Source organism: Paraburkholderia sp. GAS82 (genome assembly GCF_050436285.1).
Taxonomy (GTDB): domain Bacteria; phylum Pseudomonadota; class Gammaproteobacteria; order Burkholderiales; family Burkholderiaceae; genus Paraburkholderia; species Paraburkholderia phenazinium_B.
Genome location: NZ_JBNDLX010000005.1, coordinates 1 through 114,137 on the forward strand (window position 1 = coordinate 1; position 114,137 = coordinate 114,137).

The 114,137-nt window shown below is 62.6% G+C and carries 105 protein-coding genes (1 of these 105 running past the window's edge); 41 read left to right on the forward strand and 64 right to left on the reverse strand.

The genetic code is table 11. From position 1 onward, the window contains the following. From P3T17_RS16405 to P3T17_RS16420, 4 genes are all read left to right on the forward strand, one after another. A partial coding sequence (locus P3T17_RS16405; protein WP_429407920.1) for a hypothetical protein occupies nt 1-832 on the forward strand: 832 nt, incomplete at its 5' end. A gap of 360 nt (nt 833-1,192) precedes the next feature. After that, entirely contained in the window at nt 1,193-1,375 is a 183-nt protein-coding gene (locus tag P3T17_RS16410; RefSeq protein ID WP_429407921.1) for a hypothetical protein, read from the forward strand. A gap of 102 nt (nt 1,376-1,477) precedes the next feature. Continuing rightward, nucleotides 1,478-2,164, forward strand: a complete 687-nt coding sequence (locus P3T17_RS16415; RefSeq protein ID WP_429285831.1) for an HD domain-containing protein — start codon at nt 1,478-1,480, stop codon at nt 2,162-2,164. Nucleotides 2,165-2,383: 219 nt separating this feature from the next. After that, nucleotides 2,384-3,835 (forward strand): catalase, encoded by a 1,452-nt coding sequence (locus P3T17_RS16420; RefSeq protein ID WP_429407923.1) that lies wholly within the window; start codon nt 2,384-2,386, stop codon nt 3,833-3,835. 26 nt (nt 3,836-3,861) lie between these two features. Here the strand turns inward: P3T17_RS16420 and P3T17_RS16425 are convergent, their stop codons facing one another. After that, entirely contained in the window at nt 3,862-4,527 is a 666-nt protein-coding gene (locus P3T17_RS16425; protein WP_429407925.1) for an O-methyltransferase, read from the reverse strand. A 2-nt stretch (nt 4,528-4,529) separates the two neighbouring features. On the opposite strand from P3T17_RS16425, the gene P3T17_RS16430 reads away from it, so the two are divergent. After that, a complete protein-coding gene (locus P3T17_RS16430) occupies nt 4,530-5,252 on the forward strand; it encodes a TetR family transcriptional regulator (protein ID WP_429407927.1) in 723 nt (240 codons plus the stop codon). A 36-nt stretch (nt 5,253-5,288) separates the two neighbouring features. Here P3T17_RS16430 and accD read toward each other — a convergent pair whose 3' ends face one another. After that, complete coding sequence (accD, locus tag P3T17_RS16435) at nt 5,289-6,161, reverse strand: acetyl-CoA carboxylase, carboxyltransferase subunit beta (protein WP_074268884.1); 873 nt, start codon at nt 6,159-6,161, stop codon at nt 5,289-5,291. Between the two features lie 392 nt (nt 6,162-6,553). On the opposite strand from accD, the gene P3T17_RS16440 reads away from it, so the two are divergent. Both P3T17_RS16440 and P3T17_RS16445 read left to right on the forward strand, forming a co-directional pair. Continuing rightward, nucleotides 6,554-7,168, forward strand: coding sequence for a thioredoxin fold domain-containing protein (locus P3T17_RS16440; protein ID WP_429407929.1), 615 nt, complete (start codon nt 6,554-6,556; stop codon nt 7,166-7,168). A 48-nt stretch (nt 7,169-7,216) separates the two neighbouring features. Next, entirely contained in the window at nt 7,217-8,284 is a 1,068-nt protein-coding gene (locus P3T17_RS16445) for an SDR family oxidoreductase (protein WP_429408521.1), read from the forward strand. Nucleotides 8,285-8,299: 15 nt separating this feature from the next. On the opposite strand, the gene P3T17_RS16450 is transcribed toward P3T17_RS16445, so the two are convergent. From P3T17_RS16450 to P3T17_RS16460, 3 genes are all read right to left on the reverse strand, one after another. After that, complete coding sequence (locus P3T17_RS16450) at nt 8,300-9,568, reverse strand: ATP-binding protein (protein WP_429285836.1); 1,269 nt, start codon at nt 9,566-9,568, stop codon at nt 8,300-8,302. Then, entirely contained in the window at nt 9,552-10,292 is a 741-nt protein-coding gene (locus P3T17_RS16455; protein WP_429407931.1) for a response regulator, read from the reverse strand. Before P3T17_RS16455 ends, P3T17_RS16450 begins: the two co-directional genes overlap by 17 nt. A gap of 63 nt (nt 10,293-10,355) precedes the next feature. Then, nucleotides 10,356-10,970, reverse strand: a complete 615-nt coding sequence (locus tag P3T17_RS16460; protein ID WP_429285838.1) for a TetR family transcriptional regulator — start codon at nt 10,968-10,970, stop codon at nt 10,356-10,358. A 346-nt stretch (nt 10,971-11,316) separates the two neighbouring features. Between P3T17_RS16460 and P3T17_RS16465 the strand changes: the two genes are divergently transcribed. The 3 genes from P3T17_RS16465 (at nt 11,317) to P3T17_RS16475 (ending at nt 17,513) form a co-directional block, all read left to right on the forward strand. Beyond that, nucleotides 11,317-12,903 carry an efflux transporter outer membrane subunit gene (locus P3T17_RS16465; protein ID WP_429407933.1) on the forward strand — a complete coding sequence of 529 codons (1,587 nt, stop codon included), beginning with the start codon at nt 11,317-11,319 and terminating at the stop codon, nt 12,901-12,903. Between the two features lie 92 nt (nt 12,904-12,995). Beyond that, nucleotides 12,996-14,207 carry an efflux RND transporter periplasmic adaptor subunit gene (locus tag P3T17_RS16470; RefSeq protein WP_429285840.1) on the forward strand — a complete coding sequence of 404 codons (1,212 nt, stop codon included), beginning with the start codon at nt 12,996-12,998 and terminating at the stop codon, nt 14,205-14,207. A 12-nt stretch (nt 14,208-14,219) separates the two neighbouring features. Beyond that, nucleotides 14,220-17,513, forward strand: coding sequence for an efflux RND transporter permease subunit (locus P3T17_RS16475; RefSeq protein WP_429407934.1), 3,294 nt, complete (start codon nt 14,220-14,222; stop codon nt 17,511-17,513). A gap of 100 nt (nt 17,514-17,613) precedes the next feature. Here the strand turns inward: P3T17_RS16475 and P3T17_RS16480 are convergent, their stop codons facing one another. From P3T17_RS16480 to P3T17_RS16490, 3 genes are all read right to left on the reverse strand, one after another. After that, entirely contained in the window at nt 17,614-19,074 is a 1,461-nt protein-coding gene (locus tag P3T17_RS16480) for an amino acid permease (RefSeq protein WP_074268893.1), read from the reverse strand. Nucleotides 19,075-19,260: 186 nt separating this feature from the next. Then, nucleotides 19,261-19,932, reverse strand: a complete 672-nt coding sequence (locus tag P3T17_RS16485) for a GntR family transcriptional regulator (protein ID WP_074268894.1) — start codon at nt 19,930-19,932, stop codon at nt 19,261-19,263. Nucleotides 19,933-20,028: 96 nt separating this feature from the next. Next, nucleotides 20,029-20,859, reverse strand: coding sequence for a MipA/OmpV family protein (locus P3T17_RS16490; protein WP_429407935.1), 831 nt, complete (start codon nt 20,857-20,859; stop codon nt 20,029-20,031). Nucleotides 20,860-21,275: 416 nt separating this feature from the next. Here P3T17_RS16490 and P3T17_RS16495 point away from each other — a divergent pair, with 416 nt between their 5' ends. Further along, nucleotides 21,276-22,373, forward strand: coding sequence for a porin (locus tag P3T17_RS16495; protein ID WP_074268896.1), 1,098 nt, complete (start codon nt 21,276-21,278; stop codon nt 22,371-22,373). 113 nt (nt 22,374-22,486) lie between these two features. Here P3T17_RS16495 and P3T17_RS16500 read toward each other — a convergent pair whose 3' ends face one another. Together P3T17_RS16500 and P3T17_RS16505 are read right to left on the reverse strand one after the other, a co-directional pair. Next, a complete protein-coding gene (locus P3T17_RS16500; RefSeq protein ID WP_429407937.1) occupies nt 22,487-23,353 on the reverse strand; it encodes a class I SAM-dependent methyltransferase in 867 nt (288 codons plus the stop codon). A 52-nt stretch (nt 23,354-23,405) separates the two neighbouring features. Continuing rightward, nucleotides 23,406-24,299 carry an AraC family transcriptional regulator N-terminal domain-containing protein gene (locus P3T17_RS16505; protein WP_429407939.1) on the reverse strand — a complete coding sequence of 298 codons (894 nt, stop codon included), beginning with the start codon at nt 24,297-24,299 and terminating at the stop codon, nt 23,406-23,408. A 153-nt stretch (nt 24,300-24,452) separates the two neighbouring features. On the opposite strand from P3T17_RS16505, the gene P3T17_RS16510 reads away from it, so the two are divergent. Further along, nucleotides 24,453-25,223: an SDR family NAD(P)-dependent oxidoreductase gene (locus tag P3T17_RS16510; protein WP_429407941.1), complete on the forward strand. Its 771-nt coding sequence runs from the start codon at nt 24,453-24,455 to the stop codon at nt 25,221-25,223. Nucleotides 25,224-25,282: 59 nt separating this feature from the next. Here the strand turns inward: P3T17_RS16510 and P3T17_RS16515 are convergent, their stop codons facing one another. The 6 genes from P3T17_RS16515 to P3T17_RS16540 all read right to left on the reverse strand — a co-directional run bounded on the left by P3T17_RS16515 (nt 25,283) and on the right by P3T17_RS16540 (nt 32,943). Further along, nucleotides 25,283-27,205, reverse strand: a complete 1,923-nt coding sequence (locus P3T17_RS16515; protein WP_429407943.1) for a PAS domain S-box protein — start codon at nt 27,203-27,205, stop codon at nt 25,283-25,285. A gap of 169 nt (nt 27,206-27,374) precedes the next feature. Continuing rightward, entirely contained in the window at nt 27,375-28,745 is a 1,371-nt protein-coding gene (locus P3T17_RS16520) for a sensor histidine kinase (protein ID WP_429407945.1), read from the reverse strand. Further along, the gene (locus P3T17_RS16525) at nt 28,735-29,412 is read right to left on the reverse strand and encodes a response regulator transcription factor (protein ID WP_074268902.1); all 678 of its coding nucleotides are present in this window, start codon (nt 29,410-29,412) and stop codon (nt 28,735-28,737) included. Before P3T17_RS16525 ends, P3T17_RS16520 begins: the two co-directional genes overlap by 11 nt. Nucleotides 29,413-29,432: 20 nt before the next feature. Beyond that, the gene (locus tag P3T17_RS16530) at nt 29,433-30,758 is read right to left on the reverse strand and encodes an MFS transporter (RefSeq protein ID WP_074268903.1); all 1,326 of its coding nucleotides are present in this window, start codon (nt 30,756-30,758) and stop codon (nt 29,433-29,435) included. A 92-nt stretch (nt 30,759-30,850) separates the two neighbouring features. Next, the gene (locus P3T17_RS16535) at nt 30,851-31,870 is read right to left on the reverse strand and encodes an ABC transporter substrate-binding protein (protein ID WP_074268904.1); all 1,020 of its coding nucleotides are present in this window, start codon (nt 31,868-31,870) and stop codon (nt 30,851-30,853) included. A gap of 155 nt (nt 31,871-32,025) precedes the next feature. Further along, entirely contained in the window at nt 32,026-32,943 is a 918-nt protein-coding gene (locus tag P3T17_RS16540) for a LysR family transcriptional regulator (protein WP_074268905.1), read from the reverse strand. A gap of 139 nt (nt 32,944-33,082) precedes the next feature. On the opposite strand from P3T17_RS16540, the gene P3T17_RS16545 reads away from it, so the two are divergent. Beyond that, on the forward strand, nt 33,083-33,847 hold the full coding sequence (locus tag P3T17_RS16545) for an SDR family oxidoreductase (RefSeq protein ID WP_429407948.1): 765 nt from the start codon (nt 33,083-33,085) through the stop codon (nt 33,845-33,847). Between the two features lie 83 nt (nt 33,848-33,930). On the opposite strand, the gene P3T17_RS16550 is transcribed toward P3T17_RS16545, so the two are convergent. From P3T17_RS16550 to P3T17_RS16560, 3 genes are all read right to left on the reverse strand, one after another. Then, nucleotides 33,931-34,695: an SDR family NAD(P)-dependent oxidoreductase gene (locus tag P3T17_RS16550; protein WP_429407950.1), complete on the reverse strand. Its 765-nt coding sequence runs from the start codon at nt 34,693-34,695 to the stop codon at nt 33,931-33,933. 67 nt (nt 34,696-34,762) lie between these two features. Beyond that, a complete protein-coding gene (locus tag P3T17_RS16555) occupies nt 34,763-35,776 on the reverse strand; it encodes an aldo/keto reductase (protein WP_429408522.1) in 1,014 nt (337 codons plus the stop codon). A gap of 159 nt (nt 35,777-35,935) precedes the next feature. After that, complete coding sequence (locus P3T17_RS16560; RefSeq protein ID WP_074268909.1) at nt 35,936-36,859, reverse strand: LysR family transcriptional regulator; 924 nt, start codon at nt 36,857-36,859, stop codon at nt 35,936-35,938. Nucleotides 36,860-36,979: 120 nt separating this feature from the next. Here P3T17_RS16560 and P3T17_RS16565 point away from each other — a divergent pair, with 120 nt between their 5' ends. Beyond that, nucleotides 36,980-37,756, forward strand: a complete 777-nt coding sequence (locus tag P3T17_RS16565) for a carboxymuconolactone decarboxylase family protein (protein WP_429407952.1) — start codon at nt 36,980-36,982, stop codon at nt 37,754-37,756. Nucleotides 37,757-37,820: 64 nt separating this feature from the next. Next, complete coding sequence (locus P3T17_RS16570) at nt 37,821-38,612, forward strand: shikimate dehydrogenase family protein (protein ID WP_429407954.1); 792 nt, start codon at nt 37,821-37,823, stop codon at nt 38,610-38,612. An 89-nt stretch (nt 38,613-38,701) separates the two neighbouring features. Here P3T17_RS16570 and P3T17_RS16575 read toward each other — a convergent pair whose 3' ends face one another. The 10 genes from P3T17_RS16575 to P3T17_RS16620 all read right to left on the reverse strand — a co-directional run bounded on the left by P3T17_RS16575 (nt 38,702) and on the right by P3T17_RS16620 (nt 49,056). Continuing rightward, the gene (locus tag P3T17_RS16575) at nt 38,702-39,034 is read right to left on the reverse strand and encodes a Rieske (2Fe-2S) protein (RefSeq protein ID WP_074268912.1); all 333 of its coding nucleotides are present in this window, start codon (nt 39,032-39,034) and stop codon (nt 38,702-38,704) included. Between the two features lie 3 nt (nt 39,035-39,037). After that, a complete protein-coding gene (locus P3T17_RS16580; RefSeq protein ID WP_074268913.1) occupies nt 39,038-39,346 on the reverse strand; it encodes a YciI family protein in 309 nt (102 codons plus the stop codon). Nucleotides 39,347-39,374: 28 nt separating this feature from the next. Next, nucleotides 39,375-40,442, reverse strand: a complete 1,068-nt coding sequence (locus P3T17_RS16585; protein ID WP_429407956.1) for a maleylacetate reductase — start codon at nt 40,440-40,442, stop codon at nt 39,375-39,377. 7 nt (nt 40,443-40,449) lie between these two features. After that, a complete protein-coding gene (locus P3T17_RS16590) occupies nt 40,450-41,916 on the reverse strand; it encodes an aldehyde dehydrogenase family protein (RefSeq protein ID WP_429407957.1) in 1,467 nt (488 codons plus the stop codon). Between the two features lie 48 nt (nt 41,917-41,964). Continuing rightward, on the reverse strand, nt 41,965-42,984 hold the full coding sequence (locus tag P3T17_RS16595) for a hydroxyquinol 1,2-dioxygenase (RefSeq protein ID WP_429407959.1): 1,020 nt from the start codon (nt 42,982-42,984) through the stop codon (nt 41,965-41,967). Between the two features lie 44 nt (nt 42,985-43,028). Beyond that, nucleotides 43,029-43,523 carry a hydroxyquinol 1,2-dioxygenase gene (locus tag P3T17_RS16600; RefSeq protein WP_429407961.1) on the reverse strand — a complete coding sequence of 165 codons (495 nt, stop codon included), beginning with the start codon at nt 43,521-43,523 and terminating at the stop codon, nt 43,029-43,031. A gap of 118 nt (nt 43,524-43,641) precedes the next feature. After that, on the reverse strand, nt 43,642-44,571 hold the full coding sequence (locus tag P3T17_RS16605) for a LysR substrate-binding domain-containing protein (RefSeq protein WP_429407963.1): 930 nt from the start codon (nt 44,569-44,571) through the stop codon (nt 43,642-43,644). Nucleotides 44,572-44,724: 153 nt separating this feature from the next. Then, nucleotides 44,725-45,984: an MFS transporter gene (locus tag P3T17_RS16610; protein WP_429285854.1), complete on the reverse strand. Its 1,260-nt coding sequence runs from the start codon at nt 45,982-45,984 to the stop codon at nt 44,725-44,727. Between the two features lie 580 nt (nt 45,985-46,564). After that, complete coding sequence (locus P3T17_RS16615) at nt 46,565-47,716, reverse strand: branched-chain amino acid ABC transporter substrate-binding protein (RefSeq protein WP_429407965.1); 1,152 nt, start codon at nt 47,714-47,716, stop codon at nt 46,565-46,567. 110 nt (nt 47,717-47,826) lie between these two features. Further along, nucleotides 47,827-49,056: an NAD(P)/FAD-dependent oxidoreductase gene (locus P3T17_RS16620; protein ID WP_429407967.1), complete on the reverse strand. Its 1,230-nt coding sequence runs from the start codon at nt 49,054-49,056 to the stop codon at nt 47,827-47,829. Nucleotides 49,057-49,417: 361 nt separating this feature from the next. On the opposite strand from P3T17_RS16620, the gene P3T17_RS16625 reads away from it, so the two are divergent. Next, entirely contained in the window at nt 49,418-50,821 is a 1,404-nt protein-coding gene (locus P3T17_RS16625; protein WP_429407968.1) for a PLP-dependent aminotransferase family protein, read from the forward strand. A 22-nt stretch (nt 50,822-50,843) separates the two neighbouring features. Here P3T17_RS16625 and P3T17_RS16630 read toward each other — a convergent pair whose 3' ends face one another. Both P3T17_RS16630 and P3T17_RS16635 read right to left on the reverse strand, forming a co-directional pair. Further along, nucleotides 50,844-51,245, reverse strand: coding sequence for a DUF302 domain-containing protein (locus P3T17_RS16630; RefSeq protein WP_429407970.1), 402 nt, complete (start codon nt 51,243-51,245; stop codon nt 50,844-50,846). An 80-nt stretch (nt 51,246-51,325) separates the two neighbouring features. Next, nucleotides 51,326-51,940, reverse strand: coding sequence for a TetR/AcrR family transcriptional regulator (locus tag P3T17_RS16635; RefSeq protein ID WP_429407972.1), 615 nt, complete (start codon nt 51,938-51,940; stop codon nt 51,326-51,328). Between the two features lie 94 nt (nt 51,941-52,034). On the opposite strand from P3T17_RS16635, the gene P3T17_RS16640 reads away from it, so the two are divergent. Next, on the forward strand, nt 52,035-53,177 hold the full coding sequence (locus P3T17_RS16640; protein WP_429407973.1) for an MBL fold metallo-hydrolase: 1,143 nt from the start codon (nt 52,035-52,037) through the stop codon (nt 53,175-53,177). Nucleotides 53,178-53,210: 33 nt separating this feature from the next. Here the strand turns inward: P3T17_RS16640 and P3T17_RS16645 are convergent, their stop codons facing one another. The 7 genes from P3T17_RS16645 to P3T17_RS16675 form a co-directional block, all read right to left on the reverse strand. Then, nucleotides 53,211-53,867, reverse strand: coding sequence for a DUF2894 domain-containing protein (locus P3T17_RS16645; RefSeq protein ID WP_429408523.1), 657 nt, complete (start codon nt 53,865-53,867; stop codon nt 53,211-53,213). A 25-nt stretch (nt 53,868-53,892) separates the two neighbouring features. Beyond that, nucleotides 53,893-54,543 (reverse strand): OmpA family protein, encoded by a 651-nt coding sequence (locus tag P3T17_RS16650; RefSeq protein WP_429407975.1) that lies wholly within the window; start codon nt 54,541-54,543, stop codon nt 53,893-53,895. Beyond that, complete coding sequence (locus P3T17_RS16655; RefSeq protein ID WP_429407977.1) at nt 54,540-56,636, reverse strand: DUF802 domain-containing protein; 2,097 nt, start codon at nt 56,634-56,636, stop codon at nt 54,540-54,542. The genes P3T17_RS16650 and P3T17_RS16655 overlap by 4 nt, the downstream gene beginning before the upstream one ends. Beyond that, nucleotides 56,621-57,403, reverse strand: a complete 783-nt coding sequence (locus P3T17_RS16660; RefSeq protein ID WP_429407979.1) for a DUF3348 domain-containing protein — start codon at nt 57,401-57,403, stop codon at nt 56,621-56,623. The genes P3T17_RS16655 and P3T17_RS16660 overlap by 16 nt, the downstream gene beginning before the upstream one ends. Nucleotides 57,404-57,471: 68 nt before the next feature. Continuing rightward, nucleotides 57,472-58,515, reverse strand: coding sequence for an alpha/beta fold hydrolase (locus tag P3T17_RS16665; RefSeq protein ID WP_429407981.1), 1,044 nt, complete (start codon nt 58,513-58,515; stop codon nt 57,472-57,474). A gap of 231 nt (nt 58,516-58,746) precedes the next feature. Beyond that, a complete protein-coding gene (locus P3T17_RS16670) occupies nt 58,747-60,069 on the reverse strand; it encodes an ATP-binding protein (protein ID WP_429407983.1) in 1,323 nt (440 codons plus the stop codon). Beyond that, nucleotides 60,066-60,806 carry a response regulator gene (locus P3T17_RS16675; RefSeq protein ID WP_074268931.1) on the reverse strand — a complete coding sequence of 247 codons (741 nt, stop codon included), beginning with the start codon at nt 60,804-60,806 and terminating at the stop codon, nt 60,066-60,068. The genes P3T17_RS16670 and P3T17_RS16675 overlap by 4 nt, the downstream gene beginning before the upstream one ends. Before the next feature lie 409 nt (nt 60,807-61,215). Here P3T17_RS16675 and P3T17_RS16680 point away from each other — a divergent pair, with 409 nt between their 5' ends. Both P3T17_RS16680 and P3T17_RS16685 read left to right on the forward strand, forming a co-directional pair. After that, nucleotides 61,216-61,785: a thioredoxin family protein gene (locus P3T17_RS16680; RefSeq protein WP_429407985.1), complete on the forward strand. Its 570-nt coding sequence runs from the start codon at nt 61,216-61,218 to the stop codon at nt 61,783-61,785. Then, on the forward strand, nt 61,736-62,056 hold the full coding sequence (locus tag P3T17_RS16685) for a DUF4148 domain-containing protein (RefSeq protein ID WP_429407987.1): 321 nt from the start codon (nt 61,736-61,738) through the stop codon (nt 62,054-62,056). The genes P3T17_RS16680 and P3T17_RS16685 overlap by 50 nt, the downstream gene beginning before the upstream one ends. 16 nt (nt 62,057-62,072) lie before the next feature. On the opposite strand, the gene P3T17_RS16690 is transcribed toward P3T17_RS16685, so the two are convergent. The 4 genes from P3T17_RS16690 to P3T17_RS16705 form a co-directional block, all read right to left on the reverse strand. Next, entirely contained in the window at nt 62,073-63,185 is a 1,113-nt protein-coding gene (locus P3T17_RS16690; protein WP_429407989.1) for an acetoin dehydrogenase dihydrolipoyllysine-residue acetyltransferase subunit, read from the reverse strand. Between the two features lie 2 nt (nt 63,186-63,187). Further along, on the reverse strand, nt 63,188-64,192 hold the full coding sequence (locus P3T17_RS16695) for an alpha-ketoacid dehydrogenase subunit beta (protein WP_074268934.1): 1,005 nt from the start codon (nt 64,190-64,192) through the stop codon (nt 63,188-63,190). A 38-nt stretch (nt 64,193-64,230) separates the two neighbouring features. After that, nucleotides 64,231-65,214 carry a thiamine pyrophosphate-dependent dehydrogenase E1 component subunit alpha gene (locus P3T17_RS16700; RefSeq protein WP_429407991.1) on the reverse strand — a complete coding sequence of 328 codons (984 nt, stop codon included), beginning with the start codon at nt 65,212-65,214 and terminating at the stop codon, nt 64,231-64,233. 99 nt (nt 65,215-65,313) lie between these two features. Beyond that, a complete protein-coding gene (locus P3T17_RS16705; protein ID WP_429407993.1) occupies nt 65,314-66,402 on the reverse strand; it encodes an ATP-NAD kinase family protein in 1,089 nt (362 codons plus the stop codon). A 420-nt stretch (nt 66,403-66,822) separates the two neighbouring features. Between P3T17_RS16705 and P3T17_RS16710 the strand changes: the two genes are divergently transcribed. Beyond that, entirely contained in the window at nt 66,823-68,781 is a 1,959-nt protein-coding gene (locus P3T17_RS16710) for a sigma-54-dependent Fis family transcriptional regulator (protein ID WP_429407994.1), read from the forward strand. Nucleotides 68,782-68,826: 45 nt separating this feature from the next. On the opposite strand, the gene msrA is transcribed toward P3T17_RS16710, so the two are convergent. The 3 genes from msrA to P3T17_RS16725 all read right to left on the reverse strand — a co-directional run bounded on the left by msrA (nt 68,827) and on the right by P3T17_RS16725 (nt 71,800). Then, complete coding sequence (msrA, locus tag P3T17_RS16715) at nt 68,827-69,330, reverse strand: peptide-methionine (S)-S-oxide reductase MsrA (protein WP_429285865.1); 504 nt, start codon at nt 69,328-69,330, stop codon at nt 68,827-68,829. 220 nt (nt 69,331-69,550) lie between these two features. Further along, the gene (locus P3T17_RS16720) at nt 69,551-70,672 is read right to left on the reverse strand and encodes a sensor histidine kinase (protein ID WP_429407996.1); all 1,122 of its coding nucleotides are present in this window, start codon (nt 70,670-70,672) and stop codon (nt 69,551-69,553) included. 234 nt (nt 70,673-70,906) lie between these two features. Beyond that, nucleotides 70,907-71,800: an SDR family oxidoreductase gene (locus P3T17_RS16725; RefSeq protein ID WP_429407998.1), complete on the reverse strand. Its 894-nt coding sequence runs from the start codon at nt 71,798-71,800 to the stop codon at nt 70,907-70,909. A gap of 108 nt (nt 71,801-71,908) precedes the next feature. On the opposite strand from P3T17_RS16725, the gene P3T17_RS16730 reads away from it, so the two are divergent. Beyond that, complete coding sequence (locus tag P3T17_RS16730) at nt 71,909-72,745, forward strand: helix-turn-helix transcriptional regulator (RefSeq protein WP_074268940.1); 837 nt, start codon at nt 71,909-71,911, stop codon at nt 72,743-72,745. Nucleotides 72,746-72,802: 57 nt separating this feature from the next. Here the strand turns inward: P3T17_RS16730 and mdeB are convergent, their stop codons facing one another. Continuing rightward, nucleotides 72,803-75,523, reverse strand: coding sequence for an alpha-ketoglutarate dehydrogenase (mdeB, locus tag P3T17_RS16735; protein WP_429408000.1), 2,721 nt, complete (start codon nt 75,521-75,523; stop codon nt 72,803-72,805). A 150-nt stretch (nt 75,524-75,673) separates the two neighbouring features. Here mdeB and P3T17_RS16740 point away from each other — a divergent pair, with 150 nt between their 5' ends. Then, the gene (locus P3T17_RS16740; protein ID WP_074268942.1) at nt 75,674-76,201 is read left to right on the forward strand and encodes an Lrp/AsnC family transcriptional regulator; all 528 of its coding nucleotides are present in this window, start codon (nt 75,674-75,676) and stop codon (nt 76,199-76,201) included. Nucleotides 76,202-76,227: 26 nt separating this feature from the next. Here P3T17_RS16740 and P3T17_RS16745 read toward each other — a convergent pair whose 3' ends face one another. Next, complete coding sequence (locus P3T17_RS16745; protein WP_429408002.1) at nt 76,228-77,139, reverse strand: LysR family transcriptional regulator; 912 nt, start codon at nt 77,137-77,139, stop codon at nt 76,228-76,230. A gap of 116 nt (nt 77,140-77,255) precedes the next feature. Here P3T17_RS16745 and P3T17_RS16750 point away from each other — a divergent pair, with 116 nt between their 5' ends. Both P3T17_RS16750 and P3T17_RS16755 read left to right on the forward strand, forming a co-directional pair. Next, nucleotides 77,256-77,903 (forward strand): glutathione S-transferase family protein, encoded by a 648-nt coding sequence (locus P3T17_RS16750; RefSeq protein ID WP_074268944.1) that lies wholly within the window; start codon nt 77,256-77,258, stop codon nt 77,901-77,903. 51 nt (nt 77,904-77,954) lie between these two features. After that, the gene (locus P3T17_RS16755; protein WP_429408004.1) at nt 77,955-80,102 is read left to right on the forward strand and encodes a pyridoxamine 5'-phosphate oxidase family protein; all 2,148 of its coding nucleotides are present in this window, start codon (nt 77,955-77,957) and stop codon (nt 80,100-80,102) included. Nucleotides 80,103-80,120: 18 nt separating this feature from the next. On the opposite strand, the gene P3T17_RS16760 is transcribed toward P3T17_RS16755, so the two are convergent. Next, nucleotides 80,121-80,258 carry a hypothetical protein gene (locus P3T17_RS16760; RefSeq protein WP_167379459.1) on the reverse strand — a complete coding sequence of 46 codons (138 nt, stop codon included), beginning with the start codon at nt 80,256-80,258 and terminating at the stop codon, nt 80,121-80,123. A 489-nt stretch (nt 80,259-80,747) separates the two neighbouring features. Between P3T17_RS16760 and P3T17_RS16765 the strand changes: the two genes are divergently transcribed. The 4 genes from P3T17_RS16765 (at nt 80,748) to P3T17_RS16780 (ending at nt 84,938) form a co-directional block, all read left to right on the forward strand. After that, the gene (locus tag P3T17_RS16765; RefSeq protein ID WP_429408006.1) at nt 80,748-81,752 is read left to right on the forward strand and encodes a sugar ABC transporter substrate-binding protein; all 1,005 of its coding nucleotides are present in this window, start codon (nt 80,748-80,750) and stop codon (nt 81,750-81,752) included. Between the two features lie 106 nt (nt 81,753-81,858). Continuing rightward, entirely contained in the window at nt 81,859-82,848 is a 990-nt protein-coding gene (locus P3T17_RS16770) for an ABC transporter permease (protein WP_074268947.1), read from the forward strand. A 17-nt stretch (nt 82,849-82,865) separates the two neighbouring features. Continuing rightward, the gene (locus tag P3T17_RS16775) at nt 82,866-83,660 is read left to right on the forward strand and encodes an ATP-binding cassette domain-containing protein (RefSeq protein ID WP_074268948.1); all 795 of its coding nucleotides are present in this window, start codon (nt 82,866-82,868) and stop codon (nt 83,658-83,660) included. Between the two features lie 30 nt (nt 83,661-83,690). Beyond that, nucleotides 83,691-84,938, forward strand: coding sequence for an ROK family transcriptional regulator (locus P3T17_RS16780; protein WP_429285875.1), 1,248 nt, complete (start codon nt 83,691-83,693; stop codon nt 84,936-84,938). 188 nt (nt 84,939-85,126) lie between these two features. Here P3T17_RS16780 and P3T17_RS16785 read toward each other — a convergent pair whose 3' ends face one another. Both P3T17_RS16785 and P3T17_RS16790 read right to left on the reverse strand, forming a co-directional pair. After that, nucleotides 85,127-88,204, reverse strand: a complete 3,078-nt coding sequence (locus P3T17_RS16785; RefSeq protein WP_429408008.1) for a transglycosylase domain-containing protein — start codon at nt 88,202-88,204, stop codon at nt 85,127-85,129. Nucleotides 88,205-88,366: 162 nt separating this feature from the next. Next, complete coding sequence (locus P3T17_RS16790) at nt 88,367-89,296, reverse strand: LysR family transcriptional regulator (protein WP_429285877.1); 930 nt, start codon at nt 89,294-89,296, stop codon at nt 88,367-88,369. A gap of 273 nt (nt 89,297-89,569) precedes the next feature. Between P3T17_RS16790 and P3T17_RS16795 the strand changes: the two genes are divergently transcribed. From P3T17_RS16795 to P3T17_RS16815, 5 genes are all read left to right on the forward strand, one after another. After that, complete coding sequence (locus tag P3T17_RS16795) at nt 89,570-90,502, forward strand: dihydrodipicolinate synthase family protein (RefSeq protein WP_429408010.1); 933 nt, start codon at nt 89,570-89,572, stop codon at nt 90,500-90,502. A 362-nt stretch (nt 90,503-90,864) separates the two neighbouring features. Further along, nucleotides 90,865-91,437 carry an RNA polymerase sigma factor gene (locus P3T17_RS16800; protein ID WP_074268953.1) on the forward strand — a complete coding sequence of 191 codons (573 nt, stop codon included), beginning with the start codon at nt 90,865-90,867 and terminating at the stop codon, nt 91,435-91,437. Continuing rightward, on the forward strand, nt 91,434-92,234 hold the full coding sequence (locus P3T17_RS16805; RefSeq protein ID WP_429408012.1) for an anti-sigma factor: 801 nt from the start codon (nt 91,434-91,436) through the stop codon (nt 92,232-92,234). Before P3T17_RS16800 ends, P3T17_RS16805 begins: the two co-directional genes overlap by 4 nt. 59 nt (nt 92,235-92,293) lie before the next feature. Further along, a complete protein-coding gene (locus tag P3T17_RS16810; protein WP_429408014.1) occupies nt 92,294-93,571 on the forward strand; it encodes an NAD(P)/FAD-dependent oxidoreductase in 1,278 nt (425 codons plus the stop codon). A 117-nt stretch (nt 93,572-93,688) separates the two neighbouring features. Further along, a complete protein-coding gene (locus tag P3T17_RS16815) occupies nt 93,689-94,390 on the forward strand; it encodes a TetR/AcrR family transcriptional regulator (RefSeq protein ID WP_074268956.1) in 702 nt (233 codons plus the stop codon). A 15-nt stretch (nt 94,391-94,405) separates the two neighbouring features. On the opposite strand, the gene P3T17_RS16820 is transcribed toward P3T17_RS16815, so the two are convergent. The 3 genes from P3T17_RS16820 to aroQ are packed head-to-tail and all read right to left on the reverse strand — an operon-like array spanning nt 94,406 to nt 97,148. Then, complete coding sequence (locus P3T17_RS16820; RefSeq protein WP_429408016.1) at nt 94,406-95,776, reverse strand: MFS transporter; 1,371 nt, start codon at nt 95,774-95,776, stop codon at nt 94,406-94,408. 50 nt (nt 95,777-95,826) lie between these two features. Beyond that, nucleotides 95,827-96,696, reverse strand: a complete 870-nt coding sequence (locus P3T17_RS16825) for a shikimate dehydrogenase (protein ID WP_429408018.1) — start codon at nt 96,694-96,696, stop codon at nt 95,827-95,829. Continuing rightward, nucleotides 96,693-97,148: a type II 3-dehydroquinate dehydratase gene (gene aroQ, locus P3T17_RS16830; RefSeq protein WP_429285881.1), complete on the reverse strand. Its 456-nt coding sequence runs from the start codon at nt 97,146-97,148 to the stop codon at nt 96,693-96,695. Before aroQ ends, P3T17_RS16825 begins: the two co-directional genes overlap by 4 nt. Nucleotides 97,149-97,388: 240 nt before the next feature. Between aroQ and P3T17_RS16835 the strand changes: the two genes are divergently transcribed. The 4 genes from P3T17_RS16835 to P3T17_RS16850 all read left to right on the forward strand — a co-directional run bounded on the left by P3T17_RS16835 (nt 97,389) and on the right by P3T17_RS16850 (nt 101,647). Beyond that, nucleotides 97,389-99,284: a bifunctional sugar phosphate isomerase/epimerase/4-hydroxyphenylpyruvate dioxygenase family protein gene (locus P3T17_RS16835; RefSeq protein ID WP_429408020.1), complete on the forward strand. Its 1,896-nt coding sequence runs from the start codon at nt 97,389-97,391 to the stop codon at nt 99,282-99,284. A 182-nt stretch (nt 99,285-99,466) separates the two neighbouring features. Continuing rightward, entirely contained in the window at nt 99,467-100,648 is a 1,182-nt protein-coding gene (locus P3T17_RS16840) for a porin (RefSeq protein WP_429408021.1), read from the forward strand. A gap of 265 nt (nt 100,649-100,913) precedes the next feature. Then, the gene (locus P3T17_RS16845; protein ID WP_074268962.1) at nt 100,914-101,243 is read left to right on the forward strand and encodes a hypothetical protein; all 330 of its coding nucleotides are present in this window, start codon (nt 100,914-100,916) and stop codon (nt 101,241-101,243) included. Nucleotides 101,244-101,443: 200 nt separating this feature from the next. Continuing rightward, entirely contained in the window at nt 101,444-101,647 is a 204-nt protein-coding gene (locus tag P3T17_RS16850; RefSeq protein ID WP_143787772.1) for a hypothetical protein, read from the forward strand. Between the two features lie 82 nt (nt 101,648-101,729). On the opposite strand, the gene P3T17_RS16855 is transcribed toward P3T17_RS16850, so the two are convergent. From P3T17_RS16855 to P3T17_RS16880, 6 genes are all read right to left on the reverse strand, one after another. Beyond that, nucleotides 101,730-102,065: a hypothetical protein gene (locus P3T17_RS16855; RefSeq protein ID WP_074268963.1), complete on the reverse strand. Its 336-nt coding sequence runs from the start codon at nt 102,063-102,065 to the stop codon at nt 101,730-101,732. Between the two features lie 14 nt (nt 102,066-102,079). After that, nucleotides 102,080-102,847: a helix-turn-helix domain-containing protein gene (locus P3T17_RS16860; RefSeq protein WP_429408023.1), complete on the reverse strand. Its 768-nt coding sequence runs from the start codon at nt 102,845-102,847 to the stop codon at nt 102,080-102,082. Nucleotides 102,848-102,919: 72 nt separating this feature from the next. Further along, entirely contained in the window at nt 102,920-104,212 is a 1,293-nt protein-coding gene (locus P3T17_RS16865) for an FAD-dependent oxidoreductase (RefSeq protein ID WP_429408524.1), read from the reverse strand. A 2-nt stretch (nt 104,213-104,214) separates the two neighbouring features. Then, nucleotides 104,215-104,484 carry a (2Fe-2S)-binding protein gene (locus tag P3T17_RS16870; protein ID WP_429408025.1) on the reverse strand — a complete coding sequence of 90 codons (270 nt, stop codon included), beginning with the start codon at nt 104,482-104,484 and terminating at the stop codon, nt 104,215-104,217. Then, complete coding sequence (locus tag P3T17_RS16875) at nt 104,477-105,622, reverse strand: NAD(P)/FAD-dependent oxidoreductase (RefSeq protein ID WP_429408027.1); 1,146 nt, start codon at nt 105,620-105,622, stop codon at nt 104,477-104,479. Before P3T17_RS16875 ends, P3T17_RS16870 begins: the two co-directional genes overlap by 8 nt. After that, complete coding sequence (locus tag P3T17_RS16880; RefSeq protein ID WP_429408029.1) at nt 105,619-106,566, reverse strand: 4-hydroxyproline epimerase; 948 nt, start codon at nt 106,564-106,566, stop codon at nt 105,619-105,621. Before P3T17_RS16880 ends, P3T17_RS16875 begins: the two co-directional genes overlap by 4 nt. 370 nt (nt 106,567-106,936) lie before the next feature. On the opposite strand from P3T17_RS16880, the gene P3T17_RS16885 reads away from it, so the two are divergent. Then, nucleotides 106,937-107,842 carry a dihydrodipicolinate synthase family protein gene (locus tag P3T17_RS16885; protein WP_429408030.1) on the forward strand — a complete coding sequence of 302 codons (906 nt, stop codon included), beginning with the start codon at nt 106,937-106,939 and terminating at the stop codon, nt 107,840-107,842. A 5-nt stretch (nt 107,843-107,847) separates the two neighbouring features. On the opposite strand, the gene P3T17_RS16890 is transcribed toward P3T17_RS16885, so the two are convergent. Then, the gene (locus tag P3T17_RS16890; protein ID WP_074268969.1) at nt 107,848-108,567 is read right to left on the reverse strand and encodes a response regulator transcription factor; all 720 of its coding nucleotides are present in this window, start codon (nt 108,565-108,567) and stop codon (nt 107,848-107,850) included. A 202-nt stretch (nt 108,568-108,769) separates the two neighbouring features. On the opposite strand from P3T17_RS16890, the gene P3T17_RS16895 reads away from it, so the two are divergent. Continuing rightward, on the forward strand, nt 108,770-110,272 hold the full coding sequence (locus tag P3T17_RS16895) for an MFS transporter (protein WP_429408031.1): 1,503 nt from the start codon (nt 108,770-108,772) through the stop codon (nt 110,270-110,272). A gap of 126 nt (nt 110,273-110,398) precedes the next feature. Here the strand turns inward: P3T17_RS16895 and P3T17_RS16900 are convergent, their stop codons facing one another. Together P3T17_RS16900 and P3T17_RS16905 are read right to left on the reverse strand one after the other, a co-directional pair. Beyond that, nucleotides 110,399-110,671, reverse strand: a complete 273-nt coding sequence (locus tag P3T17_RS16900; RefSeq protein WP_074268971.1) for a hypothetical protein — start codon at nt 110,669-110,671, stop codon at nt 110,399-110,401. 158 nt (nt 110,672-110,829) lie between these two features. Beyond that, entirely contained in the window at nt 110,830-111,261 is a 432-nt protein-coding gene (locus tag P3T17_RS16905) for a DoxX family protein (protein ID WP_074268972.1), read from the reverse strand. Nucleotides 111,262-111,525: 264 nt separating this feature from the next. Between P3T17_RS16905 and P3T17_RS16910 the strand changes: the two genes are divergently transcribed. Then, on the forward strand, nt 111,526-112,251 hold the full coding sequence (locus P3T17_RS16910) for a DeoR/GlpR family DNA-binding transcription regulator (RefSeq protein ID WP_074268973.1): 726 nt from the start codon (nt 111,526-111,528) through the stop codon (nt 112,249-112,251). A 6-nt stretch (nt 112,252-112,257) separates the two neighbouring features. Here the strand turns inward: P3T17_RS16910 and P3T17_RS16915 are convergent, their stop codons facing one another. Next, nucleotides 112,258-112,659 carry a VOC family protein gene (locus P3T17_RS16915; protein WP_074268974.1) on the reverse strand — a complete coding sequence of 134 codons (402 nt, stop codon included), beginning with the start codon at nt 112,657-112,659 and terminating at the stop codon, nt 112,258-112,260. A gap of 163 nt (nt 112,660-112,822) precedes the next feature. Here P3T17_RS16915 and P3T17_RS16920 point away from each other — a divergent pair, with 163 nt between their 5' ends. Next, nucleotides 112,823-113,590, forward strand: a complete 768-nt coding sequence (locus P3T17_RS16920) for an SDR family oxidoreductase (protein ID WP_429408032.1) — start codon at nt 112,823-112,825, stop codon at nt 113,588-113,590. A 7-nt stretch (nt 113,591-113,597) separates the two neighbouring features. Here P3T17_RS16920 and P3T17_RS16925 read toward each other — a convergent pair whose 3' ends face one another. Continuing rightward, a protein-coding gene (locus P3T17_RS16925) for a tetratricopeptide repeat protein (RefSeq protein ID WP_429408034.1) crosses the window boundary here: on the reverse strand, nt 113,598-114,137 show its final stretch. 1,611 nt of this gene lie beyond the right edge of the window; the window shows 540 of its 2,151 coding nt (coding positions 1,612-2,151); the start codon falls outside the window, past its right edge; the stop codon is at nt 113,598-113,600.

Consider the following 114,137-nt stretch of genomic DNA (forward strand, 5'->3'; position numbering starts at 1 on the left):
GGGCACCGGCGGCACAGGCACGGGTGGCTCGGGCACCGGCGGCACAGGCACGGGTGGCTCGGGCACCGGCGGCACAGGCACGGGTGGCTCGGGCACCGGCGGCACAGGCACGGGTGGCTCGGGCAGTGGTTGTGCGGGCGACAGCGGCCACGGTAGCGGCGACGGCGGTCACGGCTCCGGTGACGGTGGTCACGGCAGCGGCGATGGCGGCCATGGTAGCGGCAGCGGCCACAGTTCCGGCGATGGCGGCCATGGCAGCGGCGACGGTGGTCACGGCTCTGGTGACGGTGGTCACGGCTCCGGTGACGGCGGTCACGGCTCCGGTGACGGCGGTCACGGCTCCGGCGACGGTGGTCACGGCTCCGGCGACGGTGGTCACGGCTCCGGCGATAGTGGTCACGGCTCCGGTGACGGCGGTCACGGCTCCGGTGACGGCGGTCACGGCTCTGGTGACGGTGGTCACGGCTCCGGTGACGGCGGTCACGGCTCCGGTGACGGTGGTCACGGCTCCGGCGACGGTGGTCACGGCAGCGGCAACGGTGGTCACGGCAGCGGTGACGGTGGTCACGGCAGCAGCAACGGAGGCCACGGCTCCGGCGATGGCGGTCACGGCAGCGGTGACGGAGGCCACGGCTCCGGCGACAGCGGCCACGGCTCCGGCGACGGCGGCGGTCACAGCAGCGGCGGTCATAGCGGCGGCTTCGGCGGCTTCGGTAGTGGTGGCTTCGGCAGTGGCGGCTTCGGCAGCGGCGGCCACGGGGGCGGCTTCGGCAGTGGCGGCCACGGAGGCGGCAGCAGTGGCGGTTGCGGCGGTGGTCACGGCGGCCACTAACCTCAGCAACTCCGCACTAAAACCGCTCTAGCGAACCAAAAGCATCTTCGCGTAAGCCTTACGCGAAGATGCTTCATCCCATGCGCGACGTCATCCAGACCCAACGCACGGAAACCCACACAACCACCAAAATCAAACCATCCGGGCCTTCACAACGTGCACTGAACACGCACCCCAAGCCCGCGAATCGGCACTCCCCGCTCGCCCGAAAACGAGCCAATCACCTCAATAAACTCACCCTATCCCCCGCCACGGCAGAAAACGTCGTGCGCCTGGCAGTGATGCACGGTTCTTCGTCGTTGCCCGTCAAGGGGCGTTGACCAATACTGGTCTCCATCAACACGACTTCGGACGGACATCATGAACCACCCTGTCGAACACCACTCACTCGCTGCCGCGCCCGCTTCGGCTACCGTCCGCAGCGCCACGTTTCGCGCACTCGCCGAACACGCTGTGCATGCGAGTGAAGACGATCTCCTCGACGAGTATTTGATGCTGACGTTTCCGGCCAGCGATCCAGTCTCACCTGGCTTTTTCACCTGAATAGCAGCATCGGGTCGCGTGCGCCCCGCTTCACCGCTCGCGGCCAGGACACTCGCCAGAACCGCTATCAACAGCTCCTCAACCATCACTAAGGAATGCTATATGACTACCACCATCGCCGGAATCAAGATCCCCGACAGCATCATGGCACGTGCTGCTACTGAACTGGTCCGCGACACCGAACCGGACCTGCTCTACAACCATTCCCGGCGTGTGTTCCTGTTCGGCGCACTCTCCGGTCAACGCAAAAATCTCAAGTACGATCCGGAACTGCTGTATATCGGCGCGATGTTCCACGACATGGGGCTCGTCGATGCATACAGCAGCAAGACAGACCGCTTCGAAGTCGATGGTGCAAACGCAGCGCGCGACTTCCTCACGCAGTATGGCGTGAACGAATATGACATCGAGCAGGTCTGGACCTCCATCGCACTGCATACGACGCCGGGCGTTCCCGAACACATGAAGCCCGTCGTCGCGCTGGTCACCGCCGGCGTCGAGATGGACGTGCTCGGTCTCACCTATCACGAGTTCAGCGAAGAACAACGGATCCAGGTCGTCGCCGCTCACCCGCGCGAGAAATCCTTCAAGAACGACATCATCGATGCGTTCGCTCAAGGCACGATCAAGAAACCCGAAACCACGTTCGGCAACGTCAAGGCCGACGTTCTCGAGCTTCGCGACCCGACCTACAAGCGCCTGAATTTCTGCCAGATTATCCTTGGCTCCGCATGGGACGACAGCCAGGCCGGCCACTCTCACCACGCCGGCTGCGGCTGCGCGGACTAAAGGAGGATCGTCATGCAGCACCTCGCACGCGGAGAAAACGCAATGGGCGCGGCCAATCGCATGGGAGCGCCCGATACGCCGGCGCAGCTGGAACGGATCCTCCAACGCGCGAGGCCTTCCTCGTAATTCTGGACAGGAAACGGCGAGTCCGCAGGCAATGACCGCCTCTGCGCCTCTCGCCGTCCCTCTATATCTTTGGAATCAAAGGAGTTGATTCGCATGGCGAAGCTCACAACCGTATTCGGCGCGCCCGTCGTCGACAACCAGAACATCAGGACTGCCGGACAACGTGGACCCGCATTGCTCGAAGACGTGTGGTTTCTCGAGAAGCTGGCGCATTTCGACCGTGAGGTGATCCCCGAAAGGCGGATGCACGCGAAGGGATCCGGCGCATTCGGAACCTTCACCGTCACACACGACATCACGCAATACACGCGGGCAAAGATTTTTTCGGCAATCGGCAAGAAGACCGAGATGTTTGCCCGTTTCTCGACCGTTGCCGGCGAACGCGGTGCGGCTGACGCGGAACGCGATATCCGCGGTTTTGCGCTCAAGTTCTATACCGAGGAAGGTAACTGGGATCTGGTTGGCAACAATACGCCGGTCTTTTTCCTGCGCGATCCCCTTAAATTCCCCGACCTGAACCATGCAATCAAGCGCGATCCGCGCACGGGTCTGCGCAGCGCAGAAAGCAACTGGGACTTCTGGACGCAGCTTCCTGAAGCGTTGCACCAGATCACGATCGTGATGAGCGAGCGAGGCATTCCGAAAACTTTCCGTCATATGCACGGATTCGGAAGCCACACGTTCAGCTTTATCAATGCGAAGAACGAGCGCTATTGGGTCAAGTTCCATTTCCGTTCACAGCAAGGAATCGAAAACCTGACGGATGCCCAGGCTGAAGCGCTGGTCGGCCGCGATCGCGAAACACATCATCGCGACCTTTACGAAGCGATCGAGCGCGGCGAATTTCCTCGCTGGACTCTGTCCGTGCAGATCATGCCGGAGAAGGACGCCGGCAGCTATCACATCAATCCATTCGATCTGACGAAGGTCTGGCCGAAAAGCGACTATCCGCTCATCGAAGTGGGCGTGATGGAATTGAACCGTAATGCCGAGAACCACTTCGCCGATGTCGAGCAGGCAGCGTTCGCGCCGGCCAACGTCGTACCGGGCATCAGCTTCTCGCCCGACAAGATGTTGCAAGGGCGCCTCTTCTCGTACGGCGACGCCCAGCGCTATCGTCTGAGCGTGAACTACCATCAGATCCCCGTGAACGCTCCGCGCGGCGCAAGGTACGTGCACAGCTATCACCGCGACGGACTCATGCGCGTCGACACGAACTCAGGTGGCGCGACCTCCTATGAGCCGAACACGCGCGGCGAATGGCAGGAACAACCCGATTTCCGCGAACCGCCGCTGTCAATTGAAGGCACGGCCGATCACTGGAATCATCGTGTGGACGACGACTACTACTCTCAGCCCGGCGCGCTGTTTCGCCAGATGACCCCCGCGCAAAAGCAGGCGTTGTTCGAGAACACCGCGCGGGCCATGAACGGCGTATCGAAGCCGATTCAGCAACTGCATGTCGAGCATTGCACGATGGCCGACCCCGCCTACGGCGCGGGCGTCGCCAAGGCCATCGAGGCGCTGGAAGCGCAGTCTGTGTAGCCTTCGTCGGGGCGTGGCGTGGCGGCCTACAGCTTTATCGAGACTTCTACATCGTCCGCCAAGCCTTGCGAGAAGTATCTGCCGCTCGAACGCACGATTTCCAGGTACTCCGGGCTCCAGTCGGCGTTGTCGGCCACGAGCACGGAGCCTGCGCGCAGGCGCGGTTCGAGCAGCGAGCAAACCGCCGGGTACAGCGCCTTCGCTCCATCGAGCAGGACCAGGTCGACGTGCTCCGGCAGTCCGCCCGCAAGCGTTTCGAGCGCATCGCCCTCGCGCACCTCAACCAGGTCGCCGAGACCGGCGGCGGCAATCGTCCTGCGCGCCGCGGCAACCTTCGAAGACTCGAACTCGGTGGTGATCAGCAGTCCGCCGCCGTTGTCCCGCAACGCTGCGGCCAGGTGCAAAGTCGATACGCCAAACGACGTACCAAACTCGATAATCGAGTGCGCCTTCGTCATGCGCGCATACATATAGAGCAGCGCGCCGGTCTGTCTCGAGACGGCAAGATGGAATTCCTTCGCACGCCTATAAAAGCCCTGATAGTCCTCGGATCGCGCGCTTGCCATCAATGCATCGCGTTCCGCGGATGAGAGCGCGGCCATCTGCCTGTGCATAAGCGCCCGCGATGCGTCTGCATCGGCGAATAGCTGTTCCAGAACGGTAGATACGGGCGGTTGAGTCAGTGTGATCATGAATGAACCCTTTGAACGGAATACACGTTGTTGTGCACGTGGATAGAATACGAACAATTAGTCGCATTTACTATTCGCATTCGGAAGGCACAGACATGAAACGCCGGCAAGGCCCCGTCGTGACAGCACGTAAGCGTCCACAGCAGGAACGTTCAACCCGCCTTGTAGCGGACATTCTTGAAGCCGCAGTTCGCGTTTTAGAGCGGGAAGGCGCGCCGCGTTTTACCGCGGCACGGGTAGCGGAAGCGGCTGGGGTGAGCGTCGGCTCTCTCTACCAGTACTTCCCGAACAAAGAGGCCATGCTGTTCCGGCTGCAGACAGAGGAATGGACCAGAACCCACGCGTTGCTGGAGAGCATCCTCAACGACCCGACGCGCCCTCCTCTGGACCGGCTGCGCTCAGCCGTGCGGGCATTCTTCCAGACCGAATATGAGGAAGCTGCCTTTCGCATTGCACTCGAGGATGCGGCGCCGCTTTATCGCGAATCGCCCGAGGCGCGCGAGCAGAAACAAGCCGGTATGCGCGTGGCAGTCGCCTTCGTGAAGGAAGCGCTTCCTGATCTGACGACCGCGCGCCGTGCGTTTGTTGCCGAGGTGTTGGTGACAACCATGTCGCAAGTCGGTGAAGCGGTTTCCGAAAAGGCGAAGTCGAAAGCCGATGTCGAAAAATGGGTCGCGGAAATGGCCGACATGTTATGCGCGTATGTGGAACACCTGGCCGCGTGATAGCCTGCCAGCGCATCTAACTTTGATCCGTCAACATCACATAATCGCATCCGTCGCCTGCAAGGTCAGGAGTGCCATCAGTTGTGCGATTTCGTCGCGCATCTTGCGGCGGTCCACAATCATGTCTATCGCGCCCCGCCGCAGCAGGAACTCCGGGCGCTGATATCCCGCCGGCAACGTCTCGCGTACTGTTTGCTCGATTACCCGCTCGCCCGTAAACGCGATCATTGCTTTCGGTTCGGCCATCACCACGTCGCCGAGAAAGGCGAAGCTTGCCGATACGCCACCTGTGGTTGGATTCGTGAGCACAGAGATGAACGGCAGTCGCGCGTCCGCCAGCCGGGTCAACATGGCGGTGGTTTTGGCCATTTGCATCAACGAATACACGCTTTCCTGCATGCGTGCGCCGCCAGACGCGGCAATGCAAACGAAAGGCGTACGTTGCTCGAGGGCGTTTTGTACGCCGCGCACAAATCGTTCGCCGACAGCCGACCCCATCGAACCTGCCATGAATCCGAACTCGAAGCACGCCACCACGGCCGGAATCGAGTGGATCGCCCCTCCCATGACCACCAGGGCGTCAGTCTCGCCCGTGTCTTCCATTGCTTCGCTCAGGCGATCGGGATAGGTGCGGTTGTCCTTGAAATTTAGAGGGTCGACCGGCAATACTTCGCGGCCAATCTCACAGCGCCCTTCCGCGTCGAGCAGATGGTCCAGCCGCTCACGGGCGCCAATAGGCATGTGATGAGAACATTTAGGGCAGACATGAAGATTCGCTTCGACGTCGCCGCGATAAAGCACCGCTTCGCACGCTGGGCACTTGAACCACAGGCCTTCAGGAATGACCTTGCGGCGCGCCGGATCGCTTTGCTTGATCTGCGGCGGCAATAAATTGTCGAGCCAGTTCATACCCTCTCCCGTTCACAGCGTCATCGCAACCACATTCAGTGCGACGACATGAATGACAAAAGTCAGCGAGCAGATAATCAGTAACTGGGCGTCCATGACCGATCCGGTAGTCGCGAGCCGTCCAAAGTCTACCTGATCGAGGAACGGCAACCGTGGGGTCGCCAACCAATCAAGGCCGAAGTCCAGGCAAGCGCGGGCCAATCTGATATTCGGGCACGGTCACGATCGCCAGATCGCTACGAGACCCCATTTTGCCGCTGTGAATACCGCGCGGCGGACCTCCTGCCTGCGTAGCTGCGCACGCCAAACTCCAGGATCGTGGACAATTAGCGAATTCACGCCGTGGTACGTTCAACCTGCGTACGTTCGACCTGCATCCAGAGGAGCGTTTTATGTTCAAACCTGTAAGACATGTCGCTGCTGCGGCCGCGATCATGGTGTCCGGTTTTGCTGTAGCGGCGGACCAGCCCGCCCCCACCTATCTGCCGGCCTCAGCAGCGGCGACGTTCGAGAACGCGCCGGCGATCGTGGAAGGCGCTTCGGGCAAAAACGTCAAATCGACGATCTATGTTTTCATGGACCCCAACTGCATCTTCTGTCACTACGCATGGAAAGCGTTCCAGCCCTACGAAGCCGCCGGCTTGCAGGTGCATTGGATCCCGATGGGCTTCCTGAAACCGGATTCGGCCGGCAAGGCCGCCGCACTGCTCCAGGCACAGGATGGTCCGGCGTTGATGCATGAACTCGAGACGAAATTCTCCGAGAAAGAAGAGTCCGGCGGCATCGCACCGTTGGCAAAAGTGCCGCCAGCGACGCAAACCAAGCTGGACGGCAATATAAAAACGTTCCAAAGCCTCGGCTTCGACGGCACGCCGACCATCATCTACATGACGAGCGGTGGCCGCTGGGCAGATGTCAGCGGCTTGCCGCCTTTGAGCTCATTGCCGGCCATGCTGAATCTGCCGGAACAGCCAATTACCGATCCGTCTTTGCAGCGGTTCCGCTAGATCGCCACTGCTTTCGACAGACATTTTCATTTTGTGACTATCAATCTCATGCAAAACCGGGCACTTATTATTGGCGCAAGCGGTATCGTCGGCAGCAACCTGGCCGATCAATTGCTTTCGACCGGCTGGACTGTTGCCGGTCTTTCGCGCGGCCGCACAGCGTTGCCGCAGGCGGTCGAACCGATTACCGCCGATCTGACCTCCGCGGCATCCGTAAGCGAAGCGTTGGCTGGAAAATCCTTTAGCCATATCTTTTTCACTGCATGGTCTCGCCAGGCGACGGAGAAGGACAACATTCGCGTGAATGGCGGCATGGTTCGTCACGTGCTGGATGCCGTTGGGCCCTCGGGCAGCGTTTCGCATGCGGCGCTTGTCACGGGCCTGAAACATTATCTCGGACCGTTCGAAGCGTACGCGACCGGCGCGGTACCCATTACGCCGTTTCGCGAGGAACAGGGCCGCCAGGTCGTGGAGAATTTCTACTACGAGCAGGAAGACCGTGTGTTCGAAGCCGCGCAACAGTATGACTTTAGCTGGAGCGTGCACCGGCCGCATACGATCATTGGCTACGCGATCGGCAACGCAATGAACATGGGCGTCACGCTCGCGGTCTACGCGACGCTTTGCAAACAGACGGGCCAACCGTTCCTGTTTCCCGGCTCCGCAGCGCAGTGGAACAGCCTGACCGACATGACCGACGCGCGCCTGCTCGCACGTCACCTTGAATGGGCCGCCACGTCCGACGCTGCGCGCAACGAAGACTTCAACGTGGTCAACGGCGATGTGTTCCGCTGGAAATGGATGTGGTCGCAGATTGCCGGCTATTTCGGCATCGAAGCCGTGCCGTTCGACGGCGAAGTCCGTCCGCTCGAGACACGCATGCAGAAAGCCGCGCCGGCATGGAGCGAGATCGCCACACGCTTCAACCTGAAGGAAGCGGATATTGGCAAGCTGGTGTCATGGTGGCACACCGACGCTGACCTTGGACGCCCCATGGAAGTGGTCACGGACATGACGAAGAGCCGCAAAGCTGGCTTCCTCGATTATCAAAGCACTCCGGACTCGTTTTTCGCGCTGTTCGACAAGCTTAAGACCGGGCGGATCATTCCGCAGTAAGGTACGAACTCCTGACTATCCCGCGCGGTCCGGAAAAGTCAGCGTGACCAGCAAGCCGCCGTCCGCCGCATTGACCAGACAAAACGTCCCGCCATTGCGGCGCACCAGTCTTCGCACGATCGAAAGTCCCAGCCCGCAATGGGCATCGCCGCCACGAGCCTCATCGAGACGGACGAACGGTTGCAAGGCGTGCTCGAGCTGGTCGTCGGGAATCCCGGGGCCGTGATCGCGCAGCGTCAAAACGCATTTGCCGTGCTGCAGGCTGGTGGCGATTTCGACGGGTGGTTCGCCGTACGTCATGGCATTCTCCAGCAGATTGGCCAGGATGCGGTCGAGGTCGACCAGCGGCAGTCTGAAGTGTCCAGCAGCACGCAGATCCAGCGTCACGAGCGAGCTTTCCGTGTCCCCGTCCTGCGGAACGTTGCCGTACTGGCTCTGACAAAACGAGTCCACGGACACGAGCGGCGATCCATCCGCACGGTCGCGCACGAAATCGAGGAACTGCTTGACGATGCGCCCGAGCGATTCGACATCGCCCAGGAAACCCATCCGCTCTGCGCCGTGCGGCAGCAGATCGGCGCGAACCTGCATTCGCGTGAGCGGCGTGCGCAGATCATGAGCGACGCCCGCCAGCATCATCGCCCTCTCCTGTTCGTATTCGCTGATCTCGCGAATCATCTCGTTGAAGCTGACGATCAGTTCCGCCACCTCGCGCGGCCCGCTCACACTGACGACGGGTGTGCTGACGCCAATACGAAACTCGCGTGCCGCATTGGCCAGCCTGCGCAGCGGCCGCTGGGCTTGCCAGGCTCCGAGGAACGCCACGGCGATGGCCAACGCGAGCATCAAGGCCAACGCGGTGTGCATGCGGGCTTCGGTCAACGTAGCGCCCGGTATGCGGATCCAGTTGGCGTCGCCGGCATAGCGCACCCAGACCGTACCTGTGTCGCCGGACAACACGACCTGACTGCCCGGCGGCAGATTCTCACGCAACGCGTTCTCGTACAGTCCGTGTGTTTCGCGCCGTGAAGGCGGTCCGTCGCCTGGGTTCGTATCGCGCCCGTCGAGATAGGTGGCGCCGAGCGCCGAAGCAATGTGCCTCGTCGCCTCGATACCATCACGCCGCGACTCTTCGACCACCTGGATGCCGCGCGACGCATGCTCGGCATGCATCTGGTTGGCTTCGCGGCCGAGCATGAACACCATGGCCGCGTAGGCCAGCACGAGCAGGCTCGTGGTCATCAGTGCCGCGCGTCCAAAGAGTGTATTAAACGGATTTTTCATTGCCGTCGCCGCCATCGCTCGGAGCAAACATATAGCCCACCCCGCGTACGGTCTGGATCACGCAGGGTTGGGAGGGGTCCTCTTCCAGCAGTCTGCGCAGGCGCCACACGGCCAGATCCATGCCGCGCTCGGTGATGTCTGCGTCAGGGCCGTACAGCATGTCGAGCAGTTTCGTGCGCGACAGCGTCTCCATCGGATGCGTCACCAGCACTTCAAGCAGCGCGTAGTTCGTGCCCGTCAGCTTGATGCGCTTGTCGTCGCAGAACAGGGCGCGCGCAGCGAGATCGAGGCGAAACCGGCCAAAGCGGTAAATTCCCTGGCGTCCATTGACAGCCGGGGACGGCTGGCCCGAATGGCGGCGCAGCACCGCCTTGATACGCGCCAGCAGTTCGAGCGGCGTGAAGGGCTTGCCCAGATAGTCGTCGGCGCCGAACTCGAGCCCCACGACCCGATCCATTTCGTCCGCAAGCGAAGTCAGCATGATGACGGGAATAGTGTCGCCCGCCTCGCGCAATTGCCTGAGTGCGGTCAAGCCGTCCACGCCTGGCATCATGACGTCAAGCACTACGATGGATGGCCGCTCGAGCGCGAGGCGATTGGCGATATTGGTGGCGTTATGCAAAACCGAGAACTCGATGCCGCGCTGCTGGAAAAATTTCCTGAGGAGGTCACGCAGACCGGCATCGTCGTCTACGAGCAGGACCTGAATCGCTTCACTCTCCATCCACACCCTCCTGTCAGCCCTGATTGAAACGTGAACCCGCAGGCGAGTCGCCGGGGGCTCATGTCAGTGCCGTGACAGGCACTGAAACGTCAAACCGACAATGCTACCCAGATTCAGCCTGGTGTTGTGCCGGCGTCTCAGCAGGTCATTTCGAAAGACTCCTGTAAGGGTGGCGTGAATAAACAAGGCGGATTGGTACGCGTCGAGGTCGGCGGATAACTGGTCGCACGAAACCGCATGGAGCAACGCCTGCTCGATCTGGGTCTCCGCCAGACGGTTGGCAGCCCGGACGCGCCGCCAGAATTGCGCCGTCTCCTCAGTCGATTCGCAGCGCGCAAACACGATGCTGTAGAGGTGGCGCATGCGCGTTTCGCGCAACGCCCGCGAGAGCCGCACTTCAAGTTCCGTGCGCAGCGTACCCAGTGGATTGGGCTCGTCCGGAGGCAGGGGAACGCCGAAAGGGTCGAGCGGTAGAGCAAATCGCTCAAAAATGGCATCGAAGATCGCGTCTTTATTTCTAAAATGACCGTAGATCGCCCCTCGGGTCACCCCGGCCGCATCGGCGATTTCGTCCAGCGTGGTTTGCGTGACGCCATGACTGAAGAACATGGCCTCTGCTGCATCGAGAATCGTTGCACGCGTGTCGAGCGCTTGCGCCTTCGTCCGCCTCATTAGCATTCAGCCGCTTCCTGTCGCGCATCCATGCCCTGCGACACCGCGGCTGCTCAATAGCTCAGATGATGCGATCATAGCCGCCGTGCATGGGAGCGGACGTTAGGCTTTTTTTCGGATTATTTCAAAGTGAAATTTATCGAAGTGCGATTTCATTTAACGTGCTCCTGCTTTTTGCACATCGAGTAAGATCACCGCTCATTCTGCTGTTGCGGTTCCACCGATGTCGGGTGCGCAAATCAGTGTGGCGCTCATCTGTTGCCCGACAACATAGAAGTTTTGAATACGGCTAAACGGAGTTCACTTGAGCAACCAGTCTCCACTCGGTCGACTCGCTCTATATGTATCCAGGATGAGTAGTCCGGTTCGCACGGACGCTTCCTCCCGGTCGACCTTTGTATCACCCGACTCACGCCGTCCCCGCAAGCCAGCGCCAGCAACGGCGCCGCTGCGCACCCTGCGCTCCGGCTGCGCGCTGGCGGCTACGCTATGCCTCGCGGCTTGCGCCGTCGGTCCCGACTATCACAAGCCGCCGCAGGACATTCCCGCCACCTTCAAGGAAGGCGCCGACTGGCAGCGCGCGCAGGCCAACCCGCAAGGGGCGCTTTCCAGCACCTGGTGGCTCGACTATCACGACGACACGCTGTCCCACCTTGTGGATCAGTCGCTTAAGGCCAACCAGTCGATCGCCGCCGCGGAAGCCGCCTACCGGGTCGCCAAGGCCACGATCGATGCGAATGTCGCGAGCCTGTTCCCCACCATCGGGGTGGATGCGTCGGGCTCGCGCTCCCGTACGGCCGCGGTCGAGAGCATCACGGGTCAGCCTTATACCAGCAACCTCGTGTCCGCCAGCGCGTCCGCCAGCTGGGAAATCGACCTGTGGGGCAGTGTCCGGCGCTCGATCGAGTCGGCCAAGGCCAGCGCTCAGGCCAGCGACGCCCAGCTCGCCGGCGAGCGTCTGTCGATCGCCGCCAGCCTCGCCATCGATTATTTCGCACTGCGTCAGGCCGATATCGACATCGATTCGCTGAAGCAGCAGCAACAGATCGACGCCAAAATTCTGGAGATGGACCGCGCGGGCTTCCTGCAGGGAACGGTCTCGAACGACACGCTCCTCGATGATCAGGACAACCTCGAACTCGTGATCGCCGACCTGCAAGCCACGGAGACCTCCCGCGAGCAGGACGAACACGCCATCGCGGTGCTGATCGGCGAGCCGCCGGCCAGCTTCACGCTGCCGGCGCAAAGCGACTACACGTTTACGACGCCCGCCGTGCCGCTCGGATTTCCGTCGGAATTGCTGGAACGGCGCTATGACGTCGTGAGCGCGGAACGTACGGCCGCCGCGGCTAACGCCAAGATCGGCGTCGCCGAGGCCGCTTTCTTTCCAACGCTTACGCTCTCGGCGCAAGGCGGCTTCGAACACAACGCCCTGGCGCATCTGTTCTCGATGCCGAGCCGCTTCTGGACGCTCGGCCCGGATCTCGCCGCGACGATCTTCGACGGCGGTGCGCGCTCTGCGGCGGTCCACGAGGCCGAGGCCACGTATGACCAGCAGGTCGCCACGTATCGCGGGACCGTGCTGTCTGCGTTCCAGAGCGTCGAGGACAGCCTGTCGTCTTACAACCATCTGCAGCAGCAGGAGCAGGCGTTCGCCAACATCTACAAGCGCAACCAGCAGCTTTTCTCGAGCCAGCAGGCCCAGATGCAGGCCGGCACGGCGAGCCAGGAAGCCGTGTTGACGCAGCAGCTCACGCTGTTGCAGGCCGCGCAGAATCTGAAGGACACACAGGCAGCGTTGACGGAAAGCAGCGTCACGCTGGTCAAAAATCTCGGCGGCGGCTGGCAGTGGGATGACGCCAAGGGTGTAGCAGTCAGCACCAGTGCGAATGCCGCGCCGCAATCGTCGAATCAAACATCGGGAGCCCCGTCGCAATGAAAGATCGCCTTGAACGTGATCGCTTTGGAGAGCGAAGCGTCCAGTCCAGCGACGGCCGGTTGCGTCGGGAATCGGAAAAAAATGGAGTCTCCATGAAGTCAATACCGTTGCTGTGCGTTGCCCTGTTTGCACTGTCCGCGCTTTCCGGTTGCGGCAAATCCGGTCAGGCGTCGGCGCCGCCTCCGCCGCAGGTCGGCGTGGTCACAGTCCAGCCGACCACCGTGGCGCTGACGCGCGATCTGGTCGGACGTCTTTCGCCTTACCTGAGCGCCAATGTCACCGCGCGCGTTTCCGGCGTGCTGATCAAGCGCGTCTACAAGGAAGGCAGCGACGTCAAGGCCGGCCAGGCGCTGTTCGAGATCGACCCGACCTTCTATCAGGCGCAGTTGAACAACGACCTCGGCATTCTCGGCGAAGACGAGGCCACGTACCTCAACGACAAGGTCAACGCGGCGCGCTTCCACAAGCTGTTGCCGGTTGGCTCGGTTTCGCAACAGACGGTCGACAACGCCGATGCGCTGGTGCGCACCGACGCGGCCAAAGTCAAGGCCGACCAGGCACTCGTGGATAGCGCGAAGGTCAACCTCGGCTATACCAAGGTGACCTCGCCGATCAGCGGCATCGCCAGCCAGCAGCAGGTTACCGTCGGCGCCGTGGTGGGCAGCAGCACCGCCGACGCCGGTTCCAGCGGCACCTTGCTGACCACGGTCAATCAGGTCGATCCGCTCTACGTGAACTTCACCATCAGCGCTTCGGATCTGCTGACACTGCGCGAAGCGGCCAGCCGCGGCAACGTCGCGCTGAGCCAGCAGGACAAGACGACCGTGCAGATCGTGTTGCCCAATGGCAGCCCGTACAACCAGACAGGCACGCTGGATTTCTCCGACGTCACCGTGAACGCAACCACCGGCGCCGTGAACCTGCGCGCGCTGGTACCGAACGCACAGCACACGCTGCTGCCGGGCATGTACGTGACCATGAACGTCAACCTCGGCCAGCAGCACGACGTTTTCCTCGTGCCGCAGGAAGCGCTGCAACGTGACACGGTCGGCGCCTATGCGCTGGTCGTCGATGGAGGCAGCAAGGTCGTGCGCAAAGACGTCACGGCAACCGACAACTCCGGCAACAACTGGATCGTCACCGGCGGCCTCGCAGCCGGCGATCAGGTGATCGTCACCGGGCTGCAAAGCGCGCACGAAGGTGCTCAGGTGAAGGCAAGCCCGTGGCAGGCACCGGCTGCTGCACAAGGTGGCTCGGCCACCGCCGCAGCATCAGGGGTTCAGACCGCCGGCAACGCACAATAAGGACTTCGTCCCATGCCAAAGTTTTTTATCGATCGCCCAGTCTTTGCCTGGGTGATCCCGATTCTCATCTGCCTGATAGGGGTGATTTCGATGCTGAATCTCGGCATCGACTCCTATCCGGACATCGCGCCGCCAGAAGTAACGGTCACGGCAACTTACCCTGGCGCCAGCGCGGCGACCATGGAATCGACCGTGACCCAGGTGATCGAGCAGCAGCTGACCGGCATCGACAACCTGCTGTACTTCAACTCGGCATCCAATTCCAACGGCACTGTCACCATTACGCTGAGCTTTGCGACCGGCACCAATCCGGATACGGCGGAAGTGCAGGTGCAGAACAAGGTTGCACTGGCCCAGCCGCTGCTGCCGGCCGCGGTGACCCAGCAAGGTGTGGTGGTCGCCAAGGCGAGCCCTGACATTCTGCTGTTCATCTCGCTGCAGTCGAGCAACCCTGCCATCGACGCTTACCGTCTGAGCGACATCGTCGCCTCGCAGATCCAGCCGGTGATTGCGCGGGTCAATGGTGTGGGCAACACGTTCGAGCTGGGATCGGAATACGCCGTGCGCATCTGGCTGAATCCGGACAAGCTGCAAGGCTATGGCCTGTCCACGACCCAGGTGCTCAACGCCGTGAGCGCACAGAACGCGCAGTTCGCCACGGGTTCGCTCGGTGCCGATCCGGCAGTCAAGGGCCAGGTCTTCACCGCGACGGTGTCCGGCGATTCGCTGTTCTCCTCGATCAAGCAGTTCAACGACATCATCCTGCTCACCAACAGTAACGGCACGGTGGTCAGGCTGAGCGATGTTGCACACATCACCTTCGGTGCGCAAAGCTACGGCTCGGCTGCGGTCTACAAGGGCAAGGCGGCCGGCGGTATGGGCGTCTACCTGCTGCCGGGCGCCAACGCTCTTGCCGTCGCCAAGGCGGTGAAGGCCGAAATGGGCGTGCTCGCCAAGGATCTGCCGCCGGGCGTCACCTGGAATGTGCCTTACGACACGACACCGTTCATTACCGCTTCGATTACCGATGTGGTGCGCACGCTGATCGAGGCCATTGCGCTCGTGTTCGTGGTGATGCTGATCTTCCTGCAGAACCTGCGGGCCACGATCATTCCGACCCTCGTCATTCCGGTCGCGCTGCTGGGCACGTTTATCGGCCTCTCGCTGCTGCATTACACGCTGAACCAGCTGACACTGTTCGGGATGGTGCTCGCCATCGGCATTGTGGTGGACGATGCGATCGTCGTGATCGAAAACGTCGAGCGCATCATGACCGAGGAGAACCTCCCGCCTCGAGAGGCGACCCGCAAGGCGATGGGCCAGATTACCGGCGCCATCATCGCGATCACCGTGGTGCTGTCTGCCGTGTTCATCCCTTCGGCTTTGCAGCCTGGCGCCACCGGCATCATCTATGCGCAGTTCGCGCTGACCATTGCTGTTTCGATGGCGATGTCGGCGTTCCTCGCCATGTCGTTCACGCCAGCCCTTTGTGCCGCGATTCTCAAACCGACGGACCACCACAAAAAGAATGTCGTGTTCCGCTGGTTCGACAAGGGCTTCGACCGGGTCAACGCAACCTACTTCAGGCAGATCGGCGGTGCGGTACGTCACGCGCCGCGCTGGATGATCGTGTTCCTGCTGCTGGTCCTGCTGACGGGCTTCCTGTACACCCGTCTGCCGACCAGCTTTGTGCCGGACGAAGATCAGGGCTTTATCCTCGCCCTCGTCAATCTGCCGACTGGCGCCACGCTGCAGCGCACGGATGCGGCGATGACCGCGATGTCGCAGAAGCTCGAGCATAGTGCGATCGCCAAGGACATCGACAGCGTGTTCCAGGTCGAAGGGTTCAGCTTCGTCGGCAGTAGCGAGAACGTCGGCATGGCGTTTATCAAGTTGACCGACTGGGGCCAGCGCTCGCAAACCGCGATGCAGCTCATTCCGCAGGTCAACAGGCTCTTGCATGGCCAGCAGGACGCGCAGATCTTCGCCGTCAATCTCCCGACCATCCGCGGCTTGAGCCAGTTCGGCGGTGTCGACATGTATCTGCAGGCGCGTGCGGGCCAGTCGCGTGCGGAACTGGCGAAGGCGGAAGGCATCCTGCTCGGCAATGCTGCTAAAAATCCGACGCTGTACGGCATTCGTCCCAATTCGCTGCCCGAAGCGCCGCAGTTGCAGGTGTCTGTCGATCGTGTGCAGGCGCAGGCCATGGGGCTGTCGCTCACGGATGTCTACAACTCCATCCAGATGGAGCTCGCGCCGTTCTATGTGAATCAGTTCACTTATGGCGGCCGGGTCAAGCGCGTGTATCTGCAGGCCGATGCCCCGTACCGGATGGGCGTGGACGCGTTCCAGCACATCTACACGCCGAGTGGCATCACCAGCGCATCGACGGGCGCGACCAGTACAGCCACGAGCACGACCAACACCAGTGGCTATCTGACCAACGTCAACCCCTCGGCAACCGATACCTCGCTTAGCCCGTACAACATGGTCCCGTTGTCCAGCGTGGTGAAGTCGCACTGGGATGTGGGTCCGGTCGCGCTGCCGCGCTATAACGGCTACTCCGCAATCGAAATCGTGGGCAACCCTGCGCCGGGCTACTCCACGGGTCAGGCCATGGATGCGGTCCAGAAAATCATCAACACCCAATTGCCATCGGGTTTCGCCGCGGACTGGACAGGTCAGTCCTACCAGGAAATCATCGCCGGCAATTCGGCAACGTTGCTGATGATCCTGTCGATCGTGGTGGTGTTCCTGTGTCTCGCGGCCCTGTACGAAAGCTGGTCGATTCCGGTCGCCGTGCTGCTCGTGGTGCCGCTGGGCATGCTCGGTATGTTGTCGTTCTGTCTGTTGACCGGCGTGCCTAACGACATCTACTTCAAGATCGGTCTTGTCACCGTGATCGGTCTGGCTGCCAAGAACGCCATTCTGATCGTGGAGTTCGCGGTGGAAGGACAGGCCCACGGCATGACGCTTTACGATGCCGTGCTGACCGCGGGCAAGCAGCGCTTGCGCCCGATCCTGATGACCTCGATGGCCTTCATTCTTGGGGTATTGCCGCTCGTGCTGTCGTCAGGGGCTGGCGCCTCTTCCCGGCATGAAATCGGCACGGGTGTGATTGGCGGGATGATCTTTGCGACCTTCTTCGGGCTCTTGCTGATCCCGGTGTTTTACGTGGTCGTGCGGCGTGTGCTGGGCGATAAGCTCGACGAGGTCTCGCACAGGCTGCCGCACCATGGTGGAGATGATGCAGGTGGCACAGGCGGTACGGGTGGCACAACAACCACAGGTGACGCGAATCCCTGAGACGGGGTTTCCGTGATCTGAAACGCCTCGGTGCTACCGAACGGGCGTTGCCGGCAGAGATGCGCGGCAACGCCCGTTTTTTATCGAGGCTCGTTATCGGTCAGTGACGCTCGGGAAAGCGCAGCTTCGAATGATTGCGGCCGTACGAAAAATAGATGATCAAGCCGATCACCAGCCACACGACGAGCCGCATCCACGTGACGAGCGGCAGCCCCACCATCAGCAACAGGCAGAACAGAATCCCCAGCACCGGCACGATCGGCACGCCCGGGGCCCGGAACGGGCGAGAAGCGCCGGAGTCGCTGCGCCGCAGATAGATCACGGCGCCACAGACGAGAATGAACGCGAACAGCGTGCCGATGCTGACCATCTCGCCCAGCACGCTGATCGGCGTCAACGCCGCCACGATGGCGACGATCGTGCCGATCATGATCTGGCTCAGATGCGGAGTCTGAAGACGCGGATGAACCCGCGCGAAGAGCGGCGGCAGCAAACCGTCCTGCGACATCGTGAAGAAGATCCGGCTCTGTCCATACAGCAGCACGAGAATCACGGTGGTGAGCCCCGTCAGCGCGCCGATCTTGATCAGGACTGAGAACCATGTGAGGCCGATGGCATCCACGCCCTTGGCGATCGGATCAGGCACGTTCAGATCCGCGTACGGTACGAGCCCGGTGAGGACCCCGGCAACGAGGATATACAGCACGGTACAGATAATCAGGGATCCCAGGATACCGATCGGCATGTCGGTCTGCGGCTTTCTCGCCTCCTGCGCCGCGGTGGATACTGCATCGAAACCGATGAACGCGAAAAACACCACGGCCGAGCCACGCAGAATGCCGCTCATGCCGAAGTTGCCGAACTCACCTGTATTCGCCGGAATGAACGGATGCCAGTTGGCCGGCTTGATGAAAAACATCCCCAGCGCGATGAAGGCCACCACCACGATCAGCTTGACCGCCACCATGATGTTGTTGAGCCGTGCGGACTCCTTCGTACCGAGCACCAGCATCGTAGTCAGGATGGCGATGATCACGATGGCCGGCAGATTGACGATACCTGTGGCCGTGGTGCCGTCGGCGAGCTTGATGATGGTGCCGGGGGCGGTCGACAGGGTCGGCGGGATGTTGATTCCCGCGTTATGCAGCAGACTCACGATATAACCGGACCAGCCGACCGCGACGGTCGCGGCGCCCATTGCATATTCGAGGATCAGGTCCCAGCCGATGATCCACGCGAAGATCTCGCCGAGGGTTGCATAGGTGTACGTATAGCTGCTGCCGCATACGGGCAGCATGGCAGCCAGTTCCGAGTAGCACAGGCCAACGAACGCGCACGCAATGCCACCGAGGATGAACGAAAGAATGATGCCCGGGCCGGCGAACTGCGCTGCCGCGGTGCCGGTCAGGACAAAGATGCCGGCGCCGATGATGGCGCCGATTCCCATCGCTGTGATGCTGGTGGCGCCCAGCGTTTTCGACAGCGAGTGGCCTCCCTCCGTATCCGCGCTTCCGACGATATCGGCGACGGATTTCCGTGCCATGTAGCTCGTATCAGCCATGATGAGTCGTCCCGTTCAAATGGTTTTTGGACGCGAACCGACTCGGCTTGCTTCGGCCCGCGAAGCACGACAAAAGCATCTGTTACCGAATACTGGCAGGGCTAAGGTGGAGAGAAAGTGGAATTAAGTGTAGTCCGAATCAGAAGTAAAGTGAAATAACGGCTCGGCGCCGCTCGCAGAGTCTTGTCAGCCCTGATCCGTCTCGAGCATCCTCATCGCGGCTTTTTCCGCATTCGCCACGTGTAGCCGGGCGGCTGCCTCTGCAGCTTGCGCATCGCGCGCCTTGAGCGCTTTGTATAGCTTGTCGATTTCACGCAAGCTGGCTGGCAGGCGGTCCGGATGCATCAGGGACGTGGCGCGTAGCAGATTGACGCGTGAATAGAGGCTCGTCAGGATCTCCTTGATCAGGCCGTTGCCGCAGTTGCCGAGCAGCACGTCATACAGGTCGCCCTTGGCCTTCAGCACGGCGTCCTGGTTGCCGGAGTGCGCCGCCACCTTCAATGCCTGGGCGCGCTCGCCAAATTGTGCGATCGCCGCATCGTCGGCGTGACGGGTAAACTCGGCGGCGGCAAATCCTTCGAGCAGGCCGCGGATCGCATACAGCTCGGTCGCTTCCTCCCTGGAAATGACCGCGACAGTCGGCCCCTTGTGCGGCACAATGCGCACCAGCTTCTCGGCTTCGAGCCGGCGCAGCGCTTCGCGGATCGACGTGCGGCTCACGCTCAACGACTCGCAGAGTTCACGCTCGATCAGGCGCGCCCCAGGCGCAAAGCGTCCCGACATGATCGCCTGCCGGAGCACGTGCTCCACCTGGTGACGTAGCGTCTCAGGCCGTATCAGCTCCATATCGGCTGCCATGATTGTATTCCCGTCTGACAATTCACATGGCTGCTATGGTACTCGAATCCCTGTGACAGGCAAAATCCCCGGCAGCAACCGGGGCTGAGGCTTCGCTCAGAACCGGTAGCTCGAGAACAACCCATATGTGAGCTGGGTTTTCTTCTCGACAATGGGACTCCCGCTGACATCGCCGCGGAGCCTGGCGGCGATCACGGTAGCGCCCACGTCCCATTGCCTGGAAAGCCTGTAGTCAGCCTTGACGGAGACGTTCAGCGAAGCGACGCCCGCCCCCGGCGCGTATTCAGACAGACCGGAACGCTGGCTCTGGCCGGGGTCGACACCGTAGAAAGTCCGGTTGTACTGGCTGCTGCCCCACGTCAGTCCGGGCCCAGCGCTCAACGTGAGCGCGTCGACCGGCTGATACTTTCCTTCCAGGCCCAAGGTGGCCACCGTGCCCTCGTGCTTGCCGAGAATGTCGGTCATGACGCTGCCGCGCGCCGTGAACCAGTCGAGCGTATAGCTGCCGAACAGGCCGGCATGGGCGGTACGGGAGATGTCGCCGAGGCCTTGCAGGCGTGCATCGTCGGACTGGTCGCGCGGCTGGATGAAATCGTACGACAGCAACGCGGCGAGCTGCCAATGCGAGTCCTTATAGAGGTAGGCACCCATCCCAAGCGGCGTATTTGCCTCGGGCACCGTACCGATGAAATAACGCCCGTTGCTCGCGCCGAGTAACGGAATCGGCTCAAATTTGCGATCGCTCGCGCCCGGATATTCGGGCAGGCTCAAAACTCCCGCGCCGACGGTGAAATGCCAGCCGTCGGGCAACATCGCGTTCGGCGATGCGGGCGCTGTAACGTCATCAGCCATTGCGTCAATCGAACCGGCACACAGTATCGCGCCGAGTAACAGATATTTTGAATAATGATGGACGCGTACTTTCATCGAAATCTCCGGGCTGGAAGCTCATGACTTCAGCCGATCAAGGAAGGGAAGCGGCATGATGCGCAGCGCGAGCATGGGCGGCCAGTCGCTTGCGACGAAACGACGGGAGGTGGCGCGAGAAGGGATAAAGACGGCGCGAGTCGCGGGAGGCTTTCAATCAAAAAAGCCGTCAACCGGTTTCAACAAAAAAACGACATTTATCGTTCGAAGCTATTACCGCTGTAATCGTTGAAACGGCTTTATCGTAAAATCAGCCCGCGGCGGTAAGGGGTATTAACAAAGCCATCGCGCTGCACAAAAATAGTCACGGATCTTCATAATCAGGATCCCTCGACAAAAAACTCGCTCAGCCGCGTGCGCTCGCCTCGAAGACCGCCTAAACAAATTTTCAAACAATAGAAAAGATGGAGAGACGGATGAAAAAATTCCACCTGATGGCGAGTTCCGGCGCAGCCGCTGCAGCACTCGCAATGTTCGCGCCCAGCGCATTCGCCCAAAGTTCAGTCACGCTGTACGGCCTCGTCGATACGACGGTTCGTTACCTGTCGAATGCAAATGCGAACAACGACGGCCAGGTTGCGATGGGAGAAGGCGTTGAAACACCGAGCCGGTGGGGCTTGAAGGGTACCGAAGACTTGGGCGGCGGCCTCTCGGCCGTGTTCCGGTTGGAGAACCAGTTCCAGCTCTGGTCGGGCAAGCTCGATAACAGCAGCAACCAGTTGTTCCAGCGTCAGGCGTACGTCGGGCTGTCGAGCAGCCAGTACGGCACGGTGACGTTGGGCCGCCAGCAGACGCCGTTCTTCGAGCAGATGGGCAACACCTACGACCCGTTGACCGTCGCCGACTTCTGGCAGGACAGCTACGTGTATAACCCGGTCGGCCCGTTCCTGTTCACGAACAGCTCGGTCAAGTACAGCGGCACGTTCGCCGGCCTGACGGTCGAGGGCATGTACGGCTTCGGCGGCGTGCCGGGCAGCGTCGGCTCGAACAGCATGTACGGCTTGACGGCTTCGTACTCGATTGGACCGCTGTCGGCCGACGTCGGCTTCCAGCAGAATGACGTCGAGGGCAAGAAATTCAACATCGTCAACGTAAGCACCGTGTATGCGTTCACCCCGGCCGTGAAGGTGCTTGCGGGCTGGCTGCATTCGCAGGACGAAACCGGTACGGCCGACTTCGCCCAGCAGCAGGTCGGCGCGCCGTTGCTGGCATCCGCGAGCCCGGACCGTATTGACGACAGCTTCTATGTCGGTTCGAGCTGGCAAGTGACCTCGCCGCTGACGTTGACGGTAGCGGGCTACTACGATCACGCCCGCAACGCGGCGTTCCTCGACGGCGCGCTCGGCGTCGGTATCAACTACTCGGCCACGGTGCTCGCCGAGTATGCGCTGTCCAAGCGCACCGAGGTCTACGGCACGGTCGACTTCACCCGCGGCAACGGCGCGTTCCTCTCCGACTACCCAGGCCGCAACAACCAGACCGGCGTCGCAGTCGGCCTGCGCAATCTGTTCTAAATCCGCAGCATCTCTGCGAGGTGGCCGAAACGGCCGCCTCGCGGACGATCCTTTGCTGCTGGCCTCACCCTCTGAAGGCATCGCGTCAACAATGGCGCTCCAGGCAATGCACGCTAACTGCTGGTCGTTGCGACCAGCAGTTCCTCAGCGTTGTTCGGCGGGCGCAAGCCATCGGTCCTGCCGGCGAAGTAGCGTTGTGTCAGATCAGCCGCGGATACGTGCCGTGCTTCTTCAAAGCCCGCTTCGCAGGCCATTTCCCGGATCTCCGCCGGGGTGAAGAAACTCACGAAAGGCGTACCGCTTGCCCGCGCGCCCTTCTCCGCCATCTCGAGCCCGGGTCGCACCTCCGGGTCCGCCAGTTCCAGCGGTAGCAGAAACGTCATGGCGAGCGTCGACCCTCGGGCGAGCGCCGCCACTTCGCGCAACGTGGCCGAGTTCGCCTCTTTGCTGAGATACATGCTGACGCCCGTCGACACGACAATGGCCGGCTGGCTCTCATCGAAACCGGCGGACACGAGCCCTTCCCGCCAGCTTCCCCCCGCCTCGAAGTCCACTGGCACGAAACGTAACCAGTCCGGCACGCCGAAGCCGAGTTCGATCAGGCGCTGACGCTTCCATGCCTGCGGGCCGGGCTGATCGATCTCGAAGACCTTGAGATGGGACGCAATCTCCGGGCGCCGCTGCGCGAAGCTGTCGAGGCCGGCGCCGAGAATCACATACTGACCGACGCCGCGGCCGGCCTGTTCCACGACCAGATCCTCGATGAAGCGGGCACGCGCTAAGATCGAGGCACGAAACGGCCGCGTGAACTGCGGGTCCATGTCGCCACGGCTGCGCCAGTTCTCGTCCGGCGACAGCAGCTTGAGACCGATCTCGTCTTCCAGCACATGCGGCGGCGCGTCGGACTGGACATGCAGTGCACGCCACAACGCGACTCGCGTTGCGGTGCTGTCGGGTGCGATATCGTGCCCGTCGGTCATGACTGTGGCTCCTGTGGTTCGTGTTCGTCTGGACAAAAAACCATGCGCAACGCTAGGCCACGACCGTCTTCAACGTGGCGATATCGCGCCGGGGCGGCGCGCCAAACATACGCGCGTATTCACGGCTGAATTGCGATGCGCTTTCGTAGCCCACCTGATACGCGGCCACTTCGGCGTTCGCGTCCCCTGTCACCATCAGATGCCGCGCTTCGAGCAGGCGTAGCTGCTTCTGGTATTGCAGCGGCGTCATCGAGGTGAGCGCCTTGAATTGCCTATGGAATGCGGATGGACTCATTTGCGCCACGGCCGCCAGGTCCTCGATGCGGATCGTCTCGGCGAACTGGTCCCGTAATGTATGGATCGCTGTAACCACTCTCTGCGCATGACTGTTTGCCAGCACGACCTTGGCGACTTCGCCGCCATGAGGCCCGGTCAGCAGCCAATAGCAGATCTCCCGCATGATCATCGGCGCGAGGATAGGAATCGCCTGCGGCGTATCGAGCAGACGCACCATACGCAGCACGCAGTCGGCAAGCGGGCCGTCGAAGTCGGTGACAAATACACCGCGGCCCAGATTGTCTTCCAGTTCGGGCGGCGCCTCGAGACGCTCCATCACATCGCGCATCACCGCAAGGTCGAACTGAATCACGATGGCGAGGAACGGTTCGGCTGGACTCGCCTCAACCACCCTGCTGAATGCCGGCATCTCGACGCTAACGACCAGCGCTCGCCCTGCCGGATAGTCGTAGCGCCGGTCGCCGAAAGTCGTCCACTTGCTGCCTTGCACGACGACGCACAGCGCGGGCTTCATGATCAGATGAGACGCAGGCTTTTCATGATCCGCGCGAAGGATGGCCATTCCATCAATCGCGGTAATGAACGGGCTCCCCTTCCCGGCCTGCTGGTCGGTATAGCGTTTGACCGCTTCAATCAAGGCATTGGACATATGCATTCCCTCCTTTCCTGAATGGTACATGCTCACGTATCCAAAGGAGGCGCTCCGAGCAGGATCAGGCAAGAACCGAAGCAGTTCGGGCATTCAGCGCCTGGGGAGGCCGGAATAAGCTTGACTCCTGTTCAACCGGAAGTGGAGCACAGCATGACAGCAGGAAATACAGGCACAAAAATCGCAATCGTTACCGGAGGCAGTCGCGGTCTGGGACGCAACACGGTGATCAACCTTGCGCGGCGCGGCGTCAATTCGCTCTTCACCTATCGCGCGAATCGGGCAGAAGCCGACAAGGTGGTCAGCCTCGTGGCAGAGGCGGGGCAAAAGGCTATTGCACTGCCGCTCGATACCGGCAAGGTGAACACGTTCGGCGCCTTCGTGGAACAGGTTCGACAGTCGCTTCCCGAGCTGGGCGCCGAGCGTTTCGACTTCCTCGTCAACAACGCCGGCACTTCGAATCACACCCCGTTCGAGCAGACGACCGAGGAAGAACTCGACGGTCTCTACAACGTTCATTTCAAGGGCGTTTTCTTTCTCACGCAAAAACTTCTGCCGCTCATCAACGATGGTGGCCGCATCGTGAATATCTCTTCGGGACTAACGCGTGTCGCTTTTCCGGGCAGCGGGTCGTACGCGTCCATGAAGGGCGCGGTCGAAGTGCTGACCCGTTATCTCGCGAAGGAACTCGGTCCTCGCAAGATCGCCGTCAACACCGTCGCTCCGGGCGCGGTCGCGACCGACTTCAGCGGCGGCATGGTGCGCGACAATCCCGAGATTAACAGGCGCGTGGCGGAAGCGACCGCGCTCGGCCGCGCGGGCGTGCCCGACGACATCGGCCCGATGATCGCCTCGCTGCTGTCCGAGGATAACCGCTGGGTCAATGCCCAGCGTATCGAAGTCGCCGGCGGCATGGTGATCTGAGACGAGGCGCTCGTGCCCGGTTAGCCCCTCTGCGTACCAAGGGCTACCCAGGCGCCTGCTCACCCAGCGCGCAAGGCCTTCGCGAGATCGGCGAGGCGATACGGCTTGTGGACGAACGTGAACTCGCCGAGCTCGCCATGTTCGCGGCGCAGCACCGCAAGGGGATAGCCCGAGGCAAGCACGATCTTGACAGCTGGAAACTGCTCGCGAACCAGCCGCGCCAGCTCCAGTCCACTGATTCCGTGCGACATCACGATGTCGCTAAAGAGAATGTCGATCCGCGAACGCCGCATCAGGATATCGACGGCGTCCAGGCCATTACTGGCCGTCACCACCTCGTAGCCGATGCTTTGAAACAGCTCGGACGCGGCGGCCAGCAGGTCAGGCTCGTCTTCCACGAGCAGGACGGTTTCCGCCGCCAGATGCGCAGAATAGTCCTTGGCAGGGACGGGAGCGCCCGCTATGGCGGGAAGATAGATCTCGATCGTCGTGCCATTGCCGCCCACGCTGCGGATCACAACATCGCCGCCCGACTGGGTAATGAACCCATACACCTGGCTCAAGCCGAGTCCCGTCCCTTTGCCTATCTCCTTCGTGGTAAAGAACGGCTCAAACGCTCGTGCAGCAACTTCGGGCGATATGCCCGTGCCGGTGTCCGATACCGCCGCCCTGATATAAGTGCCGGCCGGAAGTCCTCCGACGTCGCCAACCTTGAGCTCGACGCGCTCAGTGCTGATCGCGATTGTTCCGCCCCCGGGCATCGCATCGCGCGCATTCACTACCAGGTTCAGCAAGGCGGCCTCGAAACGTGCAGCGTCCAGCAGCACCACCGTCTGCTCCGCGGCCAACTCGACCTCGAGACTGATTGAGTCGTTCACGGCCCGATGCAGCACCGGTTCGAAGGCCCGGATGATCGTGTTCACGTCATGGGACTCGGCCTTGAGTGGCTGTTGCCGGGCGAACGAGAGAAGCTGCTGGGTCAGCGAGGCACCACGGTCGACGGCACGCTGCATCGCATCCAGCATGCGCGTGTCCAGATGGGTGCGCGATTGTGCGGAGAGCACCTGCAGCCCGTTCGAAATCACGGCCAGCAGATTATTGAAGTCATGCGCGACACCACCCGTCAACTGGCCGATCGCCTCCATCTTCTGCGATTGAAACAGCGCGGCATTGGCGCGTTCCAGTGCAGCGGCCGCTTCCTTGCGCTCGGTGATATCGCGAGTCACTTTCGCAAATCCGAGGAGCGTGCCGAATTCGTCGCGGATCGCATCCACCACCACGTTTGCCCAGAAGCGGCTCCCGTCTTTGCGAACCCGCCAGCCCTCCAGTTCCGCCCGGCCGTCGCGCGCCGCCATCGCGAGCGTCAGCGCCGGCACACCGCGGGCGCGATCTTCCTCGGTATAAAAGCGGGAAAAATGCTGACCGACGATCTCGTGTTGCTGATATCCCTTGATACGCGCTGCCCCGGCATTCCAGCTGGTTATTTCTCCGGCGGGGGACAGCAGATAGATGGCGTAGTCCGTGACCCCATGGACAAGGAGACGGAACTGTTGCTCGCTCTTGCGCAACTCTTCCTCAGCCACCTTGCGTTCGGAAATATCACGCGTGATTTTCGCAAATCCCACCAGTTCGCCGGAATTGTCACGGATGGGATCGACCACGACGCTGGCCCAGAAGCGCGTGCCGTCCTTGCGCACCCGCCATCCCTCGTCTTCGAACTTGCCTTCCTCGAGTGCCGTGCGCAACGCCCGTTCCGGGACGCCGGATGCGCGGTCCTCATCCGTGTAGAACTGGGAAAAGTGTTTTCCTATGATCTCGCTGGCGACGTAGCCTTTGAATCTTTGGGCCCCGGCATTCCAGCTGACGATGTAGCCACGCGTATCCAGCATGTAGATCGCGTAGTCCTTTACGCTGGTCACAAGCAGTTCGAATCGCTGGGCATCGGTCAGTCCGGCGGGCGCTGCGTGATTGTCGGTTGTCATCGTCGTGGGTGGAAAAGTCGATACCTGGCCGGAGACACTCTATCCTGCCAGCGAAGTCAGCACACAACCTCCTATGAGGCAAATTCTAGATCAACCCTACCGGCAGGGGTGGCGTATTACCGATTTTTGACAAGAAACCCGCCTACGCCCCTGAACCTCGTGGGTCGAATCACCCACGTACGGCCGGAAACACCACCGAAGCAGTCAGCCCCACCCCGCCCGCGCCATCGCCATCGCCCAACACGACTTCGGCCCGATGCGCCCGGGCGATTTCGCGGACGATCGACAATCCGAGCCCGCTGCCCTCCTCGCCGGAGGCCCGAAAGAACGGCTCGAACACCCGGTCGCGTAACTCGGGGCCGATCCCCGGACCTTCATCCGCGATGGTCAGAACGACCCGGCCGTCGTGCGAGCTCAAGGTAAGCGCGACATGGCCGCCGGCTGGCGTGTAACGAATCGCGTTGTCGAGCAGATTGAACAGCAGCACCGAAAGCAGCGGCTCGTTGCCCATCACTTGCCCGGGTTCGTCGAGATGCGCGGACAATTCGACGCGGCGTCGTTGCGCGAGCAATGCGAGCTGTTCAAGTGTCCCGGTCGCAACCGCGCGCAGATCCACGGGCGCACCTTCGAAGTCGGCGTAGTCCGCGGCCTCCGCTTGCGCGAGCAGCAACAACTGGTTGGTGAGCGCCACCAGCGACTGGTTGCTGCGGTGCATGGCCAGCAGCGTCTCTTTCAGTTGACCAAGATCGTCCTGGCGTCGCGCGTATTGCAGTTGCGTGCCGAGCAAGGTGAGCGGCGTACGCAACTGATGCGCCGCATCTGCGATAAAGCGCCGCTGCATGGCGGTCTTCCGTTCGATGATATCGAGGCACTGGTTGAACGCGGTGACGATGGGGCGCAACTCATTGCGCAAAGGATCGGCATGCACCCGCAGCGAGGCATTCGGCGCACGCGCCAGCATGTCTTTCGCGAGCCGCATCAATGGCTGCAGTTCGAACGTGAGTCCGACGCAAACCAGCACTACGGCAATCGTCACGATGCCGGCAAAATGCAGCATCTGCGGCCGCCATAGTTCGGTGGCTGCCGCATCGCGTTGCATGAGCGTGCGCCCCACCGAAACCACAACCTGCTTCGTTGCGCCCGAGTCGTACATTGGGCGGATCAGCGCCACCGCGCGAATCGGGTGTCCGCTCACCGCTGCGTCATACCAGAGCGGTGTATCGCCCGGCACGCGCAACGGAAAATCCGAGGTGCCTGCAATCGTCGCACCGCCCACTTCGCGAATGCTGAAATACACCTCGTCGCCATACGGCGAACTCAGGATCTCGATCGCGCTCGGCGAGATCTCCGCGTGCAGATAGCCATTTTCCCATTGGATGTCACCGGCCATCACGCGCGCCGACGACAGCAACGCTTCATCCTGCAACAGGCTCGCTGTGCGCTGTGCGTTATCGCGAGCGATCAGACCCGCCGCGAAGACATAGACGGTCATCGGCAACAGCAGCCACAGCAGAAGCCTTAAGCGTAGGCTATTCGTCATCGGCGCCGTCTTCGAGCAGATAGCCGAGGCCGCGCAACGTAATGATGGTCGCAGTGCTCTTTTCAAGCTTCTTGCGCAGCCGCGACACGTAGATCTCGATGGCGTCTTCGCTGGTCGCCGTATCGGCGTTGCTGAGCGAATCCGCCAGCAGGGCCTTGGCCACCGTCTTTTTGGCACGCAGGATCAGCGCCTCGAGCACCGCGTGTTCACGCGGCGTCAACGTCAGCGGTTCGCCTTCCACCGCGAACTGGCAGCGGTCCATGTCGTACGTGAGATTGCCGCATTTGAGGCGGTTCGAACGCGACGACGATTGCCGCCGCGCCAGCACCTTCACGCGCGCGACCAGTTCACGCGCATCGAATGGCTTGACGATGTAGTCGTCGGCGCCTGCGCCTAGACAGATCACTTTTTCGTCGACGGCGCCGGTCGCTGTCAGGATCAGCACCGGCGTTGCATCGCCCCGCTCGCGCATACGGCGCAACACGCTCTTGCCGGAGAGCTGTGGCAGATTCAGATCGAGCAGCACGACGTCGTAGGGCACGGCGCGCACGGCGGTGTCGGCCGCTTCGCCATCGCTCACACGGTCGAGCATGAAGCCGTCGTCCTGCAGAATCCGCGCGAGCCAGTGCGCGAGCTGATCGTTGTCTTCGACGAGCAGTAGCCTCATCGCCTCTATCCCCAATGCGTTCATGCCGTCCTGTACTGCTCCCGCGACTGGGTCGAACGGTACAGAACGAGCGTTGCGACTATCCCGCACAGCGCAGCAAACGACATCCATGCACCCGGGGAAGCCTTGTCACCCGTAGTATGAATCAGCCAGGTCGAGATGGCCGGCGTAAACCCGCCGATCACCGTGGCGAGACTGTACGCCATCGAAAAACCGGTGGTCCGCACATGCGCCGGCATAAGCTCCGTCAATGCGACGACCATCGCACCGTTGTACCACGCATAAAGCAGCGACAACCACAGTTCGACCAGCAGCAGACGGGCGAACGACGGTTGCGTCACCATCCATTGCATGACCGGATACGCAGTCAGGATCGCGAGCACGGTACAGGCGATCAGCACAGGACGACGGCCGATGCGATCGGACACGGCACCGGCGATGGGCAACCAGATGAAATTCGACACGCCGACGCAGACCGTGACCAGCAGCGAATCGAGCGAAGACAGCTTCAGCACGACTTTGCCGAACGTCGGCGTGTAGGCCGTGATCAGATAGAACGATGCTGTCGTCATGATGACGAGACCCATGCCGGCCAGGATCAGCCGCGAATGCTGCACCATCGACTTCGCGATCTCGGCCATAGCCGGACGATGGCGGCGCGCGGCGAATTCTTCGGTCTCCTGCAGAGAACGACGCACGTAGAACAGGAACGGCACGATCAGACAGCCGACGATGAACGGGATACGCCAACCCCATGCGTTCATCTCCGAAGCAGGGATGAGACGGTTGAGCAGCACGCCGAGCGACGCCGCGAACACCACCGCCACCTGCTGGCTCGCGGACTGCCACGAGCAGTAGAAGCCGCGATTGCCCCTGGTCGCGATCTCCGACAGGTAGACGGATACGCCACCCAGTTCGACGCCCGCGGAAAAGCCCTGCAGCAGCCGTCCAAACAGGACGATAGCGGGCGCGAGAAGACCGATCTGCGCATAGCCCGGCACAAACGCGACGCACGCAGTGCCGACCGCCATCAGCATCAGGGAGAGGATCAAGCCCTTGCGGCGGCCGTGATGGTCGATGTAGGCGCCGAGCACGAGCGCGCCGATCGGACGCATCAGAAAGCCCGCGCCAAACACGGAAAGCGCGAGCATCAACGAGGCGAACTCGTTGCCGGTCGGAAAGAACGTGGCTGCGATTGCGGCCGCGTAATACCCGTACACGGTGAAGTCGTACATCTCGAGAAAATTGCCGCTGGTAACGCGAAACACCGAGCGCAGGCGCGACTCCCTTGAAGCAGCGGGGACGGCAGCGGCAGCCGTTTCGTTCGATGAAGTTGCAGATGTCATGGTGACCTCGATTGGGAGGGACAGGGCCGTGCCCGGCGGCCATCGGGGCAACCAGGTACGGCTTCGTTCAAAGTGGAAATGCGTCGAATGCCTCAGTGGGCCGGTACGGCATTGGCCTCGTCGGCAAAGCGGTTGGTGTAGGTTCGCGCCAGATCGACATGGCGCGGCTCAATGGCCGGATTGACTGCCGCGAGCGCAGCCAGGACCGTTTCGGGCGCGCCGACCGGCATCCTGCCGTCGCGCGAAAACGCTGGCATCGATGCAGCGAGCGTCTGTTGATAGAGCGGCCCGTTCGCGCCGATAAAGTCCTTCGGCAAAACCGCCATGACGTCGCCGGCACTGTGCGATGAAATAAACGCGAGAGCCCGTGTCATCGCGCGGACCAGGTGCCGGGTTTCGTCCGGATGGGTGGCGACCCACTTGCGCTGCGCATACACACATGCGCCGGCAAAGGGGCCACCCAGCACCGCACGCGTGCCCTCGACGCTGCGCATGTCCACCAGCACCTGCGCGGTGCCGGCGGACAGCAGCCGCGAGGCCGTCGGCTCTTCGATCATGCCTGCGTCGACCGTGCCTTTCGTCATGGCATCGACGAAGCTGTTGTCCGAACCGAGCGGCACGACCGTGTACGAGTTGGTGGTGAGGCCTGCACGCTGCGCGAGGTAACGGCTCAGGAAATACGTGGAAGCGCCAAACCCCGTCACACCGAGCCTGCGGCCGTTAGCGTCAGCCATGGTCTGCATCGGCTGCGGCACTTTGGTCGACGCCAGTTCGGCGAGTCCCGCCGCGCGGTTCAGAACGACAATAGCTTCGACTTCGAGACCGCGGCTCTGCAGATCGATCGTATGGTCGTAGATACCCACTGCGCCCTGGACGGCACCCGCGATCAGTTCGGTGGCGGTATCGACGCCGGCCGGTTCCGAGAGAATCTCGACGTCCAGCCCTTCGTCGCGGAAGTAGCCGAGGCGGGCCGCCAGCGTGACCGGCAGATACATGATCTTCGACGCGCCACCCGTCATCAGCGTCAGCTTCTGCGCGTCGGCAGGCGGCGTCCAGCACAGAACCGCGCAAGCGGTCGAAGCTAGCGCCGTGAAGCGGGCGAAGGGTGGCATATCGGAAGGGTCTCCATGGTCAAGGGCGCCGGCCCGCTATCTACGGATCGTCTGGTGCAGCGCTTGCCGCGAGTATAAAAAACCGACGCCTTCTGCCTGCTTTCGGCAGGGAGGAAATGTTGTGGGTGTTTACCCTCGTCCGGCATGAGCGCCGCTCAAGCTCCGTCGGCCCGATCCCACGGAGGCACGCCACCAAACGCATCGACCAGGAAATCGATCACCGCGCGGGTCTTGGCGCTCAGGTGCCGGCGACTGGGGTACAACGCGAGCACGTCGATGTCGGGCAACCGATACTCCGGCAACACCTGAACCAGCTTGCCGACGCGCAGGTCGTTGCCGACCAGAAACGTGGGTTGCCAGATCACGCCTTGCCCAGCGAGTGCGGCTGCGCGCGCCGTATCGCCGTTGTTTGTATGCATGTGACAGTTGACCTTTACGGTGTGAGCCTTGCTCTCGCTGTCGATCAGTTGCCACTCGTCGCCGGTGGCCGCATACGAGTAGCCGATGCATCGATGCTCGATCAGGTCGGCTGGTTTAACGGGGTGTCCGCAACGCGCCAGATAGGTTGGCGACGCACAGAGGATGTTTCTCGATGTCGCCAGCTTGCGGGCTGCCTGGTTAGTCGAGCCGGCGCGGGAGATGCGAATGGCGAGGTCATAGCCTTCATCGACAATATCGACGACGCGGTCGATCAACGCCACGTCGAGTTCCACTTCGGGATATTTCCGCATGAACCCGGGCCATAGCGGCGCCAGGTACAGAATCCCAAAGCTCACAGGTGCATTGATGCGCAGACGGCCACGCGGTTCGACCGAGGCCGAGGATACGAGCCCCTCAGTCTCGGCGACGTCGTCGAGGATCGATTTGCAGCGCGAGTAAAAGGTCTCGCCGCCCTCGGTAAGAGACAGCCTGCGTGAAGTGCGATTCAGCAGGCGCGTGCCGAGATGCGCTTCCAGTTCATTCACGTAGCGGGTCACGTTGGCAGGCGACGTCTCGAGCACATCGGCTGCGCGCGTGAAGCTGCCGCGGCTCACCACGGTCACGAAAACTTCAAAAGCACGCAGCCTGTCCATGGGACTTCCCGATCATTCACAAATACTGAATGATATACCCATGTTTTGTGCCTTTCTGCATTTATGGCTGAAGCCTATATTGCTTCTCACGGACCAGGGCATTGGGCACTGGTCAACAAACTGCAGCAGGAGATTGAACATGCAACGCTTGACAGGGAAAGTCGCTATCGTGACCGGCGCCAGTGCCGGAATTGGCCGTGCCACCGCAAAACTGTTCGCCGCGGAAGGCGCAAAAGTGGTGATCGCGGCGCGCCGCGAAGCCGAACTTGAAACGCTCGCTGCCGAGATCGCGAGCGCAGGCGGTGAGGCCGCGTTTCTGGCGGGCGACGTGCAGTCAGAGGACTTCGCGAAAGCGCTGGTCGCGCTCGCAGTCAGCCGCTTCGGCCGTCTTGACATCGCCTATAACAACGCCGGCACGCTCGGCGAAATGGGCCCGACCACCGGTGTGTCGGAGGCAGGCTGGTCGTCCGCATTGGCGATCAATCTGACGAGCGCCTTCCTCGGTGCGAAGCATCAAATCCCCGAAATGCTGAAGCAAGGCGGCGGATCGATCATCTTCACGTCGACGTTCGTCGGTTATTCATTCGCTTTCCCGGGCACCGCCGCATACGCTGCGAGCAAGGCCGGGTTGATCGGACTGACCCAGGCACTGGCTGCCGAGTACGGGCCACAAGGGGTACGCGTCAACGCCATCCTGCCGGGCGCAGTGGACACGCCGATGTACCGGGACATGAATGACACAGCCGAGTCGCAGGCCTTCGTGACCGGGTTGCATGCGCTCAAGCGGGTCGCACGGCCGGAAGAACTCGCGCGCTCGGTGCTCTATCTCGCGTCCGATGATTCATCTTTTGTGACCGGCACCGCTTCGCTCGTCGATGGTGGCGCATCGATTACGCGTACCTGAATCCCCTCGCGCCATGAGGCGTTCAAGACGCTTCGTTTGACGCCGTTGTCGGCGTCAACGAAAGCGCCTTGTCCGGATCTCGCTCATCGCATGATGAAACCCCCATCGACGGAAATAGACTGACCGGTCACGTAGCTCGAGGCGTCGCTGCAAAGCCAAAGCACAACATCGGCTATCTCTTCTGGTTTCCCATACCGACCCATCGGAACCGCTTTCAGCAGTGCGTCGAGAGCCTCGCTTTGGCCAGAGGCCGCCATCTGCGCGGCCATCGGTGTCCAGAACAAACCTGGACAGATGGCATTGATCCGGACACCGCGTGACGCATATTCAAGGGCGGCACTCTTCGTCAGCCCCAGTACCCCATGCTTTGCAGCGTGATAGGTGCCGCGCTCCGGTCCGCCAACCAGTCCGCCCAGCGACGAACAATTGACGATCGCACCATTGCCCTGCTTGCGCATCTGCTGCAATTCGAATTTCATGCAACTCCAGACACCGCCCAGATTGATCGACATCACGCGGTCGTAGTCGTCCCGGGACGAATCGGCGGTTTCAGCAAGGACATTCTGAACGCCGGCGTTGTTGTAGGCGACATCCAGCCTTCCAAAGACCGCCACGGTTTGCGCAACCATTGCTTCCACCTGCGCATCGTCGGCCACATCGCACTGGACGGCGAGGACTGCACAACCTTGGGCCTTCAGTTCGTCTGCCGCTGACTCCACGGAGTCTTTGTGCCAGTCTGCCAGTACGACCGAGGCCCCCGACAAAGCAAACGCCTTCGCCGTGGCCAGACCCAGCCCGGAGCCCGCGCCCGTGACGAGTGCGACCTTGTTCTCAAAAGTTATATTCACAACGGGTTCCTCCAGCCTCTTACGGCTCAGGTTTTCAGTGCTGTTTCTGGCTGGCGCGAGCGGCAGATCAGCCCATCACGCGCCGGCCTTCCACCGGGTAGTTCGGGTCCGTATATCCGGGCGTCGATGCATGGCCCGGAGGGACGAGACTGTCCACAAACTTTTCGTCTTCCGCTCCCAGTTGCAGCGTCAGTGCGTCCATGTAGCTGTCCCAGTGCGCTTCCGTGCGTGGCCCGGCGATGGCGGAACTCACCAGCTGGTTCCTGAGCACCCACGCGATGGCGAATGCGATCGAGGTGGTGTTGCGCTCAGCGGCGTGCGCCGCGACCTTCTGTGCAATGGCGAGAGATTCCGGACGCCACTCGGTCTGCTGGATGCGCTTGTCACCGCGCGCAACGCGAGAGTCGGCAGGCGGGGCATCGTCGGGTGCATATTTGCCCGTCAGCACGCCCCGTGCGAGCGGGCTGTACGGCACGACGCCGATGCCGTAGTGTCCGGCGGCAGGCATCAGTTCGACCTCGGCCGTGCGGTCGACCATGTTGTAAACCGGTTCGATTGCAACGGGACGATCAATGCCGAGCTGATCGGCCAGGCGCACGATTTCCGCGATACGCCAGGCGCGGAAGTTGGACAGACCGAAGTAGCGCACCTTGCCTTGGCGAATGAGGTCGCCGATGGCACGAACCCCTTCCTCCAGCGGCGCGTCAACAAGCGACCGGTGGAAGTAGAGAACGTCGATGTAGTCAGTGCCGAGGCGCTTCAGGCTGGCGTCGACTGTCTGGCAGATCCATTTGCGCGACTGCCCCTGTTCGTTCGGACGGGCGGTTGCCGAGGCCGGATAGCCGAACTTGGTTGCCACGACCCAGTCGTCGCGTCGTTCCGCGATTGCCCGGCCGATAATTTCTTCAGATCGGCCAGCGTGGTAGACATCCGCGGTGTCGAGGAAGTTGACACCTTGATCAAAGGCCTTGTCGATAATCCGGCGGGAGGTAGCTTCATCCGTTTCGCCGCCAAACATCATCGTGCCCAGACACAAGGGCGAAACCTTGAGGGCGCTGCGACCCAGATACCGATAGTCCATTCTCATCATCTCCATGCAGGCTGCGCCTGCGGTTACCAGAGCGTGCGCGCCGGAAACGGCGCACCTGCCGGCGTTTTGATCGCCGTCTGTATGGAGGATGATAGGTCGAGGGTATCTAGCGATAAAGCCCGTAAAACGGCAAACCCTCATGAGCTGAAATCATGAATCCCGTTTTCGGCGTCCGGGCTCTTCCGTGCGATAACGGATCGCATCGATCACCACGGTCATCGCCCGTGAGAACTCACGACGGGTCGCGTAGCAGGCGTGCAGCCCTGGGAACGTAGGACACCATTCGTCCAATACCTTCACGAGACGACCCGCTTCGACATGAGACTGGGCGAGATCAGCCGGGATGTAAGCGAGGCCGTATCCCGACAACGCTGCAGCCAGCATCTGATACGTCCCGTTGAAGGCGAGCTGTCCGTCCACGCGAACCTGCACTGCACGGCTGCCTTTCTTTAACTCCCACGGATAAAACCCGCCTAGCGTCGGCAAACGAAGATTGATGCAGTTGTGTGTGGTCAGGTCCTGAGGCTTCTTTGGCAACGCACGCGTCTTCAGGTACTCCGGCGCTCCGACAATTGCCATGCGCATTTCGGGCGCGAGGCGGACCGCGATCATGTCCCTGGCTACCTGGTCGCCGTGACGAATGCCGATGTCGTACCGGTCTGCCACGATATCCGAGAGACCGTAGTCGGTGATGATCTCCACCTTGAGGTCTGGATATTCACGAAGGACCGGCGACAACCTGGGCCACAAGACTGTCTCGGTCGCGTAATCGGTTGCGGTGATGCGGATCGTACCCGCGGGTTTGTCCCGAAACTCGGTGACGGCTGCCAGTTCGGAATCGATCTCTTCAAAGCGGGGCGCGATGGTCCGGATGAGTCGCTCGCCAGCCTCCGTCGGCGCGACGCTGCGCGTGGTTCGGGTCAGGAGCCGCATGCCGAGCCGGGTTTCAAGCGCCCGGATGGTATGGCTCAAGGCCGATTGCGATACGCCGAGTTGCGCAGCCGCACGCGTGAAGCTGCGCTCGCGCGCCACGGCAATCAGCGCCAGCAGGTCGTTGTAGCTTTCTCGACGCATTGATGAACTCATCTCATAGGTGTTTGCCGATTCTAGCGCCTAGTCGGCCATGAGTGGGTACGTTAAATTTCAGATATGGCGCTATCGAGGAAACTGCCGATGAGGATATTCGCAATGGCCATGATGTCGCTTGCGCTAGGCACCGCGGCCTGTTCGCAGTTCGAAAGGAAACCTGATATGGAAACTCTGGATCGCTCGTCCTCCGTCAACCTGCTTGCCGGGATGGACACCGTTTCACCCGCCCTTGAGCGCTATACGCACGATGTGGTGCTGGGCGACCTGTGGAAACGTCCGCAGCTTTCCGCACGGGACCGCAGCATAGTCACCCTCTCGGTATTGATTGCGCGTAACCAGAGCGCAGAGTTGCCGTTCTATCTCGATCTCGCACTCGACAGTGGCCTTAAGCCGAGCGAGATTTCGGAAATCATCACGCACCTGGCGTTCTATTCCGGTTGGGCCAATGCGACCGCGGCGGTGAAGATAACGAGCGCCGTTTTCGAGCGCCGCGGGATTACGGCGGCGCAACTCCCGCCAGCGGCGGTTGACCTTCTCCCTCTCGACGAGGCGGCAGAAGCCCAGCGCGAAAGCACAGTGCAGCAAAACTTCGGCGCCGTCTCACCCGGAGTCGTTCAGTTCACCCGGGACGCGTTGTTTAACGACCTGTGGCTGCGACCGGGTCTTGCGCCCCGCGACCGTAGTCTCGTCACGGTCAGCGCGCTGGTTGCGACCGGGCAGGTCGCGCAACTGACCTATCACCTGAACCGTGCAATGGATAACGGACTGACGAAGGCACAGGCGTCGGAGGTGATGACACAACTGGCGTTCTATGCGGGTTGGCCGAATGTATTTACGGCACTTCCAGTCGTTAAGGACGTACTTGAAAAGCGACCCGGCTGAGGTCTCGCGCCGGGTCTGATGGCAGGAGCAAACGTTCCTGCCGATTCAGCACAAGAGAAACTGGATGTCACAAAAACTGAATGGCGCCACCCGGCTGTACCCGATTATCGGCGACCCGATCAGATTCGTGAAATCGCCGCAACAGCTGACCCGTGGTTTCGAGGCACGAGGCCACAACGCCTTGTGCCTGCCCATGCAGGTCGCGAAGGACAACCTCGATGCGGTCATGCATGCGCTGACACTGACCGGCAATGTCGATGGCCTGCTCGTCACCATGCCGCATAAATTCTCGGCATTCACATACTGTGCGACCAGTTCCGACACTGCAAGGTTGCTAGGTGGAGTAAGCGTCATGCGGCGCAATGCGGACGGCACATGGCACGGCGACATGCTCGACGGACTCGCATTTGTAAAAGCGCAGATCGATCACGGCGCGCGCGTGAAAGACGGTCGTGCATTACTGGTGGGCGCCGGGGCTGCGGGCAGCGCGATCGCTATCGCTTTGCTCGAAGCAGGCGTGGGCGAACTCATCATCCACGATGCCGACGAATCTCGCGCAACCCGCCTGAACGGACTTGTTGCCGAACTTGCCCGGGGTCGTGTACGCGTTGGCGCAGCCGATCCGGCGGGATGTACTTTGGTATTCAACGCAACACCCATGGGCCTGGCAGAGGACGACCCGCTTCCGGTCTCCGGCGAACTGCTGGATTCGTCGATGTTCGTTGGCGATGTGATTGCGGGGCATGGAGTGACACCGTTGCTGATTGCGGCCCAGTCAGCGGGCTGCAAAACGGCGAACGGCGTCCAGATGGTCGATGCAGTGCAAGAGATGATGCTTGATTTCTTGCTGCGCTAGAAGCACGACGCCATCCAAAGTCATACGCACAAATGTAGCGTTCCGGATGCGCCTTCCAGATCGGATGCTCATGGTAACGCGCGTCGGCGCTACTGCTTCAATACGATCCACGCATCCCTATCGACACCCACCCGAATCGCATCCAGACTCGCCCCTGCGCACGGACCTTCGATGCAATGTCCGTCCTCGAAGCGAAACAGCGCGCTGTGGTGCGCGCACATCACCACCTGCTTGCGATAGCACAAGACTTCGCCGGGCTCGAAATCGAGCGGCACCGAAAAATGCGGGCAGCGGTTGGCATAGGCCCAGACCTGCTCGCCACGCCGCACGATCACCATGGGCACACGCTCATCTGTTCCATCCACAACCCGCGCGCCGCCATCCGGCACGTCGGCGAATAGGCAGAGGCGCGTCCCGTTCATTGCCTACACCCTCCGCTCGGGATTGCCGAGGCTCCAGTCCCACGGCCGCACTTCAACGCGATCGAACAGTCCCGCCTGCATGTACGGATCGTTGCTCACGAACGCCATCACATCGTCGATACCTTCCGCTTCGACGACCAGCAAGGTGCCGTTCATCGCGTCGCATTGCGGCGCCAGCGTCGGACCGCCGAGGCGCACGAGCACGCCGTGTGCGGCGCTGCGCAACCAGCTTCGATGATTCGGGCGCACGCGTTCGCGCACGTCGCGCATGCCAGGTTTATCGGTGGCAAATACGGCGAAGAAACGTCGCATGTCTTCCTCCATGAATTCGTCTTTGTGCTCAGGCCGGCGCCGAACCTTGCCACGCGCGCTGCAGCAGCGCACGAATCGCGTCGCGTTCGATGGGGCGTGGATTCGCGTAGGGATTCTTGCACGCGAGATCCGCCGCTTCGTCGAGCCCTTCTTCCGGCATGCCGATCTGCTCAAGCGCCGCCGGAATATCGAGTGTGCGGTTGAGCTCGAACAGCAGCGGACCAGCATCGGCCGCAACGTTGCCGCCGAGCGCACGCGCCACTCGCGTCAGCGCGCCGGGTGCTGCGGCATGGTTATAGTGCGCGGTATGCGGCAGCATCGCTGCATGTGTTTGCGCGTGCGGCAGATTGAACGTGCCGCCGAGCGTGTGACACAGTTTGTGATGCAGCGCCATGCCCACCGATCCGAGGCACGTTCCCGCGAGCCACGCGCCGTACAGCGCGCGGCTGCGCATCGCCTTGTCATCAGGTGTACAGACGATGACGTGCAGCGCTTCGCCCAGCGCGCGGATCGCTTCTTCCGCCATCAGGCTGATGACAGGGTTCGCGTCTTCGGCATAGAGCGCTTCCACCGCGTGCGCCATCGCGTTGATGCCCGACGCTGCCGACACCGCCGCCGGCAACGATAGCGTGAGCGACGGATCGTAGATCACCGTGCGCGGCAACACGCGCGTGTCGCGGCCCGTGCGCTTGAGACGGCCTTCGGTGAGCCCGTAGATCGGCGTCATCTCGGAACCGGCGTAAGTCGTGGGCACTGCAACGATCGGCAGCGACGATTCGAGCGCGATCGCCTTGCCAAGCCCGATCGTCGAGCCGCCGCCCACGGCCACGCAACAGTCGGCATCGAGCGCTTGCGCTGCATCGCGTGCGGCGCGCGCCACTTCGACTGGCACATGCATCACGGCCTGCGCATGCACGCCCGCGGCGCGGGCGCCGAGCACGCGCGCTACTTCATCGGCTAGCGGACGCTGGTCGGGCGTCGCGAGAATCAGCGTGCGGCGGGCGCCGAGGCGCTCCACTTCCGCGGGCAGCGTCGCGAGCGCGCCCCATTCGAACACTACGCGCGAAGGCATGCCCTGATAGACGAAGCGCTCCATGCGAACCTCAGCGCTGGAAATGTGGCAGCACATTGCCATCGACATTGACCCATACCGATCGCGCTTCCGTGTAGTCGTGCATCGCCTCGAAGCCCATCTCGCGGCCGTAGCCCGATTTCCCCACACCGCCGAACGGACTACCCGGATTGACGCGCTTGTAGCAGTTGATCCAGCACATGCCCGCCTGAATCTGCCCAGCGATGCGATGCGCGCGCGACAGATCGCGCGTCCACAGCCCGCTGCCAAGGCCGTAGTCAGTGCCATTGGCGATCGCCAGCGCTTCTTCATCGGTACGGAAACGCAGCACCGTCACGAACGGTCCGAACACTTCTTCCTGCGCGATGCGATCGTTCGGGGTCGCAGCTTCGACGACGGTCGGCCGCACGTAATAGCCGTTTGCGAGCGCAGCGTCGCGCGGCGCGGTGCCGCCGGCCAGCACGCGGCCACCCTGTTCGCGCGCGACATCGACATACGCGAGCACGCGTTCGAGATGCTGCCTGGATGTGAGCGGCCCCATTTCGGTCTCGGGATCGAGCGGATTGCCAACGCGAATCGTCGACGCCAGCGCGACGAAGCGCTCGAGAAAGGCATCTGCGATACGCTCGTGCAGGATCAGTCGCGATCCAGCGATGCAGGCCTGCCCCTGGTTGTGGAAGATCGCCCACGCTGCACCGTTGATGGCTGCGTCCAGACTGGCATCGTCGAAGACGATGTTGGCGCCCTTCCCGCCCAGTTCGAGTTGCACGCGCTTGAGATTGCCCTGCGACGCCTCGACGATACGCCGCCCCGTCGCCGTCGAACCGGTGAACGCGATCTTGCCGACACCTTCATGTTCGGCGAGCCGCTGTCCGGCCGTGTGGCCGTAGCCCGCGACGATATTGACGACACCCGCCGGAAAGCCGACCTCCGCCATCAGCTCGACGATGCGCAGCGTCGAAAGCGGCGTGATTTCCGAGGGCTTGAGCACGACCGTGTTGCCAGCGGCCAGCGCCGGGCCCATCTTCCAGCTCGTGAACATCAGCGGAAAATTCCACGGCACGATCTGCCCCACGACGCCGATCGGCGCGCGTTGCACGTAGTTGAGAAAGCCGGTTTCGACGGGAATCACGGAGCCTTGCAGCTTGTCGGCCATGCCTCCGAAGTAGCGGAAGCACGCGGCCGTACGCGGCACGTCGAGCGCACGCGAATCGCGGATCGGATGGCCGGTGTCGAGCGATTCGAGTTGCGCGAGTTCTTCGGCGTTGGCTTCGATCGCGTCGGCAAGACGCAGCAGCAGACGGCCCCGATCCGCGGCCGCCATCGCGGACCATTTCGGGAATGCGCGCGCGGCGGCTTCTACGGCGAGATCGACATCGGCCGCAGTGGCGGCGGCGATTTTCGTGATCAGCGAGCCGTCATGCGGATTGAGCACATCGATCGTGCCGCCTTCGACGGCATCCGTGAACCGGCCGTCGATGAACAGTTGGGTTTGCATAGTAGTCCTTCAGGGAATGCAGGCGCAGTGAACCGAGTAACCGGTGGCTCAGAAGTCGACCGGATAGGGCTTCAGTTCGCCGCTCTCGTAGCGCTTCGGCAGGCCTGGCGTAGCGTTCTCCCAGACGAGCAGCATCGAGCGTTTGGTCGAATAGCCTTGATGGCGGATATCGGCCGGCATCGCGCAGATGTCGCCCGCGCGCATCGTGATCCGCGCGCGCGGCGCGCCCGTGTTCTTGTCGCCGATATCCCAGACGATCTCGTCGGAGAGCTGCAGGAACCACTCGACGCGATCGTTGCCATGAAAAACCGGCAGGATGTATTCCTCGGTGGTCGGACAGAACAGGCTTTGCCCGCACACCGACGTGACCGACGGATTCCACGTGACGTCCGAGCGCGACAGATACTTGAACAGATTGAACGCGTGCAACTGCCCTTCGAAGCCGGGTTCGACATGCACTTCGGGCTCGTCCTGCACGACGTCGGCGAATGCGCGGTTCACGGGAAGCTCGTCGCGCAGCGGCGAGTCGCCTTCGAGGCCCGGCATGCGGCGTGTCGCAACACGCGTGCGTTCGATCGCTGCGTCGTTGTCGCCGTGCTTGCGGCCGAATGCCGTGCCGGTTTCTTCCGGCGCCGCGAACGGATCGAAACCTTCGTTGGTCCAGTCGTGCAGGATCGCCTTGAAGGTCGCCATGATCGTCGGCGTTTCGAAGGTCTCGATATAGTCGACGCCCGCCTCCTTCATGATGCCGTTAAACGAGCCCGCGTACACATCGACCTTGCCGTAGTGATTACGCGTGCCGAACACATGATCGAAATTAACCCAGCCATAGAAGAAGCCCCACGCGACATCGCGCATCATCGCGCGCAGGAAAGCGTCGGCGGGAACGTTATGGGTGCGGATCTGACCTTTGGCCGGCCAGTTGATCTTGACGAAGTACTCGTCGCGCCTGAATTCGAATTCGCCGAGCGTGAAGCGGCGATAGCCGGTTACGGTGTCGGGTTCGCTTGCGCGCACGGTGTCGGCGGCAAAGCCGGCCGGATGGTCGTTGGTCGTGAGGGTTGCCATGGCTTGTCTCCTGAATGGGGCGATGTTCGGTTCGGCGATGCGTTTCAATGCAGACAGATGTCGGCCCACTTCTGCACCGAGAGCTCGCCGACCATCGTCTGCACGAGCGCAACGCCGCTTTTCTCCGCGCTGAAGCGGTACGCGCAGCCGGCCGGCAGCAGCGCCTGGTGGCCACGGCGCAGCACCACATGACCCATCAGACGGCCGGTGGGGTTGGCGCCCGCGTGAACGGTGCCGATGCCGCTCTTCGGCGGCGCAGCCAGCTGGATAAAGTCGATGCGGACTTCGCCATCCATCAGAATCACGAATTCGTCGTGCGCGCAGGCAAACCAGGCGGACTGTCCTTCGGTACGCAACGTCTCGATCACATAGTCGAGGTTCTTGCCGACCACGACCTTTTCGTAGGGCGCGGAGTGGGCCGCGACTTCGAAGACGTTGGAGAACACGTAGTGGCGCGCGTCGCCGCTCGTGATTTCGATCTCGCCTTTGCGGTAGCCATCGAGCGAGGCAAAAACGGTGTGGAATGACGACTCGGTCATCGCTGTCTCCTGTGATGAAAAGTGTTTGTCGTTGGATTGAACTTTAGGAGCACAGCAGGACGGCAACAACCGGCAATCGGGCGACTACGGCATTTGCGCTTTGCAAATAATCGCCGCGCTAGCTCACCCAGCCGCGCTCGATCAGCGGCCGATCCCATGCAGGCTCGGGGCCGAGATATTCGGCGAGAAACTCGACGAGCGCTTTCACCTTCAGCGCCTGTCGTTGCGTTGCGGGATAGACGGCGGCGAAGCTCAGCGCCGACAACGTGTACTCCGTCAGGATCGGCACGAGCGAGCCGTCCAGCAGCGCGGCGCTCGCCACAAGCGTCGGCAGACACACCACGCCGCCGCCCGTGAGCGCGTAGTCGCGCAGCAGGTGCACGGAGTTCGACCGGATCATGCCCGGCAACTCCATTTCGACGACTTCGTCGCCGCGTGTCATGGTCCATCGATTGCGCGACGGATAGCCCGAATACAGCGCCGTGGTGTGCTGCAGCAAATCGCGTGGATGTTGCGGCGCGCCATGCTCCTGGACATACGCCGGGGTCGCGCAGAACAGCCGGCGCACCGCGAAGAGCCGTCGCTCGATCAGCGATTCGGAAATGGGCGGGAAGATCTGGAACGCGACGTCGAAACCTTCTTCGATGGGATCGACGACCCGGTCGTTGACGATCACGTCGAGCTGGATGCCGGGATAGCGGCGATTGAATTCGGCGAGCGGCGCCCCGAAGTGGCCTAGCGCGAAGCCCGGCAGCACCTGGATGCGCATCCGGCCAGTGGGCGTCGCGCGCAGTTCGCGCATCTGGTCGGTCAGTTCGTTGACGCGCCCGACCACTTCCGCGCATTCGCGATAGAACGCCTCGCCCACTTCGGATAGCCGCACATGCCGCGTGCTTCGATGAAAGAGCGGTGCGTTGACGAACTTCTCCAGTTGCTGGATGCGGGTCGTGATGACCGAGCTCGTCACGCCGAGTTGCCGCGACGCTTCGGCAAAGCTGCTGGTCTCCGCTACGCGCACGAAGGCTTCGATACTCAGAAAACGGTCCACGCTGCTTCCCTCTCCGCCGATCGCACCGGCCGCTCCGGTTCAGCACGTCAGTGTACATGGGCCGTGCTGCTGCAGCCGGCGGCGCATCGCTCCGGAACGCCTGGGGTTTTTCCGGAGCGATGCGCCGCGCGTAATCGTGCGGAATCGGACGACCTAGTCGGGCCGTCCAGTCGCTGGCAATTCGAGCGCAGCGCGGATATTGCGCCGGCGCAGAATAGCCGGCGCGGTTTCTTCAAGCAGCAGACTCACACCGATGCCAAGCAGCACTGCGCAGATCGGCAGCCAGAGAATGTTCTGGATTCCGAAATGCGTCGCAACGAAGCCGGCGAGCGCCGGGGCGACGCCGCCGCCAAAGATCTCGCCCGCGCCTACCACGACACCGATTGCTGTCGAAATCATTCCCACGGGTGCGGCCTCCGTCGCGACGGGTCCGGACAGCAGCGAAACCAGGCCAAGCGTGAAGAACGACGCGACGAACAGCACCGCGAACAGTTCGACCGGCTGCGCACCGAGTCCACGGAACAGGTACAGCATGACCGCTGTGCCCGCAAAGCCGACGATGCTCGCCACGCGCCGCCCGACGAGATCGGACAGGCCCGGCAAGCCGAACTGTCCGATGAATCCACCGAATCCGATCGCCGATACGACGACGCCCATGCGCTGCGTGTCGAGCGACAGATATTCGGTGAGATAGAGCGGCAGCATCGCGCCCAGCACAAACACGCCCGTCATCGCGCAGAACAGCGCTGCCATCGCGACGCGAATGTTGCGGCTCTTCAGCACGTCGCGCCAGTTGCCACGGGCGGCGGTCGTCGCGACGGGCTTCGGCGCGCCTTGTGGCTCGCGGATCACGCGGAACATCAGCAGACCGAGAATCAGGCCAGGAATCGACACCAGCGCGAACACCCCGCGCCACGACATCACGCTAAGCAATTGCGTTGCGATGATCGGCGACAGTGCAAGTCCGAATAACGCGAAGCCACTTTGCTGGAGGCCGAGATTGAAGCCGCGCCGCTTCGGATGAGACGCATCGGCGGTGGCGGCGAAGCTCGTCGGACAAAACGATCCTTCAGCGACGCCCATCAGCGCGCGCACGGCAAGCAGACTCATCAGGCCGCCGGCGAGCCCGGAAAAGCCCGACAGCAGCGAAAAAACGATGATTGCAGGAATCAGTACCTTGCGACGTCCGATCTTGTCGGAGATGCCGCCCATCAGTGCTGCGAAGATGCCCCACGAAAGCCCGAGTATGCCGATGCAGTTACCGACGTCCTGCGCGGTCAGGTGCAGGTCTCGCATGATGGACGGGAACAGCGGCGCGATCAGCCACCGGTCGAGGCCCACCAGCCCGAAGCCGAGTGCCAGCAGCACCACGGCTTTCCACTCATACGCCACATCCCAGTCGTTCGATTTCATCTTTGTCTCCTTGAGCCGCTCGCCGCATGCGGGGCGCCTGGCGACCGGCGCCTTCGCTGCTGACGAACGACGTTTGCATGCTCCGGCCGCGCCGTCGGGTTCGTTGAACAGATATCGATCGGCGCGCGTGGATGCACGACATCGATGCTGCAAAGATAGGTGCAAGAGCGGCATGGCCGGTACGGCACAACCGCCGAATACGTCATTCGCGAATCGCAAACAATGACGGGGGGATGCGCTGAAAACGAGAGTGGGTAAGGCCAGGCGGTGGGACCCGGCAGGAAAGCGAACCCGTTTTCAGGCGTACCAGGAGAAGTACGGGGGTATGGGAATCCGGCGAAATCAGCGCTTTGAACGACGCTTGCGAAGGCTTATGGCGCCACGCGAACAACTGCGAGAGGCGTTACTGCAAAGACCCTCTCGCTTGCAACCAGACGACGTCACGATTCGCGCGGGATGGGGTGTGCGATTAATTGTGGCTCAGGCTGCCTGATGTCGCCTGAACGTTCTGCATATCAAAGATCTGACATTCGCTCATGTTCCCGGAAGCAAACCCCCGGGAACCTCGCCACACCTAAAATCAGGCGCCGCTGCCGCCCACCGTCTTGATACTCTTCCACTGCCCCTGCTCGACTTGAAACAACGTATAAGGCGGCTTGATCAGATCTCCATACGGGTCAAAAGTGATCTTGCCCGTCACACCTGTGACTGTGACCTTAGATAGACTGTCGACGATCTTCGCACGGTCGAGCGAATCGGCGTTGTGAATCGCCTTGATCATCGCGAGCGCAGCGTCGTAGGCAAACGGCGCGTAGAGTTCGACATCCTGATTAAAGCGCGCCTTATAGCGCTTGCCAAATTCCTGCGCGGCAGGAAGCTTGTCGAGCGCCGGTCCCGGCTCCAGATCCTGCGTACCATCGCCCGCCGCACCGGCGATCTGCAGGAACGCATTGCTCTTCAACGCGCCCGCGCCAAACAGCTGGGTAGTCATACCCAGCGAGCGCATCTGCTTGACGAGCATCGCCCCCTGTTCATCGAGGCCGCCAAAGAAGATCAGATCGACGTTCTTGCTCTTCAGCGTGGTCAGGATGGAACGAAAGTCGATGGCCTTGTCGTTGGTGAACTCGCGATCGACCACGTTGCCGCCCGCCTCCTTCACACCTTTTTCGAACGCATTGGCGAGGCCTTCGCCAAACGCAGTGCGATCGTCGATGATCGCGATACGCTGAGGCTTCAACTGCTCGACCACGAAGTGCCCGGCAACGACACCGCCTATGCCGTCGTGACCCATCGTGCGAAACACGTTCTTGTAGCCCTGCTTGGTGAGGTCCGGATTGGTTGAGCCCGGCGTAATCATCGCCACACCCGCCTGGTGATAAACCGCGGATGCCGGAATGCTGCAACCCGAATTGTAGTGGCCGATCACGCCGACCACGCCGTCATCGACGAGCTTCTGCGCGACCTGCACCGCCACGTGCGGATCGGCCTGATCGTCTTGCACGTCGAGCACGAACGTGACCGGCTTTCCGCCGATTGTGGGATGCCGGGCGTTCTCTTCGTCGATGGCCAACTGCGCGCCGTACTGCAAATCTTTGCCCACACGGGCAACCGGGCCCGTCAGCGGCCCGACGAAACCGATCTTGACGACTTCGGGATCGGCGGCCCACGACGGCGCCATTTGCGTAGCTAGCGCGCAAACGGCCAAACTCAAAAGCCAATAGCGGCGATTCATGATGCGCTCCTTGCGAGAAGTGACGTCGCGCTGTCTTTAGGTCTATCGGTTCGATGCGCGACGCGTCGAGACCGTCCTGTGGATACTTGCGGCCAGGCTACCGCCTCGATCTAGAACCGGGTGGCTGCGTAGGGAGCGAGATCGAGCGGGGGCGCGCGACCTGCGATCAGGTCTGCAACGATCCGTCCGCTGATACCCGCTAACGTCAGTCCAAGATGCTGATGACCGAACGCATAGATCACGCGTTCACTAGCGCTCGAGCGGTCGAGCACCGGCACGCCGTCCGGTAGCGTCGGACGAAAACCGAGCCAGCTGCTGTCCGGCTCGTCGAGCGTGGGCAATGCCCGCTTCGACGAGAACGTCAGGAGATCGAGCAGCGAGCGGTTCTGTGTCGCCTTGAAGCCGCCAAGTTCGACCGTGCCGGCGACGCGGATACCGTCGCTCATCGGTGTCATATAAAAGCCGCGCTCGGCCCAGCCGACCGGCCGCGAAATCAGTTGCTGCGCGCCCGGATAGCGCACGTGATAACCGCGTTCCGTATCGAGCGGCACGGTATCGCCGCACTGTTTCGCGAAGCGTGCAGAGTAAGCGCCGGTGGCGATCACCACGTGGCTAAAGCGCCTTGCGACACCGTCGGCCGTCAAGGTCGCGCCGTCCGCCGCCGGTTGCACCGCACTGACGACTGAGCGCTCCAGCGTCAGCCCTTGCGCCGCGAGCCGTCCATAAAGTGTCTGCAGGAAACCCTGCGGATCGGAGAAGTGCCAACTGTCGCTGAACAACACGCCGCGTTCGAAAATCGGCGCAAGCGACGGTTCGAGCGCGCGAATGTCAGTGGCCGACAAAACATCGAAGGCAACACCGAGCTTCCGCCGCAGATCGAGGGCAGGACGTGCCGCGTCGAACGTTGCCACGCTGGAATACAGATACAGACACTCGCGCGGCCGGACAAAGCGCGCCAGTTCCGCGGCCTTGAGGAGCGGCGCGTACCCGTCCTGCGCGCAGCCGAGCAATGAGGCGAGTGCTCCGGCGCTCGCCTCATAACGGCGCGGCAACGAACTCAGCATGAATCGCACGAGCCATGGCGCCAATTGCGGCAGATAGCTCCAGCGCAAGCGAAACGGACTTTCGTTCGACAGCAGAAAACGCGGCAGATCGCGGAACACGGACGGATTGTTCACCGGGATGCACGCGTAGTGCGCGAAGGTCCCGGCATTCCCGTACGAAGCCCCCTGCCCGACGCCGGACGGATCGAACAGCGTGACTCGATGCCCGTCGCGCATCAGCGCCGCGGCACTCGCGAGGCCGATGAATCCCGCTCCGACGATGGCGATATCCGACATCACGCGCGCCCTTCCATCGCAGGCCCACCGGCTGGCAAAGCGCATTCAGTGGACCGCGATACGTTCATCGACACACTCCTGCTGACCCATTTGTCTGACGCTGTCCGGTGGAGTCGAAGCACTCGTCACCAGACAAACCATGACACTTAGAATCACACAATATTTTTTTGTATGCAATTGAAACGCTCATTGTGTGGTCCTGGCATTTTCCCTGGATGGCCACTGGCGTGGACCTTGCTGTGACCTGTGTGCCCCGATGCCGCCGGTCTGGCAAGGTTGCAGCGAGGCGTATGTGGTATAGAATCGGCCCAACTCCGCACAATCGCGGACAAAGCTGTTTTGTATGGAGACACCCATTCCTATGGCTTCAGGCAAAGACGCGGCACGCGCCGCCAATGGCACGTCAGGCGAAGCAAAGCGCGCCACCTATGTCGAGGTGTCCAGTTCGATCGAGAGTGAGATTCGCAGCGGCGTGTATCCGCCCGGTAGCCGCCTGCCGCCGCAGCGGCAGCTCGCCACCGAGCTGGGTATCAACGTGTCGACGGTATCGCGCGCTTATAAGGAATTGCAGTTGCGCGGTCTGGTGATCGGCAGCAAGCGGCGCGGCTCACTGGTGACGGGCGGCGCGATGCCAAGCGTCGACCCCGCCCAGACGGCGAGCAACGCAGCGATCGACCTGACCGTGAACCGGCCGGCTACCGGCGAATTTCTGGCCTGCCTCGCACGCACCCTCGCGGACTTGCCGCGCGATCCGCGCTACCCGCAATTGCAGGAGTATCAGCCGCCGCAGGGACCTTTATGGGCGCGCGCCGCCGGTGCCCGCTGGATGGCCGCGCCGGGCTTCGAGCCGGCGGCCGATCATGTGGTGGTGACAAGCGGCGCGCAACACGGCCTGTATGCGGTACTGAACAGCCTGATCGGCACGGATGGCGTGATCCTCGCCGATCAGCTCACCTACTATGGCCTGAAGGCGCTCGCACCGGTCTTCCAGTTTGAGATCGTCGGCATTCCGAGCGACCAGGATGGCCTGCTGACCGACGCCGTCGAGCGTGCGTGCCAGCGCATGCCGGTCAAGGCCATCTTCACGGTGCCGAATCTGCAGAACCCCACCGTCATCACGATGAGTCTCGAACGCAGGATGGCGCTTGTCGATATCGCGCGCCGCCATGGTGTCGCGATCATCGAGGACGACGTCTACGGGCCGCTCGTGTCGCAGCGGCTGCCGACCATCGCGAGCCTGTGTCCGGAACTGACGTTTCACATTGCGGCGACCTCGAAAATCCTCGCGCCGGGCTTACGCCTCGGTTATCTGCTGAGTCCGCCGGACAGCTCCGCACTGTGCGCGGAGGCCGTGCGCACGACCGCGTGGATGCCGGCGCCGATGTCGATGCTGATCGCGTCGATCTGGATCGAGGACGGCACCGCCCGCCATATCATGGACGCTCAGCTTGCCGAAATCCGCGCGCGCCGGGATCTGGCGCGCGAACTGCTGCCGCAGGCCTACCTGCGAACCGATCCGGCCTGCATGTTCGTGTGGCTGAAGTTGCCGCCGCCCTGGCGCGCCGACGATTTCGCCGCCAACGCGAAGGCGCGCGGCGTGGTGGTGATGCCGTCGTCGGCGTTTGCGGTAGACCGCTCCGAGATCGAACATGGCGTGAGGATCAACCTCGCCTGCGCGACGAGCCGCGATCAACTGGTGAGTGCGTTACGGTTGTTGACGGGCACGCTAAAAGACCGTCCGAGAGCGCTGTTCGGCACGATCTGATCTGACTCGTACGCCGCTGCGTTCACTCAGCCGCAGCAGCCTGCACGAGCGAGACAACGGCGTCGATGGGTTTCATCAGATCCGCGGCGAGGCCATGCCGTTCCTGCAGATAGCTCGTCGCGTTAAACGAGTACCAGACGCGGCCGTCGCCGTCCTGCCACACCAGCACCTTGAGCGGCAAATCGAGCGCGGCGGTGGGCACAGCCTGCATCAGCGGCGTACCGGCTCGCGGATTGCCGAACACGATCAATTGCGACGGATTCATCGCGAGCCCGGCGCGCTCCGCATCCGCCGCGAAATTGATGCGTGCAAACAGGAGGATGCCCTTGGCTTCGATCAGCGAGGCGAGTCTGTCGGCGGCTTGATCCACCGTACGATGCGTCGGCACCGTGACGATGCCGTTTTCAGTTGCGCGTATGGACATGGTCGCTCCGAAGATCGCAGAAAGGACGGACGCTATAGCATAGGCCGGATTTCCCGCTCCTCTTCAGCTTTCACGCGCTTTCATGCATAACGCGCCAGAAACATATCCACTGCGGATTCCGCTACGTGCTTCTGTTCGGCCTTGCCAAGCGGCGGCTGCCCCATCGTCACCTGCGGCCAGAAAGCGAACGCTTTCACAAGACTCTGCAACTGCAGCGAAGCGAACACCGGATCCGTGGTCTTAAGACGCCCATCGGCCGCCGCGGCGCGGACCCATACGGTCAGGTCTTCTTCGCGCTCACCCATGCGGGCCACCATGTCGCGCGCGCGCTCCGGCGAATGAATGCCCGCCGCAATCGCCACCCGCGCGAGCGAAAGAAACGCCTCGTTATTCAGCAGGCTGAGCTTTTTCAGCAACAGTTGGAGCAACTGCGGGCGCAACGGCTCCGAGGCGGAATAAGCCGGTGCCGCACCGGCGTCGCTCGACTCCCACAGTTGCCGCATGATCGCGGCGAACAGCGCTTCCTTGCTCGGAAAATGGTTATAGACCGTGCGCTTGGAGACGCCGGCCCGAGCGGCGACGCGGTCCATGCTGGTGGCGTCGAAACCGGCCGCAAGGAATTCCTCGATCGCCGCACTGATGACGGCGGCGCGCTTGCGGTCGGTCAGACGAAGAGGCGTATCGCGGGTATCCATAGCCAAATTTTACACTATGCAGTTTACTTTTTTTCAGGATAAACTACACTGAACAGTCTACTTTCCGCCCACCTTCTGCATCGGGACGCCTTACATGACATCGTTCACTGGATCTATCCGCCGCGCTTTGGGCCTGACAGCAGCCCGTCGCGGGCGTGAGTCGTTCGACTCCTCAGCCCAGCACGACGGGGAACGCTTTCGCAACGTCAAGCCGCGTCCTGTCGAAGGGTTCGGCAAGACCTTGAGCATCGCCTGGAACGTGTTGCTCAACAAGCCGGACGGTACGGTGCCGGCGGCCGCGATGCCCGTCGACGCGCTGACTCGCGAACAGCTCGATGCGGCGCCGGATCGCAGCCTGTATCGCCTCGGGCATTCGACCATGCTGCTTAAGCTGCGCGGCGAATTCTGGATAACCGATCCGGTCTTCGCCGAACGGGCGTCGCCTTTCCGGCGCTTTGGCCCGAAGCGTTTTCACGCGCCGCCGATCGCGCTGGCCGATCTGCCGCCGCTGCGCGGCGTGATTCTCTCGCACGACCACTACGATCACCTGGACCGCGAGACGGTGCTCGCGCTCGCCTCCAAAACCGGCGTGTTCCTGACGCCGCTGGGTGTCGGCGACCGCCTGATCGAGTGGGGCATCGATGCGTCGAAGGTCCGTCAGTTCGACTGGTGGCAAGGCACCGACATCGACGGCCTGACGTTTACCGCAACGCCTGGCCAGCATTTCTCCGGCCGCAGCCTCTTTGACGGCAACAGTACTTTGTGGGCCTCGTGGGTGATCGTCGATGGCGATCTGCGCGTGTTCTTCAGCGGCGACACCGGCTATTTCGATGGTTTCAAAGCCATCGGCGAGCGGCTCGGTCCGTTCGATGTGACGCTGCTCGAAACGGGCGCCTACGACGCACAATGGCCGTATGTGCACATGCAGCCCGATGAAACCGTGCAGGCTCACGTCGATCTGCGCGGCCGCTGGATGGTGCCGATTCACAACGGCACGTTCGATCTGGCCATGCATCGCTGGCAGGAACCGTTCGAACGCGTGGTAGGACTCGCCATGTCACGCGGGATTCTGCTGGCGACGCCGCGCATGGGAGAACGGCTCGATCTCGGCGCGCCGCATCGCGGTCAGCGCTGGTGGCGCGAGGTTGCGGAGGCTGGCGTGGTGGTGGAAGAACCTGGGACGCTGCGGCGTCTGTTGGGTTGCCGCAATGCCGAGCAGACAAACTCGTCAAGCTAGCCTCTGCGGCGCGATGAACCGTAACGGTCAACGCTAGCGGTGTTTGGCCCGGGCGCCCTTCTTCGCGTTGCCGGCACGAAGCGCGTCTTTACTCGCTGCAGTGTCGTCACCGTTCAGTTGCTCCATCCACGATAAAGCGTCGACGTACGACAGAAACTGCTGCAGATAACCCGGCGAGAGCTCACGCATTAGCGAAAGCGACCGATGCACGAGGCTGCTCGAATTGAGCGGCCCGGCATTGCCAGGCACCTGCTCCAGCGACTGGCGCAACTGACTCTCGGCGCTGAGCTTCGACCAGATCTCTCTGAAGTAGTCGAGCAACTCGAGTTCCGGATACGAATGCGGGCGCGACGTGGGATCATGCGCCGTCCGCGCATGATTGGCGATATAGGTGGTCAATTCAGCAAGCGCTCCGCGAGCGGACGGCACATTGCCCAACGACGACGCCACGGCCGTAGATCCAGCATCTGTATCACACGACGCGGTGCGTTCAAGATCCTGCGCATACGCCTCGACCAGCACAGAAAGCCTGTCGTCGAGAATACGTCGTGCCTCGCCGTTATGGCCGGCGGCCCGCCGCTCCAGCGCCTCAATGAAACGAAAGCGAACAGGGTTCAGACGATCCGCGCCGCGCTCGCGCCAGGCGTCGAGCGTCGCGCGGAGTCCGCTTTCCATATCGCTGCCGCTCATCTCGCCGCTGCCGTTCCCGTCACCGCTAATCACCGGATTTCACCGTAGCGTTCGACGACGGCCTCGGAACCGGTGCGATTTCCACGCGCCGGTTGCGGGCACGTCCTGCTTCGTCGGCATTCGAACCGACCGGCTGCCCGGAGCCAAATGCGGCCGCAAATACTGAGGATGCCGGAATACCTTCATCGATCAACGCACGCGTCACCGTCAATGCACGCTGGGCCGAGAGCTCCCAGTTGTCGGCAAAGCCGCGGTTAGCCCCCTTCACCTGACGGTCGTCGGTAAAGCCGCTCACCATCAGGATCTGGTCACTGGCCCGAAGATAGGCAGACAGCGGTCCGGCCAGGCTCTTCAAAACCTCGCGGCCCTCAGGCTGCAACTGATCCGAGTTCAGCGCGAATAACACGCTGCCGTTGATGCCGATACGTCCGTTCACCAGCGTGACGCGTCCCGCTGCCAGCGGCCCCGCCAACGCCTGCTCGAGAGTCTTGCGGCGCTGCGTTTCCATCTGCCGCTGCTTGACCTCCTGTTCGAGCCGCGTCGACAGTTCGAGCTGCACGCCAATCACACACACGAGGATCAGCACGAACGCGCCCAGCAACGCCGACATCAGGTCGGCGAAGGCAGGCCATATCGGCGCGATCGCTTCCGCGCCGCCATCGATATCCTCGCTCATGCCGCATCGGCTCCGGCGGAAGCGCGCTGACTCGCGATCGTCTGCAGATCCTCGACGATCTGCTTCTGCGACATCATGCTCAGGTCGATCACTTCGCGAGCCTGCGCCACGTAGTAGGCAAGCTGTTCGTCGCTGCGCGCGAGGGACTTGTCCAGCGCGGTTTCGATGCGCTGCAGATGGGCGACGAGCTTGTCGTTCGACTCGCCGAACATCTGCACGGCCGCCCCGAACGCTTCGCCGAGACTCGCCACTTCGACGGCGCTGCCGGTCACCTGCGCGGCCACCGCGCTGAGCTTGCCGGTTTCAGCTTCGACCTTGTCGGTGAACTGCGTGCCGACGCGATCCAGCAGATCTGCCGAGGTGGACACCAGCGCATCCACGGCCGAGCGCTGCTCGGTGGACGCGTGGTTGACGGCGTCGAGCAGCGTCTCCAGCGTAGCCAACAGACGGCTGCGTTCTTCGAGCATCGCGGTATCGCGGACCATGCTGTCGGAGAGTTTCTGGCGCAATTCGGCGACGACTTCGGCCGCCGCTTTCGGTGCTTCCGACGCCGCTTGCACAAGCCGCGAAATCTCGGCAATCGTCTCGCTGGCGTGCGCCTGACTCTGAGCGGATATGTCCCGCGCCGTTTGCTCCAACGTTGTGCAGATTTCCTGTTGCCGGTTTGCGGTGCTGGTGCCTGCCTGCTCCCACTCCTTGGCAAGGGACGCCGCCATCGAGCCAAGCACCTGGGTCCACGCCGCCAGACGTTGTTCGTCGCGCGAAGCCAATTCCGTCTGCAAGTTCGCATGCGACTCGCTCACGGCGCGCAGGAGCGTCGCCGAGTGCTGTTCGAAGGTCGCCGCGGCGGCAGCCAAAGCCTGCTCGTTGCGGCCCGCCAGCGTCTCGCCCGCGCGCTCTTGCCGCGTCAGAGCTTCGCTCCACGCTTGCGACACGCTGTCTGCCGTGGCATCCATGCGCGTAGATACGCTTTCCAGCAACGCCGCCGAGCGTTGCTCGAACGTCTCGGTGAAGCGCTGCAGCGAAGTATGCAGATTCTCCGCGAGCGCCTCGCTCGAACGTTGCTGTCCTGCCAGCGCCTCGGTCCAGATGCCCGCCACGTTCGTGGTGGTCGCTGCGAAGCCGCTCGACAGCCCATCCAATTGCCGTTCTACGGCCTGCGTCACGGTGTTGTGCAAGCCAGCGGTTTCGCGCGCGAGACCGGCCATCGTTGCTTCCATGACCGGTTGCAGCGCCGCGCTGGCGGCGCGGGCGCTATCGGCAACGCTCGCCCTCATCGACTGCTCCACCGAAGCCGCGAGGCGCGTGTAGGCGGCCGCAGCCTTGCTGTGGAAGGCATCCTGAGTGGCGATCTGCCGTTCGCTCAGGGCGACGCTCTGCTGCTCGATGGTGGCCATCATCGCCTGCAGGCGATCGACCAGCGTCGGCATCGTCTCAGCCTGCCGCTGCAACAGCCTGAAGGTCTCGTCACGCTGATGAGCCTGCGAGTAGACGCGTAGAGTCGTCGCCACCTTGAGGTCGAGCAGTTGCGCCGCTTCGACCCGTTCGCGCCGGCACAGCGCGGAGAGCAGCCCAAGCATGGCGGAGGTGGCCACCCCGGCAATAGATGTACCGAACGCGAATCCCAACCCTTTGACCGGTGCGGCGAGCGAGGAGCGGATCGCATCGAGATCCGTCGCGCTCTGCAGCGCCTGGCCGGTGCCCCGCAGGGTCGCTACCATGCCCAGCAGCGTCCCCAGCATGCCCAGCAACACGAGCAGGCCGACCAGATACGGCGTCAACGCCGGTCCCGGCATGGCCACGCGCTCGCCCTCGACGCGCAGACGCACTGCATTGCGCAGGCTCGGATCGATCGGTTCGAGCCAGGCGCCCAGGCTGGACGGTCGCGCGGACAGGCCGGCGACGGCCCGCGTCAACGTGTTCGTACCCTGACTGTAGCGCCACAACTCAAGCGCGCCAGCGACGTAGCAGGCGCCCACAAGCAACGTCACGGTCAGCGCCAGCGGATTCGAGCCGATGTAGCCAACCCCGATCCAGCACACGGCGGCCAGACCGGCCAGAAAAACAGCGAGATTAATCAGATACTTGGACATAGCGTCCCGGTTACGGGGTGCAAAGGGGTGCGAAGAGCCGCAAGCAGCCCCTCGACCGGTTGAAAACGAACCTCCAGTTCGGCGAGCAACACGCTCTGCATATCCTTGCGGAACACGTTCTGCCATGTGCCGGCTTTGACCGCTGAGGCCTCGCCCGCGGCTTCTGCGTCGGCAAGGGAAGCCTGCTCGGCCAGACGCAGACGGTCGAAATGTCCGGCGAGCATGCCGGGGACAGCCGTCAGCAGATTCCGCTCACGCGGGCTCAGAGCACGCTCCATGACGGCGTCGACGACCGCTAGGCGGGCCATGGCCGGCGTTCTGGCGGCCAGCATGGCCCGCAGCCGGCCGCGCAGGTTGCCGATGTCGGTCTCCATGGTCTGCTGGATCGACTGGTATTGCTGACGAAACACCGCGTAATCGAGCACCGTCCCGGTAGGCTCAGCTTGAGCACGCTCTCTCGGCGAACCGCGCCGGCTGGCGGCAGAGAGCGTGGTCTCGCGGACGATGGTACTCGTCAGCGAAGCGCGCACGCGGGCGCACTCGCTCTCCTCCGCGCTGCCGAACGCCCGCGCACCGGGCGCGACGACCGGCGGGTTGCCGCTCAGCGCGGTGGAAAGCCCAATGGCATCGGTCCAGCCGAGCCATTGGCTGAGCCGGTCCGAGAGCGATTGGCTGGATTCGGCGACCTCGACGTCCGTCAGACGGGCGAGTAAGCGAATAAGTGCCGGACCGCTGGAAGCTGCTGTACGCTGCGAAGCTTGCACCATTCCGTCAGAGGCAAAAAAGGCAGCAGTTTACACTCAGACGGGATGAAGGCGGCCGGATTGCCTCGCGGTTAGAGTCGGGCGACGTCGAGGATGGCGTCGGCAAAGGCCTTCGGCGCTTCCTGGGGCAGGTTGTGTCCGATGCCGCCGTCGATGTTCCGGTGTTGATACTTGCCGGTGAACTTCTTCGCGTAGGCGGCCGGTTCGGGATGCGGTGCGCCGTTGGCATCGCCTTCCATGGTGATGGCCGGAACCGAGATGGCCGGCGCTATCGCGAGACGTGCTTCGAGTGCGTCGTACTGCGGCTCGCCCTGAGCCAGACCAAGACGCCAGCGGTAGTTGTGAATCACCACGGCCACGTGATCCGGATTGTTGAACGACTCAGCCGAGCGGTCGTAAGTCGCATCGTCGAAATTCCATTTAGGCGACGCGAGGCGCCAGATCAGCTTGTTGAAGTCGTGACGGTTCGCTTCGTAACCCGCCTGGCCACGCTCCGTGGCGAAATAGAATTGATACCACCACTGCAGTTCCGCCTTCGGTGGCAGCGGTGCCTTGCCCGCTGCCTGATTGCCGATCAGATAGCCGCTCACAGATACGATCGCCTTGACGCGTTGCGGCCACAGCGCGGCGATGATATCGACCGTGCGTGCGCCCCAATCGAAGCCGCCCAGAATTGCCTTGTCGATCTTCAAGGCGTCCATCAGCGCAATGATGTCCACGGCGACCACAGACTGTTGCCCGTTGCGCGGCGTATCCGCAGAGAGGAAGCGCGTCGAACCATAGCCACGCAGATACGGCACGATGACGCGATAGCCCGCGGCGGCAAGTATCGGCGTCACCTCGGCGAAGCTGTAGATATCGTACGGCCATCCGTGCAGCAGAATGACGACAGGGCCGTTCTGCGGGCCCGCTTCTGCATAACCGATGCTCAATGTCCCGGCGTTGATCTGGCGAAGGTTGTCGAACGAAGCAACGCGCGTTGCGCCCGGTGTATTCGCCGACGTGCTGTTCGATTGTGCTTTGGCGAGTCCGCTCAGGCCCAACTCCAGCAGGCTGATCCCAGCCACGGTCGTCCCCAGCAGAAGACGACGTCGATTGTTGATCTGTTCCGGCATCACTGATTCTCCTCAAAGAATGGTCACAGGTGGTTCGCACCAACGTCCTTTAGGACGTCTGATTTGCGAAGCCAGAGCGTCTGGCGTGGAAGTATTAAAGCCCGTGGACGTATCTGGCTTGTGTCCTGGAGTAGCGCCAGTGCAAGCGTTTGTATTTATCGAGGATGCAGATACATTGCGATACAAAACGACGGAGGCGGCAGGTTCAACCGCCGCCTCCGTCCGGAAACGCTAGCGAACGCTCTTCAATACGAGCCTGGCTTCCAGACCGCCTTCGGGACGGTTCTGCAATGACAGCGATGCGTCCATCGCCAAAGCGAGTTGACGAGCAATCGCGAGGCCGAGTCCCGTACCCCCCGTGCCGCGGTTGCGCGATCCTTCCAGCCGGTAGAACGGCTCGAACACCGCGTCCAGTGATTCGGCCGGAATACCCGGTCCGCGATCGAGCACGGAGATCGTCACCTGCCCATTCGGCGATGCGGCCAATCTGATTTCAGCCGAGCCGCCGAACTTCAGCGCGTTGTCGACCAGATTGCCCACGATCCGGCGCAACGCCTGGGGGCGCGTCACTAACGCGGTGGAGATTTGCCCATGCAGCGACACGTCCTTGCCGGCATCCACGTAGTCGAGCACAAGGCTGTCGAATAGTGCATCCGGATCGATCCGCAACGGCGCCTCGGTGGCGCCGTGCATGGTGCGCGCGTACGTGACACCTTCCTTGACCATCGTTTCCATTTCCCGCAGGTCCTGCTGCAGTTTTACGCCCTCGGCACTGTCGTCCATCACATCCAGGCGCAAACGCATGCGCGTGATCGGTGTTTGCAGGTCGTGCGAAATCGCCGCGAGGATCTGCAGACGCTCGGTCATGTACATTCTGATGCGGTCCTGCATGGCATTGAACGCCCGCGCCGCGCGCGCCACTTCGTCCGGCCCGTCTTCGGGCAGACGCTCCGCTTTGAGATCGGGGCCGAGCGTATCGGCCGCCCGCGCCAACTGGCTCAATGGGCGCGTCGCGATGCGTACGGCCAGCCAGCAGCATGCGGCCAGCACCACCAGCTGCAGCACCAGCACCCACGACAACCACGGCGACAGCGGCGCGCTGGGCATGGGATGGTAGTCGATCGTCAGCGGCGTGCCGTCACTCAGTTGCAGATGAACCTGCAGGCGATCTGGGTCGCCCGGTACGGCGTTGGCCGTGAGCGGATAGCGCTTGCCGATGCCATCCGCGATGGATTGCGCCACCTTCGCCGAGAGCGCCGCATCAGGAGGCGTACCGCTTACGCCGGGCCCCAGAGCGAAGGTATAGGTGCGCCGCGCCAGCCGCGGCAGCCATTCCGCACGCTCGCTGGGCGGCAGATGATCGAGCAACGCAACCGAGCTCGTAACCTCGCGCTCGATGTAACCCATCATCACGTTGGTCATGGTCTGGTCCCGCTCCGTCCTGGTGAGCCAGACCGACAGCGTTTGCACCAGCGCAAGGCTGACAAACAGAATCAGCGCGAGCCGGGCGAACAGCGTGCGCGGCGGCCATCGCAGCAAGGCATTGCGTTTCATTGATCGCCTTCGACCATGGTCACGGCAGCAGAGAACACGTAGCCCTCGCTACGTAGCGTCTTGATGTAGCGCGGTTCGCGTGCGGTGTCCTGCAGGCGCTGCCGCAAACGGCTCACCAGCAGATCGATCGAGCGGTCGAACGCGTCGGCCTGACGGCCCTGGGTCAGATTGAGCAACTGGTCTCGCGTCAGCACGCGTTGCGGGTGATCGAGAAATACGCGCAGCAGGCGGTACTCCGCGCCGCTCAGGGCCACCATGGTGCCCTCGGCGTCGAGCAGATGACGCGCGACTGTGTCGAGCCGCCAGTCGCCAAAGCTGATCATCGGCGAGGTTTCCGTCACCTGCATACCGGGCGGCAGCATCCTCGCGCGGCGCAAGACCGAGCGGATGCGCGCCAGCAGTTCGCGCACGGCAAACGGCTTGGACAGGTAATCGTCGGCGCCCATTTCCAGCCCGACAATGCGATCCGTCTCTTCGCTGCGGGCGGTCAGCATCAAAACCGGCACCGCGCGAAACTTGCCCGCACGCAATTCGCGGCACAGGACGAGACCGTCCTCTCCGGGCATCATCAGGTCGAGCACGATCAGATCAGGCGCACCCTGCTCCAGCACGGCGCGCATCTGGCGACCGTTAGCGGCCAGCGATACGCGCATGCCGTTCTTCTCGAGATAGGTCGCAATGAGTTCGCGGATGCCGCGATCGTCATCGACGATCAGGATGTGGTCGGTGTTTTCCATCAATGGCTCAATCCTTCCGACGATTGACGCGCACACGGTTCACGTTGACCAGCAAACACTGCACGGGGTGCGCCATCTCCGCTGCAAGTCCGCCCGCCAGGAAGGCGAGAATTGCCATCAGCCGCCTCATACGTCCTCCGCGACTGACTGGTTCGCGCCATTGGCCACGACGACCTCCAGCGTATACGGGTCGATGCCTTCAAGGCAATCGACGGGCAGTTGGGCACTCATGGGACTCTCCACCAGAGGAATGGCTGCTTTATAGCCTGGTACCGGCGGGGCTTTGTATCCCAATGTATCTGGGCATTCCCGCGACACAAAACATTGCACTGCAGCCACCGCGGCGACACAAGCCAGATACGAACGGGCGTTCCAATACAGCCATCCCGTTCAACGAAAGGCCCCTGACATGTTCTCCAACTTCAAATCCGTCGCCGCCACGATTCTGTTTGCCGCCACCGTGGCTGGCGGTGCCGCTGCCATTACCGCTCTCGCGGCGAGTCCGGCCGCGGCCCCGGCTGCCACCCTTCCCGGCAAAAACAATACCGCTCCGGATTTCACCGGTATCGACAACTGGATCAATAGCAGCCCGCTGACTATGCAGCAGTTGCGCGGCAAGGTGGTGCTGGTCGACTTCTGGACCTACACCTGCATCAACTGTATCGACGTGCTGCCTCACGTGAAGGCCTGGAATCAGCAGTTCAGCAATCAGGGGCTGGTGGTAGTGGGCGTCCACACGCCCGAGTATCCGTTCGAACGCAACACAGACAACGTCAAGGAAGCGATCAAGCGCCTCGGCATCACCTACCCGGTCGCGCAGGACAACCACTATGCGACGTGGAACGCCTACGACAACCAGTATTGGCCGGCGTTCTATCTGGTCGACAAGAAGGGGCGCGTCGTCTACACGCATTTCGGTGAAGGTGCTTATGACCAGACAGAAGCGAAGATCAAATCCTTGCTGGCGGAAAACCCGTGATTCGTATCGCCATGCATCTGGGCATCGAGGTGATACACGACATTGCAATTCGCCGCTTTCCCGACACAAGCCCGATACGTCTGCGGGTTCAAATGCATCAACGCCGGCAACGACCGCCGCTCAACCGACGGTCGCCGCACAACCGCAGCAATGGAGTCCGAATCAAATCAACGTGACGCCGAAGACGCGTGCCGAAGTTCGTCATGAACTGGCTCAGGCCGAGCACGATGGCGAGATCGCCCGTCTGAACAAGTTGTATCAGGGTGGTTGATCGGCCTGCGCCACGGCTAGTCTCCGAAGAAGTCGTTGAGCAGGCGGTTCACCTCCGATGCAGCCTCCATCTGCACCATGTGTCCCTTCCCTTCAACGACATGCACAGAGACATCTCCCGCCAGTCCTTGCGCGTGACTGGCGGGAATGATCTGATCCTGCGCGCCCCAGATCACCAGCGTGCGCGGTGCGAGCGTCGCGAGGCGATCGCGATAGAGCTTGCGCTGCGCGTTGCCTTCGAAGGCCGACGCGGCGATCTTCTGCAAAGCCTCGTTCACCCCCTCCAGACGCTTGTACTTGACGATGTCTTCGACCAGTTGACGGGTCACCAGCGACGGATCCGCAAACAGCTTCGTCAGATGCGGTTTTATCGTGTTGCGGCTGCTGCCAGCCACAAAGCCGTCGATATACTCGCGATTGATCTCCTTGCCGAGACCTGCGCCCGCGATCAACGACAACGAAGCAACCCGCTGCGGCGCCTTATCGGCGACCGTCATCGCGACGAGACTGCCCATCGAATGTCCGACCAGGTGCGCGCGCCCGATACCGCGATCGTCGAGAAACGCGATTACGCTCGCCGCCAGTTCGTCCGCGTCGCCTGCCTCGACCGCCTTGCCTGACTCGCCATGCCCCGGCAGATCAAGCGCCCATACCGCGCGATGAGCGGCAAGATCGGCGTGATTGAAGAGCCAGTTATTCAGGTCCCCCCCGAAACCGTGGATCAGGACCACAGGTGTGCCGCCCTCGCCGATCTTCAGATAGCGGATGGTGCGCCCGCCGATCTGCACCTTCTCGGGTTGCGGCCCTGCGTCGGCGGTATCGGCGCTGGCCGGCACGAAGTCGCGCTGGAATGCTTCGACTGCCTGATCGATTTCCGCCTCCGTGGTCGCTTCGTCGGACACCACCGCCAGCAGTGCGCCCACCGGCAACGTATCGCCCTCCTGTGCGATCTGACGACGCAGGATGCCATCGAAAGCGCACTCGACGCCGGACGCGATCTTGTCCGTTTCGACGTCGAGTACTTCATCGCCTTTGCCGACTTTCTCGCCCAGCGCCTTGAGCCATCCGTTGACCTGCCCCTGCTCCATCGAGAGGCCCCACTTGGGCATCGTAATCATGTGAACCGGCATTGCTAGCTCCTCACTTTCCGCACCGCTGCGGCGATTTTTTCGGCCGACGGGATGTACATGTCTTCGAGCACTCCGGCAAAAGGCGCCGGCGTGTGCGGCGCCGTGACGAGTTCGATCGGCGCCTTCAGCGAGTGAAACGCGCGTTGCGCGACCAGCGCGGCGATATCCGTTGCCATCGAGCAGCGCGGATTGGCTTCGTCGACCACCACCACGCGTCCAGTACGTTCGGCGCTCTCGAGGATCGTTTCTTCGTCGAGCGGCGAGGTGGTGCGCAAATCGATGACTTCCACCTGGATGCCTTCCTTGGCGAGTTTCTCTGCGGCCTCGGTCGCGAAGTGCACCATGCGTCCATAGGTCACGATGGTGACGTCGTCGCCTTCGCGCACCACGTTCGCTTCGCCGAACGGAATCGCATACGACTCTTCGGGCACATCGCCTTCACGGCTGTAGAGCAGCTTGTGCTCACAGAAAATCACCGGGTCGTTGTCGCGGATCGCCTGGATCAGCAGGCCCTTTGCGTCATACGGTGTGGACGGACACACCACTTTCAGCCCGGGAATGTGAGTGAATAGCGAGGTCAACATCTGCGAATGCTGGGCCGCTGCCCGCAAGCCGGCGCCCTGCATCGCGCGGATCACTACCGGCGTCACCGCTTTTCCGCCGAACATATAGCGAAACTTGGCGGCCTGATTGAAGATCTGATCGAAGCACACGCCCATGAAGTCGATAAACATCAACTCCGCGACCGGACGCATTCCGCAAGCGGCCGCGCCCACTGCCGCGCCGATATAACCGCCTTCCGAAAGCGGCGTATCGAGCACGCGCCCCGGATATTTGTGAAAGAGCCCCTTCGTTACACCGAGCACGCCGCCCCATGCGTCCTGCTCGCCGGGCGAACCTGCGCCGCCCGCATTGTCCTCACCCATCACGATGACGCTTTCGTCGCGCGCCATCTCCTGACTCAGCGCTTCGTTGATCGCCTGAGAAAATGTGATCTTCCGTGCCATTTCCGCCTCCAATGCCAATGTTTAGATATGCTTTGCGTTTACGGATAAGACACGTAGACATCAGTCAATAGATCCTCGGCGGTCGGCAAAGGCGCCGCCTTGGCCTCTTTCACCGCATCGTCGATCAGTTGCCTGACCTTGGCATCGACACCACGCAACTCATTGGAAGTAAGCATTTCCGCGCGCACCACACGTTCCTCGAAGCGCTTCAGGCAATCCTTCTCGTCACGCAGCTTCTGCACCTCACCCGGCGCACGATAGGTTTGCGCATCGCCTTCGAAATGGCCGAAATAGCGCGAGAACTTCACTTCGACGAGCGTCGGGCCGCCGCCATTGCGGGCACGCGCGATGGCTTCGCCCAGCGCCTCATGCACCGCGAAGAAATCGAAACCGTCGACGATCACGCCCGGCATGCCGAAGCCGCTCGCCCGGTCGGCAATGTTGTCGGTGGCCACCGACCACGTCGACGAGGTCGCCTCGGCATAGCCGTTGTTTTCCGCCACGAAGATGGCCGGCAAGCGCCACACAGAAGCGAGATTCATCGATTCGAAGATCACCCCCTGATTCGACGCACCGTCACCGAAGAAGCACACGCCGACGCCGCCGGTTTTCTTGTACTTGGCGGCGAGCGCCGCGCCGCAGATCAGCGGGCCGCCCGCTCCGACGATGCCATTCGCGCCGAGCATGCCCTTCGACAGATCGGCGATATGCATCGAGCCGCCCTTGCCATGGCATACCCCTGTCTGACGACCGTAAATTTCGGCCATCATGCCGCGCACGTCGACGCCCTTGGCGATGCAATGGCCGTGACCGCGGTGCGTGGTGGCCACATAGTCCGCAATATCCAGATGCATCATCGTGCCCACCGCCGACGCTTCCTCGCCGGCATACAGGTGCACAAAGCCGGGAATCTCGCCGGTGGCGAATTCGACGTGCAGCCGCTCTTCGAATTCGCGGATCGTGCGCATCAACCGGTACGCCTCCAGTAGCTTTTCCTTGCTCAACTGACTCGAAACCGACATGGCGTGTCTCCTTGGAATGAATCAAATGCACTGCTACCTAAACAAGCGTCGCGCGCGGCAGTTTGGAGCCATGGCTGACGCTGACTCTAATACGCTCTGCTAAGCGCCTGCGCCGGCCGCCGTCTGCATGACAGCGCCAGCCCTATAAGCCGCCTCGCGCATGAGCTGATGCGAAGCGCAATAGCGCAAGGTGCGCTCGACATCCACCGTAAGCGGGCCGTTCCAATCAAGCGAAATCTCATAGCGGTCGTCGCGCTCGAGTTCGATCTCACGCTCACCGTCGAAGGCAAGCGTGCCGTGCCCGGTATTCAGCGGCGTCCACACGCCGGCCTCAAAGCGTTCGCAGGTGCGCAACGTCACCTGCTCGACGCGGCCAGGCGCGATCGGCGCGACGAGCGGCACACCCGGTTCGCCGTTGCGCCCAAAACACAGATGCAAGCCGTGTGGCGCGCTGCGTTCCACCGGAGCCCATGCGCCGCCAATCGACGACAGTCCGATGCCGTCGGGAGCCGCAAACGTCAAAAACAGCGTTTCGATATCTGCTGGTTCCGATACGGCCCGCGCGCCAACGAAGCGTTGACGGCTGACACACACGTCGACCAGCGCAATCTCTTCGCGGCCGCGATTTGGCCCTGCCACGCAGCGGACCACGAGGCGTTTGTTGCGCCTCAACGCGACCTCGGCGGGCACCGCGCCGGACGCGACGAGCGCGCCCGCGAGGCCCGCGACGGTTGCCTCGCGCATCTCAGGGAAGGCATTGTTGGTGCCGGTGGAGAGCGTCAGCAAGGGCACTTGCGCGCAATGCGCGGCCACTGCGCGATGCGTGCCATCACCGCCCAGCACCGCGATCAGTCCAACTTCTGCGCGCACCATCGCAGCGACGCCGGCATGGGTGTCCGCCACGCTGTCCGCAATCGGTTGTTCGAGGAATTCGACTTGAGGCCAGGGCTGTGGGCCGGCGAGCGCCGTATGGGTATCGATTGCGCGCAGCAGGAGCGCCGCGACGCCGGTGCGATCACGCAGGGTCAGCACGCGCTCGACACCGACCACGCCGAGTCCCGCGAGCAGCCGCACGACCATGTTGGCCTTTTCCGATGTCGGGAACACCGACGCGTGGCTGGTGAGCCGGCGAATATCGCGCCCCGATGCGGGGTTTGCGATCACGCCGACGGTGATGGGCGATGGCACTGTCTTGTCTCCGGTCTTTTTTTGTAAAGCGCTGCCGACTGCTGCGCTTTCATGCGTGACAAAGACACTGCAAAGGATGTGCCAAAAAACCCAAGCGGCACCGCATGACAACGAAAACCGCTTGTTTAAAGGGGTTTCCGCGGGCGACGCACTCGCTGGTCATGCGGAACGAACAGCATCAGATAGCCATTGAGACGTCTCAAGCCCTCGACTCGTACGCTCACAGGCGTCTCACCGGGCCACGCAAAGATCACGGCAAGCCCCACCGCATAAGCCTCAACGCGACAACCCCGCAGTCTCACGACCCGCTTGAGACAATCGTCTCAGCCGTCTCGCATGCTGCATTGCAGTGTGATTGCGCACGTCAGATGTGCTACAAAAACAGCCTGCACTCACCGCGTGACTCGACGGGAGCCGGCCATGCCCTATGTCTCTCAAACCCAGCACGTCGACCGGGTGCGCGGCGCCATCGAGGGACGGCTGCCTGCGCCCGCTGGTTCGCCGCGTCTCGTGTCGTCATGGCAGCGCTCGTTCGAGGAATATCGGCTCGATCCGAGCTCCGTGATCGGACCGCGTGTGCTCACCTCCAATGAACTGCGCGAAGTGCGAAGCAAGGAGGAGGCCTTTCTGCGCGCATCGGGCCAGTGTCTGGCGCGCCTGCACGAGATGATTCGCGTGGCCGACTATTGCGTGATGCTGACCGATGCACATGGCGTCACGATCGACTACCGGATCGACCGCGACCGCCGCAACGACTTCAAACGCGCGGGGCTGTTCATCGGTTCATGCTGGTCGGAGCGCGAAGAAGGCACCTGCGGTGTGGCAAACGTCCTGACCGATCTGGCGCCGATCACCGTCCACAAGACCGATCACTTCCGCGCAGCGTTCACCACGCTGACCTGCAGCGCGGCCCCGATCTTTGCACCGAACGGGGAGATGATCGGTGTGCTCGACGCGTCGGCGGTGCAGTCGCCGGATAATCGCGATAGCCAGCGCCTCGTGCTGCAACTGGTGCGGCAAAGTGCGGTGCTCATCGAAGATGGCTATTTTCTCAATCAGACGGCACAGCACTGGGTTCTCTTCGGCCACGCGAGCCGCAACTTCGTCGAAGCGCAACCCGAAGTGCTGATCGCACTCGACGAAGGCGGCAACGTGGTCGCCGCGAATCGCAAAGCGCACGAATGCGTCCCAGGACTCAAGGAACCGCGTCACATCGACGAAGTCTTCGATGTGTCAGCCGAGCATCTGCATGACGCCGCGCGCAGCGATGCGATTGTCGGACTACGGGTGCGAGCCACCGGCATGATGCTGTATGCACGAATCCGCGCACCGCTTAGGCGCTCCGCACGCCACAGCAGCAACAGCAGCAATCTCACTGCGGCAAGCACGGCGCGCGAAGCGCAGGCGGACAGCAACCTCGGTTCCCTCGCTCGCTTCCTGCATAGCGCGGATCGCCGTATCGCACAGAACGCGCAGGTAGCGTTGCGCGTTGCCGGCAAACGGCTACCGCTTCTCGTGCTTGGTGAGACCGGCGTCGGCAAGGAAGTATTCGCGCGTGCCGTGCACGACGCTAGCGAGCGCCGCACCCGCCCCTTTGTTGCGGTCAATTGCAGCGCGATTCCCGAAGCGCTGATCGAAAGCGAGTTGTTCGGCTATGCGCCCGGCGCCTTTACCGGCGCTCGCAGCCGTGGCGCAACCGGCAAGATCGCGCAGGCCCACACGGGCACGCTGTTTCTCGATGAGATCGGCGACATGCCGCTGAATCTGCAAACGCGTCTGTTGCGCGTGCTCGCCGAAGGCGAAGTGATACCGCTCGGCGGCGATGCACCGCAACAGGTGGATATCGACGTGATCTGCGCCACCCATCGCGATCTCGCGCAGATGGTGATGGAAGGGCTCTTCCGCGAGGACCTGTACTACCGGCTGACCGGCGCGACGCTAAGCATGCCGCCATTACGAGAACGCGCGGACATCCGCGATGTGATCGATGCGGTTTTCGACGAGGAAGCGCGCACGGCCGGCCATGTGCTGACGCTCGATGCGCGGCTCGCAGCGCATCTGTGCACGTATGCGTGGCCTGGCAACATCCGCCAGTTACGCAACGTGCTGCGCTACGCGTGCGCGATGTGCGAGTCGACGCGTGTGGAGATGCGGCATGTGCCGCCGGATATCGCGGCGCTGCTCGCGCCTGACGGCGATGGCCGGCGTGCGCAGGAAGCCAGTGGATGCGATGAACACGACGAACGCACCCGGATCATCGAAGCGCTCACGCGTCACCAATGGCGGCCCAATGCAGCCGCGGTCGCGCTCGGCATCTCGCGAGCGACCTTGTACCGGCGCATTGCCCGCCTGAAAATCTCCGGCCCGCATCGCGTGTGAAATGCCGCGGCCCGGCGGCTCAGCGGCACAGTCAGGCGCCTCCGCTCAAGCAGCGGGCAGCTTCCAGCCTTGCCGCACGAAGTGGCAGGTATATCCGTTGGGAATCCGCTCCAGGTAATCCTGATGTTCCGGCTCCGCCTCCCAGAACGGACCTGCGGGCGCGATCTCGGTGACGACCTTGCCGGGCCACAGATCCGATGCATCGACATCTGCCACCGTCTTCAACGCCACCTGCTTCTGCTCTTCGCTGAGATAGAAGATGGCTGAGCGGTAGCTCAGCCCAATGTCGTTGCCCTGGCGGTTCTTCGTGGTCGGATCGTGGATCTGAAAGAAGAATTCGAGGATCTGGCGATAGCTGATCTTGCCCGGATCGAACACGATCTCGATGGCCTCGGCGTGCGTGCCGTGGTTGCGGTAGGTGGCGTTGGGTACGTCGCCGCCCGTGTAGCCCACACGCGTGGACAGTACGCCGGGGTAGCGGCGCAGCAGGTCCTGCATGCCCCAGAAGCACCCGCCAGCCAGGAGGGCGGTTTCGGTTTGCGTCGTCATATCGATTCTCTCCATGAGTGCGGTGACTTCACTGAGTCCGTCACTCGTCAATGAACAAGTTAGCGTGTTGGGGTTTGCCGCCGGGAGCTGTGGTTCGCAACAGGCAGGCATCGGAAGCAGCATGCCAGAAGTCGACCATTTCCGTCGACTCACAGGTCAGGCCGATCCTGTCGCGATTGGCATCGACACGCCTGGCGGCGAATTCGGAAACTCCCGTGGTCTACGAACCCACAGGAATGCGGACGGAAAACCGGGTCCCAAACTCCACGGTAGACTGCACTTCCAGGGCTCCCGCGTGGGCACTGACGATCTGCTTGCAGATGTAAAGGCCGAGGCCAAGGCCGCCTCCGGGCGCACTGGACGCTGGACGCCAGTACGGCTCGAAGACACGCGACAGCGTTTCCGGCGCGATCAGGTCGCCGCCGTTGGCGACGGAAAGCACCAGCTCACCGGCATCGATCGATCCTTCTATCACGATGGGCGCATCCGGCGCGCCGTGGCTAATGGCATTGCCCAGAAGATTGGACAGCAACTGCTGCATACGCGCCAGATCGCAACGAACGGGAGCGGCAATGGCCAGATGACACAACACTTCGCGCGACGGGTTCGCTTCGCACAGTTCGTCGACGACGGCACGCAGATGCTGCCCCAGGTCATCTACAGGCTGGAGAGAAACCGTGATTCCCGAGCCCAGACGACCGCGTGCGAAGTCCATCACATCGTCGATCAGCCGCGCCATGCGCGACGCGGTGGTTTTCAGACGCTTGCCGATATTTGCAATCTCGGGGTCCTGGGTGCGGCGGCTCAAAAGCTCCGCGGTCGCTCCCACTGCAGCAAGCGGATTGCGCAAGTCATGCCCCAGCACCGCAATAAACTGCTCGCGCAGGGTCGCCGTCTCGCGTTCGTTCGACAGCAGCGCCTCGGTCGACCATTGGCGTTTCTCGCTGTCCAGTTGCATCCCGATCAGCGTCGCAAACACCTCGAACATGCGAACAATGCGCGGTTCCGAAACCTTCGCCGGGCGCGCATCGATCGCGCACAGGTTGCCGAAGTATTCGCCGCTCGGCAGGATGATCGGCACCGAGATGTAGCTTTCCAGACCGTAGATTGCAGGCGTGTGATGCCCGCAATAGGTCGCGTCCTGACTGAACTGGTCGATCACGATGGCGGTTCTCGCGGCGCGCGATTCGAAGCACAGCGTAGTGTGCAGATCCAGTTGGCCGCCCGGTTGCAGGCCGAAGTCGACGGTATCGCGCACCGCGCAGGCTGTCCAGGTCGCGTCGGTGACGCGTGCAACGGCCGCGAAACCCATGCCGGTTTCGTCGCAAATCATTTGAAGCATGGACGGTACGGCCCCAATGCGCGCGACTGCGCCTATGTCACGCGCGAGGGACTCCCGCGAGTCAATCGAGCTTGGTAAGTTGTTCACGTGTGGGATGTTGGCCGTCCGGACGGGTTTTATTTTGCCCTATTCCGGATCGGACTGGGGCCGCGAACAACCGGCGTTGCCCGCGGCAGGCGGATGCGCTGGCGGCGATCGCTTACCGTCAGGCTAACAGACCGCCGTCATCCGGTGTCACGAATGCTCGAAATAGCCGGGCTGGTCGATGTCGCCCAGAAGGTCCGGCCCGACTGCGTGCCAGTCCAGCATTGCCTGAGTGCGATGGCTCGAGGTCGGCGCATCCATTGCCGCGAACATCCCAAACCAGCCGAAATGCTCGTTCATCGCCTCTGGACGCTTGCTGACGACCGGCAGGTTCAGACGACGGCCGATCACGCTGGCGATTTCCCTGAACGGAACCCCCTGATCGGCAACCGCGTGGTATCGCGCGCCGGCCTCGCCTTTCTCAACCGCAAGCCGGTAAAGACGGGCCGCATCGCGACGATGAACGCCAGGCCAGCGGTTAAGTCCTTCGCCCACGTAGGCCGACACCCCTTTCTCACGCGCGATAGCGATCACCCTCGGAATAAAGCCGTGGTCGCCGACGCCATGCACCGAGGGCGCAAGGCGCACGGTGCAGACATTGATGCCGCGCGCGAACAGCGAGGCCGCCACCTGCTCCGGCGCACGCGGGAAGGCGGGATCGAAAGGCCGGACGTCCTCTTCGGTCGCGAGGCGCCCCGGTGCCAGCAGCGCGACCCCGGAGGTGACGATCAGTTGCCGGTCGGAGCCTTCGAGCGCGTCGCCGAGCGCCTCGAGCGCACGCCGTTCCGTCTCGCAGTTCTCGGCAAACTTAGTGAAGTCATGATTGAAGGCGGTGTGAATCACGCTGTCCGCGGCGAGTGCGCCGCGCTGCAGGCCGTCCAGCTCTTCGAGCGAGCCGCGCTGTACTTCGGCGCCTGCCGCGGCAAGCGCCGCGGCTGCCGCGTCCGAGCGCGCGAGACCGAGCACCTCATGCCCCGCCTCGATCAATTCCTTGACGACCGCAGAGCCGACAAAACCCGTTGCGCCGGTCACAAAAACTTTCATGGAAACTCTCCTGAGCCAAAGTGGACAGGAGAGATTCTTGGCGCGTACCCTATCAGGGTAAAGTAGTGACGTTATACAGGTATAACGACTAACAGCGTGAGGGTAAGCATGCCGGCCGCGAATGAAAATCCGCTGGGCACCTATTTGAGGGATCGCCGTACGAAACTGGATCCCGCCACCTTCGGCATTGCGTTGACCCGCCGGCGCACACCGGGGTTGCGGCGCGAAGAAGTCGCGCAGCGGGCCAACGTCAGTGCGACCTGGTACACCTGGCTCGAACAGGGCCGGGGCGGAGCGCCCTCCGCTGAAGTGCTGGAACGCATCGCGCGAGCGCTGCTGCTGACCGATGTCGAGCGCGAGCATCTGTTTCTGCTCGGCCTGGGCCGCCCGCCGGAGGTCCGCTATCAGACAAGCGGTGGGGTGACGCCGCGCTTGCAGCACGTGCTCGATGCGCTGGAACCGAGCCCTGCCCTGATCCGCACTGCCACATGGGACGTCGTCGCGTGGAACCACGCCGCCGCTGCGACGCTCGTCGACTACGGTGCGCTGCCGCCGGAGCAACGCAATATCCTGCGCAGTGTTTTCTGCGACCCGCGCGTGCGCGCCGCGCAAACCGATTGGGAAACCACCGCGCGTTTCGTCGTAGGCGCATTCCGGGTGGATGCCGCGCGCGCCGGAGCCACCAGTCAGGTCGCCGCGCTAGTGGAGGAACTTTGCCAGGTCAGCCCAGAATTCGCCGCGATGTGGCGCGACCATGACGTGCGCGCACACGGCGAGGGGGTCAAGCATTTGCGGCATCCGATCGCCGGTATGATCGCGTTCGAATATTCAGCGTTTGCCGTCGACGGTCGACCGGATCTTCATATGGTGGTCTACAACCCGGCAACGCCACACGATGCGGACCTGGTAAAGTCGTTGATCGAGTCGCGTGCCGTCACGGCTTAGTGACAGCACGACAGCACGGGCACGCTGACGTAACGGTGATTCGGGCGTACCGCGCCCTCACCGTACCCAGGCCGCGCCACCAGGCCAGCCGCTTTTGCCATATCGCTCCACCGCGTCCCGAACCACCCGCGACTCCACTTCTCCCTCATCGGCCAGCGCCTTCAACGCAGCAATCGCGATCGAAGCCCGATCCACTTCGAAGAACTCCCGCAGCGCGGCGCGAGTATCGCTGCGGCCGAACCCGTCGGTCCCAAGCGTCACATACCGGCGCGGCACATACGCCCGAATCAGTTCCGGCACTGCACGCACGTAGTCCGTCGCGGCAATTACAGGTCCTTGCGACGCGCCAAGCGCCGAGCTCACATAGGGCTGAGTCTCCACGCCGCCCAGTCTGGAAGACCGCTCGGCCGCCATGCCGTCGCGCTGTAACTCGGTAAAACTGGTTACGCTCCACACGGCGGCGTCGATGCCCCAATCGTCCTTGAGCATCGTCTGCGCGGCGACCACTTCGCCGAGAATCGCCCCCGCGCCAAGCAACTGCACGCGCGCTACGGCGGTCGACCCGGTAGGCAGCGGGTAAATTCCCTTCAGAATTCCGTCATGTACCGCCTGCAAATCGCCCGCGGGCACCGAAGGCTGCGCATAGTTCTCGTTCATCACCGTGACGTAATAGAACACATCGCGCTGCTGCTCGACCATCTCGCGCATGCCCTCATCGACGATCGCCGCTACCTCATACGCGAACGCAGGATCGTAGGCACGGCAATTCGGAATCGTCGATGCCGCGAGGTGGCTGGTGCCGTCCTGATGCTGCAAGCCCTCACCACCGAGCGTCGTTTTGCCCGAGGTGGCGCCGATCAGAAACCCGCGTGCGCGCTGATCCGCCGCTGCCCAGATAATGTCGCCAATCCGCTGAAAGCCGAACATCGAGTAGTAGATGTAGAAGGGCAGCATCGGCAGGTCATGCACGCTGTACGACGTGGCCGCCGCAATCCATGACGACACCGCGCCCGCTTCCGAAATCCCCTCCTCGAGAATCTGTCCTTTGGTGTCCTCACGGTAATACAGCATGGAGCCGAGATCCTCCGGCTCATACAACTGCCCGAGAGGCGAATAGATTCCAACCTGGCGAAACATGTTCGCCATCCCAAACGTGCGCGCTTCGTCGGCCACGATCGGCACCACTCGCTGACCGATCTCGCCATCCTTCAACAGCGCGGTCAGCATCCGTACAAGCGCCATCGTCGTGGACATCTCGCGCCCGTTCGCATCCAGCGCGAATTGCCCCCAGGTCTGGATCGAAGGGACGGTCAGCCCCTTCGATGCCACTCTCCGCCTTCTGGGCAGATAGCCCCCCAGGGCAGTCCGGCGTGCATGCAGGTATTGCATTTCCGGGCTGTCTTCCGCTGGTTTGTAAAACTTGACCTGCTCGACGTCCTCGTCCGGAATCGGCAAGCGGAAGCGGTCGCGGAATGCCTTCAGGTCGTCGAAATCGAGCTTCTTTTGCTGGTGGGTCGTCATCCTGCCCTGCCCGGACGTGCCCATGCCGAAGCCCTTCATCGTCTTCGCAAGGATCACCGTAGGCTGGCCGCGGTGGGCCAAAGCCTTCGCGTAGGCTGCGTGCAGTTTGCGCACATCGTGACCGCCGCGGCGCAAGCGGTCGATTTCCTGATCGCTCAGCTGCGCAGCGAGCGCCGCGAGTTCGGGATTCTGGCCGAAGAAACGTTCTCGGTTATACGCACCGTCATTCGCCGAAAATGTCTGGAACTGGCCGTCCACGGTGTGAGCGAAGGCACGCGCGAGAGCGCCGGTACGATCGCGCGCAAACAACGCGTCCCAGTCCGACCCCCACACCACCTTGATCACATTCCAGCCGGCGCCGCTGAAGTGCGCTTCGAGCTCGTCGATGATGCGGCCGTTGCTGCGCACCGGACCGTCGAGCCGCTGCAGGTTGCAGTTGATCACGAAGATCAGGTTGTCGAGCCCTTCGCGCGCCGCCAGCGACAACGCGCCGATCGATTCCGGCTCGTCCATCTCGCCGTCGCCGAAGAAACCCCACACCTTGCGGCCTTCGGTTTGCGCGAGGCCGCGATTCTGCAGATAGCGCATGAAGCGCGCCTGGTAGATCGAATTGATCGGCCCAATGCCCATCGAGCCAGTCGGAAACTGCCAGAAGTCCGGCATCAGCCATGGATGCGGATAAGAGCACAGGCCAGGCCCGGCGATTTCGCGCCGGTAGTGCTGCAGATTTTCTTCGTTCAGGAATCCTTCCAGATATGCCCGCGCATACACACCTGGCGACGAGTGCGGCTGGAAATACACGAGATCGCCGCCGCTGCCCTCGCCTGCGTCGGGCGCTGCGGCGCGAAAGAAGTGATTGAAGCCCACTTCGAACAGATCCGCCGCCGATGCATAGCTCGCAATGTGGCCGCCGAGTTCGCCGTACGCCTTGTTGGCCCGCACCACCATGGCGAGCGCATTCCAGCGCAACGCGGCGGCGAGCCGCTCCTCGAGTTCGAGATCGCCCGGATAACGGGGCTGCTGATCGAAGGCAATCGTATTGACGTAGGGCGTCACCCGCGCGCGGGACGATTCAACGCCCTGCGCGAGCGCATGCGCCGCAAGCCGCTCGAACAGAAAGTGCGCGCGGTCGCGACCGACGTGTTGTACGACGGCATCGAACGCTTCCAGCCACTCGGCTGTTTCCTCGGGGTCGCTGTCGTCCTGAGCGCGCCCAGGAGAACCCAACTGCAATGCACCGCTCGACAAATCCGTCATGACGCCACTCCAGGAGGAGGTATCCGGTTAAACAGGGTTGGCACCATGGTAACCATCAATCCGCAAAATAGGCCTCTGATTTGCTTGTCATTCCGGGTCTGGATAGTGTATTTATTCTTCGTATACGCCAATTTACGGAATATGTCATCTATGACAACCACGCCGAAACGGCTGGACCGCATCGATATCGGCATCCTCAGCCAGTTGCAGCAGAATGCGCGCATCACCAATTCCGAGCTGGCGCGCGCGGTCAACCTCTCGCCCACGCCGTGCTTTAACCGGGTGCGCGCGCTCGAGAAACTGGGGTTGTTCAAGCAACAGGTCACGTTGCTGAATCCGGAGCCGCTCGGGCTGCGCATCAACGTGTTCATTCAGGTGAGTCTGGAGAAACAGGTGGAAGAAGCGCTGCAGCGCTTCGAACAGGCCATCGCCGAGCGCCCGGAAGTGATGGAGTGCTATCTGATGACGGGCGACGCGGACTACCTGCTGCGCGTCGTGATGCCGGACATGCAGACGCTCGAGCGCTTCATCCTCGAACATCTGACAAAAATACCGGGCGTCTCGAACATCCGTTCCAGCTTTGCACTCAAGCAGGTGCGGTATAAGACGGCCCTGCCGTTGCCGTCGTCGGGACTGACGCTGATCGACCCGGACGATGTTTCAACGGACTGGCGGTGAGCGGCATACGAAGGCTGCGTTTTAGTTCACGCCGCTTCTGATCCAATATGGGCGCGAAGTGCATCGACAAAGGCGCGCACCTTGGGCGGCGTATAGCGCGCCGGCGGAAACAGCGCGTGGATGCCGGCGGGGGGCGTCGACCAGTCCGGCAGCAGACGAACGAGGCGTCCTGCCGCGACATCCTCGCCCACCGAGAAATTCGTCAGTGCTCCGACGCCACCACCCGCTAGCGTCGCTGCCAGGCACGCCGGCGCGGTGTCCGCAAGAAAGCCCGCGGTGAATCGGACCGTCTGCTTCTTGCCACGTGAATTCTCGAGCGAGACCGTCAACGGCTTCGGCAACACTGCGTTCCCTACGAACGGCAACCGGGCCAGCGCCGCGGCTGTGGCCGGTGTGCCCCACGCCTCGACAAACGCGGGGCTCGCCACCAGCCAGCGCTCGAAGCTGTCGACCTTCACTGCGCGGTGGCTCGAATCAGCCAGCTTTCCCACGCGGATCGCCACGTCGATACCTTCCGCCAGCAGATTCACCAGCCGGTCGTTGGATACCATTTCAATGTGCAACTCGGGATGCTGCTGCCGCAGCGCGACGAGCACGGGTGCCACCACGATCGCACCGTAGTCGACCGGCGTGGCCACCCGCAATGTGCCGCGCAGCGCGCCGCCGTCATCCCCCGCCGCCTGCAGCGCCTCGTCGGCAATGCTGAGGATTTGCCGGCTCGCTTCGTAGAACGCCCTGCCGGCCTCGGTGACGCTGATCCGCCGCGTGGTGCGCACCAGCAGGCTCGCCCCCACTTCCGCTTCGAGCCGCTGCATATGGGTGCTGACCATGGTCTTGGCGATGCCCAGCCGCTCGGCGGCAGACGTCAACGAGCCTGCTTCGATCACCGCGACCAGCACCGCCAGCCGGTTGAGATTCACATCGCTTGCGCTAGCCATTCGATTGTCCACTTTGAGAGGATAGAGTAACCACGATTATCCATCTTCTCAGGCCAGTCCGCGAAGCATAAGCTTCATCAACACCCCGAATTTAACTTTGCTTCACGGAGCACCCGATGTCCTCTACCAAGCCCGCTCAACCCATCAGGCTGCATACGACGCTGCTGTCCGGCCATGGCCATCGCGTCAAACTGTTCCTGACGATGCTCGATCTGCCGTTCACGGTGGTCGAACTCAATATGGCAGCCGGCGACAACCGCACGCCCGCTCATCTCGCGCTCAATCCGTTCGGCGAGGTGCCGGTGATCGAAGACGGCGACGTGGTTCTGAGCGACTCGAATGCGATCCTGGTTTACCTCGCGCGCAAATACGGCGATCCGTCCTGGCTGCCCCAGGATCCGCTTGGTGCCGCTGCTGTGCAGCGCTGGCTTTCGCTGGCTGCGGGCAAGATTGCCTACGGCCCGTGTGCCGCACGCCTGGTGACGTTGTTCGGCGCACCGCATCATCTGGAGACGGCGCAGAAGATCGCCGCCGGTCTGTTCAGGGTGCTCGACGCCGAGTTAAGCGACAAACGGTTCGCAGCCGGCGAAACGCCGACGATTGCCGATATCGCGGCGCATTCGTACATCGCGCACGCGCCTGAAGGCGGCGTGTCGCTCGAGCCGTACCCGCATATCCGTGCGTGGCTCAAACGAGTCGAAGCGTTGCCGCGCTTTTTGCCAATGCCTGCGAGCAAAGCCGGTTTGCTCGCCGAAGCCTCATAGCTCATGCGGGCGTGCTACGCCTGCCAACGCTGACCGTCGATCGAGGTCATCATGTCTACCCCTGCTCCCGCCCCTGCCTCTGCCCCAGTTCGTGTTCCCGCGCCCGGCTGGCGCGCCGCGGAATCGCCGTTTCATGTAGGCGAACTCGCAGCGCAAGAGCGGGTCGGCGTGCGGGAACGCATGAACGTCGACGCACGCCGCGGCATCCGTGACTACATGCCCGAGCAGCACCGCATGTTCTTTGCGGAACAGCCGTTCATGGTGTTGAGTGGACTCGATGCGAGCGGCCAGCCGTGGGCCACGCTCCGCGTGGGCGAAGCGGGTTTTGTTTCGACTCCTGATGAACGGACCGTGCGTATCGCCGCACGTGCCCTGCCGGGCGATCCGTTGGCAACATCGTGGCAGGTCGGTTCGCTGATCGGCGGCCTTGGCATTCAGCCGGCTGCGCGTCGGCGCAACCGCGTCAACGGCGTGATCAGCGCGCTCGATCACGACACGCTGACTTTCAGTGTGAGCCAGAGCTTCGGCAATTGCGCCAAATATATTCAGAGCCGCGCGCCGAGTTTTATCACGTCTACGCAGGACGAACCTGTCACGCTGGAGGTGTCTGCCGAACTCAGTGACGCGGACCGCGCGCTGCTGTCTCGTGCGGATACGTTTTTTATCGCCACCGCCAACGCTTCCAGCGAGGCCGGTCTGGCCCGTGGCGCCGATGTCTCGCATCGCGGCGGCAAGCCCGGTTTTATCCGCGTCGACGACGCGCACACGCTGACCGTGCCGGATTTCAGCGGCAACCTGTTCTTCAATACGATTGGCAACCTGCTTGAGGATCCGCGCGCGGGTTTGCTCGCGATCGACTTCGAAAGCGGCGATCTGCTGTACCTCGCTGTGGATGCCGAGATCATCTGGGAAGGCGCGGAAGTGGCGTCGTACGAGGCGGCCGAGCGCCTCATGCGCCTTCATATCCGCGAGGTGCGGCGCACGCCGCGCGTGTTGCCGTTTCGCTGGTCTGCGGTGCAATACGCGCCTCAGCTTGCGAAGACGGGTAGCTGGAAAACGCAGCCCGAAGCGGTTGCTCCGGCTGCAGGTGCGTGGCGTCAGATGAAGGTGGTCGAGGTTCGCGAAGAGACGCCGACCGCGCGTTCGTTCTATCTGCAACCGGTGGACGGCGCTCCATTGCCGCGCTTCGAGCCCGGTCAGTTCCTGCCCATTCGTTTGAACGCGGCGGGACATGCTTCACCGCTGATCCGGACATACACGCTCTCCGACGCCGCCGACGGCCGCTACTATCGGATCACAGTGAAGCGCGAAGGTGTCGTATCGACGTGGCTGCATGAGCACATCACCGAAGGCGCAATCATCGAGGCCAAGGCCCCGTCAGGCGCGTTTACGCTGGTGCGGGCCAACACGCGTCCGGTTGTGCTGCTCTCGGCAGGTATTGGCATTACCCCGATGATCGCGATGCTTAACAGCCTGCTCGCCAGCCAACCTGGGGACGCGCGGCCCGAACACATCTACTTCGTTCACGGCGCGCGCGACGCCAACGACCATCCGTTCTCCGAACAGTTGATGGCCGTGGCCGCGGCGCATCCACACGTTTCGGTGCATCTGCGCGACAGCCGGCCCAACGAGGTTACCCGGGAAGATGGAGTGCGCTCCGTGGGACGCGTGGATATCGAGTTTCTCAAACGCGTGCTGCCGTTCGGCGATTACGATTTTTACCTGTGCGGCCCTGGCGCGTTTATGCAAGACCTGTATAGCGGTCTGCGTGCCCTGAATATCGCGGACGACAGGATTCGTTTCGAGGCTTTCGGGCCCGCGAGCGTCAAGCGGACTCAAAGCGCTGCGGTTGTTCCGGTTGCAGAGGCTGCTACGACTGCTCTGGCCGCAGGGCAGCGCGCGTCGGCTCCGGACCCCACGAAGGTGTCGAAAGTCGTATTCATGCGGACGGGGCGCGATGCGATGTGGTCGAAGGAAGCGGGAACGCTACTCGACTTCGCCGAAGCGAATGACGTGCCGGCGCAATCCAACTGCAGATCCGGCGTATGCGGGACATGCTCGACACGCGTGCTGTCCGGCGAGGTCAGTTACCCCTCCCCGATAGAAGGGGACGTTGCGCCGGGGCATGCGCTGATCTGCTCGGCGATTCCCGCGAGAACGGGAACCGGAGAAGAGTCCACCGTGGTGCTGGACCTGTAATGCCCAACCCGGCGATGCTTAATTCGGGCGGCGATGCGCTTCGGCAATGATGGCGCACGTTTGCAGATGCAGTTGCAGGGCATGGCGCGCGACGGCGGCGACGCGGGCAAACCAGCTGCTGGCGACGGGGGTAGAAGTCGTGGTGATGTGGCTCATGGCAAGCTCCAGTTCAGGCTACGCTTAAGAGATCTAGGTTAACTACCTAGGTAATAACCCTATTATAGACCGATCATGCCGCAGCGCAACAAGAGAAAACAATTCCGCCAGACCTCCCCTTCCGCCTGAGTTTTCTTACATCCAAATAACAATCAAATTCACCGCGCGGCGTCATTTGGCCTCCAGACTTACCCCAATCCGGCGCCGCCGTTTCCGCATCGCATCAATCTGGCCAGACCTATGCCAGTCAAGCCACAGCGGGTGATTCAGACCGCTTCGTTCGACCGCGCCGCACCAATTCCCCTCCTTGACTCTGCTCCGTCGTCCTGCTGTACTAAATAAACCAAAGTGATTTAATCGAAAACGGCCAACCGAACTGCGTCATTCGTCGCAGCCAGCGCGGCCACAAGAGGCGCAGCAGCGCCCATCAGCTATTGAATCGACCGCAGTCCAAAAACGTCGTTGTCAATTATCCGGAGGAGCGTCCCCATGAATCAGAAAACCTGCAGGCAACCCGTCGCCCGGCGTCTCGCCACCCTGTGCGTCGCCGCATCTGCCGTATGGTGCGCAAGCGCCACGCTGGCGGTCGCTGACCAGCCCATCGTCGGCCTGATCACCAAAACCGACACCAACCCGTTCTTCGTGAAGATGCGTCAGGGTGCAGAGGCCGCTGCGCAGAAGGATGGCGCCAAGCTGCTGACCGCGGCGGGCAAGTTCGACGGCGATAACGCCAGTCAGGTCACCGCGATCGAAAACATGATCACCGCGGGCGCCAAGGCGATTCTGATCACGCCGAGCGATACCAAGGCCATCGTGCCGAGCATCAAGAAGGCGCGCGACGCCGGCTTGATGGTGATTGCGCTCGATACGCCGACCGAACCGCAAGACGCAACCGACGCCCTCTTCGCCACGGACAACTTCAAGGCCGGCGTCCTGATTGGCCAATACGCGAAGTCGGCGATGGGCGGCAAGCCGGCCAAGATCGCCACGCTCGATCTGGCGCCGGGCGTGTCGGTGGGCGTGCTGCGTCATAACGGCTTCCTGCAGGGCTTCGGCGTCAAGGAAGGCGATCCGTCCATCGTCTGCAGCCAGGACACGCGCGGCGATCAGTCCAAGGGACAAACGGCGATGGAAAACTGCCTGCAGAAGTCGCCGGACATCAATGTGGTCTACACGATCAACGAACCGGCCGCAGCCGGCGCGTATCGCGCGCTCAAGGCGGCAGGCAAGGATAAGGACGTGATGATCGTCTCGATCGACGGCGGCTGTGAAGGCGTGCGTAACGTCAAGGCTGGCGCCATCGCGGCAACGTCGCAGCAGTATCCGTTGAAGATGGCTTCGCTCGGCGTGGACGCAGGTGCCGAATATGCCAAGACCGGCAAGAAGGTTTCGGGCTATCACGATACCGGTGTCACGCTGATCACCGACAAGGCAATGAGCGGCGTCGACAGCAAGGACACCAAGTTTGGTCTGGCCAACTGCTGGGGTCAATAAGGCAGGCAATCAGCCTTCCTAAGCAACCGGGAGACCCGCGCACGGGTCTCCCACAGATTTGCCGCGTGGCCGCCGTGCCACGGCTCTAGCATCGAGGAAACACATCATGTCGACCCCTTCTGCCCCGGCTGGCGGCCACCGCCCTCTCTCCGAGCGGCTGCCTTCACTCGCCGAAATCGGTCCGCTTGTCGCGCTTGTGCTCGCCTGCATTTTCTTTATCTCGCAGAGCAACCGCTTTCTGTCGTTCCAGAACCTCTCGCTGATTCTTCAGCAGACCATGGTAGTCGCCGTCATCGCGATCGGCCAGACGCTGATCGTGCTGACCGCCGGCATCGATCTTTCCTGCGGCATGGTGATGGCGTTCGGCTCCATCGTCATGACCAAGTTCGCCGTCAACCTCGGCGTGCCGCCGATCCTCGCGATCCTCTGCGGCATCGGCGCCAGCGCATTGTTCGGCGCGCTCAACGGGGTCCTGATTACGCGCATCAAACTGCCCGCGTTCATCGTCACGCTCGGCACGCTGAACATCGCCTTTGCGCTCACGCAGATCTATTCGAATGCAGAAAGCGTCTCGAACCTGCCTGATGCGATCATGTTCCTCGGCAACACGTTCAGCGTCGGTCCGGCCCAGGTGACCTACGGCACCGTGCTGACGCTGCTGATGTATCTCGTCACCTGGTTCGTGTTGCGCGACACCGTGCCCGGCCGGCACCTGTACGCACTCGGCAACAACGCCGAAGCCGCGCGCCTGATGGGCCTCTCGTCGCAACGCATCCTGCTCACTGTTTACACACTCGCCGGCGCGATCTACGGCGTTGCCGCGCTGTTGTCGGTTTCGCGGACCGGTGTGGGCGATCCGCAAGCGGGTCAAACCGAAAACCTCGACAGCATCACTGCGGTCGTGCTCGGCGGTACGAGTCTGTTCGGCGGACGCGGCTCGATTGTCGGCACCCTGCTCGGCGCGCTGATTGTCGGCGTGTTTCGCAATGGCCTGACCTTGATCGGCGTGTCGTCGGTCTATCAGGTGTTGATCACCGGCATGCTGGTGATTCTCGCCGTCGCCGCCGACAAGCTGTCCCATCGCGGCGCTCGATGATCCACCAGGAGCCTGTCATGTCTACACCCCAAACTGCTTCTCAAACGCCGGTTCTGCAGGCGCGTGGAATCGTCAAGCGCTATGGCCAGGTCACGGCCCTCGACGGCTGCGACTTTGAAGTGATGCCCGGCGAAATCATGGCCGTGATCGGCGATAACGGCGCGGGCAAGTCGTCGCTGATCAAGGCGCTCTCGGGCGCGACCGTGCCGGATGAAGGCGAGATTCTGCTCGACGGCAAGCCGGTTAAATTTCGCAGTCCGCTCGATGCACGTGCCCAGGGCATCGAAACCGTGTATCAGGATCTCGCGGTGGCTCCGGCCATGAGCATCGCCGAAAACCTGTTCCTCGCGCGCGAACTCGTCAAGCCAGGCTGGCGCGGATCGATCTTCAAGATGATCGACAAGCGCCGCATGCTCGAAGAGGCCACCGCACACATGAAGGGCTTGCAGATCGGCATCCGTTCGATGCGTCAGGCAGTAGAGACGCTCTCGGGCGGCCAGCGCCAGGGCGTCGCGGTAGCGCGTAGCGCAGCGTTTGCCCGGCACGTGGTGATTCTCGACGAGCCGACCGCAGCACTCGGCGTCAAGGAAGGCAACATGGTGCTCGAACTGATCCGGCGCGTGCGCGACCGCGGGTTGCCGGTGATCCTGATCAGCCACAACATGCCACACGTGTTCGAGATTGCCGATCGTATCCATATCCAGCGGCTAGGCCGGCGCGCGGCGCTCGTCAACAAGAAGGACATTCATATGTCCGACGCGGTCGCCATCATGACCGGCGCGAAGGAAGCGGACGTCAAGGCAATCGCATGACGCACGCACCCTGCTGACGGGCCGCCCACGATGGATACCACCGGCACCCGCTCGCCGCTCAAGCGCACGGTCGGCTCGAATCAGGTCGGCATGCGGCAATTCAACGAGCGGATCGTGCTGCAGGCGATCCGCCTGCATGGCCCGCTCGCGAAAGCCGACGTGGGCCGTCTGACGCGTCTTTCGATGCAGACGGTTTCGATGATCGTCGACCGTCTGATCGACGACGGCCTGCTCGCGCGGCAGCCGCGCGTGCGCGGGCGCATCGGACAGCCGTCGGTGCCGATCGCGTTGCGTCCCGAAGGCGCCTACACGATCGGCATCAAGGTCGGGCGCCGCAGTCTGGATGTGCTGGCGATGGACTTCGTCGGACACGTGTGCAGCCGCGACGTGCTCGAGTACGCGTATCCCGATCCGCGGGTGCTGTTTCCGGCGCTCGAAACCAAGCTCGCGCGGCTGAACGAAACGCTCGGCGAACGGACGCGGCAAGTGGTTGGGGTAGGCGTGGCTGCGCCTTTGTGGCTCGGCGGCTGGCGCGATTTTCTGGGCGCGCCGCCGGATGCGCTCGATGCGTGGCACGACATCGATATCCGCGCGCGTATCGCGGCGATGACCGGCTTGCCGGTCGAATTCGCCAAGGACACCACTGCCGCTTGCGCCGCCGAACTGGTGATGGGTCAGGGACGCGGCATCCATAACTTTCTCTATTTGTTTGTCGGCACGTTCATTGGCGGCGGGATGGTGATCGACGGACGGCTCCACAGCGGTCCGCACGATAACGCAGGGGCCGTTGGTTCGATTCCCGTCGCGGGCGGTGGCGGCGGTACCGGCGAAGTCGGGGCGAAGCAACCGACGCGTCAATTGCTGCACGCCGCATCCGGCTTTGTGCTCGAACAACTATTGAGTGATGCCGGAGCGCCAGCCGCTGCCGCACACGATCATCGGGCCCTGTCGCCGGAATGGTGGCGTGTGACCGAACAATGGCTCGATACGGCTTGTCCGGCGATTGCCGGCGCGCTGATCAATGCGACTGCGCTGCTCGACCTCGAAGCGGTGGTGATCGACGGCGAATTGGACCGTCAACTGGTGCGAGAAATCATCCGCCGTACCGAGCGCGTTCTGGATGGTTTCGTCTGGGAGGGCATGGTGCGGCCGCAATTGCTGGAGGGCACCATTGGCGCGGACGCGCGTGCGATGGGCGGCGCGATCCTGCCGCTCTACGCGCACTTTGCCCCAGTGCATGAGCTGTTTCTTAAGCCGGCGACGGAAGCGGGATATTAAGAGCCCGGCACCATGAGCCGACATGCGGCCGTTAAGCGCGAGGCGCGAAGCGTTAGGCATGTGAAAGCGCTAAGAGCCGGGTACTAAGCGCCGGGGATGCGGCCAACACGTTAGATGGAACTTCGAGACCAAAGCCGACTGCAGCGGCGAGCAGCCTCGCAGAAGCCGCCCTCGCCCTTCTCCCCCACTCAGCTCCGCTTCACCGCATCCGCACCCGCCGTCGGCGCAGCCGGCGCCTTCGGTTCATCCATCAACGGCTGCAACGCGGGCGCAAGCGACTTCAGCAGTTGCACCGACATCGCACTCGTAAAGTCATACCGCGCCGCATACGGCTCGTGAACGTACGCAGTCAGCGTGCCATAGAACCGGTCGCCCATGATGAACACGAACGTCGCACTCCGGTTCACCTTGCGTGACTCGATCAGCCTGCCGCCCTTCGCCCACACCTCGAACCGCTGATCGCCCGTACCGGTCTTGCCGAATACCGGCAAGGTCTTGCCATCGGGGAACGTCATGCCGTCCGCGAGACGCTTGGCCGTGCCGCCCTGCACCACATCGCTCAACATCCCATGCACGACATTGACGATCTGCGGCGACAACTGCGTCTGCGGCGCCACGCTTGCGCGCACGAAATGCGTTTCGTACGGCGTGCCTTTTGCGAAATCGAGTTGCGTGATGTTCTCGGTCGGCACCTTGTTGCCGCCGTTGGCGATCACGCCAATCAGTTCCGCCAGCGCCGCCGGCCGGTCACCCGATGCGCCGATCGCCGCCGCATACGAAGGCGTCAGGTTGGAGAACGGATAGCCGAGCGCCTGCCACGACTTGCCGATCGCATCGTAAGCGCGCAACTCGATCATGCGCTTGATGCGGCGGTCCTGAGTCGCGTGATAACGCGTCTTGAAGAGCCAGGAATACGTCGAGGTCCGCACGTCGGCGCTCGCCTGCTGAACCTGATCGAGCGTAGCGTCCGGATGTTCGCGCAGATAGTTCACCAGCCACAGTTCCAGCGGATGCACGCGCGAAATATAGCCCCGGTCGTTCAGATTGAAGCTGTCCATGCTGTACTTCGTATAGAGCTTCGCCAGATCGTCGTCGCCAAGCCATTGCGCCGGGGTGCCTTTTAGCTGGGCACGCATTTGCGCATCGAACCAGCTCTGCGATCCGTTGGGCGCCACACTGCGCAGCACGGTCGCAATCCGCGGCGGCGATTTGTGTACGCTGTGCAGCATCACACCGAGCGCGTCGTCGGGCGTCTTGCCGTGGTACTTCGCGTAAAAGCGCTTCATATAGACGCGGCTTTCCTGATCGGCGAAGCTCTTCAGGTAAAGCTGGCGCGCGGCTGGATCGTCGAGCCATGCCGTCGACGGCCCCGAAGTCTGGATCATTTCGTAGCGCACGATGTCGCGCATCAGCCGCACGAACACCAGGTTCACCGAGTGCTGGAACGCCCGCTGGATGGTCAGAATCTGGCCGTTGTCGCTCGATTCGAAGTTGGTGAAAGTTTGCGCACCGCCGCCGGTGTAGAACGTTTCGCCTGCGTTGGCGGAGTATTTGCGCTGTACAGCGGCGTCGAGCATCGCCTGCAGCGAGCGGTCCTGAGTCTGCGCCAGATAGTCCAAAGACCACTTCGTCAGTGCATCTTGTGGATCGGGCTGAACCTTCTTGAGGTCGGCCGCGCTCATCGACGAGTAACGCGCGTGCAGATCGGACACGATCTGCAGATAGGTAATGACCGTGCGCAACTTCGCGGTCGAACCCAGATTCAGACGCGCGCCCGAGTTGATATCGAACGGTTCGTTGACGCTGTCCGTTTGCACCCGCACGAGGTTCGAACCGTTGTGGCGTTCATAGAGCGTCAGGCTGTAGGTGATTTTCGACGGGTCGTCGCCGGGACGCAGCATTTCGAAACCATACAGCCCCGCGGCCTGCGCGCCGTCCTTGGTCGCCGCACTCGCGAGCCGGTCGCTCACCGCCTGCTGAACCGCATTGTTGAGCGTGCCGGTCGCCTGCAGGTCGAGCCGGTCGAGTTCATAAAAGCTGCGCACGCCAAGCGCCGCCAGCAAATGCGCACGCATCGACGTGACCGCTTTGCGGCTGATAAACGACGCGTCCGCTTCCGGAATTTGCGTCGGGCTGAGCGCAAGCTGCGCGTTCAGTGCCGCATCGCGCAATGACGTGGAGATGACGCCGCCCGCCGCCAGCAGCCGCAAATAGCTGTCCGTCATGCGCCCGAGTTCAGCGTAACCGTGGTGAAGAAAGAACGACGGCGCGCGCTGCGCAATCATCAGCGAGAGCACCTGGCGGAACGCCAGCGCCTGCTCGGTGAGATTGTCGGCCGACGTCGGCGCGTTCAGAAGCGCATTCACTTCGGCGAAATCGCGTCCGTACCACGCAGCCAGACCATCGCCGATACCGTTGATCTCGCCGGCCCCCGCCTGCGCCGACAGCGGCACCGTATTAAGGTACTGCACGACGATTTCGCGCCGCGCCGGCATGGTCTGCGGTCCGTCAAGATACGCGCGCACTGAAGCGGAAGCGATCTGGCGCAATTTCTCAGGCGGCGTCGCGGTGCGTCCATCCGGCGAGTGGCGGAATTTTTCGATCTGCGTGGCGAGCGTGCTGCCACCCGGCTGCGCCTGATGGCGATTGAAAAAGCGCGCGCCCTGGTCGAGCAGCGCGTGGCCGAACCGACCCCAATCGATCGCCGGATTACGGTTCGGCTGGTTGGGGTCCAACAGTTCGCGGTCCTCGATAAATAGCAGCGACTTGACGACGAGTGGCGGCACGGCGTCGAAACTGCTATAGATCCGGCGCGGATAGTTGGCGTCGAAAAGCGGCGCGCCGGTGCCGTCGAACAGTTGCAGGCCCGCCTGATCTTTCTCCTGATACGGCAGGAACAGGCCGTTATCCGCGAGCGAAAGCATGCGCTCGGAGTCGCGCGCCTGGGAAGCCACGACGAAACCGTGCGCGGTCAAACGTTGCTGAAACGAAGGCAGCAATGCGTAGCCGAGCCGTTCGTCGTACGGACCGTTAGCGGGGAAACGGATATTGGGGCTCGCTCCGTCCGCGAGCGTGAAGTCCACGTCGCGCGTCAGCTCGGACAGGTAGCGCGCCTGCAGGCGGGAGGTTTCTATTTCGATCTGGCAAAGCTTCGCCAGAATTGCTAGCGCCACCAGAACGGCAGCGACCAGCGACCATTTGATCCACTTCCACACCGACGGAGCGGCGGTTGTGCGAAGCGGTAACCGAACAAGCGGCCGATTCATGGCGGCATCCCCCTAGCAGGCATTTATCTGTGAAACGTGCCTGCATCCGACTCAGTGTAGCGCGGATTGAGAGCGCACAAACGGTCCGAAATTACCCCACAGTCTCGCGCCAACAACACCATTTTAGCGAGACGTAGCGCAGCGGCTTGCGAAGTGCGATATTCATGGTTTCCGCGCACGCAATAGCTGGACAAATTGCTCCGCCGGCGGCGACAGCACCCCTCCCTTGCGCGACACAATCCCGAAAGTTTGCGACTGCGACTTGAGCTTGACTGGCAGGATGCGCAGCATCTTGTGCTTCGCGAACAGTTCGGCAATTCCGGTCGGCAGAACCGACACCAGATCCGCCGCTTCCTGAAGCAGCGCGACCGTGACGAACGTCGACGCGGTCGAGATCGGACTTACCGGCATGCTCATGCCGGCCAGATCCATTTCGCGCTCGAGCAGCGCATGCAGTGGCATATGGCTCGGGTAGGTCACCCAGCGGTGTCCGGCCAGATCGCGCAGCGTCAGTTTCTTGCGCCAGATGGGCGGATGCGCGTATCCCACCACCAGCGAAAGCGGTTCGTCACCCAACGACTGATACTGATATCTCGACGGATCGGCGCTGACTGCCGCGCGCCCGATTACCAGATCGAGCCGGCCCTCGTCGAGCTGCAGCAACATGCGCGCGCTCGTGTCTTCGACAATCTCGATCGACAGATTCGGCTGGCTCGCGTGCAACTCGTTGAGCACCGGCACGACCTGCTCCGGAATCGCTCCCATGATGGCGCCGATCGCCAGACGTCCGCCGCGCCCCGAGCGGAGTTCCGCAATGTCCTGGCACAACGAAGTGAGATCCGTTGCCAGTAGCCGCGCGTAGCGGATCACGCAGTGGCCGAACTGGTTCGCGATCATGCCGTTTTTCGAACGCTCGAAAAGCGGCGCTTCCAGCATCGACTCCAGTTCCTGCAGCGCCTTGCTCGCTGCGGACTGCGTCATCGCCATGGCGCCGGCCGCCTTGTGCAGCGACTTATGGTCGTCGAGCGCGATCAGCAGTTGCAACTGCTTCATGCGCAAGCGCGACAGCAGCACGTTCAACGTATCTTTCATGTGAGATGTGAAATGTGGGTTTCGTATAAGCGCGGGACGAATCCGGGTGAGTCGTAAAAGCGATCACAGGATGGAAACATTTCACTATACAGGCCGGAACGGACCGCCGTATAGTCGGTCCTGGAGACAATCAGATGCCCCCACGGGCGACCGAGCCGCGCGGCTGCCTACGCTTGCGCCGGGCGACACCGACCTTTATCTCTACCCTCTGGCAACACGTTTTAGCCCATCCATCAGGTCAACACGAAAGCTCATCGTCAAGCACACCCAGCCATGAACCAAGCAACCCACCCGACACCTTATCGCGGCGTCTTTCCCGTCGCGCCGACCATCTTCGACGACAACGGCCAACTCGACCTCGAAGGTCAAAAGCGCTGCCTCGACTTCATGATCGACGCGGGCTCCAACGGCCTGTGCATCCTCGCGAATTTCTCCGAGCAGTTCACGCTCTCCGACGACGAACGCAGCACGCTGATCAACGTAGCGCTGGAGCATGTCGCCGGACGCGTGCCGGTGATCGTCACGACCACGCATTTCAGCTCCTACCAGTGTGCACAGCGTAGCCGCGCCGCGCAGGATGCGGGCGCCGCGATGGTCATGGTCATGCCGCCGTATCACGGCGCGACGATCCGGGTGGGTGAGCGCGGCATCTATGAGTTCTATAAGAAGGTCTCGGACGCGATCGATATTCCAATCATGATCCAGGACGCCCCGGTTGCCGGCACGGCCCTCTCGGCACCTTTTCTGGCGAAGATGGCGCGCGAGTTGCGCAACGTCTCGTACTTCAAGATTGAAGTCCCGCAGGCGGCCTCGAAGCTGCGCGAACTGATCGAACTCGGTGGGGACTCGATCGTCGGCCCGTGGGATGGCGAAGAAGCCATCACGCTGATGGCCGATCTGGATGCGGGCGCAACCGGTGCGATGACGGCCGGCGGCTATCCCGACGGCATCCGGCTGATCGTCGATGCCTATGCGGCCGGCGACACCGAAGAGGCCGCGGCTCAATATCAGCGCTGGCTGCCGCTCATCAACTTCGAGAATCGCCAAGGTGGGCTCGCGGCCTGCAAGGCGCTCATGAAGGAAGGCGGCGTGATCCGCTCTGAGGCGGTACGTCATCCGCTGCTGCCGATGCACCCCGCTACCCGCGCCGGCCTCTTGACCATCGCACGTCGTCTCGACCCGCTGGTGCTGCGCTGGAGCAAGTAATCCGGCTCATTCCGGTCAGGCCGGTGGCGTTTTTCGCCAACCAGCCTGACCATCCCGCCGAATGAGCCTGCTCTACTCCATCTTTACTGCCTGCCCGCCAGACGCTTGCTGTCCCGCCCGGCGTGACGCTGTTCCCGGCACCTGCCCCCGTCGGAATACAGCACTGGTCACCACCCCTACCCCGTCCTCCCTTCCCTGCGCGGCCATTGGCAAGCGGCGGTTATGGCTCTTGGCGCAGGACTGCCTACGACCCCTATACGTAGCCACAGGCGCAACGGATGCAGATAAGGCGTTAGAAATGCGGATATAACCCTCGACGGAAATTGAGTAACATACCTCCGCATGCCATCACTCATTTCCCCATGACCGCAAACACTCACGAACTAACGCCGGAGACGCTCACCGAGTTGCTCGAACGCATTGCCAGGGAGGATTCTGCGGCACTGCGGGAGCTATATGACGCCGCGGCACCGAAACTGTTTGGCCTTGCGCTCCGTATATTGAGCAAGCATGAGTGGGCCGAAGAGGTCCTGCAGGATAGCTTCGTCAACATCTGGCGGTTTGCGGGAGACTACCGGCGCGGTTTGTCGGCTCCCATGACCTGGATGTCGGCGATCGTCCGCAACCGTGCGCTCGATCACCTGCGGCGGGTGAATACGCAGGAAACAGAATGGAGTGATGCGTTGGACGATCTTGTGGCCACGGGGGATCCTGATCCGGAAGCGCTGTCGGCAGTAAGCCTGCAGGCACGGCTTCTGGACGGCTGCATGCAGCAGCTCGAACCGGCGCAGCGGCAGGCAGTCGCGCTGGCGTATCTGCGCGACCAGAGCCATAGCGAGATTGCGGAGACGCTGACCGTTCCGCTCGGCACGGTCAAGTCGTGGATACGGCGCGGCCTCGCCAAACTGAAAAGCTGTCTGGGGGGTGTGCAATGAATCTGCACCGCTATCCCCAACTGGTCGATATGCTGGCCGCCGAATATGCCGTCGGCACACTGCGCGGTGGCGCGCGGCGACGGCTGCAGTTCTACGCAGAACATGACGTCGTGATTCGCCGCTTGCTGGAAGAATGGCAGCAACGGCTCGAGCCGATGGCTGAACTCGTCCCGGCGCGCATGCCGTCGGCGGCGGTCTGGGAGGCCATCGAGCAGCGGCTCGGTTTCGTCTCCGCGCGTAACGCGGCGGCTGGCCTGCAGCCAGTGCCGCCAGTGCCTTCGGAAGCAGCCGCCCGCCCGGCGCGCAACTGGTTCGACAACCTCGCCTTCTGGCGCGGCTGGGCGATCGGCGTTACCGCGCTCGCGGCGATTGCCGTGGTGGTCGCCGTCCGTTCGCTGCTGCCGTTCGGCGCCGGCCCGTCCGGATCTTCGCAGACGGTCGCGGAGCAAGGCGAAGCCGTGGTGTCGCACGTGGCGGTGCTCAACAACAAGGACGCGCAACCGGTCCTGCTGGTGGCATGGGACGAAGCTCATTCGTCCATGACGCTGCACCGCCTCGGCGATGTCCAGTTGCCACCTGACCGGGCAATGCAGTTGTGGGGTATCCCGGCAAGCGGCCATCCGGTCTCGCTTGGGATCATGCCCAACAGTGGCAACGGCAAGGTCACGGCGGGGCAGCAACGGCCTGAAAACTACGCTGCCCTCGCCATCTCGATCGAGCCGCCCGGCGGCTCGCCGAATCCGGACGGCCCGAGCGGTCCGGTTGTATTCAGCGGCAAGCTGTTGCCGGTGTCCTGATCTCAACGTCTTATGCCGGCGCCTGCCTGACAAAAGCAGGCGCCGGCTCTCTCCCTCTCATGCAAAGCTTTTACGAAGCCACCGTGGTTCGCCCCGAGCGGGCGTCTCTGTCCGGCAAGCGCGCCGCCGACGTATGCATTATCGGCGGCGGCCTCGCCGGTTTGTCGACAGCGCTTGGACTTGTCGAGCGCGGCGTGCACGACGTGGTCGTGCTCGAAGCGCAGCAAGTGGGGTTCGGCGCGTCCGGGCGCAACGGCGGTTTCGTGTTCGGCGGCTACAGCCTCGACTGCGCCGATCTGCTCAACGTCCTCGGACCTGCACGGGCTCGCGAGCTCTACGCGCTCACCACCGACGCGGTCGATCTGATGCGGCAGCGTATCAGGCGCTACGGGATCGAATGCGACGACACCCACGCTGGTGTGATTCTCGCGAACTGGTTCAACGAACCGGCACGCCTCGAGACGCAGCGGCGCCTGATGAAAGACTCGTTCGCTGTCGAGTGGGAACCAGTCGACGCCGCCACGCTCGCCACGCAACTGAAAACGCGGCGCTATCACGGCGGCCTGCTGGAGCGCAACGCGTTTCACTTCCATCCGCTGAAGTATGTCCTCGGCGTCGCGGCTGCCGTCGCCGCGGCGGGTGCGCAAATCTACGAGCACTCGCCAGTCGTAAGGCTGCAGCGGCGGGGCAGCGGCTATCTGGTCGAGACCGCCAGCGGCGCCGTCGAGGCACGGCAAGTCGTGATGGCGGGCGGCGGCTACGCGCGCAACGTCTACCGCCAGGTCGAACGCGCGGTGCTGCCGATCGCCACCTACGTCATGGCGACAGAGCCGCTGGGCGAGCGTCTGAAAGAGGCGATCAATACCGCCGCGGCAATTTACGACACGCGCTTCGCCTTCGACTACTACCGCCCGCTGCCCGACACGCGCATCCTCTGGGGCGGCCGGATCTCCGTGCGCAACCGCGAGCCGGAGGCCATCGCCAGGCTGCTGCGGGCCGATCTGCTGAAGGTCTATCCGCAACTGCACGACGTGCGAGTCGAGTATGCATGGGGCGGCCTGATGAGCTACGCGCGGCACAAGATGCCGCAGATTGGCCAGAGCGCCGACGGTGTCTGGTACGCGGTCGGCTTCGGCGGACACGGAATGGCTCCCACTACCGTTTCAGGCGAACTGCTGGCGGCGGCGATTGCCGGCGAGCGGGCGGTCCCGGAAGCGTTCGCCACGTTCGGACTGACGCCCACGTTCGGCACGCTCGGGCTGGCCGCCGCGCAGTTGACCTACACCGCCATGCAAGCCCGCGACGCTCTCGCGGCACGCCGCCGGACGCGTTCCTGATACCCTCCGCCGCGCGCCCGACATCGCACTGCAAACCCGCCGCAGGCGGTAAAACGCAGCAACAAGCGGCGATTTTCGCCATGCTAGAATGCGCCGTCATCGCCGCTTAAGCACACAATGAAAAAGGGAAGCAAGGCCGCCGCGCCGGATCAGAGCGGCATCCCGTCCGAACCTCGGGGCAGCGACGCCCGCCGCAAGTACGATCCCGAAGAGACGAAACGCAACATCCTCGAAGTCGCCACCCAGGAGTTTTCCGCCATGGGGCTGACCGGTGCGCGCGTGGACGCCATCGCCGAGCGCACCAATACCACCAAGCGGATGCTGTACTACTACTTCGAGAGCAAGGAAGGCTTATACCAGGCCGTGCTCGAGAAGGTGTACGGCGACATTCGTGCGCTCGAACAGGATCTGCACGTCAGCGAACTCGATCCCGTGGAAGGGATGCGCAAGCTGGTCGAATTTACCTTCGATTATCACGACCGTCATCGCGACTTCGTGCGCCTCATTACCATCGAGAACATTCACGGCGCCAAGTACGTCGAGCAGTTGAAGACGTTCAAAAACCGCAACGCGAGCGCGATCGAAACCATCGAAGATCTGCTAGCGCGCGGCGTCGCAAGCGGGCAGTTTCGCAGCGACGTGGATGCGATCGATCTGCACCTGCTGATCAGCTCGTTGTGCTTTCACCGGATCGGCAATCGCCACACGTTCGGCACCGCCTTCGGCCGCGATCCGTCGCACCCGCGCCTGCGCACGCGGCACCGGGCCATGGTGGTCGACGCCGTGCTGCGCTTCGTGCGCAACGAAGCGCAACACTGACGCGCGCTGGCCGGCTCAATCGGTCAGCACGATCCGCTTGATATCGCCGACGATAAAGATGTACGACAGTGCGCCGATCAGCGCGATCGCGCCGATGAACACCAGCGCGCCGACGAACGAGCCGGTCCACGCCACGATCAGCCCCACCGCCAGCGGCGTAATGATCCCAGCCAGATTCGCCGCAAAGTTGAAGATGCCGCCCGTCACGCCGAGCAGGCCGTCCGGTGCGATGTCCGAGACGAGCGTCCAGCCGAGCGCCGCCATCCCCTGCGCAAAGAACGCTACAGACAGAATCACGATCACCGTCACGTTGCTTTCGACGTAGTTGGCCAGCACGATCGTCGAGGCAAGCAGCAGCCCGGCGATGATCGGCAGCTTGCGCGCCACGTTCGGCGAGATGCCGCGCCGCAGCAGCCAGTCCGAAAACGTGCCGCCGAACATCACGCCGATCGACGCCGCAATGAACGGCATGATCGCGAAGAAGCCGATCTTGAGCCAGGCCATATGACGCTCGGTGGCCAGATAGGTCGGGAACCACGTGAGGAAGAACACCAGCGTCGAATTGCCGGCGAACTGGCCGAGACAGATGCCGGTGAGCTGGCGATGCTTGAGCAGTTGTCCAATGGTGCGCCACTCGAAGCCGCCCGACTTCGGCTTCGCTTCGCCCGTGTTGTTCTTGCGATGGGTAAGGCCGCCGCCTGCTTCGATGTAATCGAGTTCCGCCGCGTTGGCCGCCGGATGATCGCGCGGTTCGCGGTAGCAGAACCACCAGACGAGGCCAAACACCAGGCCTACGGCGCCCACCACGTAGAACAGCGAGCGCCAGCCGAACGCACCCATCAGCGCGAACAGGAATGGGCTGAAGAACGCGAGGCCGATATATTCGCCGACGGTGTAGGTGCCCGTCGCCATCGCCCGCTCGCTTTGCGGAAACCACGTCGCCACGACGCGGCTGTTGGTCGGAAAGCACGGCGACTCTGCGACCCCCAACCCAAGCCGGAATGCAAACAGCGGCGCAATGCCGTGCACCAGTCCCTGGGCGAGCGTGCACAGGGACCAGAACGTCATCGACAGAAAGTACGTGACCTTGCTGCCGAAGCGGTCGAGAAACAGTCCACCCGGAATCTGCGACGCCACGTAGCTCCACGAGAAAACCGAAAACATCAGGCCCATCAGCGCCGCATTGATGCCCAGTTCCTTCGTCAGCTGCGGCGCCGCAATGCCGAGCACGGTACGGTCGAGATAGTTGATCATCGTACCGATCGCGAGCAGCGCGAGGATACGGTAGCGCACCTTTGTACGGCGCGCGCCGGCCACGGCGGCGTTAGCGGTCTGCGGGCCCGGCTTCGGAAGATCGGAATGGGCGGAATGAAGCGGATGCGGCATCTTTTGTCTCCTTCGTGTCTCGTTAGATTTGTGGCACGGCCGGCCGCTGTCTACTCGCGCGGCAACAGCGTCTGGAAGTGAGCGAACATCCGCTCGGCATCCGGCTCCAGTCCGGTAAAAATGCGGAAGGCGTCGACCGCCTGATAGACCGCCATTCCGCCACCGGACAGCGTGCGGCAACCCGCTGCTTCGGCCGCCCGCAACAGTGCTGTACGAATCGGGAAATAGACGATATCGGCCACCCACAAGCCGCTGTGCAGCAACTCAGCCGGCAGCGGCATGCCGGGCAACTTGGCCATGCCGGTCGGCGTCGCGTGAATCAGGCCGTTGGCGTGGGCGAGCGCATCGGCAAGCGAGTCGCCTGCACGCACCATCGAAGCGGGGAAGCGCGCCTGCAATTCATCGGCGAGGATGTGCGCGCGGGACGCGTCCACATCGAACAGCGTCAGCGCCTGCGCCCCCATCTGCAATGCCGCATGGGCGACAGCCGCACCCGCGCCGCCTGCGCCCAGTTGCACGACGCGTTCGAGCGATACGTCCGGCAAACCTCGCTCGAAGGCGCGGGCAAAACCGGACCAGTCGGTGTTGTGGCCGATACGCTTGCCGTCCTTCAGCAGTACTGTGTTGACGGCGCCTAACGCATGAGCGTCAGGAGATAGTTCGTCCAGCAGAGGAATGATCTGCTGCTTGCATGGGTACGTGACGTTCAGGCCGTTGAAACCCATCCGCTCGGCCGCGACGAGAATGTCGGGCAACGCGGAGACGTCGACCTTCAGCGCTTCCAGATCGATACGGCGATACACGTAACGCAGACCGAGCTGGCTACCCTCTTCCTCATGCATCGCCGGTGTCAGCGAACCGCCGATGCCGGAGCCGATCAGCCCGACCAGATACGATTTGTTGCTAGCCGACATCGTCATTTTGCAGTCCTCGCCTTCAGAATCACCGCCATCCGTTCCAGTGCCAGCACGTAGCCCTGCGTGCCGCAGCCGATGATCACCGCCTCGGCAATCGGCGACACATACGAGTGATGCCGGAACGCTTCGCGGCGATGCACATTGGAAATGTGCACTTCGATCACCGGCTTGTCGATCGCGGTCAGTGCATCGGCTAGTGCCACGGACGTATGCGTATAGGCCGCAGGATTGATGATCACGCCGTCCACCTTGATACGGGCCGCGTGCAGCCAGTCGATCAGTTGATGCTCCGCGTTCGACTGGCAGAAGTCGAGCGCCAGATCGAGCCGCTGTGCTGCGTCGCGGCACATGCGCCCCACGTCTTCGAGCGTTTCGGAGCCGTAAATGGCCGGTTCACGCGTGCCAAGCAGATTGAGATTCGGTCCGTTCAGGACCAGTACCGAGGCGAAACTCATTGCAGCCACTCCATAAGATCAGTGCACAGGTCAGGCGGCCGGCGCGCGGCCGCTTTTCCCCATCATGGCGCTAGTGTGCGCCCGATCGACAGTTTGGTCTTCTGGGGTTTATACGAATTTGTACGATCTAGTTAGTTTGTATAGAATCACGAAAAATCCAGCTAATGTGGCGGATAGCGCCCCTTGAGTCGATACTCATAGGTAACGGATTGGTCCATTTCTCGCTTGCAGGAGCCGTTGATGCAAACTTCGATCGCCACCGTTTCGATTAGTGGAACACTGGTAGAGAAGCTGACCGCGATTCAGGCGGCGGGCTTCGACGGCGTCGAGATCTTCGAGAACGACCTGCTCTATTTCGACGGCTCACCCGCCGACGTGCGCCGCATCGCCGCCGATCTCGGTCTGAAAATCATGCTGTTCCAGCCGTTTCGCGATTTCGAGGGCGTGAGCGCCGAGCGGCTCGCGCGCAATCTCGATCGTGTGAAGCGCAAGTTCGATCTGATGCATGAACTGGGCACCGACCGCATTCTGGTCTGCAGCAATGTGCAGGCGGATACGCTGCGCGACGACGCGCTGATCGTCGATCAGCTGGGCGCGCTCGCGCTGGCGGCGCAGCAGGCGGATGTGATTGCCGGTTACGAGGCGCTCGCCTGGGGGCGTCATGTGAATTCGTACCGGCATGCGTGGCGGCTCGTGGATGCCGTCGGTCATCCGAATCTCGGCATCGTGCTCGACAGCTTCCATACGCTGTCGATCGACGATCCGGTGGACGAGATTGCGGCCATTCCAGGCGAGCGCATCACCTTCGTGCAGATCGCCGATGCGCCCAGGCTGGCGATGGATGTGCTCGAATGGAGCCGCCACTACCGCTGCTTTCCTGGCCAGGGCGATTTTGATGTTGCGGGGTTTACTGCGCGTGTGGTCGAAACCGGCTACCAGGGGCCGCTTTCGCTCGAGATTTTCAACGATGGATTTCGCGCAGCACCTACGGCAGCGACCGCAGCGGACGGGCATCGTTCGTTGCTGTTTCTCGAGGAGCAGACGCGTGCGAAGCTTGATCAGCAGGGCCACAGCAAGCAGCGGACCGAACAGCTCTATCAACCGTCTCCTGCCCCTGCTCACATCGGCTTTCAGTTCCTCGAATTCGCAGTGGACGACGCGGCACGCACGCATCTCGCCGACTGGCTCGGCAAACTCGGTTTCCGCAATGCCGGACGGCATCGCTCCAAGGACGTCACGTTGTATCAGCACGGCGCCGCTTCGATCGTGCTGAACGCCGAGGCCGATTCGTTCGCCAGCGCGTTCTTTCAGCAACACGGACTGTCGTTGTGCGCGTCGGCGCTGCGCGTCGATGACGCGAGACTCGCGTTCGAGCGCGCGGCCGGGTTTGGTTATGCGCCGTTCTCGGGCCAGGTCGGACCGAACGAGCGCGTGCTGCCCGCCGTGCGCGCGCCGGATGGCAGCCTCAACTACTTCGTCGACGAAACGCCCGACGAACCCACCCTGTTCGAAGCCGATTTCCTGTTGAACAAAAGCGGCAATATTGCCGAACCTGCGCTTCTGACAAACATCGACCACGTCGTGCTGTCGCTGCCCGCGGACTCGCTCGATACGTGGGTGCTGTTCTTCCGCACGGCCTTCGGCTTCGAGGCGGAGCCGAGCTGGCTGGTGCCCGATCCGTACGGCCTCGTGCGCAGCCGGGCGTTACGCAGCCGCGACGGCTCGGTGCGCATCGCGCTGAACGCTTCAGTGGATCGGCACACGGCGGTGGCAGAGGCGTTGCACGCCTATCGCGGCTCCGGCCTGAATCACGTGGCGTTCCGCACAGGCGACATCTTCTCGGCGATTCCTCGATTCGTCGAAGCCGGTCTGCCGATCCTGCGAATCCCGCGCAACTACTACGACGATCTCGCCGCTCGCTACGCGCTGCCGGACGAGACGATCGAAGCCCTGCGCGCCCGCCACATTCTCTACGACCGCGACGAACGCGGCGGCGAGTTCTTCCACGCCTACACCGCACAACTCGATCAACGCTTCTTCCTCGAAATCGTCGAACGACGCGGCGGCTACGACGGCTACGGCGCTGGGAACGCCGCGGTCCGTCTGGCTGCACAGGCACAGCACCGCAAGCAGTAGATCAACCAGGCGCTCCACCAGGCAGCGCCCCAAGGGGCGTTCAACCAGACCTTGGCATTTTTAGAAAGATGTACCCGAGCACCGAAGCAGTGTTCGGTCAGTTACGGGCCGCGACAGGCCACGTACAAAAAATCAACGCTTTACCTTGGCGATCTTTTCTCACAACGAAGGAGACACAGTCGATGAAGCAGTCCCGTAGCACACTCACCAAACTCGCCTTTACGGCCAGCGCAACCCTCCTCGCCAGTCCGGCTTTCGCGCAAAGCAGCGTCACGCTGTACGGCGCAGTGGACGACGCAATTGTCTATGCCAACAACCAGAAGGGCGCGTCGAACGTCTATCTGCGCCAGGGCAACCTGTATGCGTCGAAATGGGGTCTGCGCGGTGTCGAGGACATTGGCGGCGGCACCACCGTCGTCTTCGATCTGCAGAACGGTTTCGATCCGAATACCGGTGCGCTGTCGTCGTCCACCCAGATCTTCAACCGCCAGGCGTATATCGGCATGCAAAACCCGATGTACGGTACGTTCACCGTGGGTCGGCAATATTCGACGTATTACCAGTTCGTGGGACCGCTCGCTTCTTCCAACTGGCTGACCGGCGCGACCGGCGCACATCCGGGCGATATCGACGGACTCGACACGACGATCCGCATCAACAATTCGCTGATCTACACCACACCTAACTGGAACGGCCTGCAAGCGAGCGGCATGTACGCGCTGGGCGGCATTGCCGGCAGCACCGGCAAGGGCGAGACGATCAGCGCCGGCGTGCGCTACACCACCGGCCCAGTCAATCTCGCCGCGGGCTATCTGCGCATGGACAACGCGCAAGAGACCACCGGCTTCGATGCGGCTTCGACAGGCAGTTTCGGCACCTCGTCGCTCAACACCGGTTACGTGTCGGCGAAGGCGCTCCAGCACATCGCAGCGGCAGCCGACTATACGATCGGCAACCTGATGATGGGTCTCACGTACACCAACGTGCAATACGTAGCAGGCGGCCGTTCCATTTTCCACGACACCGCAATCTTCAATACCTACGCTGCACTGGCCACCTACCGCTTCGCACCGGACTTCGACGTGGCCGGCGCATTCTCGTACACGCTGGCATCGCAAGCCAACGGCATCACCAGCGCCGCGCGCTATCAGCAGTATTCGCTCAAGCAGACTTATCACCTGTCGAAGCGCACCTCGCTGTACGCAGTGCAGGCCTATCAGCGAGCTAGCGGCGAGACGCTCGGTTCGAAGGGAGCGGGCAACATCGTCGAGGCGACGCCGGCGGTCGGTGACTCGCAGAACTCGACGCCGTCATCGACAAACGCGCAGTTCGTCGGCATGTTCGGTATCGCGATCCTCTTTTAAAAGACGGCTGGGCAGGTTTGTGCCGCGCGCGGGGCTGGCCATGCGTGAGTTTGAACGCGTTTTACGGATGCTTTACTTAGGCTTCACATGCGTTCAGGGTTTCGCAAGGTTCCCCCGGCGTCCGCGTCTTCCGAGGGGCACGCTTTTTGCGCCGATATAATGGCGTTTGATCCGCCATCCGCCACCTGACGCGGCGCGCTATCCGCGGCCGACGCCCGTCCGGCGCCGCCCCGCAGGCCGCGAGGACCGATACCCCTGGAGACCTATGAAGAAGTTTGCCGTAGTCCTGTCCGTTCCCCTGCTGCTCAGCGCGTGTGCCTATTTCCAGAATCCGGATTCGGGCGAGCCCGTGATCGACGGCAACACGCAGCGCCCCGTAAGCGACGTGGTGGCGTGCATGACGCAGGAAGCCGCCAAACACAACGCGACGTTCAAGACCACGCCGCTGCCGGAAGGGCAAATGCTCGATTTCGGCGACTCGAACGTCGTCAAGATCCGCGCCGACAACGGCGCTACCACCTACCGCTTTTACGCGGGCAAACGTCACGCCAGCAACCTGTGGATCGAAGGCGCGAGCAAAACCTGCGCTCCGTGACATTCCTGTGACGTAAGTGCCGGTAATCGACGCGACATCGAATGCAACACATTCCTACCGAATGAGGCTCGAGTCTTAAGAATCGTTTAAGACTTGGGCCCCATGATCCACCGGACAATGAAAAGCTGGAGGTGGATATCTTGAACCTGAACAAAACAAATCGCGACGTAAGCGACCCGGCGGTGCCGGCCAAGCGGACCATGCTGCGCCGCCTGTTGAGTCACCATGAACTCGCTACGCTGTTGCTGTTGCTGCATGCGCCGATCGATGCATCCGCGAAACCCGAGATTCCGATGCTGCATGAGGCGGGGCTCGTCGAAACGGTCGCTACCGAAGCCGGTGCACCGCACATTCGTCTGACGCCGGAAGGCAATGCAGTCTTGCGTGGACTCGGCATCCGTTAATTTGGCGGATTGTCTGGCCGCGCAATAGAGCCGGTAACGTTTCCGTTACTCGTCGTGCCATTCGTTTGACTATTGGCAGTTTTCACGCCTGCCATACCGCGTAGCCCGCTTCACGCAGGCCGATCGCCAGTTCCACTTCCATGTCGCGCGCGCCGTCGTAGGGCATCGGATTGAATACTTCATACAGCTCTGGCAGTAGCCGCAGGCCGTAATCGCGCACATAGCGATTCGCCTGGATATCCGCCTTGTGCCGGTCGAAGCGCAGGTCCGGGTCCAGCCCCGTCATTCCCACATACACGCAAGGCTTGTCGAACCGGTAGTCCGGATTCGCACGGCGAAAGCGCGCCTCGTTCCAGACGGTGTCTTCCAGTACGACCACGTAGACGTAATAGTGATGACTCGGACGGCGACGGGCCATTGCGACGCGAACGCTCAGCTAGAGGTGGTCCCGTGCAGCAGCATGCGGTACTCGGTCGGTGTAATGCCGACGGTCGCCTTGAACTGCCGCGTGAACGCGCTGTGATCGGTATAGCCGCACAGGGCGGCCACATCCGTGACCTTGTCGTGCGACACCAGGAGCGCAGTGGCCGCATCCAGCCGCGTTTTCAGCAGCACCTGGCGCGGCGTCAGATGAAAGACCTTGTGAAAGTAGCGTTCGAGCTGCGCTACCGACATATCCGCCATGGCCGCGAGCTGCTTCAGGTTCAGCGGCTGCACATAATTGTCCTGAATGTACTGCACGACCGCGGCGAGCCGGCTGTACGCGGGATGACTGCCCTCGTCCGCTTTCAGATCGCGCGAAATGCCCGCCAGCCCCACCACCTGCCCCGCCGGATCGCGCAACGGTTGCTTGCAGGTCAGGCACCAGCCGGGTTGCCGTCCGGGGTACAGATGCAGTTCCAGCTGATCGACCATCTGGTTGCCGACATTGATGATCGCGATGTCCTGCGCCGTGTAGATGCGCCCGAAGCGGCGCGGGAAGACGTCCTCGGCGGTCCTGCCGAGCAGCGCCGCCTTGTCCTTGTAGCCGCAGCGCGAAGCCAGCGTGCGGTTCACCAGCGCATAGCGCGCCTGGGCATCCTTGACGAAAAACACGACGTCCGGCATCGCATCGAAGACCGGCTCGAGCAGCGTGAAATGCGAGAGCATGCCGGTCAACGTGGCGTCGGGCGGGTCGAGCGGGTGAGCCAGCGTGTTCATCTTGCGTATCCCGTGCATCCGGTGCGTGATCTTGTGCGCTCGATTATAGGTCCGCGCGATGGGGCGAAAAAATCAGGGGCTCGACGAGGGCGATGCGACCCAATCGGCGGCCTTGATGAGCGTGCCGATCTGCGCCGGATGGAATGGCGGACGCGGCTGCGCCGTCTGCCAGCCGAAATACGTGCGAGCGGCCGAGCCGCAGATACGCCCCTGACACGCGCCCATTCCACAGCGGGTGTGCAGCTTGGCGTCGCGCCAGTCGCGATGCAAGCGCACTTCGCCGAGCGTCACGTCTTCACAGCGGCAGAGTATGGTCTCGTCAGCAGGGAGCGCGCGGGCTGCGTCGCCTAAGGCGAAGGTCGTTTCTACTCGCTGCGCGAAACGTTGCCAACGCTGACGTTGCGCGCGCAGTGCGCGCAGGTCCAGCGTGGCATCGCCGCTCGCAATGCATCCTGCCAGCGCGCCTTCGACCCGCGCCAGTTCCATGCCGCCAATCCCCGTGCATTCGCCCGCAGCGAGGACGCCTTCCACTGAGGTGCGCTGCATGTCGTCGACGCGAATCGCGCCGTGTTCATCGAGCGCACAACCGAGCGCCTGGGCGAGCGTCACGTTTGGCACCAGACCATAGCCGCATGCAATGCGGTCGCAGGCGAGCGTGACTTCGCGGGTGCCGCGCACGATCGTCGCCTGCTCCACTCGTCCTGCGCCGCGCGCTTCGCGCACTACGCTGCTGGTCCAGTAGGGCAACCCTGCTCCTCCACGTGTGAGCTGCGCGGCCTGCAGCAACTTCGAAGGCGTGGCCGCGAGCGAGGCGACGAAGCGCGCCAGCGCAAGCGCCGGTGCCTGTTCGACCACCGCCACCACGTGGGCGCCCGCCGCGCGAGCGGTGGCGAGCGCGGCGAGCAGCAATGGGCCGCTGCCGGCGATCACGACGCGCTCGCCGCGTACCGGCGTGCCGCCTTTGATCAACGCCTGCAACGCGCCCGCGCCGGTCACGCCGGGCAGCGTCCAGCCGGCGAACGGCAGCAGCCGCTCACGCGCACCGGTTGCGAGGATCAGTTGGTCGTAGCTGACGCATACGCCACCGTGCCCGGCCGATTCGAGCAGCAGCGCACGTGGCCCCAACGGAGCAACGACACGCGCGGATGACCATACTGTGACGTTCGGATGCTTGCGCAAGGCCGCGTCGACTTCGCTCAATGGCGCCTGCGGGGCGTGACCGGGCCCTTGCCGCCAGACCTGACCGCCGACGCACGGATTGTCGTCGAACACCGCCACGCGTGCGCCCTTCTGCGCTGCGGCTCGCGCCGCGTTCAGCCCGGCCGGACCGGCGCCCGCGACGACGACGTCGTAGTGTTGATCCACGCTCACAAAGGCCCCGTCGTGTGAATGATCTGGCCGTCGCGACAAAGCGTCTGGCACGCGAGCACATGCGCGCGGCCGTCGATGGTGACGCGGCATTCCTGGCATACGCCCATGCCGCACAAGGCAGCACGAGGCTGGCCAGCCACCGAAGTGCGCGTGCCACGCAGGCCTGCAATCGCGAGCGCCGCCACGACCGTCGTTCCGGCTTCGACCTCGATCGTGCGGGAGTCGATCGTCACGCGAATGCGCGCTTTGATGCCCCGGCTAGACATGACACACGCTCTGCGCGAAACGTTGCGGCAAATACGGCTCACATGGGATCGGCGTGGCGTCTCCCGTGATCTGCGATGCAAGCAGTTTCGCCGTCGCGAGAGATGTGGTGACGCCAAGACCTTCGTGCCCCACCGCCACCCATAGATCTGCTGCAGCGTCGCTCATCCGGCTCATCCGCCCCATGCGGCCGATCAACGGCAAGCCATCCGGCGTCGCGGCCCGAAACCCCGTCCACGCACGAATCCCGTTGAGCGATGGCAACGCCGGCAGATAACGCGCCGCGCGCTGCAACATCTGCGCGAGCACGGGCATTTCGACAGCGGGATCGGTCGTGTCGAACTGACGCGACGAGCCGATCAGCAGTTGGCCCGTCGGCCGTGGCTGCGCGTTGAACGCCACAGAGGTGCCCACCGCGTGATGGGCGCTTTTGATGTATCCGAGTTCGAGCAGTTGATGCCGGATCAAACCGGGGTAGCGGTCCGTGATCAGCAGATGACCCTTCTTCGGCTGCAGCGGCAGCGACGGCACCAGCTTCTGCGCGCCCGTGCCGTTAGCCACGATCACATAGGCCGCCTGCTTGCGTTCGCCGTTCGCGAGGGTCGCGCCATGCGCGTCGACGGCTGCCACTTCCGTTGCCAGCCTCACGCGAATATTCACCGCCGCTGGCGATTGCGTGAGCAACCACTCGGCCGCGGTCGGCGCGTAGACGATGCTGTCGTGTTCGATCCGCAGGCCGCCCGCCATGCCAGGTGCGAGCGCGGGTTCGCAGGCACGCAACGCGGCGCTGTCGAGCAGTTGTGCGGCGACGCCTTGCGCGACAAACGTATCGTGCATCGCGCGCGCGGCTTGCCATTCCTCGTCGTCGGTCGCGACCCACAGCGTACCGCAGCGCGAAAACGCGTCACGTGTTCGCAGTTGCGGCGCAAGTTCGAGCCACAAGTCGCGCGAATATGCGCTTAAAGCAAATTCCGCGGGGGAGTCGTTCATCACGACAATGTGGCCCATCCCGGCAGCCGTTGCACCACCACCGATGCCATGCGTATCGAGCACCTCGACCTGCATGCCGCGCGCGGCGAGTTCCGCCGCGCATGCCGCGCCGATAATCCCCGCACCGACGATGAGCGCATCCGCCGTCATGCCGCGCGCAGACCCCAGGCAAACGGATCGCGTTCATCGAAACACAAACGCCCTTCCGCCATGATGTGCGCATGTCCCGTGATGGTCGGCATCACCGTCTTGCCGTCGCCGCTCCCTTGATACGTCGCTTCGAAGACGCTGCCGATAATGCTTTCCTGACGCCACACCGCTCCCTCGGCGAGCTTGCCGTCAGCGGCAAGGCAGGCCACTTTGGCGCTCGTGCCGGTGCCGCATGGCGAGCGGTCGTAAGCGTTGCCCGGACACAGCACGAAGCTGCGGCTGTCGAGACCGTCGCGCGAGCCGGGTCCGAACAGTTCGATATGGTCGATCAGGGCGCCGTCCGCACCCGTGATGTGCTGGGCGATCAGCGCGTCGCGGATTGCCGAACTGAATGCCGTCAACTCGGGAATATGGCGCGCCTCGAGCGTATGGCCATGCTCGGCGATGAGGAAAAACCAGTTGCCGCCCCACGCGATATCGCCGGTCAACACGCCGTGACCGGGAACGTCGACGCTCACCGCCTGACGGTAACGATAAGACGGCACGTTGCGCACCGCGACGCTGCCATCGCCATTGAGCGTGGCCTCGACGATGCCGACCGGCGTCTCGATGCGGTGCTGCCCCGCGCCGATGCGGCCCATATGCGCCAGCGACACGACGAGTCCGATCGTGCCGTGTCCGCACATGCCGAGGTAGCCGACGTTATTGAAGAAGATCACGCCGGCCGTGCAATCGGCGGCATCCGGCTCGCACAGCAGCGCGCCGACGACGACGTCCGAGCCGCGCGGTTCCGTGACGATGCCGGCGCGCCAGTCGTCGAAGCGCGTGCGAAACACGTCGAGCCGCTCGGCCAGCGTCCCGTTACCGAGATCCGGGCCACCGGACACAACCAGGCGGGTCGGTTCACCGCCGGTGTGCGAATCAATCACGTTCAAGGTTTTCATGCTGCAATCTTAGAAATGCCGGCACGGCCAGTCTTGGTGTCATTATGCGCGGATTGTGACGATTTCAGCATAGTGATCGGCGTGGCTCGTCCGCCTTGGCGACGGTCGCCCCGGACTTCCGTTCCGCGAGCCCGAACGCTTCCGCACAGCATTGGCTCCGTATGCCGGGAAGTCTCCCTCGCGCGGTCCCGACGCGGTACGCCCAGATCCCCGTAAGACAGCATCGTCACTGGGCATTCAACGGCCTGGCCGAGCGATTCCCGCATACCGCTTGTGCTGAAATCGTCATCGAAGACGCGCGAATCGCGCAAGACGGCGGCTTTTTCCCTGCTTACACTGCGGTCAACTCATCACATTCAGGAGAGACGTCGTGGCGCACATCTGGGAAGGTGTATTACCCGCAGTCACCACCAAATTTCACGCGGATTTCAGCATAGACCGTGCGTGGACGGCGAAGAATATCGAAGCGCAGATCGAGGCCGGTGTGGATGGCATCATCGTGTGCGGCTCGCTCGGCGAAGCCTCGACCCTGTCGCTCGACGAAAAGCTCGAAGTGCTCGATATCGCCGTGGACGCCTCGCGGGGCCGCGTGCCGGTACTCCTGACGATCGCCGAAAACAGCACGCTCGACGCCTGCCGCCAGGCCGAAGCCGGCACGAAACATGGCGCGGCTGGCTATATGGTGCTGCCGGGTCTGCGCTATCTGTCGGACCGGCGCGAGACGCTGCACCACTTCCGTAGCGTCGCAAAAGCTAGCGCGTTGCCGCTAATGATTTATAACAACCCGCTCGCGTACGGCGTCGACACCACGCCTGAGATGTTCGCCGAACTCGCCGACGAGAAGAAGATCGTCGCCATCAAGGAATCGTGCGGCGACGTGCGCCGGGTGACCGACCTGATCAACGCGGTGGGCGATCGCTACGCGATTCTGTGCGGCGTGGACAACCTCGCCATGGAAGCCACCCTGATGGGCGGTCACGGCTGGGTGGCGGGTCTCGTATGCGCGTTTCCGCATGAGACGGTCGCGATTTACAAGCTGATCAAGGCAGGCCGCGTTGAGGAAGCGCGCGCGATCTACCGCTGGTTTGCGCCGCTGCTCGCGCTCGATGTCTCGCCGAAGCTGGTGCAGAACATCAAGCTCGCCGAAGCGATGGTGGGACTCGGCACGGAGCATGTGCGCCCGCCGCGTCTGCCGCTCGCAGGCGACGAACGCAAGGCGGTCGAAGCGCTGGTTCGCCACTCGCTCGAAACGCGGCCCAAGCTGCCGTCGCTCTGAGCAGATCAGGCCGCGGCTTTCTCGATCTCGGCTTCGGCCTGATGCAGGCTTAGCAACCGGTAGCCGCTCTTGTAGACCGGTTGCAGACGAAAGCCGTTGTCCTGATCGATCTCGAGCAGCAGACGCAGGCGCGACACGTGGCTGTCGATGGTCCGCGTGAACTCGCGGAATTCGCGGCCCCACACCATCGCGAAGATATGGTCGCGCGACAGGACGCGGCCGATGTTGGCGAAGAACAGTGACGCCAGACGATACTGCGTGCCGGACAGCTGCACAGGCACACCCCGCAACGTCACCAGCTGGCGATGCGCGTCGAAGTGATACGGGCCGGCGTCGAACGTCGCCACGCTAAGGCGGTCCGGGTAGGCGCGCCGCAACAGCGCCGCGATGCGCTCGCGGAATTCCGCCGGGCGCACCGGCAACGGCACATAGTCGTCCGCACCCGCCGCGAAGGCGCGCACCGCGGCGGCCTCCGAGCGGTCGTGCGAAGCGAATACCACCGGCATCCGGTCGCCGCCTACGGCGCGCACCGATTTCAGCACGTCGATACCCGATAGACGCATGCCGTTCCAGTCGAGCACGAGCAGGTCTACGGTCGAACGTGCGAGGGCCTTCGACATGCTCAGACCGTCGTCAAAGGTCGCGCAGGTGTGCCCCGCCTGCTGCAGGATCTGTTCGATCGACTGACTCTGCAGGGGGTCGCGCTGAAGGATGGCAATACGCATGAGAAAAACTCTTAACTGTTGGATCGGACGCGATTCTGTTAGTCGCCCGGCCGCCAGCCCATAGGAGCAATCCTAATTTACCCAATGATCGGCATTGTCCGACAGATGAGCCCTGCGTTCTGACGCCGGCGTTCTCCGCCATACATCGACACTTCATGCCGCGCCGAAACGTCGGCTGCCGCTGAGGCTTACGATGGGTCTTATGAAAACGACCACCGCCCCCTTCACCCCCGCTATCTCGCGCATCGTCGCGACGGTCAGCGTGGGGTTCGTCGTCACGCAGCTCGACGTGACTATCGTCAACATCGCGCTCGCCAAAATCGGCGGCGATCTGCACGCGGACGTCACGGGCCTGCAATGGATCGTCGACGCCTACGCGCTGGCTTTTTCGGTCCTGATGCTGTCCGCCGGCGTGCTCGGCGACCGGCTCGGCGCGCGCCGCATGTATGCCGTCGGCATCGTGATCTTTGCCCTCGCGTCGCTCGCCTGCGGGCTCGCGTTCGACGCCACCATGCTCGTGGCAGCGCGGGCGCTGCAGGGCATCGGCGCCGCCGCGATGCTGCCCAACTCGCTCGCGCTGCTTAACCAGGCCTGCGGACACGATCCAAAGTTGCGGGCGCGGGCTGTGGGTCTGTGGACCGCGGCAGGCGCTGTTTCGATTGCGGCCGGACCGGTGATCGGCGGTCTGCTGATCGCGGGCTTCGGCTGGCGCAGCATCTTTCTCGTCAATCTGCCGATTTGCGCAGCCGGCCTGTTCGCGACCTTCGCCTGGGTGCCGCGGCCGGATGCGACCGCCGTCCCGAACACAACCGTCCCAGGAAATGCACAATCCACCGCACAGGCTGCCCCGCAGCCACGCAGCGTCGACCTGCCCGGCCAGTTACTGGCGATCGTCGCGCTAACGGCGTTTACCGGCGCAGTTATCGAAGGACGTCCGCTCGGCCTCAGCCATCCGCTGGTCGCAGGCGGCTTCATCCTCGCCGTGATCGCGGTCATTGCGTTTGTGACGGTGGAAGCGCGCGTGGCTACCCCGATGTTGCCGCTCTCGCTGTTCCGCAAGCGCACCTTCAGCGCTGCGGTGCTGTTCGGCATCTGCGTGAATCTGACGTACTACGGCATGGTGTTCGTGCTGAGTCTGTATCTGCAACACGTGCGGGGCTACACGCCGCTCGAGGCTGGATTGGCGTTCCTGCCGCTGACCGGCGGATTCCTCGCTTCGAATGTGCTTAGCGGCTGGGTGGTCGGGCGCTATGGCGTGCGTGTGCCGATGATATGCGGTGCGCTGACCGCTGCGCTCGGCTATGGGCTGCTGCATCTGGTGGGCGCAACGACGCCGCTGATCGGACTGCTGGTGCCGTTCCTGCTGATTCCGTCGGGCATGGGCCTCGCGGTGCCGGCCATGACGACCGCTGTGCTGGCTTCGGTGGAACGGCAGCGGGCCGGCACGGCGTCAGCGGTATTGAATACCGCGCGGCAAGCAGGCGGTGCCGTGGGTGTCGCCGCGTTCGGCGCGTTGGTGAGCGGAGCGGGCGCGGCGCATATCGTGTTCGGCATGCAGGTCGCTACCGCGATCTCGACGGGTCTGTTGCTCGCCGCCCTCGTGCTCGGCTGTCTCGTCCATCCGGAACCGCATGCACAGCAACCGGAGAACGATGGCCGCAAGGCATCATCGGGACGTCGTCTGCGAGCTATTGATCGCGGTTAGCACCGCTAGCGCACAATTCAGATCCATCCCCTGAAAGCACAACGCCCACGCTGAGCCCAGCGTGGGCGTTGTGCGTCGCGGCGAACCAGGCAGCGGTGGACCCGCCGTCCGCCCATCGCGCGACAGCTACAGCGACGTCTCCTGAATCTCACCGGATTCGAGCGCGCGCGCAATCAGGCCCTCGCTCTCCACCTTGCTGATCGCATCGGCAATCAGCTTGGCCGGTTCTTCAATCTCGGCCTTGATCGTGCTGATCAAACCGGACGCGTCGAGGACCACCAGCGTTTTCGCGGAATCGGCGAGGCTGATGATCACACGATGCGGCGTCGGCCCTTCGCCGAGGCTCGCGCAAAACTGCATGACGTTGCCACCGATCGTTTGCTCAAAATTTTGAATCATTGTCGACTCCCTTGAAGACACCCTGAATCGGAACGGCATGTTGGATGGAACATGCCCTGCGCAAACGGTCCTGATGCAGCTATCCCAGCAGCAACCTCCGTACCGGGCCCAATAAACGCCGCTTTGCTCACGCTCTCGCGTTTGGGGGATGCGATTCCTCAGCGCCCCAGACCGCTACGCGGCGCGCGGGCGCCGTCGATACTGATACGGCCCGCACCCGTCACGAACAACAGCAGGAAACCACCCGCAATGCCAATGTTCTTCCAGAAGTGAATCACCATGTCATGCTGCACCACGGCATCCGTCACATTCCAGAAATCGTGTCCGAGGACGGCTGTTGCTACCGTGTACACCGCCATGATGAGCGCCAGCGGGCGAATCTTGAAGCCGAGCACGAGAAACAGGCCGCCGAGCGCCTCGACCGCAGTGGCAAGCGGTGCAGCAATCTGCACGAACGGTACGCCCTTCGAATGCAGATAGCCCACGAAACCCGCGTAACCCAACAGTTTCATCACGCCGCCCCAAAGGAACAAAACGGCAAGGGCAAGACGTGCAATGAGGATTACGCCGGAATCGACGGGTCGCGTCATGAGAAAGGACTCCTGTGAACAGATAAGCAAAAGACCGGGCGATGCGCTGTCAGTTCCCGGGAGGTGCATGTCAGAATATGTGCATTGACTCGCTTCTCCAAGCGAAAACGCGTCACGTCGGGCCCTGATACGGAGAATTTTTCCCCTCAAAAAGCGTCCGATTACGCTTCTGATCGCTCGCCGCGCGCGTCCGGTCTTGTTATAATCCTTTCACGATTCCGAACAAAATATAACGAACCCATTGCGTCAGGGCCCGGGACTTCCATGCTGAAAACTGACCGCCTGCGCGCGCTCGCTGACGCGCTGGGCAGACAAAACGTGATGCGCCTGCGCGATGCCGCCGCACTGCTCGGCGTGTCGGAAATGACGGTGCGCCGCGACGTCGCCGCAAGTCCGGGGCAATTCACTTATCTGGGCGGCTACATCGTCAGCGCGACTGACGTACCCAACACCGCCGGGTATTCGCTGGAGCAGGAGAAGGACCACTTCGCGCAAGCCAAGGCTGAGGCCTCGGCGTTCGCCGCGAAGCTGATCGCCGACAACGAAACACTCTTCATCGATTGCGGCACCACCCTCACTACGCTGGCGCGGCTGATTCCTGCCGAGCGGCACGTCACCGTGGTCTGCTACTCGCTGAACGTCGCGGAGATTTTACGGCGCAAACCCAACGTGCGGATGATCCTGCTGGGCGGCGTGTATGTGCCGTCATCGGATTCGTTCGCCGGGGAAGAAAGCATCGAGATGCTGCGCCGCATGGGCATCAACAAGGCGTTCATTTCAGCAGGCGGAGTAGATCCGGCACGCGGCGTCACCTGCTGGAATTTTCATGAGGTCGCGCTCAAGCAGGCGGCCATGGCGAGTGCGGTGGAGCGGCATCTGGTGGTCGATACGAGCAAGTTCGGCGCGGTTAAAGCGGTCCGGTTCTCGCAGGTCGACGATTTCGATTCGATCATCACCGAGAAAGGCCAGGAGTTGCGCCGGCGCAAGTGAGCGCGATCACGGATACGTGGCTACTTCAATCAGGTTGCCATCCGGGTCGCGGCAATACACCGAGGTCATCGGACCACGCGCGCCGGATCGTGCCACCGGGCCGGCCTCGATTTCGATACCGTGTGCCAGCCAATGCGCCTTGACCGTCTCTGGATTCGCCTGCGTCACGAAACACAGATCGGCGCTGCCGGCTACTGGCGCGACGCCGGTAAACCATGCCACCGTATCCGCATCTTTCGGCCGCAGATTGATCTTATGCGAGCCGAAATGAACGGCGACCCGCACACCGGTGCGCGAATCGAAATCGATACGCTGCATGCCCAGTGCGCGGACGTACCATTCGGCACTGGCCTCCACATCCGCCACATTCAGAACGATGTGGTCGATGCTGTCTATCGAGAAGCTCATGATCATCGAAAGTAAGTTGGTGCATCATCAGGTTGAAGTGAGCAGCAGCCTGCCGGAGGATGCGTCGGCAGCGCCGGCCACGTGGGTGCCACTCCTGAAAAGTACCACGTGGAGGAGATTTGCATCGGCTCACTCCTGAATACCCGTCAAAAAGGAAACCCAGATGACTCAGCTATTTGATTTGAGCGGCCGCACTGCCCTCGTCACCGGCTCGGCGCGTGGCATCGGCTTCGCGCTCGCTGAAGGGCTTGCTGCCGCGGGAGCCCGCGTCGTATTGAACGGCACGCGCGCCGATACGGTCGCTCAAGCTGTGGCGCGGCTCAAAGACAAGGGCCTCGACGTCCAGGGCCGTGCCTTCGATGTGACTGACGAACAGGCTGTGGCCGACGCATTCGCGCAGTGGGACACAGACGGTATAAAGATAGACATCCTGATCAATAACGCCGGCATCCAGTTTCGCAAGCCACTCGTAGAACTCGAGTTGAGCGACTGGCAGCGTGTGATCGACACCAACCTCACGAGCGCCTTCATTGTCGCCAGGCAGGCCGCCAAACGCATGATCGCGCGTGGCGCGGGAGGCAAAATCGTCAATATCGGCTCGATTATCAGCGAGAACGCGCGTGCCACCGTGGGCGCGTACGCGGCAGCGAAAGGCGGCATCAAGATGCTCACCAAGGCCATGAGCGCCGAGTGGGCATCATCGAACATCCAGGCCAATGCGATTGGGCCCGGCTATATCCTGACCGATATGAACAAGGCGCTGGTGGAAAACGCAGCGTTCGATGCGTGGGTCAAAAGCAGCAACCCGTCTGAGCGCTGGGGTACGCCCGAGGAACTCGTCGGCACCGCGGTGTATCTTTCGTCAGCGGCATCGAGCTACGTGAACGGCCAGATCATTTATGTCGATGGGGGTTGGCTCGCAGTGCTGTAAGCGATCCTCAGCTTTCCAAAGCAAGCGGCGCCGCGAATTCCACCATACACGCTTCACGAACGCGCTCGACCACCGCGGGCCAGCTTTCGCTTGCCGCTTGCCGGAACAGTCGCACCGTGTGCGGATACCACGGCGAGTCGCTGCGTTCATGCATCCACCGCCAGTCGATACCGTGCCCTGGCAGCATGATCCAGCAAGGCTTGCCCATCGAGGCAGCCAGGTGACCAATCGACGTATCGACGCAGATCACCAGATCGAGCTGCGCAATGATCGCAGCGCTATCGGCCAGATCCGCTACTTCCGAGCCAAGATGCAGCAGTGGCTGCCCATCTGGAGGACACTGCGCCTCGTCTTCGGCCTGTCCTTTCTGCAGGCTCACGAACTGGACATCCGGCACACTCCATAGCGGCGCCAGCGTACTCAACGACGGTAGTGACCGGTTGGCGTCATTGTGATGTCGCGGGTTGCCTTTCCACACCAGCCCAACCTTGTGCCCTGCAGGCAGCGCCGCGAGCCGCGAGCGCCACTGATCGAGAAGCGGCTCGGC

Coding starts and splice junctions, on each gene's coding strand:
- P3T17_RS16455 (WP_429407931.1), bottom strand. CDS start 10,292: ATGGAGAGTGAAGCGATTCAGGTCCTGCTCGTAGACGACGATGCCGGT.
- P3T17_RS16420 (WP_429407923.1), top strand. CDS start 2,384: ATGGCGAAGCTCACAACCGTATTCGGCGCGCCCGTCGTCGACAACCAG.
- P3T17_RS16775 (WP_074268948.1), top strand. CDS start 82,866: ATGTCTACACCCCAAACTGCTTCTCAAACGCCGGTTCTGCAGGCGCGT.
- P3T17_RS16540 (WP_074268905.1), bottom strand. CDS start 32,943: ATGGACAGGCTGCGTGCTTTTGAAGTTTTCGTGACCGTGGTGAGCCGC.
- P3T17_RS16515 (WP_429407943.1), bottom strand. CDS start 27,205: ATGACAACCGACAATCACGCAGCGCCCGCCGGACTGACCGATGCCCAG.
- P3T17_RS16895 (WP_429408031.1), top strand. CDS start 108,770: ATGAAAACGACCACCGCCCCCTTCACCCCCGCTATCTCGCGCATCGTC.
- P3T17_RS16490 (WP_429407935.1), bottom strand. CDS start 20,859: ATGAAAGTACGCGTCCATCATTATTCAAAATATCTGTTACTCGGCGCG.
- P3T17_RS16870 (WP_429408025.1), bottom strand. CDS start 104,484: ATGTCTAGCCGGGGCATCAAAGCGCGCATTCGCGTGACGATCGACTCC.
- P3T17_RS16785 (WP_429408008.1), bottom strand. CDS start 88,204: ATGAATCGGCCGCTTGTTCGGTTACCGCTTCGCACAACCGCCGCTCCG.
- P3T17_RS16545 (WP_429407948.1), top strand. CDS start 33,083: ATGCAACGCTTGACAGGGAAAGTCGCTATCGTGACCGGCGCCAGTGCC.
- P3T17_RS16580 (WP_074268913.1), bottom strand. CDS start 39,346: ATGCGACGTTTCTTCGCCGTATTTGCCACCGATAAACCTGGCATGCGC.
- P3T17_RS16430 (WP_429407927.1), top strand. CDS start 4,530: ATGAACCCTTTGAACGGAATACACGTTGTTGTGCACGTGGATAGAATA.
- P3T17_RS16645 (WP_429408523.1), bottom strand. CDS start 53,867: ATGAGCGGCAGCGATATGGAAAGCGGACTCCGCGCGACGCTCGACGCC.
- P3T17_RS16910 (WP_074268973.1), top strand. CDS start 111,526: ATGCTGAAAACTGACCGCCTGCGCGCGCTCGCTGACGCGCTGGGCAGA.
- P3T17_RS16495 (WP_074268896.1), top strand. CDS start 21,276: ATGAAAAAATTCCACCTGATGGCGAGTTCCGGCGCAGCCGCTGCAGCA.
- P3T17_RS16475 (WP_429407934.1), top strand. CDS start 14,220: ATGCCAAAGTTTTTTATCGATCGCCCAGTCTTTGCCTGGGTGATCCCG.
- P3T17_RS16700 (WP_429407991.1), bottom strand. CDS start 65,214: ATGTCGGTTTCGAGTCAGTTGAGCAAGGAAAAGCTACTGGAGGCGTAC.
- P3T17_RS16845 (WP_074268962.1), top strand. CDS start 100,914: ATGAAGAAGTTTGCCGTAGTCCTGTCCGTTCCCCTGCTGCTCAGCGCG.
- P3T17_RS16920 (WP_429408032.1), top strand. CDS start 112,823: ATGACTCAGCTATTTGATTTGAGCGGCCGCACTGCCCTCGTCACCGGC.
- P3T17_RS16560 (WP_074268909.1), bottom strand. CDS start 36,859: ATGCGTCGAGAAAGCTACAACGACCTGCTGGCGCTGATTGCCGTGGCG.
- P3T17_RS16780 (WP_429285875.1), top strand. CDS start 83,691: ATGGATACCACCGGCACCCGCTCGCCGCTCAAGCGCACGGTCGGCTCG.
- aroQ (WP_429285881.1), bottom strand. CDS start 97,148: ATGAGTTTCGCCTCGGTACTGGTCCTGAACGGACCGAATCTCAATCTG.
- P3T17_RS16650 (WP_429407975.1), bottom strand. CDS start 54,543: ATGAGCGAGGATATCGATGGCGGCGCGGAAGCGATCGCGCCGATATGG.
- msrA (WP_429285865.1), bottom strand. CDS start 69,330: ATGACGACGCAAACCGAAACCGCCCTCCTGGCTGGCGGGTGCTTCTGG.
- P3T17_RS16760 (WP_167379459.1), bottom strand. CDS start 80,258: ATGAGCCACATCACCACGACTTCTACCCCCGTCGCCAGCAGCTGGTTT.
- P3T17_RS16525 (WP_074268902.1), bottom strand. CDS start 29,412: ATGAGGCTACTGCTCGTCGAAGACAACGATCAGCTCGCGCACTGGCTC.
- P3T17_RS16750 (WP_074268944.1), top strand. CDS start 77,256: ATGTCCTCTACCAAGCCCGCTCAACCCATCAGGCTGCATACGACGCTG.
- P3T17_RS16520 (WP_429407945.1), bottom strand. CDS start 28,745: ATGACGAATAGCCTACGCTTAAGGCTTCTGCTGTGGCTGCTGTTGCCG.
- P3T17_RS16905 (WP_074268972.1), bottom strand. CDS start 111,261: ATGACGCGACCCGTCGATTCCGGCGTAATCCTCATTGCACGTCTTGCC.
- P3T17_RS16740 (WP_074268942.1), top strand. CDS start 75,674: ATGACAACCACGCCGAAACGGCTGGACCGCATCGATATCGGCATCCTC.
- P3T17_RS16570 (WP_429407954.1), top strand. CDS start 37,821: ATGTCACAAAAACTGAATGGCGCCACCCGGCTGTACCCGATTATCGGC.
- P3T17_RS16615 (WP_429407965.1), bottom strand. CDS start 47,716: ATGAATCGCCGCTATTGGCTTTTGAGTTTGGCCGTTTGCGCGCTAGCT.
- P3T17_RS16415 (WP_429285831.1), top strand. CDS start 1,478: ATGACTACCACCATCGCCGGAATCAAGATCCCCGACAGCATCATGGCA.
- P3T17_RS16890 (WP_074268969.1), bottom strand. CDS start 108,567: ATGCGTATTGCCATCCTTCAGCGCGACCCCCTGCAGAGTCAGTCGATC.
- P3T17_RS16675 (WP_074268931.1), bottom strand. CDS start 60,806: ATGGAAAACACCGACCACATCCTGATCGTCGATGACGATCGCGGCATC.
- P3T17_RS16670 (WP_429407983.1), bottom strand. CDS start 60,069: ATGAAACGCAATGCCTTGCTGCGATGGCCGCCGCGCACGCTGTTCGCC.
- P3T17_RS16820 (WP_429408016.1), bottom strand. CDS start 95,776: ATGCCGCATCCGCTTCATTCCGCCCATTCCGATCTTCCGAAGCCGGGC.
- P3T17_RS16460 (WP_429285838.1), bottom strand. CDS start 10,970: ATGCTAATGAGGCGGACGAAGGCGCAAGCGCTCGACACGCGTGCAACG.
- P3T17_RS16555 (WP_429408522.1), bottom strand. CDS start 35,776: ATGGACTATCGGTATCTGGGTCGCAGCGCCCTCAAGGTTTCGCCCTTG.
- P3T17_RS16655 (WP_429407977.1), bottom strand. CDS start 56,636: ATGTCCAAGTATCTGATTAATCTCGCTGTTTTTCTGGCCGGTCTGGCC.
- P3T17_RS16590 (WP_429407957.1), bottom strand. CDS start 41,916: ATGCAAACCCAACTGTTCATCGACGGCCGGTTCACGGATGCCGTCGAA.
- P3T17_RS16635 (WP_429407972.1), bottom strand. CDS start 51,940: ATGGATACCCGCGATACGCCTCTTCGTCTGACCGACCGCAAGCGCGCC.
- P3T17_RS16425 (WP_429407925.1), bottom strand. CDS start 4,527: ATGATCACACTGACTCAACCGCCCGTATCTACCGTTCTGGAACAGCTA.
- P3T17_RS16800 (WP_074268953.1), top strand. CDS start 90,865: ATGACCGCAAACACTCACGAACTAACGCCGGAGACGCTCACCGAGTTG.
- P3T17_RS16765 (WP_429408006.1), top strand. CDS start 80,748: ATGAATCAGAAAACCTGCAGGCAACCCGTCGCCCGGCGTCTCGCCACC.
- P3T17_RS16640 (WP_429407973.1), top strand. CDS start 52,035: ATGACATCGTTCACTGGATCTATCCGCCGCGCTTTGGGCCTGACAGCA.
- P3T17_RS16825 (WP_429408018.1), bottom strand. CDS start 96,696: ATGACGATGTCGGCTAGCAACAAATCGTATCTGGTCGGGCTGATCGGC.
- P3T17_RS16630 (WP_429407970.1), bottom strand. CDS start 51,245: ATGTCCATACGCGCAACTGAAAACGGCATCGTCACGGTGCCGACGCAT.
- P3T17_RS16535 (WP_074268904.1), bottom strand. CDS start 31,870: ATGCCACCCTTCGCCCGCTTCACGGCGCTAGCTTCGACCGCTTGCGCG.
- P3T17_RS16880 (WP_429408029.1), bottom strand. CDS start 106,566: ATGAAAACCTTGAACGTGATTGATTCGCACACCGGCGGTGAACCGACC.
- P3T17_RS16485 (WP_074268894.1), bottom strand. CDS start 19,932: ATGGCAGCCGATATGGAGCTGATACGGCCTGAGACGCTACGTCACCAG.
- P3T17_RS16900 (WP_074268971.1), bottom strand. CDS start 110,671: ATGATTCAAAATTTTGAGCAAACGATCGGTGGCAACGTCATGCAGTTT.
- P3T17_RS16585 (WP_429407956.1), bottom strand. CDS start 40,442: ATGGAGCGCTTCGTCTATCAGGGCATGCCTTCGCGCGTAGTGTTCGAA.
- P3T17_RS16625 (WP_429407968.1), top strand. CDS start 49,418: ATGGCTTCAGGCAAAGACGCGGCACGCGCCGCCAATGGCACGTCAGGC.
- P3T17_RS16595 (WP_429407959.1), bottom strand. CDS start 42,984: ATGGCAACCCTCACGACCAACGACCATCCGGCCGGCTTTGCCGCCGAC.
- P3T17_RS16915 (WP_074268974.1), bottom strand. CDS start 112,659: ATGAGCTTCTCGATAGACAGCATCGACCACATCGTTCTGAATGTGGCG.
- P3T17_RS16860 (WP_429408023.1), bottom strand. CDS start 102,847: ATGAACACGCTGGCTCACCCGCTCGACCCGCCCGACGCCACGTTGACC.
- mdeB (WP_429408000.1), bottom strand. CDS start 75,523: ATGACGGATTTGTCGAGCGGTGCATTGCAGTTGGGTTCTCCTGGGCGC.
- P3T17_RS16445 (WP_429408521.1), top strand. CDS start 7,217: ATGCAAAACCGGGCACTTATTATTGGCGCAAGCGGTATCGTCGGCAGC.
- P3T17_RS16565 (WP_429407952.1), top strand. CDS start 36,980: ATGATGTCGCTTGCGCTAGGCACCGCGGCCTGTTCGCAGTTCGAAAGG.
- P3T17_RS16665 (WP_429407981.1), bottom strand. CDS start 58,515: ATGCCGGAACAGATCAACAATCGACGTCGTCTTCTGCTGGGGACGACC.
- P3T17_RS16850 (WP_143787772.1), top strand. CDS start 101,444: ATGCTGCGCCGCCTGTTGAGTCACCATGAACTCGCTACGCTGTTGCTG.
- P3T17_RS16680 (WP_429407985.1), top strand. CDS start 61,216: ATGTTCTCCAACTTCAAATCCGTCGCCGCCACGATTCTGTTTGCCGCC.
- P3T17_RS16695 (WP_074268934.1), bottom strand. CDS start 64,192: ATGGCACGGAAGATCACATTTTCTCAGGCGATCAACGAAGCGCTGAGT.
- P3T17_RS16600 (WP_429407961.1), bottom strand. CDS start 43,523: ATGACCGAGTCGTCATTCCACACCGTTTTTGCCTCGCTCGATGGCTAC.
- P3T17_RS16510 (WP_429407941.1), top strand. CDS start 24,453: ATGACAGCAGGAAATACAGGCACAAAAATCGCAATCGTTACCGGAGGC.
- accD (WP_074268884.1), bottom strand. CDS start 6,161: ATGAACTGGCTCGACAATTTATTGCCGCCGCAGATCAAGCAAAGCGAT.
- P3T17_RS16725 (WP_429407998.1), bottom strand. CDS start 71,800: ATGAAAGTTTTTGTGACCGGCGCAACGGGTTTTGTCGGCTCTGCGGTC.
- P3T17_RS16835 (WP_429408020.1), top strand. CDS start 97,389: ATGCAAACTTCGATCGCCACCGTTTCGATTAGTGGAACACTGGTAGAG.
- P3T17_RS16710 (WP_429407994.1), top strand. CDS start 66,823: ATGCCCTATGTCTCTCAAACCCAGCACGTCGACCGGGTGCGCGGCGCC.
- P3T17_RS16500 (WP_429407937.1), bottom strand. CDS start 23,353: ATGACCGACGGGCACGATATCGCACCCGACAGCACCGCAACGCGAGTC.
- P3T17_RS16795 (WP_429408010.1), top strand. CDS start 89,570: ATGAACCAAGCAACCCACCCGACACCTTATCGCGGCGTCTTTCCCGTC.
- P3T17_RS16730 (WP_074268940.1), top strand. CDS start 71,909: ATGCCGGCCGCGAATGAAAATCCGCTGGGCACCTATTTGAGGGATCGC.
- P3T17_RS16805 (WP_429408012.1), top strand. CDS start 91,434: ATGAATCTGCACCGCTATCCCCAACTGGTCGATATGCTGGCCGCCGAA.
- P3T17_RS16575 (WP_074268912.1), bottom strand. CDS start 39,034: ATGAACGGGACGCGCCTCTGCCTATTCGCCGACGTGCCGGATGGCGGC.
- P3T17_RS16840 (WP_429408021.1), top strand. CDS start 99,467: ATGAAGCAGTCCCGTAGCACACTCACCAAACTCGCCTTTACGGCCAGC.
- P3T17_RS16660 (WP_429407979.1), bottom strand. CDS start 57,403: ATGGTGCAAGCTTCGCAGCGTACAGCAGCTTCCAGCGGTCCGGCACTT.
- P3T17_RS16465 (WP_429407933.1), top strand. CDS start 11,317: ATGAGTAGTCCGGTTCGCACGGACGCTTCCTCCCGGTCGACCTTTGTA.
- P3T17_RS16755 (WP_429408004.1), top strand. CDS start 77,955: ATGTCTACCCCTGCTCCCGCCCCTGCCTCTGCCCCAGTTCGTGTTCCC.
- P3T17_RS16505 (WP_429407939.1), bottom strand. CDS start 24,299: ATGTCCAATGCCTTGATTGAAGCGGTCAAACGCTATACCGACCAGCAG.
- P3T17_RS16690 (WP_429407989.1), bottom strand. CDS start 63,185: ATGCCGGTTCACATGATTACGATGCCCAAGTGGGGCCTCTCGATGGAG.
- P3T17_RS16685 (WP_429407987.1), top strand. CDS start 61,736: ATGACCAGACAGAAGCGAAGATCAAATCCTTGCTGGCGGAAAACCCGT.
- P3T17_RS16530 (WP_074268903.1), bottom strand. CDS start 30,758: ATGACATCTGCAACTTCATCGAACGAAACGGCTGCCGCTGCCGTCCCC.
- P3T17_RS16815 (WP_074268956.1), top strand. CDS start 93,689: ATGAAAAAGGGAAGCAAGGCCGCCGCGCCGGATCAGAGCGGCATCCCG.
- P3T17_RS16745 (WP_429408002.1), bottom strand. CDS start 77,139: ATGGCTAGCGCAAGCGATGTGAATCTCAACCGGCTGGCGGTGCTGGTC.
- P3T17_RS16450 (WP_429285836.1), bottom strand. CDS start 9,568: ATGAAAAATCCGTTTAATACACTCTTTGGACGCGCGGCACTGATGACC.
- P3T17_RS16855 (WP_074268963.1), bottom strand. CDS start 102,065: ATGGCCCGTCGCCGTCCGAGTCATCACTATTACGTCTACGTGGTCGTA.
- P3T17_RS16480 (WP_074268893.1), bottom strand. CDS start 19,074: ATGGCTGATACGAGCTACATGGCACGGAAATCCGTCGCCGATATCGTC.
- P3T17_RS16770 (WP_074268947.1), top strand. CDS start 81,859: ATGTCGACCCCTTCTGCCCCGGCTGGCGGCCACCGCCCTCTCTCCGAG.
- P3T17_RS16875 (WP_429408027.1), bottom strand. CDS start 105,622: ATGACGGCGGATGCGCTCATCGTCGGTGCGGGGATTATCGGCGCGGCA.
- P3T17_RS16790 (WP_429285877.1), bottom strand. CDS start 89,296: ATGAAAGATACGTTGAACGTGCTGCTGTCGCGCTTGCGCATGAAGCAG.
- P3T17_RS16720 (WP_429407996.1), bottom strand. CDS start 70,672: ATGCTTCAAATGATTTGCGACGAAACCGGCATGGGTTTCGCGGCCGTT.
- P3T17_RS16620 (WP_429407967.1), bottom strand. CDS start 49,056: ATGTCGGATATCGCCATCGTCGGAGCGGGATTCATCGGCCTCGCGAGT.
- P3T17_RS16610 (WP_429285854.1), bottom strand. CDS start 45,984: ATGAAATCGAACGACTGGGATGTGGCGTATGAGTGGAAAGCCGTGGTG.
- P3T17_RS16810 (WP_429408014.1), top strand. CDS start 92,294: ATGCAAAGCTTTTACGAAGCCACCGTGGTTCGCCCCGAGCGGGCGTCT.
- P3T17_RS16410 (WP_429407921.1), top strand. CDS start 1,193: ATGAACCACCCTGTCGAACACCACTCACTCGCTGCCGCGCCCGCTTCG.
- P3T17_RS16440 (WP_429407929.1), top strand. CDS start 6,554: ATGTTCAAACCTGTAAGACATGTCGCTGCTGCGGCCGCGATCATGGTG.
- P3T17_RS16470 (WP_429285840.1), top strand. CDS start 12,996: ATGAAGTCAATACCGTTGCTGTGCGTTGCCCTGTTTGCACTGTCCGCG.